General features: G+C 74.8%; 87 protein-coding genes and 1 pseudogene (2 of these 88 running past the window's edge). 37 read left to right on the top strand and 51 right to left on the bottom strand.

Features of this window, described 5'->3' with window-relative positions:
• The 6 genes from AB0I11_RS04715 to AB0I11_RS04690 form a co-directional block, all read left to right on the top strand.
• Window positions 1–281 carry the 3' end of an ABC transporter ATP-binding protein gene (locus tag AB0I11_RS04715; RefSeq protein ID WP_357313057.1) on the top strand. It extends 907 nt beyond the left edge of the window, so 281 of the gene's 1,188 nt are visible here — the last part of the coding sequence; its start codon lies beyond the left edge, outside the window; it ends in the stop codon at window positions 279–281.
• A 2-nt stretch (window positions 282–283) separates the two neighbouring features.
• Window positions 284–1,492: a CehA/McbA family metallohydrolase gene (locus tag AB0I11_RS04710; protein ID WP_357313052.1), complete on the top strand. Its 1,209-nt coding sequence runs from the start codon at window positions 284–286 to the stop codon at window positions 1,490–1,492.
• The gene (locus tag AB0I11_RS04705) at window positions 1,483–2,391 is read left to right on the top strand and encodes a sugar phosphate isomerase/epimerase (protein ID WP_357313047.1); all 909 of its coding nucleotides are present in this window, start codon (window positions 1,483–1,485) and stop codon (window positions 2,389–2,391) included. Before AB0I11_RS04710 ends, AB0I11_RS04705 begins: the two co-directional genes overlap by 10 nt.
• The gene (locus tag AB0I11_RS04700; protein ID WP_357313042.1) at window positions 2,388–3,533 is read left to right on the top strand and encodes a Gfo/Idh/MocA family oxidoreductase; all 1,146 of its coding nucleotides are present in this window, start codon (window positions 2,388–2,390) and stop codon (window positions 3,531–3,533) included. Before AB0I11_RS04705 ends, AB0I11_RS04700 begins: the two co-directional genes overlap by 4 nt.
• Window positions 3,533–6,280 (top strand): hypothetical protein, encoded by a 2,748-nt coding sequence (locus AB0I11_RS04695; RefSeq protein WP_357313038.1) that lies wholly within the window; start codon window positions 3,533–3,535, stop codon window positions 6,278–6,280. Before AB0I11_RS04700 ends, AB0I11_RS04695 begins: the two co-directional genes overlap by 1 nt.
• 381 nt (window positions 6,281–6,661) lie before the next feature.
• Entirely contained in the window at window positions 6,662–8,920 is a 2,259-nt protein-coding gene (locus AB0I11_RS04690; RefSeq protein WP_357313034.1) for a hypothetical protein, read from the top strand.
• 52 nt (window positions 8,921–8,972) lie between these two features.
• Here the strand turns inward: AB0I11_RS04690 and AB0I11_RS04685 are convergent, their stop codons facing one another.
• Both AB0I11_RS04685 and AB0I11_RS04680 read right to left on the bottom strand, forming a co-directional pair.
• Entirely contained in the window at window positions 8,973–10,160 is a 1,188-nt protein-coding gene (locus tag AB0I11_RS04685) for a low temperature requirement protein A (RefSeq protein WP_357313030.1), read from the bottom strand.
• A gap of 42 nt (window positions 10,161–10,202) precedes the next feature.
• Complete coding sequence (locus tag AB0I11_RS04680) at window positions 10,203–10,943, bottom strand: NAD(P)H-binding protein (RefSeq protein ID WP_357313027.1); 741 nt, start codon at window positions 10,941–10,943, stop codon at window positions 10,203–10,205.
• 126 nt (window positions 10,944–11,069) lie between these two features.
• Here AB0I11_RS04680 and AB0I11_RS04675 point away from each other — a divergent pair, with 126 nt between their 5' ends.
• Window positions 11,070–11,570 carry an Rrf2 family transcriptional regulator gene (locus AB0I11_RS04675; protein WP_357313023.1) on the top strand — a complete coding sequence of 167 codons (501 nt, stop codon included), beginning with the start codon at window positions 11,070–11,072 and terminating at the stop codon, window positions 11,568–11,570.
• Between the two features lie 10 nt (window positions 11,571–11,580).
• Here AB0I11_RS04675 and AB0I11_RS04670 read toward each other — a convergent pair whose 3' ends face one another.
• Window positions 11,581–12,933, bottom strand: a complete 1,353-nt coding sequence (locus AB0I11_RS04670) for a pyridoxal-dependent decarboxylase (RefSeq protein WP_357313021.1) — start codon at window positions 12,931–12,933, stop codon at window positions 11,581–11,583.
• Window positions 12,934–13,056: 123 nt separating this feature from the next.
• On the opposite strand from AB0I11_RS04670, the gene ddaH reads away from it, so the two are divergent.
• Window positions 13,057–13,827 (top strand): dimethylargininase, encoded by a 771-nt coding sequence (gene ddaH, locus AB0I11_RS04665; protein WP_357313018.1) that lies wholly within the window; start codon window positions 13,057–13,059, stop codon window positions 13,825–13,827.
• A gap of 156 nt (window positions 13,828–13,983) precedes the next feature.
• On the top strand, window positions 13,984–17,343 hold the full coding sequence (locus AB0I11_RS04660) for a S8 family serine peptidase (protein WP_357313014.1): 3,360 nt from the start codon (window positions 13,984–13,986) through the stop codon (window positions 17,341–17,343).
• On the opposite strand, the gene AB0I11_RS04655 is transcribed toward AB0I11_RS04660, so the two are convergent.
• The 13 genes from AB0I11_RS04655 to AB0I11_RS04595 all read right to left on the bottom strand — a co-directional run bounded on the left by AB0I11_RS04655 (window position 17,331) and on the right by AB0I11_RS04595 (window position 37,022).
• Window positions 17,331–19,364: a BTAD domain-containing putative transcriptional regulator gene (locus tag AB0I11_RS04655; RefSeq protein ID WP_357313011.1), complete on the bottom strand. Its 2,034-nt coding sequence runs from the start codon at window positions 19,362–19,364 to the stop codon at window positions 17,331–17,333. The genes AB0I11_RS04660 and AB0I11_RS04655 overlap by 13 nt on opposite strands.
• A 135-nt stretch (window positions 19,365–19,499) precedes the next feature.
• Window positions 19,500–20,024 (bottom strand): sigma-70 family RNA polymerase sigma factor, encoded by a 525-nt coding sequence (locus AB0I11_RS04650; protein WP_357313008.1) that lies wholly within the window; start codon window positions 20,022–20,024, stop codon window positions 19,500–19,502.
• 112 nt (window positions 20,025–20,136) lie between these two features.
• On the bottom strand, window positions 20,137–22,968 hold the full coding sequence (locus AB0I11_RS04645) for a BTAD domain-containing putative transcriptional regulator (protein WP_357313004.1): 2,832 nt from the start codon (window positions 22,966–22,968) through the stop codon (window positions 20,137–20,139).
• Window positions 22,969–23,124: 156 nt separating this feature from the next.
• Window positions 23,125–26,895 carry a S8 family serine peptidase gene (locus tag AB0I11_RS04640; protein ID WP_357313000.1) on the bottom strand — a complete coding sequence of 1,257 codons (3,771 nt, stop codon included), beginning with the start codon at window positions 26,893–26,895 and terminating at the stop codon, window positions 23,125–23,127.
• A gap of 192 nt (window positions 26,896–27,087) precedes the next feature.
• Entirely contained in the window at window positions 27,088–28,077 is a 990-nt protein-coding gene (locus tag AB0I11_RS04635; RefSeq protein WP_357312997.1) for a BadF/BadG/BcrA/BcrD ATPase family protein, read from the bottom strand.
• Window positions 28,074–28,979 carry an N-acetylmuramic acid 6-phosphate etherase gene (murQ, locus tag AB0I11_RS04630; RefSeq protein ID WP_357312994.1) on the bottom strand — a complete coding sequence of 302 codons (906 nt, stop codon included), beginning with the start codon at window positions 28,977–28,979 and terminating at the stop codon, window positions 28,074–28,076. The genes AB0I11_RS04635 and murQ overlap by 4 nt, the downstream gene beginning before the upstream one ends.
• Window positions 28,976–29,860, bottom strand: coding sequence for a MurR/RpiR family transcriptional regulator (locus tag AB0I11_RS04625; protein WP_357312989.1), 885 nt, complete (start codon window positions 29,858–29,860; stop codon window positions 28,976–28,978). Before AB0I11_RS04625 ends, murQ begins: the two co-directional genes overlap by 4 nt.
• Window positions 29,860–30,876 (bottom strand): hypothetical protein, encoded by a 1,017-nt coding sequence (locus tag AB0I11_RS04620; protein WP_357312985.1) that lies wholly within the window; start codon window positions 30,874–30,876, stop codon window positions 29,860–29,862. Before AB0I11_RS04620 ends, AB0I11_RS04625 begins: the two co-directional genes overlap by 1 nt.
• The gene (locus AB0I11_RS04615) at window positions 30,873–32,843 is read right to left on the bottom strand and encodes an ABC transporter ATP-binding protein (protein ID WP_357312982.1); all 1,971 of its coding nucleotides are present in this window, start codon (window positions 32,841–32,843) and stop codon (window positions 30,873–30,875) included. The genes AB0I11_RS04620 and AB0I11_RS04615 overlap by 4 nt, the downstream gene beginning before the upstream one ends.
• Window positions 32,840–33,673, bottom strand: a complete 834-nt coding sequence (locus AB0I11_RS04610; RefSeq protein ID WP_357312977.1) for an ABC transporter permease — start codon at window positions 33,671–33,673, stop codon at window positions 32,840–32,842. The genes AB0I11_RS04615 and AB0I11_RS04610 overlap by 4 nt, the downstream gene beginning before the upstream one ends.
• Window positions 33,670–34,620 carry an ABC transporter permease gene (locus AB0I11_RS04605; RefSeq protein ID WP_357312974.1) on the bottom strand — a complete coding sequence of 317 codons (951 nt, stop codon included), beginning with the start codon at window positions 34,618–34,620 and terminating at the stop codon, window positions 33,670–33,672. The genes AB0I11_RS04610 and AB0I11_RS04605 overlap by 4 nt, the downstream gene beginning before the upstream one ends.
• Window position 34,621: 1 nt before the next feature.
• Window positions 34,622–36,169 (bottom strand): ABC transporter substrate-binding protein, encoded by a 1,548-nt coding sequence (locus AB0I11_RS04600; RefSeq protein WP_357312970.1) that lies wholly within the window; start codon window positions 36,167–36,169, stop codon window positions 34,622–34,624.
• 166 nt (window positions 36,170–36,335) lie between these two features.
• A complete protein-coding gene (locus AB0I11_RS04595; protein ID WP_357312964.1) occupies window positions 36,336–37,022 on the bottom strand; it encodes a TMEM175 family protein in 687 nt (228 codons plus the stop codon).
• Window positions 37,023–37,257: 235 nt separating this feature from the next.
• Between AB0I11_RS04595 and AB0I11_RS04590 the strand changes: the two genes are divergently transcribed.
• Window positions 37,258–37,623, top strand: a complete 366-nt coding sequence (locus AB0I11_RS04590; RefSeq protein WP_357312959.1) for a hypothetical protein — start codon at window positions 37,258–37,260, stop codon at window positions 37,621–37,623.
• A gap of 19 nt (window positions 37,624–37,642) precedes the next feature.
• Complete coding sequence (locus AB0I11_RS04585; protein WP_357312954.1) at window positions 37,643–38,095, top strand: DUF2690 domain-containing protein; 453 nt, start codon at window positions 37,643–37,645, stop codon at window positions 38,093–38,095.
• A 106-nt stretch (window positions 38,096–38,201) separates the two neighbouring features.
• On the opposite strand, the gene AB0I11_RS04580 is transcribed toward AB0I11_RS04585, so the two are convergent.
• From AB0I11_RS04580 to AB0I11_RS04570, 3 genes are read right to left on the bottom strand one after another with little or no spacing between them, the layout of a single operon-like run.
• Window positions 38,202–41,906 (bottom strand): SGNH/GDSL hydrolase family protein, encoded by a 3,705-nt coding sequence (locus AB0I11_RS04580; protein ID WP_357312951.1) that lies wholly within the window; start codon window positions 41,904–41,906, stop codon window positions 38,202–38,204.
• Window positions 41,907–41,923: 17 nt separating this feature from the next.
• Window positions 41,924–44,887 carry a hypothetical protein gene (locus AB0I11_RS04575; RefSeq protein ID WP_357312948.1) on the bottom strand — a complete coding sequence of 988 codons (2,964 nt, stop codon included), beginning with the start codon at window positions 44,885–44,887 and terminating at the stop codon, window positions 41,924–41,926.
• Window positions 44,888–44,901: 14 nt separating this feature from the next.
• Window positions 44,902–46,479: a hypothetical protein gene (locus AB0I11_RS04570; RefSeq protein WP_357312943.1), complete on the bottom strand. Its 1,578-nt coding sequence runs from the start codon at window positions 46,477–46,479 to the stop codon at window positions 44,902–44,904.
• A gap of 235 nt (window positions 46,480–46,714) precedes the next feature.
• Between AB0I11_RS04570 and AB0I11_RS04565 the strand changes: the two genes are divergently transcribed.
• The 8 genes from AB0I11_RS04565 to AB0I11_RS04530 all read left to right on the top strand — a co-directional run bounded on the left by AB0I11_RS04565 (window position 46,715) and on the right by AB0I11_RS04530 (window position 69,275).
• On the top strand, window positions 46,715–47,557 hold the full coding sequence (locus AB0I11_RS04565; RefSeq protein WP_357312939.1) for a BTAD domain-containing putative transcriptional regulator: 843 nt from the start codon (window positions 46,715–46,717) through the stop codon (window positions 47,555–47,557).
• 81 nt (window positions 47,558–47,638) lie between these two features.
• A complete protein-coding gene (locus AB0I11_RS04560; RefSeq protein ID WP_357312935.1) occupies window positions 47,639–50,107 on the top strand; it encodes a tetratricopeptide repeat protein in 2,469 nt (822 codons plus the stop codon).
• Between the two features lie 108 nt (window positions 50,108–50,215).
• Entirely contained in the window at window positions 50,216–58,243 is an 8,028-nt protein-coding gene (locus tag AB0I11_RS04555; RefSeq protein WP_357312931.1) for an amino acid adenylation domain-containing protein, read from the top strand.
• Entirely contained in the window at window positions 58,240–65,286 is a 7,047-nt protein-coding gene (locus AB0I11_RS04550; protein WP_357312928.1) for an amino acid adenylation domain-containing protein, read from the top strand. The genes AB0I11_RS04555 and AB0I11_RS04550 overlap by 4 nt, the downstream gene beginning before the upstream one ends.
• A gap of 5 nt (window positions 65,287–65,291) precedes the next feature.
• Entirely contained in the window at window positions 65,292–66,263 is a 972-nt protein-coding gene (locus AB0I11_RS04545) for a threonine/serine dehydratase (RefSeq protein WP_357313494.1), read from the top strand.
• Entirely contained in the window at window positions 66,260–67,261 is a 1,002-nt protein-coding gene (sbnA, locus tag AB0I11_RS04540; RefSeq protein ID WP_357312925.1) for a 2,3-diaminopropionate biosynthesis protein SbnA, read from the top strand. The genes AB0I11_RS04545 and sbnA overlap by 4 nt, the downstream gene beginning before the upstream one ends.
• 11 nt (window positions 67,262–67,272) lie before the next feature.
• Complete coding sequence (locus AB0I11_RS04535) at window positions 67,273–68,211, top strand: ornithine carbamoyltransferase (RefSeq protein ID WP_357312922.1); 939 nt, start codon at window positions 67,273–67,275, stop codon at window positions 68,209–68,211.
• Window positions 68,208–69,275 (top strand): ornithine cyclodeaminase, encoded by a 1,068-nt coding sequence (locus AB0I11_RS04530; RefSeq protein WP_357312919.1) that lies wholly within the window; start codon window positions 68,208–68,210, stop codon window positions 69,273–69,275. The genes AB0I11_RS04535 and AB0I11_RS04530 overlap by 4 nt, the downstream gene beginning before the upstream one ends.
• Before the next feature lie 83 nt (window positions 69,276–69,358).
• On the opposite strand, the gene katG is transcribed toward AB0I11_RS04530, so the two are convergent.
• The 4 genes from katG to eda all read right to left on the bottom strand — a co-directional run bounded on the left by katG (window position 69,359) and on the right by eda (window position 74,014).
• Window positions 69,359–71,635: a catalase/peroxidase HPI gene (gene katG, locus AB0I11_RS04525; RefSeq protein WP_357312916.1), complete on the bottom strand. Its 2,277-nt coding sequence runs from the start codon at window positions 71,633–71,635 to the stop codon at window positions 69,359–69,361.
• A 23-nt stretch (window positions 71,636–71,658) separates the two neighbouring features.
• Window positions 71,659–72,087 carry a Fur family transcriptional regulator gene (locus AB0I11_RS04520; protein ID WP_357312912.1) on the bottom strand — a complete coding sequence of 143 codons (429 nt, stop codon included), beginning with the start codon at window positions 72,085–72,087 and terminating at the stop codon, window positions 71,659–71,661.
• A gap of 198 nt (window positions 72,088–72,285) precedes the next feature.
• A complete protein-coding gene (locus AB0I11_RS04515; protein WP_357312909.1) occupies window positions 72,286–73,383 on the bottom strand; it encodes a sugar kinase in 1,098 nt (365 codons plus the stop codon).
• Between the two features lies 1 nt (window position 73,384).
• Complete coding sequence (eda, locus tag AB0I11_RS04510; protein ID WP_357312906.1) at window positions 73,385–74,014, bottom strand: bifunctional 4-hydroxy-2-oxoglutarate aldolase/2-dehydro-3-deoxy-phosphogluconate aldolase; 630 nt, start codon at window positions 74,012–74,014, stop codon at window positions 73,385–73,387.
• A gap of 102 nt (window positions 74,015–74,116) precedes the next feature.
• Between eda and AB0I11_RS04505 the strand changes: the two genes are divergently transcribed.
• Window positions 74,117–74,893 (top strand): IclR family transcriptional regulator, encoded by a 777-nt coding sequence (locus AB0I11_RS04505; protein ID WP_357312901.1) that lies wholly within the window; start codon window positions 74,117–74,119, stop codon window positions 74,891–74,893.
• Window positions 74,894–74,971: 78 nt separating this feature from the next.
• Here AB0I11_RS04505 and AB0I11_RS04500 read toward each other — a convergent pair whose 3' ends face one another.
• The 4 genes from AB0I11_RS04500 to AB0I11_RS04485 all read right to left on the bottom strand — a co-directional run bounded on the left by AB0I11_RS04500 (window position 74,972) and on the right by AB0I11_RS04485 (window position 77,062).
• Window positions 74,972–75,454: an SRPBCC family protein gene (locus AB0I11_RS04500; protein ID WP_357312898.1), complete on the bottom strand. Its 483-nt coding sequence runs from the start codon at window positions 75,452–75,454 to the stop codon at window positions 74,972–74,974.
• On the bottom strand, window positions 75,451–75,774 hold the full coding sequence (locus tag AB0I11_RS04495) for a metalloregulator ArsR/SmtB family transcription factor (protein WP_357312895.1): 324 nt from the start codon (window positions 75,772–75,774) through the stop codon (window positions 75,451–75,453). The genes AB0I11_RS04500 and AB0I11_RS04495 overlap by 4 nt, the downstream gene beginning before the upstream one ends.
• 255 nt (window positions 75,775–76,029) lie before the next feature.
• Window positions 76,030–76,407, bottom strand: a complete 378-nt coding sequence (locus AB0I11_RS04490) for a metalloregulator ArsR/SmtB family transcription factor (RefSeq protein ID WP_357312892.1) — start codon at window positions 76,405–76,407, stop codon at window positions 76,030–76,032.
• Entirely contained in the window at window positions 76,343–77,062 is a 720-nt protein-coding gene (locus AB0I11_RS04485; protein WP_357312888.1) for a hypothetical protein, read from the bottom strand. Before AB0I11_RS04485 ends, AB0I11_RS04490 begins: the two co-directional genes overlap by 65 nt.
• A gap of 228 nt (window positions 77,063–77,290) precedes the next feature.
• Between AB0I11_RS04485 and AB0I11_RS04480 the strand changes: the two genes are divergently transcribed.
• From AB0I11_RS04480 to AB0I11_RS04470, 3 genes are read left to right on the top strand one after another with little or no spacing between them, the layout of a single operon-like run.
• Window positions 77,291–77,452, top strand: coding sequence for a DUF6223 family protein (locus AB0I11_RS04480; protein WP_357312885.1), 162 nt, complete (start codon window positions 77,291–77,293; stop codon window positions 77,450–77,452).
• A gap of 19 nt (window positions 77,453–77,471) precedes the next feature.
• The gene (locus AB0I11_RS04475) at window positions 77,472–78,233 is read left to right on the top strand and encodes a metalloregulator ArsR/SmtB family transcription factor (RefSeq protein ID WP_357312882.1); all 762 of its coding nucleotides are present in this window, start codon (window positions 77,472–77,474) and stop codon (window positions 78,231–78,233) included.
• The gene (locus tag AB0I11_RS04470) at window positions 78,230–78,613 is read left to right on the top strand and encodes a VOC family protein (RefSeq protein ID WP_357312877.1); all 384 of its coding nucleotides are present in this window, start codon (window positions 78,230–78,232) and stop codon (window positions 78,611–78,613) included. The genes AB0I11_RS04475 and AB0I11_RS04470 overlap by 4 nt, the downstream gene beginning before the upstream one ends.
• An 81-nt stretch (window positions 78,614–78,694) precedes the next feature.
• On the opposite strand, the gene AB0I11_RS04465 is transcribed toward AB0I11_RS04470, so the two are convergent.
• The gene (locus AB0I11_RS04465) at window positions 78,695–80,005 is read right to left on the bottom strand and encodes a hypothetical protein (protein ID WP_357312874.1); all 1,311 of its coding nucleotides are present in this window, start codon (window positions 80,003–80,005) and stop codon (window positions 78,695–78,697) included.
• A gap of 137 nt (window positions 80,006–80,142) precedes the next feature.
• Window positions 80,143–80,412 (bottom strand): GlsB/YeaQ/YmgE family stress response membrane protein, encoded by a 270-nt coding sequence (locus AB0I11_RS04460; protein ID WP_357312870.1) that lies wholly within the window; start codon window positions 80,410–80,412, stop codon window positions 80,143–80,145.
• A gap of 228 nt (window positions 80,413–80,640) precedes the next feature.
• On the opposite strand from AB0I11_RS04460, the gene AB0I11_RS04455 reads away from it, so the two are divergent.
• On the top strand, window positions 80,641–82,677 hold the full coding sequence (locus AB0I11_RS04455) for a hypothetical protein (RefSeq protein ID WP_357312867.1): 2,037 nt from the start codon (window positions 80,641–80,643) through the stop codon (window positions 82,675–82,677).
• Window positions 82,678–82,743: 66 nt separating this feature from the next.
• On the opposite strand, the gene AB0I11_RS04450 is transcribed toward AB0I11_RS04455, so the two are convergent.
• Window positions 82,744–83,172, bottom strand: a complete 429-nt coding sequence (locus AB0I11_RS04450) for a PPOX class F420-dependent oxidoreductase (RefSeq protein WP_357312864.1) — start codon at window positions 83,170–83,172, stop codon at window positions 82,744–82,746.
• A gap of 148 nt (window positions 83,173–83,320) precedes the next feature.
• On the opposite strand from AB0I11_RS04450, the gene AB0I11_RS04445 reads away from it, so the two are divergent.
• Entirely contained in the window at window positions 83,321–83,683 is a 363-nt protein-coding gene (locus AB0I11_RS04445; protein WP_357312861.1) for a metalloregulator ArsR/SmtB family transcription factor, read from the top strand.
• Window positions 83,680–84,165 (top strand): SRPBCC family protein, encoded by a 486-nt coding sequence (locus tag AB0I11_RS04440; protein WP_357312858.1) that lies wholly within the window; start codon window positions 83,680–83,682, stop codon window positions 84,163–84,165. The genes AB0I11_RS04445 and AB0I11_RS04440 overlap by 4 nt, the downstream gene beginning before the upstream one ends.
• A 48-nt stretch (window positions 84,166–84,213) precedes the next feature.
• Here AB0I11_RS04440 and AB0I11_RS04435 read toward each other — a convergent pair whose 3' ends face one another.
• Window positions 84,214–84,594: a VOC family protein gene (locus AB0I11_RS04435; RefSeq protein WP_357312855.1), complete on the bottom strand. Its 381-nt coding sequence runs from the start codon at window positions 84,592–84,594 to the stop codon at window positions 84,214–84,216.
• Window positions 84,595–84,735: 141 nt separating this feature from the next.
• Between AB0I11_RS04435 and AB0I11_RS04430 the strand changes: the two genes are divergently transcribed.
• The 4 genes from AB0I11_RS04430 (at window position 84,736) to AB0I11_RS04415 (ending at window position 87,991) form a co-directional block, all read left to right on the top strand.
• Window positions 84,736–85,071: a YnfA family protein gene (locus AB0I11_RS04430; protein ID WP_357312852.1), complete on the top strand. Its 336-nt coding sequence runs from the start codon at window positions 84,736–84,738 to the stop codon at window positions 85,069–85,071.
• A 106-nt stretch (window positions 85,072–85,177) separates the two neighbouring features.
• Entirely contained in the window at window positions 85,178–85,594 is a 417-nt protein-coding gene (locus AB0I11_RS04425; protein ID WP_357312849.1) for a hypothetical protein, read from the top strand.
• A gap of 6 nt (window positions 85,595–85,600) precedes the next feature.
• Window positions 85,601–86,644, top strand: a complete 1,044-nt coding sequence (locus AB0I11_RS04420; RefSeq protein WP_357312846.1) for a polyprenyl synthetase family protein — start codon at window positions 85,601–85,603, stop codon at window positions 86,642–86,644.
• 117 nt (window positions 86,645–86,761) lie between these two features.
• Complete coding sequence (locus AB0I11_RS04415) at window positions 86,762–87,991, top strand: helix-turn-helix domain-containing protein (protein ID WP_357312843.1); 1,230 nt, start codon at window positions 86,762–86,764, stop codon at window positions 87,989–87,991.
• Between the two features lie 4 nt (window positions 87,992–87,995).
• Here the strand turns inward: AB0I11_RS04415 and AB0I11_RS04410 are convergent, their stop codons facing one another.
• Window positions 87,996–88,226 carry a hypothetical protein gene (locus AB0I11_RS04410; protein WP_046567546.1) on the bottom strand — a complete coding sequence of 77 codons (231 nt, stop codon included), beginning with the start codon at window positions 88,224–88,226 and terminating at the stop codon, window positions 87,996–87,998.
• Window positions 88,227–88,281: 55 nt separating this feature from the next.
• A complete protein-coding gene (locus tag AB0I11_RS04405) occupies window positions 88,282–88,506 on the bottom strand; it encodes a hypothetical protein (RefSeq protein WP_357312838.1) in 225 nt (74 codons plus the stop codon).
• 513 nt (window positions 88,507–89,019) lie between these two features.
• Here AB0I11_RS04405 and AB0I11_RS04400 point away from each other — a divergent pair.
• On the top strand, window positions 89,020–89,871 hold the full coding sequence (locus tag AB0I11_RS04400) for a rod shape-determining protein (RefSeq protein ID WP_357312835.1): 852 nt from the start codon (window positions 89,020–89,022) through the stop codon (window positions 89,869–89,871).
• Window positions 89,868–90,182: a TraR/DksA family transcriptional regulator gene (locus AB0I11_RS04395; RefSeq protein ID WP_357312831.1), complete on the top strand. Its 315-nt coding sequence runs from the start codon at window positions 89,868–89,870 to the stop codon at window positions 90,180–90,182. Before AB0I11_RS04400 ends, AB0I11_RS04395 begins: the two co-directional genes overlap by 4 nt.
• A gap of 112 nt (window positions 90,183–90,294) precedes the next feature.
• Here the strand turns inward: AB0I11_RS04395 and AB0I11_RS04390 are convergent, their stop codons facing one another.
• Window positions 90,295–93,252: a M4 family metallopeptidase gene (locus AB0I11_RS04390; protein WP_357312829.1), complete on the bottom strand. Its 2,958-nt coding sequence runs from the start codon at window positions 93,250–93,252 to the stop codon at window positions 90,295–90,297.
• A 178-nt stretch (window positions 93,253–93,430) separates the two neighbouring features.
• Window positions 93,431–94,489: a glycoside hydrolase family 43 protein gene (locus tag AB0I11_RS04385; RefSeq protein ID WP_357312825.1), complete on the bottom strand. Its 1,059-nt coding sequence runs from the start codon at window positions 94,487–94,489 to the stop codon at window positions 93,431–93,433.
• 220 nt (window positions 94,490–94,709) lie between these two features.
• On the opposite strand from AB0I11_RS04385, the gene AB0I11_RS04380 reads away from it, so the two are divergent.
• Window positions 94,710–95,321 carry a helix-turn-helix domain-containing protein gene (locus tag AB0I11_RS04380; protein WP_357312822.1) on the top strand — a complete coding sequence of 204 codons (612 nt, stop codon included), beginning with the start codon at window positions 94,710–94,712 and terminating at the stop codon, window positions 95,319–95,321.
• A gap of 159 nt (window positions 95,322–95,480) precedes the next feature.
• On the opposite strand, the gene AB0I11_RS04375 is transcribed toward AB0I11_RS04380, so the two are convergent.
• The 3 genes from AB0I11_RS04375 to AB0I11_RS04365 all read right to left on the bottom strand — a co-directional run bounded on the left by AB0I11_RS04375 (window position 95,481) and on the right by AB0I11_RS04365 (window position 97,572).
• Entirely contained in the window at window positions 95,481–95,801 is a 321-nt protein-coding gene (locus AB0I11_RS04375; RefSeq protein ID WP_357312817.1) for a multidrug efflux SMR transporter, read from the bottom strand.
• On the bottom strand, window positions 95,798–96,505 hold the full coding sequence (locus AB0I11_RS04370; protein ID WP_357312814.1) for an NAD(P)H-dependent oxidoreductase: 708 nt from the start codon (window positions 96,503–96,505) through the stop codon (window positions 95,798–95,800). Before AB0I11_RS04370 ends, AB0I11_RS04375 begins: the two co-directional genes overlap by 4 nt.
• A 137-nt stretch (window positions 96,506–96,642) precedes the next feature.
• A complete protein-coding gene (locus AB0I11_RS04365; protein WP_357312811.1) occupies window positions 96,643–97,572 on the bottom strand; it encodes an alpha/beta hydrolase in 930 nt (309 codons plus the stop codon).
• Between the two features lie 85 nt (window positions 97,573–97,657).
• On the opposite strand from AB0I11_RS04365, the gene AB0I11_RS04360 reads away from it, so the two are divergent.
• Complete coding sequence (locus AB0I11_RS04360; RefSeq protein ID WP_357312807.1) at window positions 97,658–98,269, top strand: CGNR zinc finger domain-containing protein; 612 nt, start codon at window positions 97,658–97,660, stop codon at window positions 98,267–98,269.
• Between the two features lie 7 nt (window positions 98,270–98,276).
• Here the strand turns inward: AB0I11_RS04360 and AB0I11_RS04355 are convergent, their stop codons facing one another.
• A complete protein-coding gene (locus tag AB0I11_RS04355; RefSeq protein WP_357312804.1) occupies window positions 98,277–98,879 on the bottom strand; it encodes a TetR family transcriptional regulator C-terminal domain-containing protein in 603 nt (200 codons plus the stop codon).
• Window positions 98,880–98,945: 66 nt separating this feature from the next.
• On the opposite strand from AB0I11_RS04355, the gene AB0I11_RS04350 reads away from it, so the two are divergent.
• A complete protein-coding gene (locus tag AB0I11_RS04350; RefSeq protein WP_357312801.1) occupies window positions 98,946–99,479 on the top strand; it encodes a hypothetical protein in 534 nt (177 codons plus the stop codon).
• Between the two features lie 113 nt (window positions 99,480–99,592).
• Here AB0I11_RS04350 and AB0I11_RS04345 read toward each other — a convergent pair whose 3' ends face one another.
• The 6 genes and pseudogenes from AB0I11_RS04345 to AB0I11_RS04320 all read right to left on the bottom strand — a co-directional run.
• Window positions 99,593–100,111 carry a DUF2716 domain-containing protein gene (locus tag AB0I11_RS04345; RefSeq protein ID WP_357312799.1) on the bottom strand — a complete coding sequence of 173 codons (519 nt, stop codon included), beginning with the start codon at window positions 100,109–100,111 and terminating at the stop codon, window positions 99,593–99,595.
• A gap of 249 nt (window positions 100,112–100,360) precedes the next feature.
• The gene (locus tag AB0I11_RS04340; RefSeq protein ID WP_357312796.1) at window positions 100,361–101,017 is read right to left on the bottom strand and encodes a TetR/AcrR family transcriptional regulator; all 657 of its coding nucleotides are present in this window, start codon (window positions 101,015–101,017) and stop codon (window positions 100,361–100,363) included.
• Window positions 101,018–101,084: 67 nt separating this feature from the next.
• Complete coding sequence (locus AB0I11_RS04335; protein ID WP_357313491.1) at window positions 101,085–101,264, bottom strand: peptide-methionine (S)-S-oxide reductase; 180 nt, start codon at window positions 101,262–101,264, stop codon at window positions 101,085–101,087.
• Between the two features lie 244 nt (window positions 101,265–101,508).
• Window positions 101,509–101,727 carry a transposase gene (locus tag AB0I11_RS04330; RefSeq protein ID WP_357313487.1) on the bottom strand — a complete coding sequence of 73 codons (219 nt, stop codon included), beginning with the start codon at window positions 101,725–101,727 and terminating at the stop codon, window positions 101,509–101,511.
• A 218-nt stretch (window positions 101,728–101,945) separates the two neighbouring features.
• Entirely contained in the window at window positions 101,946–104,522 is a 2,577-nt protein-coding gene (locus tag AB0I11_RS04325; protein WP_357312793.1) for an RICIN domain-containing protein, read from the bottom strand.
• Between the two features lie 780 nt (window positions 104,523–105,302).
• Window positions 105,303–105,533, bottom strand: a pseudogene (locus AB0I11_RS04320) (peptide-methionine (S)-S-oxide reductase); the annotation flags it as partial.
• Between the two features lie 391 nt (window positions 105,534–105,924).
• On the opposite strand from AB0I11_RS04320, the gene AB0I11_RS04315 reads away from it, so the two are divergent.
• Both AB0I11_RS04315 and AB0I11_RS04310 read left to right on the top strand, forming a co-directional pair.
• Complete coding sequence (locus tag AB0I11_RS04315; RefSeq protein WP_357312790.1) at window positions 105,925–106,842, top strand: NADP-dependent oxidoreductase; 918 nt, start codon at window positions 105,925–105,927, stop codon at window positions 106,840–106,842.
• 346 nt (window positions 106,843–107,188) lie between these two features.
• Window positions 107,189–108,022: a ferritin-like domain-containing protein gene (locus AB0I11_RS04310; protein ID WP_357312787.1), complete on the top strand. Its 834-nt coding sequence runs from the start codon at window positions 107,189–107,191 to the stop codon at window positions 108,020–108,022.
• A 128-nt stretch (window positions 108,023–108,150) separates the two neighbouring features.
• On the opposite strand, the gene AB0I11_RS04305 is transcribed toward AB0I11_RS04310, so the two are convergent.
• The 6 genes from AB0I11_RS04305 to AB0I11_RS04280 all read right to left on the bottom strand — a co-directional run.
• Window positions 108,151–109,734 (bottom strand): tannase/feruloyl esterase family alpha/beta hydrolase, encoded by a 1,584-nt coding sequence (locus AB0I11_RS04305; RefSeq protein WP_357312784.1) that lies wholly within the window; start codon window positions 109,732–109,734, stop codon window positions 108,151–108,153.
• A gap of 118 nt (window positions 109,735–109,852) precedes the next feature.
• On the bottom strand, window positions 109,853–111,058 hold the full coding sequence (locus tag AB0I11_RS04300) for a CoA transferase (RefSeq protein ID WP_357312780.1): 1,206 nt from the start codon (window positions 111,056–111,058) through the stop codon (window positions 109,853–109,855).
• A 2-nt stretch (window positions 111,059–111,060) separates the two neighbouring features.
• On the bottom strand, window positions 111,061–112,530 hold the full coding sequence (locus AB0I11_RS04295) for a dihydroorotase family protein (RefSeq protein ID WP_357312776.1): 1,470 nt from the start codon (window positions 112,528–112,530) through the stop codon (window positions 111,061–111,063).
• Window positions 112,527–114,008 (bottom strand): FAD-binding protein, encoded by a 1,482-nt coding sequence (locus AB0I11_RS04290; RefSeq protein ID WP_357312773.1) that lies wholly within the window; start codon window positions 114,006–114,008, stop codon window positions 112,527–112,529. Before AB0I11_RS04290 ends, AB0I11_RS04295 begins: the two co-directional genes overlap by 4 nt.
• The gene (locus tag AB0I11_RS04285) at window positions 114,005–114,646 is read right to left on the bottom strand and encodes an aspartate/glutamate racemase family protein (protein ID WP_357312769.1); all 642 of its coding nucleotides are present in this window, start codon (window positions 114,644–114,646) and stop codon (window positions 114,005–114,007) included. Before AB0I11_RS04285 ends, AB0I11_RS04290 begins: the two co-directional genes overlap by 4 nt.
• 10 nt (window positions 114,647–114,656) lie before the next feature.
• Window positions 114,657–115,343 carry the 3' portion of an MmgE/PrpD family protein gene (locus AB0I11_RS04280; RefSeq protein WP_357312764.1) on the bottom strand. The gene runs 648 nt beyond the window's last position, so 687 of the gene's 1,335 nt are visible here — the last part of the coding sequence; its start codon lies beyond the right edge, outside the window; the stop codon is at window positions 114,657–114,659.

Below are 115,343 nucleotides of genomic sequence, written 5' to 3'. Positions count from 1 at the left end.
AGAACCTGGGCAGCGTCTCCCTGGTCTCGCTGGACGTACCCGCCGACGACCCGGACGCCGCCGACGAGCCCGGTGTGGGCCCGGCGGCCGGCGACGCGGGCGCGGGTCGGACCAGCGTGCAGGTGGTCGTGCCGGAGGGGAGCGAACCCGAGCCGGGCGACACCGGCTGGGTGGTGCCCCGCCCCGGCCGGTCGCTGCTCTACCGCGACGGCAACCTGGTCACCGCCGCCCCGCCCGCCGGCGTGCCGGCGCCCCGCGCGGGCGTCGCCGCCCGGAGCTGACCGTGGTCGTGCACCGGGGCAGGTGGACCCTGCAGGACCGCGCCGACGACGTGCTCCGGGCTCTGCCGGTCACCGTCGCACCCGGCACCGCCGCGCTCACCGTCCGGCTGGACTACCCGCGCCAGGCCGGGGTGCTCGACCTCGGCTGCGTCGGTCCGGCCGGCTTCCGCGGCTGGTCGGGGGGCGCCCGCGACGGCTACACCGTGGCCGCCGACTGGGCCACCCCCGGCTACCTGCCGGGCGAGCTGGAACCCGGCGAATGGCAGGTGCTGCTGCGGTTGCACCGCATCCCGCCCGACGGGCTGGACTACGAGGTCACCGCCACCACCAGCGGCACGCCGCCGCCCGCGCCACCCGCACCGGCGGCGCCACCCCGCCCGGACCGGCCCCCCCGCCGCGACCTGCCCACCGTCGACGGCCGGCGCTGGCTCGCCGGCGACCTGCACGCGCACACCGTGCACAGCGACGGCAGCTCGACCATCGACGAGCTGGCCGCGCTCGCCGCCGGCCGGGGCCTGGACTTCCTCGCCGTCACCGACCACAACACCGTCAGCCACCACCCGTGGCTGCCGGCCGCCGGCGCCCGCTACGGCATCACCCTGCTGCCCGGCCAGGAGGTCACCACCGACCGGGGGCACGCCAACGTGTTCGGCCCGGTCGGCTGGGTCGACTTCCGGCGGCCGCCCGACGAGTGGCTCGCCACCGCCCGGCGCGACGGCGGGCTGATGTCGGTCAACCACCCGCTCGGCGGCGACTGCGCCTGGCGCCAGCCGCTGGCCGAGCGCACCCCGCTGGTCGAGGTGTGGCACTCCGGCTGGTGGGACCGCACCTGGGGCGCCCCGCTGGCCTGGGCGCGGGCCTGGCGGCCGGACGTGGTGGCGATCGGCGGCAGCGACTTCCACCGCCCCGGCGACGACGCGCCGCCCGGCTCCCCCACCACCTGGGTGCTCGCCGACGGCGACACCCCGCCCGGCGAGGCCGTGCTGGACGCGCTGCGCGGCGGCCGTACCGCCGTCTCCGCCGCCCCCGACGGGCCGCTGCTGCTGCGCCTCGGCGACGAGCTGCTGGTGCTCGACGCCGACGGCGCGCTGCTGGCCTACCCGGACGGGCGGCACCGGCTGGTCCGCGGCGACCGGTGCCTGCTACCGGCCGGCGACGGGCTGCACGTCCTGGAGTCCCACCGCATGGAGGTGATCGCACTGTGCAGCTGACCGGACGCACCCGGGTGGCCGGCGCCCCCGTCAACTACGGCATCTACCGGACCGCCGACGCACCCGTCGGCCCCGACGACCTGCTCGCGGACCTGGCCCGCGACGGCTACACCGGGGTGGATTCCGGCCCGATCGGCTACCTCGGCGCCGGCGAGGCGCTCGCGCGGCGGCTGGCCACGGCCGGCATCGGGCTGGCCGGCGGCTGGGTCGACCTGCGCTTCGCCGACCCGGCCGGCTTCGCCGCGGACCTGGCCCAGCTCGACGCCGCGCTCGACGTGTTCACCGCCGTGCCGGCCGGCGACGCCCGGTTCGCGCCGCGGCCGACGCTGGCCTGCCCCGGCAACCCGGCCCGGATGGCCCGGCCGGGCACCCCGACCGATCTGGCCTCGGCGCTGCCCGCCGCGGCCTGGCCGGACTTCGCGGCGCGGGTGCAGCAGGCCGCCGACCGGTGCCGCGACCGGGGCCTGGAACCGGTGTTCCACTACCACCTCGGCACCGACGTGGAGACCGAGGCGGAGGCCGACCGGCTGCTCGAGCTGACCGACATCGCCATCTGCCTGGACACCGGGCACCTGACGCTGGCCGGCGGCGACCCGGTGGCCGCGCTGCACCGCTGGGCCGGGCGGATCGGGCAGGTGCACCTGAAGGACGCCGACCTCGCCGTCCACGCCCGGGTCCGGGACGCCGGCGACGGGCTCATGGACATGGTCGCCGCCGGCGGTTTCTGCGCCCTGGGCCGCGGCGACGTGGACCTCGCCGGGGTGCTCGCCGGCCTCGACGAGATCGGCTACACCGGCTGGCTGGTGATCGAGCAGGACGCCCCCGAGGGCGGGGCGCTCGACCGGATCCGGGCCGACCAGCACGCCAACCTCTGCTGGCTCGAGGAGGCGCTGCGATGACCGAGCCGGGCAAGCGGATCCGGATCGCGGTGGCCGGGCTGGGCATCATCGCCCGCACCGTGCACCTGCCGCTGCTGCAACGCCGCGGCGACCTGTTCGAGATCGTCGCACTGGCCGACCTGTCCCCGACCCGGGTGACCGAGCTGGGCGACCGGTACGGCGTCGAACCCGCCCGCCGGCACACCGACGCGGCCCGGATGGTGACCGACGGCGGCTGCGACGCCGTGCTGCTGGCCACCTCCGGCTCGCACGGTGAACTGGCCGCGTTGGCGCTGCGCGCCGGCCTGCCGGTGCTCTGCGAGAAGCCGCTGGCGTACACCGTCGCCGAGACCGCCCGCCTGGCCGAGCTGGGCTCCGGCGCCCCGGCGCTGATGGTCGGCTACATGAAGCAGTACGACCCGGCGGTGGCCGAGGCCGGGCGGCTGCTGGCCGAGCTCGGCGGCGCGGGGCGGGTGCACGCCGTGGAGGTGACCGTGCTGCACGCCGGCGGCGACCGGCAGCTGCGCTTCGCCAACCTGCCGCCGGCCCCCGGCGACCTGCCGGTCGACGAGGTGGCCCGGCTGACCGCCGCCGACCACGCGCTGCTCGACGCCGCCGTCGGCGCCGACCCGGGCGCCCGCGCCCTCTACCAGATCCTGATCAACAGCATCTCGCACGACCTGTCGCTGTTGCGGCTCTTCACCGGGGCACCGGCCACCGTGGAGCAGGTCGCCACCTGGCCGCTCGCCCCGCACGGGCCGGCCGAGCCGTCGGTGGAGATCAGCGGACGGCTGCCGGGCGGCGCGCGCTACGGCATCCGGTGGCTCAACCTGCCGGACTACCCCGCGTACCGGGAGACGGTCACCCTGCACCACGCCCGCGGCTCGCTGGAGCTGGTGTTCCCCTCGCCCTACCTGCTCAACGCGCCCACCACGCTGACCGTGGTGGACGAGCACGGCGGCGGCGAGCGGCGGGCCGCGTACCGGTCGGTGACCGAGGCGTTTGAGCAGGAACTGGTCGCGTTCCACGCGATGGTCACCGCGGGGGCCGCCCCGCTGACCGGCATCGCCGAGGGCACGACCGACATCCGGACCAGCCAGCAGGTGGTACGCCGCTACGGGGAGCTGACCGGGGCGGCGATCGGCGGAGAGGCGGCGAGCTGATGACACGACCGACCGAGATCATCGTGGTCCCGCATACGCACTGGGACCGCGAGTGGTACGAGCCGTTCCAGCGGTTCCGGCTGCGCCTGGTGGCGCTGCTGGACGACGTGTTCGACCGGATGGAGCACGACCCGCGGCAGCGGTTCACCCTGGACGGGCAGCTCGCCGCGGTGGACGACTACCTGGAGGTCCGCCCGGAGCGGCGGGAGCAGGTGATCGACCTGGTCCGCGCCGGCCGGCTGTCGGTCGGCCCCTGGCAGATCCTGCTGGACGAGTTCCTCTGCTCCGGCGAGAACATCGTCCGCAACCTGGAACGCGGGCTGGCCCGCAGCGCCGACCTGGGCGGCGCCATGCCGGTCGGCTACCTGCCGGACATGTTCGGCCACATCGCCCAGATGCCGCAGATCCTGGCCGGTGCCGGGTTGGCCCACGCCTGCGTGTTCCGGGGCGTGCCGGAGCGGATGCACAGCCACGCCTTCGCCTGGCAGGCGCCCGACGGCACCACGCTGCGCACCCAGTACCTGCCCGGCGGCTACGGCAACGCCGCCGGGCTGATGGAGGATCCCGCGCAGGTCACCCGCCGGGCCGCCGACCTCGCCGACCGGCTCGCCGGCTGGCGGCCGGCCGGCGACGACACCCCGGTCCTGGCCATGTACGGCACCGACCACGCCGCCCCGGCGCCGGACGCCCCCGACCTGCTGGCCACCGCCGACCTCGCCGGCACCCGGCTGCGGCTGGGCACCCTCGCCGAGTACTTCGCCACCCAGCCGACCACCGTCGACGGCCTGCCGGTCGTCCGCGGCGAGCTGCGCTCGCACGCCCGGGCCAACATCCTGCCCGGCGTGATCTCCGTGCGCGCGCACCTCAAGCGGGCGATGAACCGCGCCGAGCGGCGCGTCGAGCGGTACGCCGAACCGCTCGCCGCGCTCACCCACGACGGGTCCGTGCAGCGGTTCCTCGACATGGCCTGGACCCGGCTGATCGACGCCAGCTGCCACGACTCGGTGACCGGCTGCGGCTGCGACGAGACCGCCGAGCAGGTCGCCGCCCGCCTCGCCGAGGCCGACCAGCTCGGCCGGGCGGTCTGCGACCTGGTCGGCGCCCGGCTGGCCGCCGCCGTGCCCCGCGACGGCTACCTGCTGTTCAACCCCACCCCGGCGGCGCGGACCGCCCTGGTGCGCCTGGACGTGGCGGTGCCGGCCGACGGCGGCGTGGCGCTCACCGACGCCACCGGGCGCGCCGTCGCCGCGCAGATCCTCGACCGGGCCCGCACGCTGCTCGCCGACGACGTGGTGCCGGCGGCGGACCTGCCGGCCGTGCTCACCCGGGTGCACGGCCGGGAGCTCTACGGCCAGGAGGTCACCGCCTGGTCCGTCTCGCCCGACGACGCCACGCTCACCTTCCAGGTGGCCCGGCACGGCGACCCGGCCTTCGACGTCGAGGACGTCCGGCTGGCGCTCGCCGCCGCCGGACAGCCCGACCGGTGGCGGGTACGGATCCTCGCCGCGCCCCGGGCCACCGTCGCCGCCCTGGTCGAGGTGCCCGCGCTGGGGCGCGCCGCGGTCCGGCCGGCGCCGCTGCCGGCGACCGCGGCACCCGCCGCCGCCCCGGTCACGGTGGCCGGCCGCGGACTCGACAACGGCCTGCTCCGGGTCGACGTCGCCGAGGACGGGACGCTCACCCTCGCCACCCCGGACGGGGTCACCGTGGACGGGGTCGCCCGGATCGTGGACGGCGGCGACGTGGGTGACAGCTACAACTACGCCCCGCCGGCGGCCGACGAACTGGTCGACAAGCCGCGGGCGGTACGCACCGTGGTGCGCCACGACGGGCCGCTGGTGGCCGTCCTGGACGTGCTGCGGGAGTACCGCTGGCCGGTGGCCGCCGACGTGGACGCCGGCTCCCGGGCCGTGGACCGGGAGCCGATCACCGTGACCACCCGGGTCGAGCTGCGCTGCGGTGAGCCGTTCGTCCGGCTGCGCGTCGAGTTCGACAACCGCTGCGACGACCACCGGGTCCGGCTGCACCTGCCGCTGCCGTCCCCGGCCGACACCTCGTACGCCGAGGGCCAGTTCGCCGTCGTGGCGCGCGGCCTGACCGCGGAGGGTGGTGGCGGTGAGGTGCCGCTGCCCACCTTCCCGGCCAACGGCTTCGTGGCCGCCGGTGGGGCGGACGGCGCGCTCGCGGTGCTGCTGACCCAGCCCACCGAGTACGAGCTGACCGACTCGGGCCGCGAGCTGGCGGTCACCGTGCTGCGGTCCATCGGGATGCTGTCGCGCAACCGGCACGCGCTGCGCGACGAGCCCGCCGGCCCGCAACTGCCGACGCCCGAGGCGCAGTGCCGGGGCGCCCGCACCGTCGACCTGGCGGTGCTGCCCTACCGGGGCGGCTGGCACGAGGCCGGCGTGGTGGCGGCCGCCGAGGCGTACCGGCACGAGCTGCTGGCCTTTCCCGGCACCGCCGACCCGGACGCCCCGCTGCCCGGGCCGGCGGTCGGGCTCGGCGTCGAGGGCGCCGGCGTGGCGATGACCAGCGTGCGCGACCGGGCCGGCCGCACCGAGGTGCGGCTGGTGGCGCAGACCCCGGTGGACACCGTCGCGGTGCTGGGCGGCGTGCCGCTGCGCGGCGCGTGCCGGGCCGACCTGCTCGGCCGGGCCGGCGAACCGCTGCCGGTCGACGGCGACGGGCGGGTCCGGCTGCCGCTGCGGGCCTGGGAGATCGCCACGGTCCAGCTCGACCTCGCCTGATCGGCCCGCCCCGGGGCCCGCGGGCCCCGGGGCGGGCCGCTGCCGCTCAAGGCCGGACGCCGTCCGGTCAGGCGCCCCCGTCCGCCCGCGGACGGCGCTTCGAACGGTGCCCCGGTCACCTGCTCGTCGGGCCGCGGCCACGGGCGACCGCCGGCCGGTCCGCCGCGCGTCGCGGCGTCGCCCGGCCGGTGCGGTCGCGACCCGGCAAAGCCGGGGCACCGCCCCGGCAGCCCTCCTAGCCTGGAACGAGGACGCGGGCCGCTACCGTCCTGCCCGACGCCGACCCGGTCGGGCAGCCGCCGGTGGACCGGCCCGAGTGACGGGGCCGTCCGCGCGCCGGGTGCACCCGGCGTGGACCCCCGAAGACGACCCGGGGGGCCGATGTCGGAGGCAGTAGCACGGTCGACCGGGCCGGAAAGCTCCGACGACGTGGTCGAGCTGCGGATCCACGGTGCCGCCAGCGGGGGCGCCGGACCGGGGTTGGACCTGCCGTCGGTCGAGCAGGTCGCCGGCGACGCCAGCGGGGGCTTCTACCGGGCGCGCCGCGACGGGGGCAGCCCCGGCGGCGACCGGGTGACGCTGGAGGCGTACCGCTGGGCCGACCTGCCCTCGGGGACCGTGGCCGGGACCCTGGCGATGGTGTTCCTGCTGCCGTTCATGCTGATCAACGTGGCGATCTGGATGCGCCCGGCGAACCCTGGCTCGGACCTGATCGTCCGGTCCCTGTGCCGGTTGCTGGCGCTCACCCTCACCGTGCTCTACGTGCTCGCCGTCGCCGGGGTCGCCCTGGACCTGATCGCCTGGAAGTGCCTGGGCTCGCCGCCCTGCCTGACCGGCCGGAGCTGGTTGTCCTGGCTGGGCGGGCGGCCGGCCGGGGTGCGCCTGGTGGTGCTGGCGCTGGTGCCGGCCGCCGCCATCGGGCTGATCTGGCGGGGCAGCACCCGCCCGGGGCGGGTGTACGAGGCCTTCCGCGCGCCCGAGGAGGACGTCTCCGGGCACCGGCTCGGCGGCGTCGGCCGGTGGGACGCCGAACCGCTGGTGCGCCGGCTGCGTTCCCTGCACGTCGCGGCCGCGTTCGCGACCCTGGACGTCGCCCTGCTCGCCACCCGGCTCGCCGCCACCGACTCGGCCGGCACGCTCGTGCTGGCGGTTCTCGCCGGGGCGGTCCTGACCGCCTGCGCGGTCCTGCTCTGCACGCCGGCGCTGATCGACCGGTCCCCCGCCGATCGGCGCCTCGACCGGGTGGCGAGCGTGCTGCGCACCATCGCGCTGGTGCTGACCCCCGCGGCGGCGGCCGATGTCCTGGCCGCCCCGCAGCGCTGGCCCGAGGAGGCCGGCCTGCCCGGCTACGACGCCCTGCTCACCGGGTTGTTCGTCAGCCAGACGGCGCTGCTGGCCGCCCTGGCGGCGGTGCTGCTGGCCCGTCGGGACCGCCGGCCGGCCGGCACGCCGCTGTTCGGGTTGGGTGCGCTGGTGATCGCGGCCGCGGCGATCAGCCTGGCGGCGGCGTTCTCCGCGGAGCTGGTCTACCGGGTGGCGGACTTCCTGGACCGGGACACGCAGACCGCGGCAGGACTGGCCGCCGGCCCGTCCCGGGCGTACGCCTGGGCGATCTTCGGCTTCTTCCGGACGGTACTGATCACCCTGGTGGTCGCGGGACTGGTGACCCTGATCTCCCGCCCCCGCCGGCGGCGCGCGGCGGCGGCGATCGTGGCTCGCGACCATCCGGACCGGGCAGCGGCCGGGCCGCGCCTGCGGCAGGTGCGGGAGGCCGTCGCCCACGCCCGGTTCACCGAGCTGCTGATCCCGTTGACCGTGGTCTACGCCGGCCTGGCCGCCGTCGGCACGGCCACCACCACCGTCGGCCTGCTGCGGGTGGGTCCCGGTGACGTCGTCGAGCGGTTCGCGGGGTTGCCCGCCGACCTGGTCAGCTTCGCCATCGCGGCCGGCAGCTGGCTGATCGCGCTGGTCGTTCTCGGCCTGCTGCTCGGCGGGATCTTCGCCCACCGCACGGCCGGGTTCCGCCGCCACGTCGGCGTGCTCTGGGACCTGGGCACGTTCTGGCCCCGGGCCGCGCACCCGTTCGCGCCGCCCTGTTACGCCGAACGGGCCGTGCCGGAGCTGACCCGGCGGATCACCTACCTGGTCGCGCGCGGTCAGGCGGTCCTGCTCACCGGGCACAGCCACGGGTCGGTCCTGGCCGCCGCGACGGTGCTCCAGCTGCCGCCCCGGGTCTGCAGCCGGGTCGCCCTGCTCACCCACGCCTCACCGCTGCGCCGGCTCTACGCCCGGCTCTTCCCCGCCTACCTCGACGACGAGGTGCTGCACGAGGTCGGGGCCCGGCTCGGCTGGCGGTGGGTGAACCTGTGGCGCGACACCGACCCGGTCGGCAGTTGGATCTTCTCCGCCCACCGGCCGGTCCCGCCCGCCACGGCCGGCGACCCGGCGGCAGCCGTGGACCGCCGGCTGCGCGACCCCACCGACGTGGTGGCCCCGCCGGGCGACAGCGTCCCACCGCCGATCCAGGGACACCGGCCCTGCGAGTCGGACCCGCGGTTCATCGCGGCGGCGCACGAGCTGGTGGAACGCCTCCGCGCCGGGGCGGACCGCGGGCCGGACCGGGACGGTCCGGGGCGGTGACGTCGCCGGCCCGGCCGGCTCGCGGTCCGGCGACCGGCCGCGGCTCGCCCGGTCAACCGGCGGCGCCCGGTGGCGACGGCGCCTCGACCGGGTGCGCGCGGGCCCGGGCCGTGTCGGCGAGGGCGACGCCGGCCAGCACGGCGGCGGCCGCGACGCCCACGAGCAGCGGCGGCAGCCGGACCAGCGCGGGGATCAGGGCGATCGCCACGGCCAGCCCGATCATCCGGCCCCGGGACACCTGGGAAAAGACCGTGTACTCGAAAGCCGCCCGGCCGGCGAGGAACAGCACGGGGCCGCCGAGCAGCACGACGGCCCAGGCCGGCCGGCCGGCTTCCAGCGGATGGGCGATGGTCACCTCGGCCCCGACGGCGGTGCACACGGCGCCGGCCACCATGGCCAGGTGGGTGTACGACACGGACCGGGCGAGGCGGGCCCGGTCGGGCGCCGTCGCGATGGCCGCCGACAGCAACTCCCCCGCGCGGTAGATGTAGATCCGCCACAGCAGCACGGTGGTGCCGATCGCCACGATGAAGGCTGGGGTGCCGTAGGCGGTGAAACCGGTGCCGCGCAGGGTCAGCCCGGTGACCAGGATCAACTCGCCGAGCGCGATGATGAAGAACTGCCGGTACCGCTCGGCCAGGTGCTCGGCGACGCTCGGCAGCTGCGCCGTGGGGGTGCGGCCGACCCGCGGCGTGGGATGGCGGAACAGGTACGCCGCGTAGTCCAGGGCCACCGCCAGGCTCCACAGGATCGCGCGCCCCGCCCCGTGGGTGAGCGCCCCCGCGAGCCAGGGCAGCGCGGAGACGCCGAACCAGAACAGTCCACGCACGGTGGTCCGCCGCAGCTCGTGCCCGCGCAGCGCGATCACCAGGAAGAAATCGCGGCCGACGTGGATGAGGACGTACGCCCCCGCGAAGATCAGACCCCACGCGCCGAACGCGCCCGGCAGCGCGACCGCCATCACCAGGGCGCCCACCATGATCGCGATGGCCAGGATCTGGATCGCCGGCCGCTGCGGGTCGAACAGCTCGGTGATCCAGGCGGTGGTGAACCAGACCCACCAGACGGCCAGCAGCAGCACCAGCGCCCGGCCGGCGCCGCGCCAGGACAGGTCCTCGAGCAGCGCGTACGAGAGCTGGGCGAGCGCGAAGACGAAGGCCAGGTCGAAGAAGAGCTCCAGGTAGGTGGCCCGTTGATCACCGGGCGCGCGGAGCCACCCGTTCGCCCTGCCGGTCGTCACGCGCTCGCCTGTTCTGCCGGGTCGCCGCCGGGCGCAGGCCGGTCAGCGGGCCGACTGGAGCCAGTCCCGGTAGTGGGTGGGCGCGCGGCGCGCGTCCGGGCCGCCGATGAGCACGTCACCGTCGACGACCGCGAACATGCCGGCCTGGTCGTCGGTGACCACGGTCCGGTCGTCCTGCTGGACGGCGAGGGTGAGCCGCCCGAGCTCGTCGAGGGCGAAGACGTCCGGGCCGGCGACGTTGCGGATGCCGTTCAGCGGCGCCCCGGTCGCCACCTCGACGACCGCGTCCACCACGTCGGCGGCGGCCATCGGCTGCACCGGGGTGGCGGGCAGGCGGACGCTCTTGTCGTCCGAGGTCCAGGCCAGGACCGCGTTGACGAACTCGAAGAACTGGGTGGCGCGCACGATGGAGTACGGCGTGGGCCCCTGGCGGAGCAGTTCCTCCTGCAGCGTCTTGGCCCGGTAGTAGTCGAGCTGCGGGACCTGGTCCACGCCGACGATCGAGAGGACCACCTGGTGCCGGACGCCGGCCCGCTCCCCGGCGGACAGCAGGTTGTTCATCGAGGTACGGAAGAAGTCCAGTGAAGCCTCGTCGAAGGTCGGCGAGTTCGCCACGTTGACGACCACGTCGGCGCCCGCCAGCGCCTGTCCCAGGCCCTCACCCGACAGCAGGTCGACGCCGGTCGACGGGGATGCCGCGACGGCCTCGTGCCCGGCCTCGGTCAGCTTCCGCACCACCTGCGAGCCGATCAGTCCGGTGCCACCGATGACTGTGAGCTTCATGGCTCTCACCCTTCCACGGCGTGCCGCCCGGCACGCCCGGTTCGCCGAGGCACCCGGCCCCGAACTCGGATAGTTCTTGTCCGAGACAATAATCGGATAACCTTTGTCCGAGTCAAGGGGGGTCGGATGAAGCTGTCGGGTGGGGTGGAGTGGGCGCTGCACTGCTGCGTGGTGCTGACCACGGCGACGGAGCCGGTGCCGGCCGCCCGGCTCGCCGAGCTGCATGACGTCTCCGGCAGCTACCTGGCCAAGCAGTTGCAGGCGCTCTCCCGCGCCGGCCTGGTGACCTCCGTGCAGGGCAAGGCGGGCGGCTACGTGCTGACCCGGGCGCCCGAACTCATCACCGTCCTCGACGTGGTCGCCGCCGTCGACGGCGCCGCGCCCGCGTTCGTGTGCACCGAGATCCGCCAGCGCGGCCCGCTGGCCGCGCCGGCGGACGCCTGCACCCGGCCGTGCCCCGTCGCCCGCGCGATGGCCGGCGCCGACGCCGCCTGGCGCGCCGCGCTGCGCGCGGTGTCGATCGCGGACCTGGCCCGCGGCGTGGACGAGGACTACGGCCCCACCGCGCTCGGCGGCATCCGCAGCTGGCTGGGCGGGCCGGACGGGGACGCGCCCGCGCGGGAGTGAGCGGGCCCGGTCAGGCGGCGGCGCGGACGATCGCGGCGATCGACCGGTCGACGTCCGCCTCGGTGGTGGTGGCGTTCGACACCGAGATCCGCATCAGCCGCCGCCCGCGCCAGGTGGTGCCACCCGCCCAGCAGGTCCCCTCCGCCTGCACCGCCGCCACCACCCGGTCGGTGCGCGCGTCGTCGCCGAAGCCGACCAGCACCTGATTGAGCACGACCTCGTTGGCCACCGCGAAGCCGGCCGCGGTCAACCCCTCGGCGAACCGGCGGGCCAGCGCGCAGCAGCGGTCGACGAGCGCCGCGACCCCGTCCCGGCCCAACTCCCGCAGGCCGGCCCAGACCGCGAACCCGCGCGCCCGCCGCGAGGACTCGGCGGTGAGATCCGCGCCCGCCGCCGCACCACCGGACCCGACCAGGTACGCCGCGGCGTAGGACATCGCCGCCGCGTGCACGTCCGGCCGGCGGCAGAACGCGAAGGCCGAGTCGTACGGCAGGTTCAGCCACTTGTGCCCGTCGCAGGCCCACGAGTCGGCCAGTTCCAGCCCGTCCACCAGGTGGCGGCGGGCCGGGCTCGCCGCGGCCCACAGGCCGAAGGCCCCGTCCACGTGCACCCACCCGCCGTGCCGCCGGACCAGCTCGCCCGCCTCCCGCAACTCGTCGCAGGCGCCGGTGTTCACGTTGCCGGCCTGCAGGCACACGATGGTGGGGCCCGGCCGGCCGGCGCGCAGCACGGCCCGCAACGCCCCGACGTCGACCGCCCCGTTCGGGCCGGTGGGCACCGGCTCCACGACGTCGCTGCCGAGGCCCAGCAGGCGCAGCGACCGGTCGATGGTGCCGTGCCGCTCGTCCCCGGCGAGCACCCGGATCGGCGGCGCCCCGGGCAGCCCGCGCCGCTCCACGTCCCAGCCGGCCTCGGCCAGCACCTGGTGCCGGGCGGCGGCGAGCCCGACGGTGTTCGCCGCCTGGGCGCCGGTGACGAACCCCACCGACGCCGCCGCCGGGATCCCCAGCAGCTCCTTGAGCCAGCCGCCGGCGGCCGCCTCCGCGGCGATCGCGGCCGGCGAGGTGACCGCGTTGAACGCGAGCTGGTCCCAGCCGGCGGCGGTCGCCGCCGGTGACGCGCCGCCGACCACGAACCCGAAGTAGCGGGGACCGGCGCTCGCGACCAGCCCGGGCCCGGCCGCGGCGACCAGGTCGGCCAGGACCCGCTCGGGCGGGCAGCCGGCGACGGGCAGCGGGCCCCCGAACGCGTCGGCCAACGCGGCCCGGTCGACCGGCACGCCGACCGGCCGCTCCGGCAACGACCCGCGGTACGCCGCCGCGTGGTCGGCGGCCAGCCGGAACAGGCGAGCCAACTCCTCCACCGCCGCACCATACCTCCGGACCCGCCCCCTTCCGGCCCCGCCGCCGGCCGGCGAGCGGTGTCCCCGGTGGACGCACCCGTCCGCCGGGCGGCCCACCGCATCGCGGTGCGGCAGACTGAGGGCATGACGCGAGGCGCTGCTCTGGTCCGGCGACCCGGCGGCCGGCTGGCCGAAGGGCTGGTCACCCACATCGAGCGCACCGACGTGGACGTCGCGCGGGCCCGGCGGCAGCACGACGCGTACCGGGCGGCGCTCACCGGGGCCGGCTGGCCGGTGCGCGAGGTCCCGCCCGCCGAGGACTGCCCGGACGCGGTCTTCGTCGAGGACACCGTGGTGGTCTGCGACGGCCTGGCGGTGCTCACCCGGCCGGGCGCGGCACCGCGCCGGCCGGAGGTCCCCGGCACCGAGAAGACGGTACGCGAGGCCGGGCTGGAGGTCGTCCGCGTCGAGGCACCCGGGACGCTGGACGGCGGCGACGTGCTGCAGGTCGGCACCACGGTGTACGTGGGCCAGGGCGGACGCACCGACGCCGCGGGCGCGGCCCAGCTCGCCGCCCACCTGGCGACCCGCGGGCGCACGGTGGTCCCGGTCCCGCTGCGCGGCGTGCTGCACCTCAAGTCGGCGGTGACCGCGCTGCCCGACGGCACCCTCCTCGCGCTGCCGGACCTGCTCGACGCGACCGCCCTGCGCCATCCGGTGCGCCCGGTGGACGAGGAGGCCGGCTGCCATGTCGTGCCGCTCGGTGGCGACCTCGTCCTGCTGGCCGCCTCGGCGCCGCGCACCGCGGCGCTCGTGACGGACCTCGGCTTCACCCCGGTCGTGGTCGACATCGCCGAGTTCGAGAAGCTCGAGGGCTGCGTCACCTGCCTCAGTGTGCTGATTCCCCCGGCCTGAGCGGGCCGGCCGGGCGCCGGTCGGCGCACCCTGCGGGCCGGGCCCGCCGAGCCCGGCTGGCCCGCCGGCAGTGACCCGCGTCACATCAAGTGAACTTTCCGCCGCCGGCCACGTCCGGAGCACGCAGAAACTTCTCGCCTCCATCCAGGGAGAATGATGCGTTCACGCACGTTATCGGCGCTGGCACTGCTGGTGCTGGGCGTCTCGGCGGTGACCCCGGGCGGTACGCCGGCCGCGGCGCAGCCCCCGACCGCGAAGCCGGCGACCACACCCCCGACCGCGAAGTCCGCGACCACACCCCCGGTCGCGTCCAAGCCCCGGACGGTCACCCTGCTCACCGGCGACACCGTCCACCTCGGCACCGTGGACGGCCGGACGACGGTCGACGTCGTGCCGGGCAAGGGACGGGAACGGATCCCGTTCCTCACCCACCACGCCGGCAAGGACGTACGGGTCATCCCCGCCGACGCGGTCGGCCTGCTCAACCGTGGCAAGCTCGACGCGCGCCTCTTCGACGTCTCGATGCTGGTCGGTTTCGGCTACGACGACACCCGGCCCACCCTGCCGCTCATCGTCCAGCACAGCGGCGCCGCCCCCGCCGGCCTCACCGGCGCCCGGACCACCCGGGAGCTCGGCGGGGCGAGCGCGGTCGCGGAGAGCCGCGCCGCGGCGGTGTCCTTCTGGAACAGCCTCACCGCCACCGGCAGCGGCACCGAGCGGCGGCTGCGGGCCGGGTACGACAAGATCTGGCTCGACGGGCTGCGTCGACCCACCCTCGACGTCAGCGTGCCGCTGACCGGCGCGCCGCAGGCCTGGCAGGCCGGCTGGACGGGCGCCGGGGTGAAGGTCGGCGTGATCGACACCGGCGTCGACCAGACCCACCCCGACCTGGCCGGCCGGATCGCCGCCGCGCAGAACTTCACCGCCGACCCGGACACCCTCGACCGGGTCGGCCACGGCACCCACGTCGCCTCCACCATCGCCGGCAGCGCGGCCGCCTCGCAGGGCCGGTTCAAGGGCATGGCACCCGACGCGACGCTCTACAGCGCCAAGGTCTGCACCGAGGAGGGTTGCCCGGAGTCGGCGATCCTGGCCGGAATGACCTGGGCGGCGCAGCAGGGTGTGCGGGTCGCCAACATGAGCCTCGGCGGCCCGGACAGCCCGGAGACCGACCCGATCGAGGCGGCCCTGGCCGACCTCACCCACCGCTACGGCGTGCTCTTCGTCGTCGCCGCCGGCAACGACGGCCTGGCCGGTGAGTCCACGGTGAACTCCCCCGGCTCGGTGGCCGAGGCGCTGACCGTGGGGGCGGTGACCAAGACCGGCGAGCTGGCCGAGTTCTCCAGCCGCGGCCCGCGCACGGGTGACGCCGCCATCAAGCCGGACCTCACCGCCCCCGGCGTCGGCATCGTCGCCGCCCGCAGCTCGACCTCCGACCTGTGGCCGACCGACGAGAACCCGCAGTACACCAGCCTCAACGGCACCTCGATGGCCACGCCGCACGTGGCCGGCGCCGCGGCGATCCTGGCCCAGCAGCACCCGGACTGGACGCCCGAGCGGATCAAGTCCACGCTCATGGCGGCCGCCCGGCCGAGCGCCGCCATCGGCGTCTACGAGCAGGGCGCGGGCTTCCTCGACGTCGCCCGGGCCACCCGGCAGGCCGTCACGGCCAGCCCGGTCAGCGTCGCCTTCGAGCGGACCGGCGCCGCGCAGCAGCGCACCATCACGTACGCGAACAGCGGCTCGTCCCCCCTCACCCTGGCGGTCTCCCTCGACGCCAAGGACGCCGAGGGCGCCCCGGCGCCGGCCGGCCTGTTCAGCCTCAGCGCCTCGTCGGTGACGGTACCGGCGGGCGGCACGTCCACCGTGACGGTCACCGTGCAGGCCGGCACCGACCTGCCGGACCGCTACTTCGGCGGCGAAGTGACCGCCACCGGCGGCGACGCGCAGGTGCAGACCCCGGTCGCGCTCGACGTCGCCCGCCACCAGTTGAGCCTCACGCTGGTCGGGCCGGACGGCGGGGCACCGACGCCCGAGCAGGGCTGGGTGACCGTGCTGACCGACCTGGACCGGCAGACCATGATGGTGTTCGACGATCCCACGAGCACCACGTACCGGGTCCGCGCGGGCCGCTACCTGGTCCAGACCTATCTGCTGACCGACGACCCGTTCCTGCCGCGCATCACCTCGCTGATGCGCCCGAGCCTCGACCTGACCACGGACCAGGCGCTCAGCATGGACGCGCGGCTGGCGAAGCCGATCGTGGTGTCGGTGCCGAACCCGAAGGCCACCGCGGTCCACCAGGAGTTCGGCTGGACGATCCGCACCGAGCAGCCGCAGATCTGGGGCAGCAACGACCCGTTCGGCGTGCTGATGGGCCTCCCCTTCGACCACCTGCGGACCGCGCAGATCGGATCCGGCCGGACGCCCGGCTTCGTCTCCTACGTCAACGCCATGTGGGGCCAGGTGGCCGAGGACGGCAGCCTGCACAACAGCCCGTACGTCTACCGGGTCTACTGCTATGAGCCGGAGCGGATGATGACAGGGCTGACCCGCAGGCTGCGCGCGGACGACTTCGCCACGGTCCGCTCCCGGATCAGCGCGGACGTGGCCGGCGTACCGGTTGCGCGGTCCGCGGTCGCGCACGCGCCGGGCAACTCGCCGGTCTACCGTGACGAGTACAACATCCCGCCGAGGTTCACCTACGACGTGCCGCGCACCATCACCGAGTACTACAACCAGGACAAGAAGGCGGCGTGGCAGTCGACGTCGGCCCAGCCGCAGCACACGTACTACGAGTCGGCGTGGACCAGCTTCCGGCCGGGGCGCACGTACGACGTGAACTGGGCCAACGGGGTGATCGGACCGGTCTTCCCGCAACCCAACATCGGCCAGCAGTGGTCCACCCGCTACTGGGGCGACACGATCGGCGGGCCGGGACCGCTGCACGGCGACGGCGCCGGGCACGACGGCTTCCGGGCTGTTCGCGGCGGCAGCGTGCAGGTGAACCTCTACCGCAACGGGATCAAGGTCGGCGACGCGAACCAGGCGCCCTGGTCGTGGGAGGTGCCGGCGGAGGAGGGTGACTACCGGCTGGCGGCGACCTTCCACAGCGACCCGGAATTCACCCTGTCCACCGTGGTGGACGCGGAGTGGACCTTCAGGTCCGGGCACGTCAGCGACGGCGAGCTGGTGAAGCTGCCGCTGACGGCGATCCGGTACACCCCGGAACTCGACATCGACAACCGGGCCCCGGCCGGGCGGCTCTTCGCGATCCCGATCTCGTTGGACCGGCAGGTCGGGGCGGCGCCGGGCCGGACCAGGACGTTGACCGTCGAGGCGTCGTTCGACGACGGCCGGACCTGGCAGCCGCTGACCGTGCGGCGCACCGGCGAGCGGGCGGTCGCCTGGGTGCACAACCCGGCCGGCAGCGGCTTCGTGTCGCTGCGAGCGGCGGCCTCGGACACCGGCGGCAACACGGTCACGCAGACCGTCATCCGCGCCTACCGGTACTGAGGGTCGGCCTCGGACGCGGTGCCCGCGGGCGCCGCGTCCGAGGCCGACGGCGCCGGCCCGGCCGGTCGCGGATCCGACCCGTCGCCGCCGAGCCGGCGGTGGTCGTGGAGCCGCTCGACGGCGGCCGCCCGGCCGGCCGCGTCGTCCTGCTCCTCCCCGAGCTCCAGGGCGTACGCCCGCAGCAGGTCGTGCATCCGCCACCGGCCGGCGGCGGGTTCGATCAGCCGCTGCGCCGCGAGTTCGGCGAGCAGCCCACGGGTGGCGCGCACCGGCAGCCCGGCCAGGGCGGCGGCCGCATCCGCGCTCACCTCGCCGGCCGGGTGCAGGGCCAACAGCCGGAAGAGCCGCGCCGCGCCGGGCGTCAGGACCCGGTAGGACCAGGAAAAGGCGGCGGCCAGATCGGCGCGCGCCTCGCCGAAGCCGGTCAGCCGGCCGGCGGCCTCGGCCAGCTCACCGGCGACCGCGGGCAGGCTCAGGCCGGGCCGGCCGACCCCCCGGGTGGCGACCAGCGCCAGGGCCAGGGGCAGCCGGCCGCACCGCGCGATGATCTCGTCGACGGCGGCCGGGTGCGCCGTCGCCGCGCCGCCGAGCCGGCGGCTGAGCAGGTCGCGGGCCTCAGCGCCGGTCAGCAGGCCGAGGTGCAGCGGCTGGGCGCCGGCCAGGGCGGTGATCCGGCGGCGGCTGGTGGCGATGACGAGACTGCCGCCGGTGCCGGGCAGCAGGTGGCGGAGCTGCTCCCCGTCGCGGCAGTTGTCCAGCAGGATCAGCACCTGACGCCCGGCCAGGATGCTGCGGTAGAGGCCGGCCTGGGCGTGCAGCTCGGCGGGGATGGCGGGCGGCGGGACCCCGAGGGACCACAGGAAGCCGCGCAGCGCCTCGGTCGGGGTCATCACCGGGTCACCCGGGCCGAAGCCGCGCAGGTCCGCGTGCAACTGCCCGTCCGGGTAGCGGGCCGCCAACCGGTGGGCGAGGTGCACCGCCAGGGCCGTCTTCCCGACCCCGGCCATCCCGTCGATGGCCAGCGCGCTGATCCGCCCGTCGCCGGCCAGCAGCCGTTCCGCGGCGGCCACCGCGGCACGGCGGCCGGTGAAGTAGGGGTGGTCGGCGGGCAGCTGCGCCGGCACCTCGACGTGCGACGGCGGCGCCCACGCCGGCCCGGGCGGCCATGACCCGGCCGGCGGGACGCCCGGCCGCGGCGGCCAGGACCCGGCCGGCGGGACGCCCGGCTCGGGCCGGACGGCGGCCGCCGCGGGCGTACCGCCGCCGCCCGCGGCGTCGCGGCCGACGAGGTCCCGGGCCGCGCGCAGCTCGCGTCCCGGCTGGATGCCGAGTTCGTCGGCGAGCCGGTGCGCGATGTCGGCGTAGGCGGCGAGGGCCTCGCCCCGCCGGCCGGCTGCGGCGAGCGCCAGCAGCAGCCGCGCGCGCAGTGCCTCGTCCAGCGGTTCGTCCTCGGCAGCCCGCCGGAGCGCGGGCAGCACCGCGTCGACACGCCCGGCCCGCAGGGCGGCGTCGGCCGCCGCCCGCACCGCGGCGAACCGCTCGCCGTCGACCGCGACGAACTCCGGGTGGGTCCGGCCCCCGGCGTGCAGGCCGGCGGCGCACCGGTCGCGCCACAGCGCCAGCGCCTCCCGGTAGCGGGCGACGGCCCGCTCGTCGGGTCCGGTGCCGGCCTCGGCGACGAGACGCCGGAACCGCAACAGGTCGAGCGACTCCGGGTCGATCCGCAGCCGGTACCCCGCGCCGTGGCGGACCAGCACCGAGCCCGCGGCGCGGGTGGGCAGGTCCGGCTCGAAGCGCCGGCGGAGCATCCCGACGTGCCGGTGCACGACGTTGACCGCGCTGGGCGGGGGGTCGGACGCCCAGAGCAGGTCGACGAGTTCGGCGACGCTGACCACGTCGCCGGCCCGGGCGAGCAGCAACGCCAGCAGCAGCCGCTGCTGGCGGGTGCCCAGGTCGATCTCGGATCCGCCGCGCCAGGCCCGGACCGGGCCGAGCAGGGCGAAGGAGAGCGGGGCGGTCATCTCGATCCGGTCCAGGCAGGGCAGGTTGCCACGATCGCCGAAGCATGGCAAAGCCCACGGCCGGGCCGGCCGCGCGGCGCGGCAATGTGAGCTCGGACTCAGCGCGCGGGGCGCCGGCGGGGCCGTCCCGCCCGCTCAGGCGGCGTCGAGGCCGGTGCGCAGCGCGCGCAGCGCGTGGTGGGTCCGGGACTTGACCGTGCCGATCGGCACGCCCAGCCGGCTCGCGACCTCCTCCGCCGACCGGCCGACCAGGTAGACCTCGGAGAGCAACCGGCGCTGGGCCGGGGTCAGCCGGCCCAGCGCGCGGCGGATGGCGTGCGACGCCAGCGCCGTGCCGGTGGTGTCGTCCCCGCCGGGAATCCAGGTCATGTCGACGAGGTGCACCTCGGCCGGGCGGCCCTGGCGCAGCCGGACGCCGTCGATCACCAGCCGCCGGGCGACGGTGAGCAGCCACCGGCGGGCGGCGTCGGGTTCGACCGGCACCGAGTCGAGGTGCCGCCAGGCCCGCAGCATCGTCTCCTGGAGCAGGTCCTCGGCGGTCTGCCGCTGCCCACGGGTCAGCAGGAGCAGCAGACGCAGCACGGCGCGGGCGTGCTCGGCGTGCAGCGAGGTCATCCGCTCGGCCCGGCCGGCCGGCGATCCGTCAAGGGCCCGCAGCACGATCTGTCCCCCACCCGCAGGAGCAACGGTGAATGCGGCGAGCCTAGGGACGGTCGGCGGGCGGGGACTGACACGCCAGTGCCGATCGAGTGCCGTCGCCGATCGCGACCGGTCAGGGACCGGGCGTGACCGCTGCGAGCAGGCCGGCCAGCCGCCGGCCGGTGCGGCTCTGCCCGTACGGGATCAAAGCCAGTGCCTCCTGCCACGCCCGTACCGCGGCGTCCTGCTCGCCGGCGGCGGCGAGGGCGTCGCCGAGCAGCGCCAGCACCTCGGCGGCCGGCGCCGACGCCGAGGCCTCCTGGTAGGCGACGGCGGACGCCCGCCAGCAGCGGACCGCCTCGGCGGTCTCCCGGCGGGCGGCGTGCACCTGACCGAGCACCTCCCACGCCTCCGCGACGCCGAGCCGGTACCCCGCTTCGCGGGAGAGCGCCATCGCCTGCCCGGCGCAGCGCACCGCCGCGTCCTCCTGGCCCAGCGCGGCGTTGCTCGCGGCCATGATCACCAGGGCGTCCGCCAGCAGCTTGTCGTCGCCGGCCGGCCTGGGCTCGAGCGCCGCGGACACCGCCCGGAGGACCTCCTCGTGGCGCCCCTGCGCGGCCAGGACCATCGCCCGGTTGATCGCCGCGCGAGTCAGCTCGCCGGGCAGGCCGAGCCGGACGAGCAGCTCCAGCGCCCGGTCGAGGTGCGCCACCGCGGTGCCGTGCTCGCCCCCGAAGTAGGCCGCCCCGGCCAGGCTGCGGTGCATCCGGGCCTGCCCCACCAGGTCGCCGCCCGCCCGGGCGGCCGCCAGGGCCACCGCACCGGTGGCCGTCCAGTCGAGGCACCGGCCGCTGCGGTCGAAGAAGTGCTGCATGCCGAGGGCGAGCTGCCAGGCGTCGGTGTGCCGGCCCTGCCGGGCGGCCCGGCTCACCAGCGCCATCAGCACCTGCCGCTCGGCGCCGAACCAGCGCATGGCGTCGCCGTGGCCGGCGAACCGCAGCGGCGTCTCGCCCGGCCCCGGCTCGATCAGCGGATGGTCCTCGGAGGTGAGCAGCCGGCGGTGCGCCTGGTAGGCGGTGGCCCGGTAGAACCGCAGGCAGCGCAGTTCCGCGGCGGCGCGTTCGGTCGGGCCGTCGTGCTCCTCGGCGAGCTCGGTGGCGTAGGCACGCAGCAGATCGTGGGTGCGGTAGCGGCCCGGCAGCTCCTCGGAGATCAGGTGCGCGCGGCTCAGCTCGCCGAGCAGCGCCCGCCCGCTGGGCAGCGGGACACCGGCCAGCCCCGCGGCCGCGGCGATCGAGATGTCCGGGCCGGGATGGCTGGGCAGCAGCCGGAACAGCCGGGCGGCCGGCGCGGAGAGCGCCTGGTAGGACCAGGAGAAGATGGCTCGCAGGCCGGTCTGCGGGCCGTCGCCGTCGAAGCCGTCCAGGCTGCCGGACGCCCGGGCCAGCTCGGCGGCGATCTGCGCCGGTGGCAGGCGCGGCAGGCCCGCCGCCCGGGCGGCCACCACGGCGAGCGCGAGCGGTAACCGCCCGCAGCTGGCGATGATGGCGTCGATCGCGGCCGGGTCGGGCGCGACGCGGCCGGCGCCGAGCGGCCGGACGAGGGCGGCACGGGCCTCCTCGACGCTGGGCAGGCCGACCGGCAGGGGGTGGGCGCCAGCCATGGCGTGCAGCGTGCTGAGCCGGCTGCGGCTGGTGACGATGACCAGGCAGCCGGGGCTGCCCGGAAGCAGGTGCCGGATCTGCTCGCCGTCCCGACAGTTGTCGAGCAGGATCAGCATCCGCCGGCCGGCGAGCCGGCTGCGGTAGAGGCCGGCCTGGGCGTGCAGCTCGGCGGGGATGCCCTCCTGCGGCACCCCGAGCGAGCCGAGGAAGCCGCGCAGCGCCTCGCCCGGGCTCATCGCCGGCTCCCGGGCCTCGTAGCCGCGCAGGTCGACGTAGAGCTGCCCGTCCGGGTAGCCGGCGGCGAACTCGTGTGCGAGGTGGACGGCGAGTGCGGTCTTCCCGATTCCGGGCATGCCGTCGATGGCGAGCACGACCGATCCGCCCGGGCGCGCGACGGCGGCGCGGGCCTCGGCGATGAGCTCCTCCCGGCCGCTGAAGAACGCCAGGTCCGGCGGCAGCTGCGCCGGCGGCGGCACCGGCGACGGCGACGGCGACGGCGACGGCGACCCGGCACGGGCCGGCCCGGTGCGCTGGTGCAGCAGCCGGTCGTACGCCTCGCGCAGCTCCTCGCCCGGGTCGATGCCCAGCTCGTCGGCGAGCCGGCGGCGCACCACCCGGTACCTCTCCACGGCCTCCGCCTGGCGGCCGTCGGCGGCGAGCGCCAGCAGCAGCCGGCTCTGCAGCGACTCGTCGAGCGGATGCTGTTCGGCGGCCTGCCGCAGCGGCACCAGCACCTCGCTCATCCGGCCGCAGCACTCGGCCGCGTCGGCGGCCGCCCGCACGGTCTCGGCGCGTTCGGCCTCCACGGCGACGAACACGGGATGCACGCGGGCGGCGGGTTCGAGGCCCGCCGCGCACCGGCCGCGCCAGAGCCGCAGGCCGGCGAGGGAGTGCCGCAGCGCCGACTCGGGGTCGCCGTCCCGCCGGCTCCGGGCCGCCAGCCGGCTCAGCGACCGGAACGCCAGCAGGTCCAGGGACTGCTCGTCGGCGTGCAGCCGGTAACCCGAGACGTCCCGGAGGAGGTGCCGGCCCGGCGACCGGGCGGGCAGGCCGGGCTCGAGCAGCCGCCGCAGCGCCCCGACGTGCCGGTGCACCACGTTCGCGGCGCTGACCGGCGCCTCCTCGTCCCAGAGCAGGTCGACCAGCTCGTCGAGGGTGACCGGCGCACCCGCTCGGGCCAGCAGCAGCGCGAGCACGAGCCGCTGCTGGCGGGCGCCCAGCGGCAACTCGGCGCCGGCGCGGCGGACCGCGATCGGGCCGAGCAGCGAAAAGGTGACCGCCTCACCCGCCTCCGCCCGCACGGCGGCCACGGTAACCGGCCGGTCCCCGATCCGGGCGTGCGGCCCCGGGGCGGCCGCTCGACCCGCACGCCTGAGCACGGCGACCGGCCGTCCCGGCCGGAACGGTCGCTGCCCGGGCAACCGAGGGGTTGCCCGGGCAGCGAGACGCCGCGGCGGCTACCGCACCCCGTACGCCTTGATCAGGGTCTGCTGCACGCTGCTGCCGTGCTCGTCGGTGAGCTCCACCCGCAGCGACGCGTCCCGGCCCGCCTGGCCGGACTGGTCGATGGTGGCGGTGAACCCGGAGCCGCGCTCCGCCACCGGCACCGCCGACCAGGTCGTGCCGCTGTCGAAGGAGACCCACATCCGGGCGCCGACGATCCGGCCCGCGTCGTAGTCGCGCTGTCCCGCCGCGCCGAAGCCGACGGTGACGTCCGCGCTCGCCGGCGCGAGATTGCGCTCGTCCACGGGGATGTCGTACGACGGCACCAGCAGCGGCAGCGCGTGCACCCTGTCGTCGGCGGGCCGCTGGGAGCGGAACCGGAACGAGGTCTCCGTGCGGTGGAACAGGTTCCAGTTCGGGTGGTACGGCGGGCCGGGGTTGAACCGCATCGTGGTCACCCGCAGCTCGTAGTCGGCGGCCTCGTCCGGCACCGACCAGGCCCCGGACGGGAACGGTGAGGAGCCGACCTGTGCGCCGTCGCGGAAGACCTGCACGTTGCCGGCGTCCCCGAAGGCGCCGCCACCGCTGTAGTGGTCGGGGTCGCTGTCCCCGAAGGGCAGCATCGCGATGCCGATCAGATCCTGCTGCCGCTCGCCGACGTGCTCCGGGGACAGGTCGGCGCGGCGGGTGCCGACCGAGCGCACCGGTCCCCGGTACCACTGCGCCCGGCGCACCGACCCCGCGGCGTAGCTGCGCGGCACGTCGGACAGGTACTCGTCGAACACTCCCGCGCCCCCGACGAACTGCCGCCACCGTTGGTCCGCGGTGAAGTAGGTGGCGCGGGTGAACGGGGCGCGCATCGGCACGGAGGTCATCGCGGCGACCGTCGGGAACGACGGCCGGTAGGCCTGCACGACCTCCAGCACCGCCCGGTCGGTGCGCATCGAGTACACCGTCTCGTCGACCCGGCCGAGGTCGCGGTCGCGGACGTGGCGGACCACGTCGGGGCGGGTCATGCCGTCGTCGACGAACGCCAGGTTGTAGACGTACGGGCTGGCCGCCACGGCGGTCCATTCGAGGGTGACCGCTCCGCCGGCCAGTGCCTGCCGCAGCGCCGTGGCCTCGGCCGCGCTGACGGTCATCCCGGGGATGGTGTTGCCCGCCGCGGCGGCGGTCCAGCGACCCGCGCCGTCGTGGCTGAACAGCACGGCCCGGGCACCGGCGCTCGCCGCGGCCGAGAGCACGGCCGTCGGGTTCGCCGCGTCAGCCACCAGCACGACCTTGCCCGCCACGTCGGCGGCGGCCACCTCCGCCGCGGTGCCCGCGCCCGCGAAGGCCAGCGGGGCCGAGCCACGGCCGTCCAGTTTCACCGCCGCGGCCGGCTGGGTGAACGGGGCGACCAGGTATTCCGGCCGCAGCGTGAGCCCACCGCTGGTACGCAGGTCCAGCTCGGGGGCGGACATCCGGTAGAGGGTGTCCAGTTCGAAGCCACCCGAGCGCACCGGGGTGGTCCGCCCGACGTACACCTCGTCGACCGACGTGCCGCCGGTGTACGCGGCCGACAGGTAGGCGGAGTCCCACCAGCGGCCGTACTGCATCGTGGTGTTCTGCGCCTCCATCGGCCGCTCGCCGTCGACCTTCTGGCGTACCGCCGTGCGGGCGTCGTAGGTGATGGTCCGGTCCGTGTCGTCGTGGTTGACGACCAGGTCGGGGTCGCCCATGAAGGTGATCGACTTGACCAGGCCCGCTTCCCCCGTGGTGCCCTCGTCGCGGCTCGCGATGAGCGCGGCGATCGAATAGCGGCCCTCGCGCAGCCGCAGCACCGGGTCGCTGGTGAAGGTGGTGAAGCGCTGGGCGGTGAGCCGGTCGATGTCGACCACGTCGACGAAGGAGGGCGTGGCCGGCGCCTGGCCACGCCGGTCGACCAGGTGCAGGCCGACGGTGACGGTGTGCGGCTCCAGCCAGGCGCCGATCGCGGTGGTGACCGTGGTGCCGTCGCCGGCCCGGGCGACCAGGCGCCCGCCGATCGTGCCGTACCCCGACGCGCTCTGCCGGACGGACGGGTCCAGGATCACCGGGACGTCGGCCGTGCCGTGCGCCGGCGCGGTCACCGAGTCGAGCCCGGTGGTCAGCGTCCGGCGGGCCAGCGGGGCGCCGTCCTCACCCGTGGCGCCCTCGATCGACAGCGCGAGGGTGACCGGGGTGTCGCCGTCGTTGGTGAGGGTCACCGTCGTGGTGGCGGGCTGCTGGTGCAGGTGCGGCCAGGCGAACGAGCCCGCGTCGACGGTGCCCGGTCCGGACACCTCGGCGGTGACCGCGCGGTACGCATCGACCACGCCGGCGCCCTGCGCGTACACGCCGCCGCTCGCGCCCGACGCGACCGAGGAGACCAGCAGGGCCTTGCGCCGCTGGGCGCTCATCGCCGGGTGGCGCTGGGTGACCAGCGCGGCGACGCCGGCCACGTGCGGGGCGGCCATCGACGTGCCGGACATGGCGACGTAGGGGTCGCTCGTGCCGCCGCCGTTGCGGGCGGCGCGGACCGCCACGCCGGGGGCGGCGATCTCCGGCTTCACCCGGTGCGAGCCGGTCACCGGACCGCGGCTCGAGAAGGGCGCGGTGGCGCCCGCCGCGTCGACGGCGGCCACGGTCAGTGCCGCGTCGGCGCACGCGGGCGAGCCGAGCGTACGGGCGCCCGGGCCGGAGTTGCCGGCCGCCAGGACGAACAGCGTGTCGGCCTGGGCGGTGAGCCGCTGGGCCGCGACGCCGATCGGGTCGGTGCAGTCGGTGCCGACGCTGCCGCCCAGGCTCATGTTGACCACGTCCGCGCCCTTGTCGACGGCCCACTGCATGCCGGCGATGATCCACGACTCCTGGCCGTTGCCGGCCCGGTCGAGGACCTTGCCGATGAGCAGCTTGGCCCCGGGCGCGACGCCCTTCTCGGCGCCGCCGGACGCCGCGCCGGTGCCGGCCACGGTGGAGGCGACGTGCGTGCCGTGCCCGTGCTGATCCACCGCGCCGCCGGCGTCGGTGGTGAAGTTCTTCGCGTCGACGACCTGGCCGGCCAGGTCGGGGTGGGTGGCGTCGTAGCCGCTGTCCAGCACGGCCACCGTGGTCCCGGTGCCGTCGAACCCGGCGGCCCACGCCGTCGGCGCGTTGATTTGCGCGGTGCTCTCGGCGAGGTCCGCGGTGACCCGCCCGTCGAGCCAGAGCTTGGCGATCCGCGGCCCGTCGGCGTCGGTCAGGTCCTGCCAGAACCGGGCGGTGTCCCGCTTCTCGACGGAGAGAGCCACCGCGTCGGCCACCGGCAGCGTCGAGACCACGTCCGCGCCGTCGGGCGGCTGGGGCGCCTGCCGGGTCCGCGTCACGGCTCCCCCGTAGGTCGCCAGCAGCGGCAGGGTGGCGGTGGCCCGGTCGTCGTAGCCCTGCCGCACCAACTCCGTGACGTTGAACAGTTCCTCGTCCAACCGTCCGGCGTTGATCAGGGGCAGCGCGACGGACGGGAGCACGTAGACGTCGCCCTGGAAGGCGCGGGTCAGGTAGCCGCCCGGATCGGCGTGCGGTCCGGGCAGGACGGTGGCGGTCGGCCGGCCGGCCGGATCCGTACCCACCAGCGCCCGGTCCCCGCTGATGAGGGTGACCTGGGTACCGGCCGCGGGGCGGCTGCCGAGGGGCAGGTCGGTGCCCGCCGCGGCCGGGGGCGGGGCGGACATGGTCGAAGCGGCGAGGATGACCGCGCCGGCCAGGCCGAGGGTGACGGCCCGTCGCCGGAGCGAGGGTGTGGGCATCGTGAGCTTCCTTTCGGCGACCAGAAGGTGCGCCAGGATCCTGACAGTTGGATGGCGGAGGCAGCGCCGACGAGCACGGCGGAGTTCCGCCGTGGCGGAAGCCCGTCATGGATGCGTCCCGGCGCGGTCCGGACGGGGTCCGTGCGGGGTCGGTCCGCGGTACGGCCGGCCCTTCATCGGTGCTGGCGGCGGTCAGACCGCCGTGGGGGTCGGCCGGGAACCGGGGGCGGTCCCGGCGGGGGTGAGCTCGGTGATCTCCGCGCCGGGTGGCGGCGCGTCCCGTACGACGGCGGCGGCGAGGGTGACCGCGCCGTCGATGGAGGTGTCCAGGACGGTGCGCAGCGCCAGGTGCGGCGCGCGGGCGGCGACCCTCCGGGTGAGGGCCGTGGTGAGCGGCGGACCGGCGCGCAGCAGGTTCCCGGTGGCCGCGACGACCGGAGGCGCCCCGGGGGGCAGCGCCGCGAGCAGGGTGTCGGCCAGGTGCCGGCCGGCGGCCCGCAGGATCCGGTGCGCGATGCGGTCGGTGGCGGCGAGGGCCGCCACGTCCGGGGCGAACGAGGCCAGCAGCGCGCCCCGCTCCGCCCGGGTGGTCACCGCGTGGACGAGCGAGCGGGGGTCGCCGTAGCGGTCGTGCAGCGCGGCCAGCAGGGCGGCGGAGCCGCCGGGGCGGCCGTCGCGGGCGCGCAGCGCGGCGCCGACGGCGGCACGACCGATCCAGGCGCCGCCGCCGACGTCGCCGAGCAGGACGCCGTAGCCGTCGGCGCGCTGCCAGGCGCCGCGGCCGTCGCTGCCCAGGGCGACCGCCCCGGTCCCGGCGGCGACCACCGCTCCCCCGCCGAGGCCCAAGGCACCGACGTACGAAGTCAGCACGTCCGAGCAGAGCAGCAGCCGGCCACCGAAACCCAGACCGGGCAGCTCGCGGCGCAGGGCGTCGCCCAGCAGGGTCGCCCCGGTGCAGCCGATGACGGTGGCTTCCGCGGTCGCACCGGAGGGCAGCAGCGCGACCGCCGTCTCGGTCACGGCGCGCAGCACGCTGGCGGCGTCCACCCCGTCCGGTCCCATCCGGACCGGGGTCGGGTGCCGGTGGGTGGCGACGCGTTCGACCCCGGTGGCGGTGAGGCGGCCCAGACTGCCCCGCACCCCCGTGCCGCCGACGTCGAAGCCGAGGACGTGGCCGGTCATCGGCCGAGGGCGCGCCGGACGTGGCCGCCGGCCGCGTCGAGGCGGCCCCGGGCGGTGGCGGCGTCGGTGCCGGTGAGCACGGTGACGATCGCGACCTTGAGGTCCCCACCGGCGGCCGCGAGCGCCTGCCGGGCGGTGGCCTCCTCGACGCCGGTGGCGGCGACCAGTGTGGTCAGTACCCGCCCCCGCAGCTTGGCGTTGGTGGCGACGACGTCGACCATGAGGTTGGAGTAGGTGCGCCCGAGCCGCACCATCGTCGCCGTGGAAAAGGTGTGCAGCACCAGCTTCTGCGCGGTCCCGGCCTTCATCCGGGTGGACCCCATCACCGCTTCCGGGCCGGTCTCGACGGCGATGTGCACATCGGCCAGGTCGTCGAGCGGGGCGGCCGGATTGCCGCTGACCAGAACGGTACGCGCGCCGCGGGTGCGCGCGGCGCGCAGGGCGCCGGCCACGTAGGGGGTACGGCCGCTGGCGGTGAGGCCGACCGCGACGTCGAGGGCGGTGAGGCCGCCGGCGGCGGCGCCGCCGGCCTCGGCGGAGTCCTCGACGCTCTCCACCGCGGCGGTCATGGCCCGGTCGCCGCCGGCGAGATGCGCGACGAACCGGCCGGGCGGCAGGCCGTAGGTGGGCGGCACCTCGGCGGCGTCGAGCACGCCGAAGCGACCGGACGAGCCGGCGCCGAAGTAGTGGATCCGGCCACCGCGGCGCAGCGCGGTCACGGCCAGGTCGACCGCCTCGGCCAGCCGGGGCAGCGCCGCGGCGACCGCGGCGGGCACCCGCGCGTCCTCGGCGTGCAGGGTCCGCAGCAGCGTGAGGGTATCGAGCCGGTCGATGTCGAGGGTGCGCGGATTGCGGGTCTCGGTGGGTGACGCGACCCGCACGGCGTCGGCGGTGGTGCTCATCGTGGATCCCTCTCCATGGGCAGCGCGCGGCCGCGCACCGCGTCGTGCGCGCGCTCCATCGCCTCGAGCGACTCCTCGTAGCGGTGCTTGGCGAGCAGGACGAACAGGCAGTCGACGACGGTGAGCTGGGCAGTGCGCGACACCGTGCCGCCGTTGCGGAAGGTGGTCTCCCGGGCCGCGGTGACCAGTACGACGTCGGCGGCCACGGCGGCCGGCGACTCGGGATTGCTGGTGATCACCGCGACGGTGCCGCCGCGCCGGCGGACCTCGGCGAGCACGTCGAGGATGTCCCGGGTACGGCCGGAGTGGGTCAGCGCGATCGCCACGTCGCCAGGACGGATGTTGGAGGCGCTCATCAGCGCCGCGTGCGCGTCGGACCAGGCGGCGGCGAAGTGCCCGATCCGGGACAGCTTCTGCGCGGCGTCGGCGGCCACGCTGGCGCTGGACCCGACGCCGTAGACGTCGACCCGGCCGGCCGCGTCGATCGCCTCGACCAGCTTGTCCAGGGCCGCGATGTCGAGGCGGGCCACGGTGTCCTCGACCGCGCGGGCGTCGGCGTACCCGACCTTGCGGATGACCTCGGCGGTGCTGTCGCCCGGGGTGATGTCGCCGGCGAGGTTGACGTCGGGGCGGGCGTCGCTGCGCTGCCGCTCCGCCTCGGCGGCCAGGTGCAGCCGCAGCTGCGGGTAGCCACGCAGGCCGATGTTGCGGCAGAACCGGGTCACCGTCGTCTCCGACGTGCCGGCGGCCTGGGCCAGCTCGGAGATGGTCAGCTCAGCGGCGGCCCCCGGGGCGTCCAGGACCACCCGGGCGATGGCCTGCTCCGCGCGGGGCAGGTGGGACAGCTGACCGCGCAGGCGGGCGAGTACGTCGACGGTCATCACAGGCTCCTCGGGTCGGCGGCGAGCGTCGTGGCGAGCAGACGCCACCGGGGATCATCCATGCCTTCGGCGGGAAACAGGCAGAGCGGGCCCGGCGCCCGGGCCAGCGCGGCGGCGAACCCGCCGGCGTCCAGCGGGCCACCCCAATCGGCGCCCCGGGCCACCCGCCGGTCGGCGGTGGTCTGCACCATCGGCACCACCGGCCGGCTGGTCCGCGCGGCGAGGTCGGCGACGGTGGCCGCGATCCAGGACGGTGGCCGGGCCACGATGCCGTGGTACGTCATGACCAGGAACCCGTCGACGTGCTCCCCGAGCGCGGCCACGTCCTGCCCGACCAGCGCCCGCTGGCCGGCGTCGCCGGGCACCAGGAACATGCCGACCGTCGCGTCCGGACGGACGGCCCGGATCGCGGCGGCGAGCCGGGCGGCCAGCTCGGTGATCACCCGGGTGCGGAACGCGTACCACTCGGTGCGCAGGGGCCCGAGCAGCAGCGCGACGGCGGCCCGCCGGGCGGCGGGCAACCGTTCCCCGGTGGCCCGGGTGAACGCGGCCAGGGTGGTGGGGTCGAAGGAGGACTCGCGCGGCACGGCGCCCGGCCGCAGTTCCAGTTCCCAGTGCAGCGGCCAGCGGAGGAAGTCCAGGAGCAGCCCGTCCAGACCCGGTTCGGCGGCCAGCCGCGCACAGCGACGGGTCAGGTCGTCGGCGTAGCCGGCGTCGGTGGGAATGAGCCCGGTGTACCACTCCATCCGGGCCCACCCGCCGTGCTGGTCGACCGGACGCAGGTCCGGGCGGTCGAGCGGGTCCGCGTGGTCGCTCAGGCACGGCACACTGCCCAGCACCCGCAGCCCGTGGTCGTGGCAGAGCCGCACGAGCGGGCCAGTGACCGCGGCCGCCTTGGTCACCAGTGTGGTGATCCCGGCGGTCGCGGCCCGGCGCAGCAGCGGACGGAGGGCGTCCAGGTCGGACAGGCTGCGGTCGAAGAGGTACATCGCCCGCAGCCGGGTCAGGTCGGTCACCGGAGCTCCCCGGGGAAGTGGCAGGCCGCCTGGTGCTCGCCCGCGCCCAGCCGTGGATCCACCTCGACGCAGACCTGCCGATCCGGCCGGTGCAGCGGCCCGATCGGGCAGCGGGTGCGGAACCGGCAGCCGGTCGGGGGGTTGCTCGGGCTGGGCAGGTCGCCGGTGAGCACGATCCGTTCCCGCCGCCGGCCGGGGACCGGTTCGGGCGACGAGGAGAGCAGCGCGGCCGTGTACGGGTGCCGGGGCGCGTCGTACACCGCCGCGGCGGGTCCGGTCTCGATGATGCGGCCCAGATACATGACGGCGACCCGGTCGGCCAGGTGGCGTACCACGGCCAGGTCGTGGGCGATGAAGAGGCAGCCCAGCCCCAGCTCGTCGCGCAGGTCGGCGAGCAGGTTGATGACCTGGGCCTGCACCGACACGTCGAGGGCCGACACGGGTTCGTCGCACAGCAGCAGCCGGGGACCGGTGGCCAGCGCCCGGGCGATGCCGATTCGCTGCCGCTGCCCACCGGAGAAGGCGTGCGGATAGCGGTCCAGGTGGGCGGCGTTCAGCCCCACGGTGGCCAGCAGCTTCGCGGCGCGGTCCCGGGTCTCGACGGCGGGGGTGCCACCGGCGAGCAGCGCCTCGATGATCGACTGCCCCACGGTGCGGCGCGGATTGAGCGAGGCGTACGGGTCCTGGAACACGTACTGGACCGTGCGGCGGGTCCCGCCCGCCGCCGGGTCCACCCGCGCGCCGTCGACGCTGACCGTGCCGGCGCTGACCGGGTTGATGCCGACGACGGCCTTGGCGAGGCTGGACTTGCCGCACCCGGACTCGCCGACCAGACCGAGCGTCTCGCCGGCTGCCACGTGCAGGGAGACGCCGTCGACTGCGTACACCGGCCGCGGCGCCCGCCCCAGGCGGCGCCGGGTGGCCAGGTCGACCCGCAGGTCCTCGACGCGCAGCACCACCTCGCCCACGGGTGGGCGGGCCGCCGCCGCGGCGGCGGGGGCGACCACGGGTGCCGTACCGGCCGCGTGCCAGCAGGCCACCTCGCGGCCGTCGACCCGGCGCAGCGGCGGTCGCCGCCCGTCGCACTCGGCCGTGGCCTGCGCGCAGCGCGGGGCGAACGCGCAGCCGGCCGGCGGGTCCGCCGGGTCGGGCGGGGCGCCGGGGATCGCGGCGAGCCGGGCGGCGGGGGTCGCCGCCAGCCGGGGCATCGCGTGCAGCAGGTTCGCGGTGTACGGGTGCCGCGGGGCGGTCAGCACCCGCGCCACGGCGCCGTGCTCGACCACCCGGCCCGCGTAGAGCACGGCGACCTCGTCGCAGATTTCGGCGACCACGCCCATGTCGTGCGTGATCATGATGATGGCGATGCCGAGGTCGTCGCGGAGCCGGGTGAGCAGGCGCAGGATCTGCGCCTGGATGGTGACGTCCAGCGCCGTGGTCGGCTCGTCGGCGATGAGCAGCTCCGGGTCGTTGGCCAGGGCGATCGCGATGACCACCCGTTGCCGCATCCCGCCGGAGAACTGGTGCGGATAGTCGCCCATCCGCCCCGGCCCGTCGGGAATGCCGACCAGGGACAGCAGCTCGGCGGCCCGGGCCCGGGCCGGGCCGCGGGCCATGCCATGGCTGGTCAGCGCCTCCATCACCTGGTCGCCGATGGTGCGGACCGGGTTGAGCGCGGACTGGGGGTCCTGGAACACCATGGCCATCCGGTTGCCCCGGATGCGGCGCATCCGCCGCTCCGGCACGGCCAGCAGGTCCTCGCCGGCGAACCGCACCTCGCCGCCGTCCACCGCGCCCGGGGCGGGCAGCAGCCGGATGAGCGAGCGGGCGGTGACGGACTTCCCGGAGCCCGATTCGCCGACCACGCCCAGGATGCTGCCGGGGCGAACGGTGAGGTCGACGTCGTGCACGACGGTGGTGCCGCCGAACCGGGTCCGCAGGCCGCGGACCTCCAGCAGTGGGCTCGTCATGGGTGCACCGCCTCGTTGAGCGCGTCGGAGATCAGGGTCAGGCCGAAGGCCAGCAGCAACAACAGCAGCGCCGGGCCGAGCACGTAGCACTGCTGGGCGGTCATGAACCGCATGCCGGTGTTGAGCAGCGCGCCCAGCGACGGTTCCGGCGGCTGGATGCCCAGCCCGACGATGCTCAGCGACGACTCCAGGAAGACGCCGCTGACCATGCCGACCCCGACCTGCACGATCACCGGGTCCCGGGCGTGCGGCAGGATGTGCCGCAGCATGATCCTCGGCCGGGGCACGCCCATGATCTCCGCGGCCAGCACGTACTCCCGCTGCGCCTGGCTGAGCAGGCTGGCGCGGGCCAGCCGGCCGAACGCGGGCAGACCGTAGATCACGATCGCGATGAACAGGGCCCACCAGCCCGCGCCGACCACCAGCGCGATGCAGATGCCCAGGATGAGGCTGGGGAAGCCGAGGATGACGTCGAGGCAGCGCTGGATCAGCGTGCCCAGGCCGCGGGAGAGGAAGCCGGCCAGGCCGAGCAGGGTGCCCAGGGCGGCGCTGACCGGCACGGCCAGACCGACCAGGGTGAGGTCGGTGCGCAGCCCGTACAGCGCGCGGGCCAGGACGTCCCGGCCCAACTCGTCGGTGCCGAACAGGGCCGGCCAGGACGCGGGCGCCAGGGCGGCGCCGCCCTGGGCGTCGTAGCCCCCGGGGGCCAGCACGGGCGCCAGCAGCGCGAGCAGGGCCAGGCCGCCGACCAGCAGCAGCCCGGCGAGGCCGCGCGGGGTGCGCAGCGCGGCGGCGTACCGGCTGCCCGGGCGGGTGGTGAGCACGGTCATGACGCCCCCAACCGGACGCGCGGGTCGAGCCAGGCGAGGACCAGCTCGGTGAGGATCTGGATGACCGCGGCCACCGCCACGGCGAGCAGGACCAGCACCTGCACCACCAGGTAGTCGCGGGACTGCATGCTGGCGACCGCGAGCGAGCCGAGACCGTTGCGGGCGAACACGGCCTCGACCACGATCGCGCCGGCGAGCAGTTCGCCGAGGCGCAGCCCGATCGCCACCACCGCGGTGCCGAGGCTGGTACGCAGCACGTGCCGGCGGGTCACCTGCGCCGGGCTGAGCCCCTTGGCCCGGGCCAGGTCGACGAACTCCTCACCGCGGCTGCGGCGCATCTCGGTCTGCACGAGCCGGCCGATCGCGGCGGCCTGCGGCAGGGCCAGCGCGACCGCCGGCATGATCAGGTACTGCGCGCCGATGACCGGGTCGTCGAGCAGCGACACCTCGCCGCTGGCCGGCAGCACCGGTAGGGCGATCCCGAGCGCGAGCACCAGCAGCAGGCCGGTGAGGAACGGCGGCGCGGCCAGCAGGGCGCTGGAGAACGCGTCGACGGCGGCGCGGACCGGCCGGCTGCGGCGGGCGCCGCCGAGCACGCCGAGCCCGATGCCGAGGACGGTCATCAGCAGCGCCGCCGCGCCGGCCAGCTCGATCGTGCTGGCCGCCCGGTCGGTGAGGAGTTCGGCGACGGGCCGGCCGGTGGTGAAGGAGGTGCCGAGGTCGCCGGTGAGCACCCCGCCCAGCCAGTGCAGGTACTGGCTGGGCAGGGACTGGTCGAGGCCCAGGCTGTGCCGGACCGCGTCGACCGCCTCGGGCGCGGCGTCCGGCCCGGCGATGGTGGTGGCCGCGTCGCCGGGCGCGAGCCGGGGCAGCAGGAAGGCGATCGCGGAACTGGCCAGCAGCACCACGACCAGCGACGGCAGCCGCCGCAGCAGGAACGTCAGCATTTCAGGCCACCAGGTAGGCGTCCGTGGCGACGACGCAGCCCAGCGGCACGGTGGTCAGGCCGGTCAGCTTGGCGCTGCGGACGTGGTACTGCGGGGCGACGGCGGTCACGTGGCTGAACGCGCTGTCGAGCAGGTATTCGGACAGGTCGGCCAGCGCCTTCGGCCGGGCGGCGTCGTCGGCCTGCTGCAGCCCGGCCTTCAGGGTGTCGTAACGGGGCTCGGCGAACCGGGAGGGATTGCCGGTCCGCAGCGACGGCATGGCGTCGACGATGGTCGCGGCAGAGAAGCCGACCATGCCGTGCAGCAGGAGGAACGCCGGGCCGAGGGTGCCGGCGACCTGCCGGGCGTCGTACTCGGCGGTGTCCAGCGCGACGGCCTCGGGCGCCAGGCCGATCTGCTCCAGGTTGTAGCGCACCACCTCGAAGAGGCTCTTCATGGTGGGCAGGTTGGCGAACGCGATCGGCACCCGGGCGCCCGTGGCGCCGGCCCGCGCGATCAGCCCCTTGGCCTTGTCGAGGTCGAGGCGGTAGTGGTCGGACAGGCTCTTGGGGTAGCTGCTCTCGTTCGGGCTCCACCACAGGTCGGTGACGAGCGCGTCGTCGCCGAAGACCTGGCTCTTGATCCGCTCCCGGTCCAGCGCGTAGCCGACCGCCTGCCGGACCTCCTTGCGGTCGAACGGCGCCGCGGCGACGTTGAGCCCGAGCGGGTAGAACACGCCGCCGGCGTTCTCCAGCGCGAAGGCCCGGTCGGACCGCAGGGCCGCGATGTCGACGCTGGTCAGCCCGTTGGCCAGGTGGGCCCGGCCACCGCGCAGCGCCGCCTGCAACGCGGTCGGGTCGGTGATCACCGAGACCTCGACCTTGTCGAAGTACGGCCGGTCCGGCACCCGGTACGCCGGGTTGCGCTCCAGGGTGATGCCGGCCTTGGGGCGCCACTGCTTCCACACGAACGGCCCGGTGCCGATCACCGCGCTCCCGTCCCCGATCCGGGGGAAGGTGTCCCGGTCCACGATCGGCGTCAGGTGCAGCAGGTCGAACAGGCTGTCGCTGGGCTTGTCCATGCTGACGGTCACCTGGTGCGGCCCGGTCGCCGCGACGCGCAGCCGGAGCGCCACGGCCCGCAGCTGCGACGCGTTCCTGGCGTCCTTGACCTGCTCGAGGGAGTAGACGGCGTCCTCGGCGGTCATCCGCCGGCCGCTGTGGAAGGTGACGTCGTCGCGCAGCTCGATCACGAGCTTGGTGCGGGCGGCGTTGAAGGTCCAGCTCCTGGCCAGCACGGGCTGCGGCCGGCGCTGGTCGTCCAGCTCGGCCAGCGGCTCGAAGACCAGCCGCCGCCACATCCAGTTGCCCGCCCGGTTGGCCAGGACGGCACCGGGCTGGGCGTCCGCGCTGGCGGCGAGCTGCAGGGTGCCGCCGCGCACCGGTCCGGCCGCCGCCCCGGAGGTGGCGTCGTCGACAGCCGCGCGGCAGCCGGTCAGGGCGACGAAGGCGGTGGAGACGCTACCGGCAAGCACGGCCCGGCGGGAGAGGAAGGGGGACGAAGAAGACATGTGGGGGCATCCCTTCGAGGCGCGGGACGACGCCGGACCGGCGTCGCGAGGGGACGCTAGCAGCGCCACCAGCGCTTTGACTAGATGCTGCCGTGATTGATTTTCGTCGCCACGCAATCTTCCGGGAATTTTCAACAATGCCGCGAACGGCAGGCCGCACCCCCGGTCAGCCGCGGCGGCGGGGCCCCCGGCGGAGCAGTCCGGCGTGAACGCCTTCGCTGGTGACGCCGTGATAGATGATCATCAAAATGACGCCGATCAGCCCGAAGAGCGGGTGCACGAGCCAGCCGAGCAGCCCGGTCAGCCCGAAGAGCACGAGGCCGGTGATCGGGCGCACCTCCTGCACCCGGACCTGGTCCTGGCTGACGTGGCTCGCGCGCAGCGCCGGATGGCGGCGCAGGTAACCGAAGAACACCAACCACGGCGCGGACATCAGCGCCGCCGCGAAGGCGTACAGGACCACCGCCACCCGCAGGTCGTGGGTGTCGCCCTCGGTGAGCGCCGCGGCCAGGACCGCGGTGGGGAACGGGATGCTGACCACCCCGAAGAGGATGGCGAGGTTGATCCAGTTGAGCGCGAGATTGGTGCCGCGGACCAGCCGGAGCAGCGCGTGGTGATTGAGCCAGAGGACACCGACGTAGATGAACGACACGACGAATGCCAGGAAGGACGGCGCCTCCGAGCGGAGTGCCGCACCCAGCCCGCCCTCGTGGAAGTCCGGCACCCGCAGGTCCAGCACCAGCAGCGTGATGACGATCGCGAAGACGGCGTCGCAGAACGCGGCCAGCCGGCCGGTGTCGGCGAGCCCGGCACCAGGGTCGCTCGGCTCAACCTCCTGGTGAGCTGCGGACATTGCCGCAGGCTAACAGCCGCGCACCGAGGGTGAGCCCGATCGGCCGGCACCCGGCGGACGAGGATCCGGCCGACGAGGTGCGGGGCCGTGCCGCCGCGGCGCCGCCGCCCGGACCGGTCCGCGGACGACCGCCGGCGGGCATCCGAACGGCACCGCACCCGGCCCGGCCGGTGGGTCGCCGGTGGCGGCCGTCGATACAACGGTCCGGACCGCCCCGACCGAAGGAGTTGCGTAGATGCGTCGTCCCCTCCTCCTCGCCGGCGTCGCCGCTGGCGCCGCCGGCGCGCTGGCGCTGCCGGCACCCGCGCTGGCCGCCTACGACTCGGCCCACTGCTACAACATCAACAGCACCGGCTGCACCACCAGGAGCATCCCGGCGGAGACGCCCGGCCACTGGCTGAACTACAGCGTCGACGCCGGCCCGATCTGCTCGGCCGACTGGAAGGTCGTGGACGCCGGCAACGGGGTGACCGTCGGCAACGGCCACGTCAGCCGCAACGGCCACGCCGGCAGCTGGATCGGCGGCCTGTACGGCTCCTACTACCTGCGGATCTACAACAGCTGCCCGGGCAGCGAGGGCACCATCTCCAACTTCGACTGACCACGGAACGGAGATCCACATGCGTCATGCCAGCCTCCGGCGGCTCACCGCCGCCCTGTTCGCGACCGCCGCCCTCGTGCTCGCCAACGCCGCCCCGGCCGCGGCGGCCACCAGCGGTTGCGGGTGGAGCTGCGAGGGCAAGGACCCGGCGACCTTCCGGGTCTGGAACAGTTCGACCTCGTACTTCTACTGCGCCGACGACAAGCAGACGGTGGCGTGGGCCACCACCGGCCGTCCCAACGACTACACCGTGCAGCTGCGCTACAGCGCTCGCTGCCGGACGGTGTGGGCGCTCTCGGGCTCCGAGGTCCACTTCTGGGTGGAGCGGCAGAGCCCGTACGGGTACGCCGACGCCTACCCGGTGACCGGCGGCGGCGATGTCCGCACGGTCATGCTGAACGACGCCGGCTACGTGAGCCGCGCCTGCTACGACTACCCGGCGGGCGGCGTCATCTGCTCGGCTTGGTACTGACCTCGACCGACGCTGGTGGCGCTCCCGTCCGGGGGCGCCACCAGCGTCGTTCTTTGGGCCGGACGGCCGGGGGCGCACGGTTCGCCGTACGCCCCCGGCCGCTTCGTCAGCCGCCGGCCAGGGTGGTGTTGACCAGGTCGGCGTAGCCGACGTGTCCGCCGTTGTTGGGATGGAAGCTGCCGCTCTGGTCGCTCGGCACGATCCCGTTGATCCACTGCACCTCGCCCACCTCGCACACCGCGTGACCGGTGAACGCGAGGGTGGGATCGGCGAAGGTGATGTCGACCCCCGGGTAGTCGGTGCGGGTGACCTGCACGGCCAGCGCGATGCTCTGGGTGAGCCGGTCGGCGATGCCGTTCATCCAGGCCTGCACCTCGGGCAGCAGGCCGTGGCAGAGCACCGGCGACCAGTTGCGGAACAGCCGCGGGTAGCCGACCACGACGATCTTCGCGTGCGGCGCCCGGACGTGGATCTGCTCGTAGACGCTGACCAGGTGGCTCTGCAGCCGGTCCACCAGGTACGGCTCGTACCGGATCAGCGGCTGCGGATCCTTCACGTTGGTCTTCGGGTCGGCGTCGCCCCACGAGCGGGTGAGCACGTAGTCCTCGGCCACACAGTTCACCGACGTCTTGATGCAGGCGCTGAGGATGTCGCCGAAGTCGACGTCGTTGCCGCCGATGCTGACCGTCACCAGTGTGGTGTCCTCGTCCAGCCAGCCGGAGTCGTCGATCTGGTTGACCTCCCCGTAGTGGTAGTTGTTCGGCCAGCCCCAGATGGTGTTGTCGGTGTTCCCGACGGTCACCGCGGCCTGGGTCAGGTCGACCGACTGCGCGCCGCTACAGGCCAGGAAGTGGAAGTCGGCCGCGTTCGCGGCGGCCTCCGTCGCGATGCTCTGGGCGTGCCCGGGCAGTTTCACCATGCTCGGGTACGCCTTCGTCAGCGACCGGTGGCACTTGTTGCGCGGGTCGCGGACGGTGTCCTCCTCGTAGCCGGGATTCCCCTCCCCGGACGAGTAGGAGTCGCCGAGGGCCACGTACCGGGCGGCGGGCCGGGTGGACGGGATGAAGGCGATCGCGTCGAACGCCACGTCACCGCCGTCCACCTTGCTCGCCGCCACGTGCGAGCTGGCGTTGCTCAGGCTCACCGAGGCGCCCGCGGCGAGGTCGAAGGTGCCCAGGTCGACCCAGTTGTTCTGCCACCAGTACTGGTTGACCATCCGGTGCCGCACCTGCCCGTTGCCCAGCCTGATCAGGTAGTCGGCCTGCTCGGTGGTGCCGCCGCTGAGCGGCACGTGCACCTTGATCCGGGTCCAGCCGGTCCGCGACGCCGGCGGGGTCCAGGTGCCGGTCACCGTGGTGTTCGTGGCGGTGTGCGCGAACCACAGGTGCCCGCCGAAGCCGGCGCTCAGCTGATGGAAGTCGATCTTGCCCGGATAGTGGATGCAGTTGCTGGTGCAACCCCCTGTGGTGGTGTACGGGAAGTTCAGCGCGAACGACCCGCTGTCGGTCCAACTCTTGCCGCAGGGCAGCGGGCTGCCGACGGTGACGTCGTCGACGATCGCGGTGCCCGCGGGGAAGCCGCTGGTGCCGCAGTCCACCGGGTAGACGTTCGGCGCGGACGGCTCCGGGTCGCCCGCGACGTACTTGAGCACCTCGATGCCGCACGGGCTGGCCTCCCCCTCGGCGGGCGTGCACGAGGCGAACTGCCAGGGCACGTGCCACCAGCAGTGCAGGTTGGCCAGCAGGCACCGGCCCGCCCCGCCCTTGCCGTTGACGTCGGTGGCGGCGCCCGGCTGGCACTGGTTGATCTGCGGGTCGCAGAACTCGCCGACGTGCGCGGGCAGGTGCGGCTCCCCGGCCGACCGGGTGTACGCGGGCCGCCACTCGCCCGCCGCGTAGTTGTAGCGGCCCACCGGCGTGTACGCCCAGCCCATCACCTTCTCCTGGTAGGGCCAGCGGTTGGGGTGCTTGGTGTGCTCGTCGTTGTTGCCGTCGAAGGTGCCCCGGTCCACCGGGTAGTTCGGGTTGGCCGGGTTGTTCGCCCAGCCGAGCCCCCAGTAGCCCGCGCTGTCCGTGCAGGACGGCGACGGGGTGCAGCCGGTCGTGTTGCCGTTGGCCCCGTTCGGCTGGACGCCGGTGTTGTACGCCCACGCCGCGAAGTACCAGTTCTCGAGGTACCGGGGATCGCCGCCGTTGGCCACGATGCCGGCGGTCTTCAGCTGGTTCCACTTGTCGATCAGCATGTTCAGCGAGGCCGCGACGTTGGACGCGTAGTCGGTGGCGATCGCCTTCTGCTGCACGGGCGTGAACAGGCTGGCGCCGTCGGCCAGCGCCATGCCCGAGGTGACCTGCCCGACCCCGTACCCGCAGTCCGGGTTGCTCCAGCTGGAGTGGTCCCCCCAGCCGTAGAAGCCGCCCTGGTTGAAGTTGCCGTTCTGCCCGTCCACCGCGTGCGGGCTGGCGTGCATGGTGTTGGACTCCTGGGCGAGCGTGCCGAGCAGCACCTGGGCCGGCACCTGACCGCCGCCGACCAGCGCGCGCCGGGGGAAGAGCACCTGCGGTTGCCAGGCGTTCGGCATCCCCGAGTTCTTCCAGTTCGCCGGCCGGTTGATCAGCAGCTTGCCGGCGACGGCCAGGTCGGCGGCCCACTCGACCTGCGCGGCGGTGGCCTGGAACGCCTGGATCTGCGGATCGTTGCGGGGCACCGAACAGGAGCGGTCCGGGTCCCAGGGCACGGTGGCCGGGTCGGTGGCGAGCAGCTTCGGCGCCCCGCCGGCGACCGCTGCGAGGGCCGGGGACGGCGCGGCGCCCTCGGCCGGGCGCGGCGCCTCCGGGCGTACGCCGGAGCGGTCGGTGACGCCGGTGGCGGTCCGCGTCGCCGCGACGTCGATCCGGTCCCGGCTGCGCAGCACGGCGTCGGTCACGACCAGCGCCCCGGTGCTGGACGGTTCCGCGTCGACCGGGCCGGGCACGGCGGTCACGCCGACGCCGTGGATCCGGGACCGGGCCGGCCCGGTCACGAAGACCCGGCCGGCGCTGGCGTGCAGCCGTACCTCGCCGAGCGGTGCGGAGCCCAGCGCGGTGGAGCGCCGACCGGTCCAGCGCCGCACCTGCGCGGTGCCCTGCGCGCCGGCCACCTCGTAGACCAGGCCGCCGCCGCGCTCCGGGTGCAGCCGGAACGGCTGTCCGGCGGCGCGTTCGAGCACCCGGACGGCCCCGCCGGGACCGACGGCGACCAGGTCGTCGCCGGAGACGGCGGCGATCCGCCCGGCGTACGGGACGGCCGAGGTGACCTGGCCGGGCACGGTGACCCGCATGGTGGACCGGCCGGTCGCCGCGTCGAGCACGGAGATCGCGGTGCTGGTGCCGGAGGTGGCGACGGTGGCCTCCTCCCCCGCGCCGCAGCCCGGGTTGAAGTAGGCCAGCGACGAGCGCTCGGCGAGCTTGCGGACCGCGCCGCTGCCGAGGTCGACCACGGCGACGAAGCCGCCGGCGTCGCGGCCCCGGTCGGTGTTGGTGAACTCCCGGGGCGCGTACACCACGACCGCGCGTCGGCCGGAGGCGGTCACGCAGGCGTCGCCGATCCACGCGGTGGTGTCGAACCCGGGCTCGCGCAGCGTGGCGGCGGTCCGCCAGGCGTACCCGTCGGACTGGTCGGCCACCAGGATGTGCAGGCCGTCCTTGTCGCCGGCGGTGGTGACGGCCCGGTCGGTCGGGCCCTGGGCCCGGGGCGGCGCCGCCGCCGCGGGTGGCGCGGCGGCCAGCCCGGCCAGCAGGCCGAGCAGGCTCACCGCGGTGAGCGTTCTTCTCACAGTCGTGTCCCCTTTGGTCAACCGCGGACGAAGGCCATGGCGTCGTAGCCGACGCTGGCCTCGGTGGAGTCGGAGAGGGTGTTGTCGAGGCGTACGGTGAGGCCGGCGGCCGTCTGGAAGCGGCCGAGGTTCACCCACCTGCCGGCGAAGGTGCTCTGGTCGACGGTGACCAGCCGGATCCGGTTGTCCACCGAGCGGATCTGGTAGACGGCGTTGCGGGTCTTGGCGCCGTGCGGCGGCACGTAGGCGTAGACGGTGAGCTGTCCGGTCCACTCGACGGGGGTGCGCCAGGTGCCGACGACCCGGAACTGGTCGCCGCCGCGAGCCCGGGCGAACCACATGTGGCCGCCGTAGCCGCTGTCGAGCTGATGGAAGTCGATCTTGGAGGTGTACTCGCCGGCGGCGACGCCGCTGAACTCCAGCCCGAAGCTGCCACCGGTGCTGCTGGCGTACGGGCAGCGGGGGGTCACCGTGCCGGCCGGCAGGTCGTCCACGATCACCGCGCCGGCCGGCAGCGAGCTGGTCGTGCACTGCGGCGGCCAGTGCGTGCCGTCGGTCGGCTCGGTGTAGCCGACGCTCAGGTCGTACCGGATGCCCTCGTAGCCGCAGGAGTCCGGGCAGTCGGTCTTCCACTGGACCGGCGCGTGGTACCAGCACTTCAGGTCGTACTGTCCGTAGATGTTGCGGTGCAGGCAGGGGCCGGGCTTCTCCCCCTCCAGGCCCGGCTCGTCCGGCTGCACCCGCGCGCCGGGCGAGCAGGAGTTGGTGGCGTCGCAGAACAGCTCCGGCCGCGGCCGGAACCCGACGCCGGGCACCTCGGCGAAGCCGGACGCCGCGCTGCGCCGGAGCCGCGAGGTGAGCGTGTCGCCGTTCCAGTACGCGATGCGGTAGCCCGCCCCGTCGTCGCCGGTGTCGATGGAGGCCGCCGCCCAGCCGATCACCTTTTCCTGGTACGGCCAGTCCTGCGGGTGCGCCGCGTCGGTGAACACCGGCACGTTGTCGTCGGTCTTGCGGGGATCCTTGACGTCCAGGAACGGGTGCCGGGTGGGGTCGTACCGCGGGTTGGCGGGGTTGTTGCCCCAGCCCACCCCCCACGACGAGCCGTCGTGCAGGTCCGGGTGGAACCCCGAGTTGTACGCCCACACCGCGAAGAACCAGTTCTCGATCCGGGTCGGGTCGCCGTTGTGCACCACCAGCCCGGCCGACATCGTCTCGTTCCACTTGTCCTGCAGGATCTGCAGTCCGGCGGCGATGTTCGCCGCGTAGTCGAGCGCGATGGCGCGCTGCTCCGTCGGCTGGCGGATGTGCTCGCCCGGCTTCGGGTGGGCGGCGGCGCGCATGCCGTCGGTGACCTGCCCGATGCCGTACCCGCAGTCGGCGTCCGCCCAGTTGATCCGCCAGTCGTCGGCGGTGTTGGCGTCGTAGTAGTGCCGGCCGTAGTAGTTGCCGATCAGCGGGTTGCCGTACTCCCCCGAGTCGGCCTGGGAGGCCTGCCACAGGTTCGACTCCTGGGTCAGGATGCCGAGCATGATCTGCGCCGCCACGTGGTCCCGGCCCGGCACGGCGCCGACCAGGTCCCGCGGCGGGAACATGGCCTGCGGCGCGTACGCGGGCAGGCCGAACTTGCGGTAACCGGCCGGCCGGAGCTGGGTCAGCCCCTTGAAGACGGCGTAGTCGACGGCCCACTCGACCTGGCGCGGCCGGGGCTGGTAGGCCATCGTGCCGGTCTGGTTGCGCGGGATCGAGCAGTAGCCCTCCGGATCGGACGGATCGGTCGACGACCCGGCGGCCAGCGCCGCCGTCGTGGTCGCGGCCGCGGCGGCGGCCGGCGCCGCCTTCGTGGTCCCGGCGGCGGCCGGCGCCGCCGGCGCGGTCACGGCCGGGGCGGTGGGCACCCGGAACGCGGCGGTCCGGCCGGTCGCCGTGGCGCGGCCCGCCAGGCGTACCCCGGCGGTCCCGTCCCGGGCCGTCCCGGACGGCAGTGCCTCGGCGGCGGTCAGCTGCGGCTCGACCGCGAGCTGCCCGCCGGTGGACAGGTCCGCGCGCGGGTCGGCGGCCACCCGGGACAGCCGGGCCGGCAGCACCGCCACGCTCGCCGGCGCGCCGGTCAGGAACACCCGGCCCGCCGAGCCGCGGGCCAGGCCGAACGCGCCGAAGCCGCCCTGCGCGAGCAGGGTGTCCCGGCCGCCGGCGACCCGCCGCGCGGCCATCCCGCTCGCCGTCCGGGCCAGGTAGCTGACCCCGCCGTCACCGTCGACGGTCAACCCGAACGGCACGCCGGCCGCGCCGGTCAGCGCGGTGGCCCGCCCGGTGGCGGAGACCCGGATCAGGCCACGGCCGCGGGCGGCCGTGAAGCCGTCCCCGGTCGGCACCGCCGAGGTCACCTGCCCGGTGAGGCGCACCGGCGGGGCGGCCCGGCCGGTGCCGGCGTCCACCCGGACCAGGCGGGTGCCGGGCCGTTGCTCGTCGCCCTCCTGGGTGAGGGCGGCGGTCTCGCCGGCCCCGCAACCCGGGTTGAAGTAGGCCAGGCTGCTGGTCACCGGCAGCCGTCGCACCGCGCCGGTGTCGAGGTCGACCACGGCGGTGAAGCCACCCCGGGCGCCGAGTTGCTCGTGGTTGGTGAAGGTACGGGGCGCGTAGACCGCCACGACACGCCGGCCGGACCCGGTGAGGCAGGCGTTGCCCACCCACCGGTCGGTCTCGAAGCCCGGTTCGGCGAGGGTGGCGGCGGTGCGCCAGGCGTACCCGTCGCGCGCGTCGGCGACCAGGATGTGCAGACCGGCGGCGTCGCCCGTGGTGGTCCACGCGCGGTCGGTCGAGCCGCGCCAGCCGCGGCCGAGGACGGCGTCGCGGTCGCCGGCCGCGATCGAGGCGCCGACGGTCGCCGGAGCCCGGTCCTGTGCCCGGGCCAGCTGCGGTGCGACGAGGGCGGTGGCGAGGACGGCGAGCGCGAGGGTTCGCCGCAGGGTCGTGCTGAGCATGCTGTTCACCGCCTTCACGGGGTGTCGTTGAACTTGGTGACGAGTTCGAGCCAGGTGCCGAAGGAGTTCTCGAAGCCGCGCAGCATCGGCATGACGTCCCCGACGTCGACGAACTGGACGTTCTCCAGGCCGTCGTCCTGGGGGAACTCCATCCGCATGACGAGGCCGCGGATGGTGACGCCGGTGGTCGTGCCGCCGTCCACGGTGAACACCGTCGCGCCCACGTCGCCCGGGCCCTGGTACGGCAGGCAGCCCACGTCCTCGGGGGCGGGGCTGATCGTGCAGGTGGTGCCGTCGCGCAGCGTGTACCAGGAGTGCTCGGCCAGCAGCACCCGGGTCAGGCCGCTCAGCACGGTCGAACCGCCGGTGGAGTTCGGCGTCCAGCCCGAGCGGTTGCCCAGCGTGTCGCTCACCTCCGCGCCGCACGCCAGGCCGGTCTGTGCCCCCGTGACGCAGACGTGCTGGCCGGCCACCAGCGGGGCGGCCCGCTCGATCGACCAGCCGGTGTCGCTCCACGAGCCACCGGTGTAGAGGAACGGCTCGGCGCCGCCGATCGGCCGGGTCAGCATGACCCCCGGCACGGCGCTCACCAGGGTGTTGTCGCCGGCCAGCACGTCGTTGACGGCCACCCCGTTCGGCTTCACGAACAGGTCCCGCGGCTTGCCGCAGGAGGCCGGGACCAGCAGGTACTCGACGGCGGTGAGCGGATTGCGCACCGGAAAGCCCGACGTGCAGTGGTACGCGGTGTCGGCGTCGATCACCTTGCCCGCCGAGTCCCGGGTCTGCCAGCCCGAGTTCCCGCCGGCCGCGTTGCGGTTGATGAGGTGCGCGCCGCCCCACGCCGGCCGGGCGTCGTCCTGCCGGCTCGGCGAGGGCAGCGTCTCCGCGGCGGCGACCATCGTGGCCGGTGCCGTCGCCGACCCGGCCGACCTCGACCCGGCCGACTTCGACCCGGCCGACTTCGACGTGGCTGAGTTCGGCGGCCCGGCCGGCTTGGCGGCGGCCGGCTTCGGGGCGGCGGCGGCCCGGGTCAGCGTCACCTCGACGGGCAGCCGCGGCAGCCGGGCCCGGGTCGCCGCCGGGTCCGGGCTCGCCACCACCAGGGCCGTGCCGCTGACCGGGTAGCTGACCGTCGCGGTGCCGTCGGCGCGCGCCACGGTGGCCGCCGCCGACGCCAGCTCCGCGCGGGAGTACCGCGCGGCGCGGACGGTGACCCGCCCGGCCCGGACCGCCGCGATCTCCCGCCGCACCGCGCCGGGCGGTGCGCCCTTCCAGAAGACGTCCACCCCGTCGCCGGCGCCGGTCAGCGCGACGCCGGCGAAACCGGCGGCCGTGCCGTCGCCGGCCGCCCGCTGGATCCGCAGGGCGGCCTCGACCAGCGGCGCCTCCCGGCGCATCCGGGCCAGCTCCCGGGCGGGTATGCCGTTGACCGTGCCGCCCGGCCCGGCCGCCTCGACCGCGGCCACCGGCGCGGCCCGCGGTGCGGTTCCCGGTGCCGCCCGGCCCGGGGTGCCGGAGGCGCTGATCAGGCCGGGCAGGGCCAGGCCGAGCGCCACCAGGCCGGCGCGCACGCCGGTGCGTCCGGCGCTCACGGCCAGGTCTCGCGGCGTGTTGACAGGTCCAGCATGTCGATCTCCCCCTTGGTGTACCGGCCGATGTGGGCGGCCCCAGCCTGCGGACCCGGCACACCGCACGGGCATCGCCGACGGACCACGGTGGATCGCGGGGCCGGCCGAGGGATGCCAAGCCGATGCCAAGCGCGGCCCGGCAGCATCGGGCCCGGCGGCCGCCGCACCGGTCGCCACGGCCTTCACGAGGGGACACGACATGCACCACGCCATCCGCGTACGCCTGCTGGGACCGGTGACCGTGCACGGCCCGGACGGGCCGGTGCCCGTCGGCGGGCGGCGCGCCCAACGGCTGCTGGCCACGCTCGCGCTCGCGCCGGGCCACCCGGTCTCGGTGCCGGCCCTGATCGACGCGGCCTGGCCGGAATCGCCCCCGGCCACCTGCCGGGACCAGGTGAACAACTGCCTGGGCGGGATGCGCCGGCGGTTGGCCGGCGTGCTCGGCGAGGACCTGCTGCGCCGCACCTCCGGCGGGTTCGAGCTGGGGCTGGCCGCCGACCGCGTCGACGCACACCTGTTCCGCCGGGCGGTCGGCCGGGCCGACGCCGGCGCCGACGAGCCGGCGCTGGTGGCGCGGCTGCGCGGGGCGCTGGCGCTGTGGACCGGGGAGGCGCTGGAGGGCATCGCCGACGGCACGCTCGCCGTCGACGCGGCCCGGCTCAACGAGCTGCGGCTGGCCGGCTACGAGGAGCTGTTCGAGGCCGAACTGCGGCTGGGCGCCGGGGATCCCGCGCTGATCGCCGAGATCGCGGCGCTGGCCCGCCGGCACCCGCTGCGCGAGCGGCTCACCTGGCAGCTGATGCGCGCGCTGCACGCGGCGGACCGGTCCGCCGAGGCGCTCCGCGTCTACGACGAGCACCGCCGCTGCCTGCGCGAGGAGCTGCGGGTCGAGCCGGACCCGGCCGTGCGGGCGCTCGCCGCGCAGCTGCGCCTCGGCCGGACGGACCCGGCGCAGGCCCGGCCCGAGTCGCTCGGCGCGCTGCTGACCCGACTGTCGGACCTGGCCCGCGAGGCGGCGTGGCGGCTGGAGGCGGGCACCTGACGGGCGTACCGGCCGGCACCCACCGCCGCCGGTTGATCTCATCGGCAGCCCGCCGGACCGGCCGCGGACTAGCATGGCGACGTGACCGGTCAGCCAGTCAAGTCGTTGCTGGGCGAGTTGCGGCGAGTCGCCGGCCTGACCCAGGAGGAGCTGGCCGAACGGACCGGACTGACCGTCCGGGGCATCAGCAACATCGAGCGGGGCCGGGTGCCCCGGCCGCGCCGGCGTTCGGTGGAGGCGCTCGCCCTCGGCCTCGGCCTACGGGGCGACCAGGTCCACCGGTTCGTCCGGCACTACTGTCCCGACGCCGCCCGGCCGGCGTACCCCGCCGGCGCGGTGGTCGCCGTGCCGGCCCAGTTGCCGGCCGCCAGCACATCGTTCACCGGACGGCGGCGGGAACTCGGCCGGCTCGACGCGCTGGCCGCGCAACGCGGCCAGGGAGTCGTGGTCGCCGTCCTGGAGGGCATGGCCGGGGTGGGCAAGACCTCGCTGGCGCTGCACTGGGCGCAGCTGCACCGGGCGGACTTCCCGGACGGTCAGCTCTTCGCCAACCTGCGCGGCTACGGTCCCGGCGCGCCGGCCGAGCCGAGCGAGGTGCTGCACTCCTTCCTGCGGGCGCTCGGCGTGCCGGCGGCCGACGTGCCAGCCGAGCTGGACGAGCGCTCCGCCCTGCTGCGCAGCGTGCTGGCCACCCGCTCGGTGCTCCTGGCGCTGGACAACGCCCGCTCCGCGGAGCAGGTGCGCCCGCTGCTGCCCGGGCACCCGGGCTGCGTGGTGGTGGTGACCAGCCGCAGCATGCTGCACGGCCTGACCATCAGCAACGACGCGCACCGGGTGACCGTGCCGCTGCTCACCGACGTCGAGTCGCGGTCGCTGTTCGACCGGCTGGCGGGCGCCGACCGGCTCGGCACCGACGAGGCCGACGTCGCCGACGTCGTGTCGGCGTGCGGCGGGCTGCCGCTGGCGCTGCGCATCGTGGCCGAGCGGCTGGGCCAGGAACGGGAGCTGTCCGCGCTGGCGGCGGCGATGCGCTCCACGGGCGAGCGCCTCGACGCGTTGACCACCGAGGAGGAGAGCACCTCGCTGCCCGCCGTGCTCTCCTGGTCCTACCGCACCCTTCCCCCGGACGTGGCCGGGGCCTTCCGGCTGCTCGGGCTCCATCCCGGCCCGCACTGGGAGCCGGCGGCGGCGGCCGCGCTGCTGGGCACCGGCGTACCCGAGGCCCGCCGCCTGCTGCACGCGCTGGTCGACCACCACCTGCTCGAACGGCGGGCGGACGGCCGGTACGAATTCCACGACCTGGTCCGCGACTACGCCCGCGGCCTGGCCGGCGCCGGGCCCCCGGGGCGCTGGTGCGAGCCGGTCCGCCGGCTGGCCGAGCACTGCCTGGCCCGGGCGGTCGCCGCGGCGGAGCTGATCGCGCCGCCCGACCCCAACCGGCGCCCGCTGCTCACCCCGGTCGCCGCCGCCGGCGGCGCGGACGCCGGTCCCGAGGACGCCGCCACCTGGCTGGCCACCGAGCTGCCCACGCTGCTCGCGGTCGCCGAACAGTCCGCCGCCGCGAGCGCCGCCGGGGGCAGCTACGCGCGGGACCTGTCCACCGTGCTGTGGCAGGCGTTACGGGTGCACGGCCACTACAGCGCGCTGCGCACCCTGCACAGCCTGGCGCTGGCCGAGGCGCGGACCGCCGGCGACGCGGTCGGGCGGCAGCAGGCCCTGGTCGACCTCGCCACGGTCTGCGCCCGGCTCGGCCACTACGACGAGGCGGTGGAACAGCTCACCGAGTGCCTCACCGTGGCCGGGAACCCGGCGGTCACCGGACGTGCGTACAACACCCTCGGCGTGGTGCAGGCGCAGCTGGGCCGGTACGAGCCGGCGGCGCGTCACCTGCGGCGGGCCGTCGCCCTGGCCCGGGAGACGGGCGACGGCCTGAACGAGGGGCGGTCGCTGAGCAACCTGGGCTTCCTGCACGAACGCCAGGGCGAGCTGGACGCCGCGCTGCGCTGCTACGAGCAGTGCCTGACCATCGCCCGGGCGCACGGCGACCGACCCAGCGAGGCGATCGCCCTGCACAACCTCGGCGACGTGCACCGCGCCCTCGGCGACCACCGCGGCGCCCGCGAGCACCTGCACCGGTCGCTGCGCGTCAGCCGGTCCGTGGGGCACCGGGAGGCCGAGGGGTACGCGCTGGCCTACCTCGGGCTCGTGCACCTGCACCTCGGTGACCCGGAGACCGGCCGCCGCTACCAGGAGGCCGCGCTGGCGATCGCCGTCGAGACCGGCATCCGTCCCCTGGAGACGCTGACGAACAACGGTCTCGGCGACAGCGCCCGGGCCACCGGCGACCGGCCCGCGGCGCTCGCCTACTATCTGCGCGCCTGCGACCTGGCCCGGCGCACCCGGGAACCGCACGAGGAGGCCCGGGCGCTGGACGGGATCGCCGCGATTCACGACGACGCCGGCGACCGGGCCAAGGGCGCGCCGTACCGCCGGCACGCGCGGTCGCTCTACCAGGCCATGGGGGTGCCGGCCCACCCGGGCGGCCACTGACCGGAACTTCCCCGGGAAAAGTTCCGGTCCGTTGTTCATGGACCAGGCCCGGTCCGCCCAGTTCAATCTGCCGTCAGGCGATCCGAGAACGGGCTGGGGGGCGGCGGATTGCGGGCAGATCTGAGCGCGGTCGACCGGGTACATCTGGCATTCGAGCAGCAGGCGGGCCGGACGCCGCAGCGCTGCGCCCTGGTGGTCGGCGACCGGCGGATGAGCTACGCCGAGCTGGACGCGGCGGCCAACGCGGTCGCGCACGCCATCCTGGACCGGGGCGCCGCCCCCGGCGACCTGGTCGGCGTGTGCCTGCGCCGCGGGCCGTGGCTCGTACCCACGCTGCTCGGCGTGCTGAAGGCGGGCTGCGCGTACGTGCCGCTCGATCCCGCCTCGCCCCCGGCGCCGATCGCCTCGATCGTCGCCGACGCGCGGCTGTCCCTGGTGGTGACGGACGAGCCGCGGCCGCCCGCGCTCGCCGACACCGCGGTCCCGCTGCTGCTCGCCACGGCCGTCGACCCGGCCCGGAGCGCGCCGGCCGGCGTCCCGGGCGCCGGCACGGACCTCGCCTACGTGATCTACACGTCGGGCTCCACCGGCCGGCCCAAGGGGGTCCAGGTCGAACACGGCAACGTGCTGGCGCTGCTGCGCTGGGCCGCCGCGACCTACACCGACGAGGAGCTGCGCGGCGTGCTCGGCGCCGCCTCGGTCTGCTTCGACGCCTCCGTGGCGGAGCTCTTCCCACCGCTGGTGACCGGCGGCTGCCTCCTCCTCGCCGAGAACCTGCTCGCCCTGCCGTCGCTCGGCGCCCGCGCCGAGGTGACGTTCGTGCAGGGCGTCCCCTCGGTGCTCGCGGTGCTGGCCAGGTCGCCGCTGCCGGGCTCGGTGCGGACCGTCGCCATCGCCGGCGAGGCGCTGCCCCGCGCGCTGGTCGACCGCCTCTACCGCAACGAGGGCGTGCGCCGGGTGGTCAACTGCTACGGGCCGACCGAGGCCACGGTGAACTGCTCGTGCCACGAGGTCGGCCGCGACGAGCGCGGCGACCCGCCGATCGGCACCCCGCTGCCCGGCGCCGCCTTCTCCGTACGCGACGAGGACGGCCGGTCCCTGGCCGACGACGAGACCGGCGAGCTGTGGGTCAGCGGCCCGCTGGTGACCCGCGGCTACCTCGGGCAGCCGGAGCTGACCGCCGGCCGGTACGTCCGCGACGAGCACGGCGTGCGGCACTACCGCACCGGTGACCTGGTCGTCCGGCGCGGCGACGGCGTCTACCACTTCGTCGGCCGCGCCGACGACCAGGTCAAGGTGCGCGGGTTCCGCGTCGAGCCGGGGCAGGTGCAGGCCGCCCTGCTGGCACACCCCGGCGTCAGCAACGCGGTGGTGCTCGCGCCCGCCGACGGGTCCGGCGAACGCCGGCTGGTCGGCTTCGTCGAGCCGGCCGGCGAGCGGGTGCCGGAGGCGGCGCTGCGCGAGTGGTTGCGGGCCCGGCTGCCCGGGCACCTGGTCCCGTCCCGGATCGCGGTGCTCGACGCGATCCCGCTCGGCAGCACCGGCAAGGCCGACCGGGCGGCGCTGTCGGCGTGGGCGTTCGAGCGGGACGGATCCGTCGGGTACGTCGCCCCGGCCACCGCGTCCGAGCGGCTGGTGGCCGACGTGGTCGCGGCGGCGTTCGGCCTGCCGCGCATCGGCGTGCACGACAGCTTCCTCGACTCCGGCGGGCACTCGCTCGCCGCCGCCCGGGCGGTGGCCCGGTTGCGCGACCTCGCGCGGCGGGCGGTGACGCTGGAGGACTTCCTGACCGACGGCACGGTGGCGGCCGTGGCGCGGCGGCTGGACCGGGCCGCCACGGCCCAGCCGGTGGCGACGTCGCGGCACCGGCCGGAACGCGACAGCTATCCGCTGACCAGCACCCAGCGGGACCTGTGGACGCTCGCCCAGCTCGGCTCGACCGGCACCGCCACGACCGTCGCCTGGCGGCTGCGGTGCCACGGCCTGGTCTCCCCGCCCGCGCTGCAGGCGGCGGCGGACGCGCTGGTGGCCCGGCACCAGGCCCTGCGCAGCACGATCGGCGAGCACGACGGGGCGCCGGTGCTGCGGGTCGGCCCGGCGATGGCGGTACCGATCGAGGTGCACGACCTGCGCGGCCTCGCGGCGACGGCCCGCCGCGAGCGGGCCGCCGAGCTGGCCGCCGCGGCGGCCCGGCACCCCTTCGACCTGCGCGTCGACACGCCGTTGCTGCGCCTCACCGTGCTCCGGCTCGGCGACGACGTCGCCGAGCTGGTGGTGGTCTCCGACCACGTCGCCGCCGACGGCGCGTCCATCGGCGTGATCATGACGGAACTCGCCGCCGGCATCGGCGCGGCGCAGCTCGGCGAGCCGGCCCCCGAACCGGCCCCGGCGGCGCAGATCGGTGACGTCGCGCTGCGCGAACGCGCGCTGGCCGAGGCGCCCGGCGAGCGGGAACGGTGGATCCGGTACTGGACCGCGGAGCTGGCCGGGGCGACCCCGCCGGACGCCCTGTTCGACCGCGTCACGCACGGCGCCGAGCGGTTCCGCGGCGAACGGATCACCGTGCCGCTGCCCGAGCCGCTGTGGTCGTCCGTACGCGCGCTGGCCGGGGCCGCCGGGGTCACCCCGTTCGCGGTGTACCTGTCCGCGCTGGGCGTCCTGGTCGGCGAGCTGGTGAACGCGCCGGACGTGCTGGTGGGGATGGCCGCCGCGCGGCGGGACCGCAGCGAACTCGAGCAGAGCGTCGGTCCCCTGGTCGACGTGCTGCCGGTCCGGCTGCGGATGTCGGCGGACCAGTCGTTCCAGCAGCTGCTGCGCGCGGCCATGCGCGGCGCGGCGCGGGCCATCGACCACCGGGGCCCGCCCGTCGGCGAGCTGACCGGGCTGTGGTCCGGTGTGCGCCCGCCCGGCGTGCCGCTGACCCCGGTGTCGATCGCGGTGCAGCCGGCCGACCTGCCGGTGTCGGTCCACGGCCCGGGGGTACGCCTCGACCTGCTCGGCGAGTTGCCCACCGGCGGCAGCCACAACCCGCTGACCGTCTTCGTCAACGAGCACGTCGACGGCGGCGAGCTGATCGTCGAGCACGACCCGTCCTGGCTGCCCGCCGACCGGGCGCGAAGCTTCACCGGATCGCTGCTGCACCTGCTGCGCGCCGTGGTGTCCACGCCGGACGTACCGCTGTCCGCCCTCGACCTGGTCCCCGCCGCACAGCGGGCGGACCTGCTCGGCTGGGGCACCGGCGCCGACCTGCCCCCGGTGGAGTGGGCCGGCGTGGTCGAGGCGGTGCTCGGGCACGCCCGGCGTACCCCCGACGCGGTCGCCGTGCGCGCGGCGGGCGGGCAGCTGACGTACGCCGAACTGGTCGGCCACGCCGACCGGGTGGGCGGCGCGCTGCTCGCGGCGGGCGTCCGGCCGGGTGACCCGGTCGGCGTCTGCCTGCCCCGCGACGAACTGCTGCCGGCCCTGCTGCTCGGGGTGTGGCGGGCCGGCGCGGCGTACCTGCCGCTGGACCCGGACCAGCCGGTGGGCCGGCTGGTCCAGATCGGCGCCGAGGCGGGCGTGCGGACCGTGCTCACCCGGGGTGCCGCCCGGGGCGTCGCCGCGGAGGTCAGGGCCGGACTGCCGGCGGCGGTCCTGGTGGACGCCGACGACCCGGCCGGCGCCGGCCCGCCGGCGGAGCTGATGGTGCCGGGCGGCGACGGGCTCGCCTACGTGCTGTACACCTCGGGTTCGACCGGGCGGCCCAAGGGCGTGGAGATCAACCACGGGAACCTGGCCGCCTTCGTCCGCTCGCGCGGGCGGACACCCGGCCTGACCCACGCGGACGCGATGCTGGCGATCGCCCCGCTCGCGTTCGACGTGTCCGCGGAGGAACTGTGGTGGCCGCTGGCCAGCGGCGCCCGCTGCGTGGTCGCCGACCGGGACTGCGCGGTCGACGGGTACCGGCTCGCCCGGCAGATCGCCGACAGCGGCGTCACCGTGGTCGACCTGACCCCGACGAGCCTGCGGCTGCTGCTCGCGGCCGGCTGGTCCGGCGCGCCCGGGCTGCGGCTGCTGCTCGGCGGCGAGGTGCTCGACCCGGCGCTCGCCCGCCGGGTGCTGCCGCTGGTCGGCGAGGTGTGGAACGGCTACGGACCGACGGAGACCACGGTCGCGGCGACCGCGCACCGGATCACCCGGCCCGACACGGCCGAGGCGCGCGTGCCGATCGGCGGGCCCACCCCGGGAGCGCGGCTGCACGTGATGGACGCCGCCGGCCGGCTCGCCCCGGCCGGCGCCGTCGGTGAGCTGTGGATCGGTGGCGCCGGGGTGGCCCGCGGCTACCGTGGACGGCCCGAGCTGACCGCCGCCGCGTTCGTCGCCGACCCGGTACGCCCGCAGGAGCGCTGCTACCGCACCGGGGACCTGGTCCGGTGGCGGCCGGACGGGACGCTGGAGTTCCTCGGCCGCACCGACGACCAGGTGAAGGTGCGCGGCAACCGGTTCGAGCTCGGCGAGGTCGAGGCCGTGCTGCGCGGCCTGCCCGGGGTGGCCGACGCGGCCGTGACGGTCCACGCCGACGGGACGGACGCGCAGGTGGTCGGCTATCTCACCCCCGCCACGGTGGACCCGGCCGAGGTGGAGCGCCAGGCCCGCCGGCTGCTGCCCGGCTACATGGTGCCCAGCCGGTGGCGCACCCTGGACGCGCTGCCGGCGCTGCCGAACGGCAAGCTCGACCGGCGCGCGCTCGCCCCGGTGGCGGCGGCCGCGACCGCACCGGCCGCGCCGCTGTCGGCGGCCCAGGCGACCGTCGCCGAGGTGTGGCGCGCCTGCCTGGAGATCGACGACATCGGCCCGGACAGTGACTTCTTCGCCCTCGGCGGGCGGTCGCTGGCGGCCACCCGGGTGGTCGGGCTGCTGCACGCCCGGCTCGGCCACCGGGTCACCGTCCGCACCCTGTTCGACCATCCGGTGCTCGCCGACTTCACCGCCGAGCTGGCCGGGTCGGCCGGGTCGGACGAGCCGCCGCTGCTGCCGCGCGCCGACCCGTCGGCACCGGCCCCGCTGTCGTCGGCGCAGCGCCGGCTCTGGTTCGCCGCCCGGCTCGACCCGGACAGCGCCGCCTACCACGCCCCGACCGTGCTGCGCCTGCGCGGCGACCTGGACACCGCACGCCTGCGCCGCGCCGTACGCGGGCTCGCCCAGCGCCACGCGGTGCTGCGCAGCCGGATCACCGAGGTCGACGGCGAGCCGGTGGCCGCCGCCGGCCCGGCCGAGCAGGTGCCGCTGGCCATGGTGGACGTCGATCGGCCGGCGTTGGACGCCGCCGTCGCCGCCGAGGTGCGCCGCCCCTTCGACCTGGCCGCCGGGCCACCCGTGCGGGCGATGCTGTTCCGGGTCGCGCCGGCCGAGCACGTGCTGGTGCTCACCTGCCACCACATCGTCACCGACGCCGTCTCCCAGCAGGTCCTCCTCGGCGAGCTGGACCTGCTCTACCGCCGCCGGCCGGAGGACTGGCCGCCGCCGCCCGCGCTGCAGTACGCCGACCACGCCGACCGGGAGCGCGGGCTCGATCCGGCCGGCCGGGCCGGGCAGCTGGACTGGTGGCAGCGGCAGCTCGCCGGCCTGCCGGCCGCGCTCGGGCTGCCGGTGGACCGGCCCCGGCCCGCCGGCACCGACTGGCCCGCCGACGAGGTCCCGGTACGGCTGCCGGCGGAGCTGGCCGCCCGGGTCAGAACGCTCGCCGTGGCGAGCGGCAGCACGCCGTTCACCGTGCTGCTCGCCGGCTGGCAGTTGCTGCTGGCGCGGCTGGCCGGCGTGCGGGACCTCGCGGTCGCGGTGCCGTACAGCGGTCGCCAGGGCGCGGAGCTGGCCCGGATGGTCGGCTTCTTCGTCAACACCGTGGCGGTCCGGGCCGACCTGCGCGACGACGTCCGCTCCGGACACGACCTGCTGGCCCGGACCCGGCGCGCGGTGCTCGACGCGTTCGCCCACGCCGACGCGCCGTTCGACGAGGTCGTGCGGCGGCTCGCCCCGGACCGGGACCCGGCCCGCACCCCGGTCTGCCAGGTCATGATGAACCTGCTGGAGCAGCCGGCGCCGGTCGCGCTCGGTGACCTCTCCGTCGAGCCGCTGCCCCAGCCGGTGGGCACCGCGCTGTTCGACCTCAACCTCGACCTGGTCGACGCCGGGACGGCCTACCAGGGCCGGCTGATCTTCCGCCGCGACCTGTTCGACCGGCGGACGATCGCCCGCTGGGCGCGCTGGTACGTGACCTTGCTGGACCGGCTCACCGCCGACCCGGACGCCGCGCCCGCGGCGCACGACGTGCTGTCCGACCCGGAACGGGCCGCGCTGCTCGCCTGGGGTACCGGCGGTCCGCCGCCGCGCACCGGGACGGTCGTCGCCGAGGTGCTCGCCCGGGCCGCCGAGCGGCCCGACGCGGTCGCGGTCACCGCGCCCGGCGGCCGGCTGACCTACCGCGACCTGGTCGACCGGTCGGCCCGCGTCGCGGGGGCGCTGCTGACCGCGACGGTTGCCCGGGGCGACGTGGTCGGCGTGTGCCTGCCCCGCGACGAGCACCTGCCGGCCGCGCTGCTCGGGGTGTGGCGGGCCGGCGCGGCGTACCTGCCGCTGGACCCGGACCACCCCGCCGAGCGGATCGGGTGGCTCGCCGCGGACGCCGGGGTACGCGTGATCGCGGCGCGCGGCGCCGCCGTCGAACGCGCGCGGGCCGCGGCGCCACACCTGACGGTCATCGACCTCGACGCGCCCCACCCGGCCCCGCCGGTGCTGCCGCCCGCGCCGGACGGCGCCGACCTGGCCTACGTCCTGCACACCTCCGGCTCGACCGGACGGCCGAAGGGCGTCGAGGTCACCCACGCCAACCTCGCCGCGCTGGTCGCCGCGTCCCGGCAGGTCGTGGACGTGCGCCCGGACGACACCTGGCTCGCCGTCGCGCCGCTGGTGTTCGACGTGGCCACCGGCGAGATCTGGACCACCCTGGCCGCGGGGGCGCGCTGCGCGATCGCCGACCGGGACTGCGCGGTGGACGGTCACGCCCTGGTCAAGCGGCTGGTGGCCACCGGGGCCACCCGGTTCAACCCGACGCCGACGACGTTGCGGATGGTGCTCGCCGCCGGCCTGCCCGTGCTGCCGGCGCTGCACGTGCTCGCCGGTGGCGAGGCGCTCGACCCCGCCCTGGCCCGGCAGGTGGCCCCGCTGGTGGGCAGCCTGCGCAACTGCTACGGCCCGACGGAGACCACCGTCACCGCGACGACCCACCCGGTCAGCGCCGCCGACCTGGCCGGCGCCACGGCGGTGCCGATCGGCCGGCCCATCCCCGGCACGCTGCTCACCGTGGTCGACCCGTTCGGCCAGCCGGCGTTGCCCGGCGCGGTCGGCGAGCTGCACATCGGTGGGGCCGGGGTCGCCCGGGGCTACCGCGACCGCGACGAGTTGACCGGCGCGGCGTTCGGGACCGACCCGCTGCGCGGGGTGCGCTGCTACCGCAGCGGGGACCTGGTCCGCTGGCGCGACGACGGCGTGCTGGAGTTCCACGGCCGCGCCGACCACCAGGTGAAGATCCGCGGCAACCGGGTGGAACTCGGCGAGGTGGAGAGCGTGCTGCGGGGCACCCCGGGCGTGGCGGACGCCGTCGTGACGGTCGGCGCCGGAGCCGGCGAACCGCACCTGGTCGGCTATCTCACCCCCGCCGGGGTGGCCGTCGAGCGGGTCGCCGAGCGGCTGCGCGGCCGGTTGCCGGACTACGCGGTGCCACACCGCTGGGTGGTGCTGGACGCGTTCCCGACCACCGCGACCGGCAAGGTCGACCGGGCCGCGCTGCCCGCACCGGCGGTCGCCGCCCGGCCGGCGGTCGCGCCCGAGTCCGCCGTCGCGGAACTCGTCGCGGTGACCTGGGCGGAGGTGCTCGGCTGCGGGCCGGTGGGCGCGCTGGACGACTTCTTCGGCCTCGGCGGGCACTCGCTGGCCGCCACGAAGGTGGTGGGCCGCCTCCGCGACGCCCTCGGGTTCCCGATCCCGGTGCGCTGCCTGTTCGACCGGCCGGTGCTGCGCGAGTTCGCGGCGGAGCTGGAACGCATCGCGCTGGCGGCTTTCGCCGACGACGACCTCACCCCGGACGGGAGCACGCCGTGACCGACTCCGTCCTCACCCCCGCCCAGCGGCGGGTACGGGAGCTGCTGGAACGCCGGGCCGCGGCGGCGCTGCGCGACGGCGCACCCCGCCCGGACGAGACGATCCCGCGCCGCCCCGCCGACGCCGGCCCGGCGCCGCTCTCCTCCGCGCAGGCTCGGCTGTGGTTCCTGTCCCGGTTCGAGCCGGCCGGTCACGCGTACAACCTGCCGCTGGTGCTGGAGTTGACCGGGACGGTGCACGCCGCGGCGCTGCGGGACGCCGTCCGCGACGTCGCCGGCCGGCACGAGGTCCTGCGCAGTGTCTACCGAGAGGTCGACGGGGAGCCCCGGGCCTGGCCGCTGCCGGTGGCCGAGGTGCCGGTGGTCGAGGTGACCGTCGACGCCGGGCAGGTCGACGCGGCGGTCGCCGCCGAGGCCGCCCGCCCGTTCGACCTCGCCACCGAGCCGCCGATGCGGGCCGCGCTGTTCCGGCTGGCCGGCGACCGCCACGTGCTGGCCCTGACGTTCCACCACGTCGCCATGGACGCGCCGTCCACCGCCGTGGTCCTCGACGACCTGGCGGCGTGCTACGCGGCGCGGCTCGGCGCCCGACCCGCCCCGCCGCCGCCGGCGTTGCAGTACGCCGACGTGGTGGCCTGGTCCCAGGGCCGGCCGGACGTCTCCGCCGGTGACCTCGACTGGTGGTGCCGGCGGCTGGCCGGACTGGCGCCGCTGCTGGAGCTGCCGACCGACCGGCCCCGCCCGGTGACCGCCGCCGAGCACGGCGCCGAGGTGCCGGTCGAGGTGTCGGCCGAGCTGACCGCGCGGCTGCGGACGGTCGCCCGGAGCACCGGGTGCACCCCGTTCATGGTCTTCCTGGCCTGCTGGCAGGCGCTGCTGGCCCGGCTGGCCGGCACCGCCGACGTGGCGGTGGGGGTGCCCGAGTCCGGGCGGCGCCAGCCCGGGGTCGACCGGGTGGTCGGCTGCTTCGTCAACACCCTGGTGGCGCGCACCGACCTGTCCGGCGTGACCACCGGACGCGAGCTGCTCGCCACGGTCCGGGACACGGCGCTGGCGGCGTTCGCCCACCCGGACGTGGCGTTCGAGCGGATCGTGGAGCGGGTCGCCCCGCAGCGCAGCCTGGACGCCTCGCCGGTGTTCCAGGTGATGCTGAACGTGCTGGACGAGCCGCAGCCGGCGCCGGACCTGGCCGGCCTGACCGTACGGGTCACCTCGCCGCCGGTGCGCAGCGTCAAGGTCGACCTGAATCTCGCGCTGTCCCGGTCCGAGGGCGGCTACCGGGGCGGGCTGGCCTTCCGTACCGACCTGTTCGACCACGGCACCGCCGAGCGGCTGGCGCGCTGGTTCGTGGCGCTGCTGGACGGGATCACGGCGGACCTCGACCGGCCGCTGTCGGACGTACCGCTGGCGGCGGTGACCGGCCCGGTGCTGGCCGGCCCGGCGGTGCCGCGACCCGCCGTCCGGCCGGTGCACCGGCAGATCGAGGAGAGCGTCGACCGGTGCCCGGACGGGGTCGCCGTGGTCGGGTCGACCGGCGCGCTGACCTACCGGCAGCTCGACGAGCGGGCCAACCGGCTCGCGCACCGGCTGCGGTCGCTCGGTGTCGGCGCCGACGAGCCGGTCGGGATGCTGCTCGAACAGGGCACCGACGTGGCCTGCGCGGTGCTGGGCATCATGAAGGCCGGCGGGGCGTACCTGCCGATGGACACCACGTACCCGCCGGCCCGCACGGCGGCGATCCTGCGGGCGGCCGGGGTGCGGGTGTTGCTCGCCCGGCCCGGCCTCGACCTCGACCTGCCCGGCGTCACCGTGCTGACCGTCGACGAGGCGGTGGCCGGCCAGCCGGCCACCCGACCGGACGTGGCGGTCGACGGCGGGCACCTGATCCACGTGATCTTCACGTCCGGCTCGACGGGCGCACCGAAGGGCGTGGCGGTCGAGCACCGCAACGTGGCCCACTACCTGGCCGGCATGCTGCCCCGGCTGGGGGACGTGGCGGGCGCCTCGTTCGCGGTGGTCTCCACCCCGGCCGCCGACTTCGGACTGACCTGCGTGTACGGCGCGCTGACCACCGGCGGCACGGTGCACCTGGTGGACCGGGACACCGCGATGTACCCGGAGGCGTTCGCCGGGTACCTGGCCGCGCATCCGGTCGACGTGCTCAAGTGCGTACCCAGCCACCTCGAACTGCTGGCCCGGCACGGTGACCTCGCCGCGGTGCTGCCCCGGCGGCTGCTCGTGCTGGCCGGCGAGGCGTGCCCGTGGTCGCTCGTCGAGCGCGTCGAACGCGCCCGCCCCGGGTTGCGGGTGCAGAGCCACTACGGACACACCGAGAGCACGATGATCTCGATGACCTGCGACGTGGCCGGGATCCCGGCGGCGGACCGGGTCGGTCACGTTCCGCTGGGCAGGCCGCTGCCCGGCGTCGTCGGCTACCTCGTCGACCGCGCGGGCGCCGTGGTACCGCCCGGCGTGCCCGGCGAGCTGATCATCGGTGGGCCGCAGATCGCCCGCGGCTACCTCGGCGACGACGAGCTGACCGCGAGCCGCTTCCGCGCCGACCCGCTCGGCACCGGCGTCCGCTGTTTCCGCAGCGGCGACCTGCTGCGGATCCGCGCCGACGGGTCGGTGGAGTTCCGGGGCCGCGCCGACGACCAGGTGAAGGTCCGCGGCCACCGGGTGGAGCTGGGCGAGGTCACCACCGCCCTGCGCGACCTGGCCGGGGTGGCCGAGGCGGTGGTCCTGCCGGTCGGCGCCGGTCTGGACCGCCGGCTCGCCGCGTGGCTGGTCGGCGAGCCGGGCACCGCGCTGGACGTCGCCGCCGTCCGCCGGGCCCTGCGCGACCGGCTGCCCGACTACATGGTGCCCACCTCGCTGGCGGTGCTGGACCGGCTGCCGCTCAACGCCAACGGCAAGATCGACCGGGCCGCGCTGCCCGCCGCGGCCGCCCCGGCGCCCCCGGTACGCCGGCCGGTGGCCACGCCGGCCGAGCAACTGGTGGCCCGGATCTGGCGCGACGTGCTCGACCTCGCCGAGGTGGCCGCCGACGACGACTTCTTCGCCGTCGGCGGGCACTCGTTCGCCGCGGTACGGGTGGCCGGGCGGCTGGCCGAGGCGCTGCGCCGCGACGTGCCGGTGCGGACCGTGTTCGAGCACCCCGTGCTGGCGGACCTCGCCCGCGAGCTGCGGCCGGGCGTGGCCGACCGGGTCGGCGGCGCCGCCATCCCGGTGCGTCCCGACCCGGAGGCGCCCGCGCCGCTCTCCTCCGCCCAGGCCCGGCTCTGGTTCCTCGACCTGCTCGAACCGGGGCCGGCGTACCACACCGATCTCGTGCTGCACCTGCGCGGCCCGTTGGACGCCACCGCGCTGACGCTGGCGGTACGCGACGTCGCGGCCCGCCACGTCGTGCTGCGCAGCCTGATCCAGGAGGTGGACGGCACGCCGACGGCGGTGCCGGTGCCGGCGCAGCGGGTGCCCGTCGCGGTCGCGGACCTGCCGGCCGACCGGGTGGCGGCGGCCTGCGCGGCCGAGCTGCGGCGGCCGTTCGCGCTGGACCGGGAGCCCCCGCTGCGGGCCGCCCTGTTCCGGGTCGCCGCCGACCACCATGTGCTCGCGCTCACCGTGCACCACGTGGCGACCGACAACTGGTCCCGGGGCATCATCGGCGCCGACCTCGCCGCCGCCTACGCCGACCGGGTGGCCGGCCGGGCGCCCGCCGCGCCGGTGCCCGTGCAGTACGCGGACCACGCCGCCTGGCAGGCCGCCCGGCACCGCGCCGAGGACCTCGACTGGTGGTGCGAGCGGCTCTCCGGGCTGCCCCCGCTGCTGGCCCTGCCGACCGACCGGCCGCGCCCCGCGGTGGCCGACTGGTCCGGCGGGCACCTGCCGTTCGCGCTGCCCGGCGAGCTCACCGCGCGGCTGCGCCGGGTGGCGACCGAGCTGGGCGTCACGCCGTTCACCGTGGTCCTGGCCTGCTGGCAGGAGTTGCTCGGCCGGCTCGCCGGCACCGACGACGTCGCGGTCGGCGTGCCGGAGGCCGGCCGTCACCACCCCGACGTGGAAGCGACCGTCGGCTGCTTCGTGAACACCCTGGTCCTGCGGACCGACCTCGGTGGCGAGCCGACGGTGCGGGAACTGCTCGGCCGGGCCCGGGAGACCGTGCTGGGCGCGTTCGCCCACGCCGAGACGCCGCTCGAGCGGATCATCGAGCGGCTCCAGCCGGACCGGTCGACCGCCGCCACGCCGCTGTTCCAGGTGCTGCTGAACGTGCTCGACCAGCCGGCCGCGCCGCCGCGGATCCCGGGCCTCGAGGTGACGGCCGCCCGCGCCCCGGCGGACCGGGTGAAGTTCGACCTCAGCCTGGTGCTGGTCAACGAGGCCGACACCTACCTGGGTGGCCTCGCCTACCGCACCGACCTGTTCGATCCGGGCACGGCCGAACGGATCGTCGCCGACTTCCAGCGGCTGCTGGCCGGGATGCTGGCCGGCGTGGACGCGCCGGTCCACGCGATCCCCGCCGGGCCGGACCGGCGGGCCGCCCGCCCGGCCACCGCGCCGACCCCGCAGCCGCCGGGGACCGCTCCCGCGCCGCGGTCGCCGGAGGCCGCCCCGGCGGCCGGAACGCGGGCGCCGGCCACCCCCACCGAGCTGCGGGTCGCGGCGGTCTGGGCCGAGGTGCTCGACGTGGCCGGCTTCGGCGTGGACGACGACTTCTTCGCCCTCGGCGGCCACTCGTTCAGCGCGGTCCGCGCGGTCCGGATGATCGACGAACGGCTGCGGGTCATCGACCTCTTCCTGCATCCGACGGTACGGGAACTGGCCGCGTACCTCGACGGCGGAGCGGGACAGGACAGCGGCGACGGGCTGCTGCACCGGCTCTCCCCCGCGCGCGTCGACGGCCCGCCGGACGTGACGCTGATCTGCGTGCCGTACGGCGGCGGCTCGGCCGCGGTCTTCCAGCCGCTGGCCAGCGAGCTGGCCGCGCGGCCGGGCCTGGCGATCGAGGTACGCGCCGTCGAACTGCCCGGCCACGACGTGGCGCGACCGGACGAGCCCTTCCGCGCGGTCGACGAGATCGTGGCGCGGCTCGCCGACGAGATCGCCCGGACGGTACGCGGACCGGTCGCCGTGTACGGGCACTGCGTGGGCTCGGCGGTGGCCACCGCCCTCGCCGAGCGGTTGACCGCCGACGGCCGGACGGTGCTGGGCGTGGTGGTGGCCGGCAGCTTCCCGGCCGCCCGGTTGCCCGGCCGGCTGTCGGCCTGGTTGCAGCGCCGCTTCCCCCGGGAGCGCTGGGTGGCCGACCGGTTGTACCGGGACACGCTGCGGGCCAGCGGCGGCCTGCTCGACGACATGGACGAGCAGGCGAGCGCCACCACGCTGCGGGCCCTGCGGCACGACGCCGCGCAGGCGCAGGCGTGGTTCGGCCGCCGGTTGCAGGCCGAGGCCGGGCAGTCGCCGCGGCCGTCGGCGCCGGTGCTGTGCCTGGTCGGCTCCAGCGACCCGGCCACCGAGCTGTACCAGGAGCGGTACCGGGAGTGGGGCGCGTTCGCCGACCGCGTCGAGCTGGCGGTGCTGCCGAAGGCCGGGCACTACTTCCTGCGCCACCAGGCGGCCGAGGTGGCCGACCTGCTGACCGACCGGCTGGCCCGCTGGGCGGCCGGTGACCTGCCGGCGCCGGTCGAGGACGTGCCGGTCGCCGGTGAGTCGGCCCGGCGCGGCCTGCGCGCCTTCTACACGGTCGCCGGCGGCCAGGCCATCTCCATGATCGGCAACGAGCTGAGCGCGTTCGCCCTCGGCGTCTGGGCCTATCAGCGCAGCGGGCGGGTCGTCGACCTGGCGCTGGTCGTGCTGCTCGCCCGGGTACCGGCCATGCTGCTGACCCCGGTGGGCGGCGCGCTCGCCGACCGGGTGGACCGCCGGCGGATCATGCTCTGCTGCGAGCTGGCCAGCGGCGCGGCGATGGCCCTGCTGGCCGTGCTGGTCGCGGTGCAGCGGCTGGACCTGCTGGCGGTCTGCGCGATCGTCGGGGTCACCTCGCTGGCGACCGCCTTCCACCAGCCGGCCTACCTGGCCGCGATCGCCCAACTGGTGCCCAAGCCCTACCTGCCGCAGGCCAACGGGCTGGCCACCATCGGCGGCGGCCTCGGCACCGTGCTGGGGCCGATCCTCGGCGGCGTGCTGATGGGGCTGTCCGGGCTGACCTCGGTGGTCGTGGTCGACGTGGCCACCTTCGCCATCGGGGTCGGCACGCTGATGGCGGTCCGGTTCCCGAACCGGCTGTTCTTCACCCGGCCGGAGCCGTTCGGCAAGGCGCTCGCCGGCGGCCTGCTCTTCGTCCTGCGCCGCCGCCCGCTGCTCGTGATGATCGGCTACTTCGCGGTGGTCAACTACTTCACCGCGGTGATGTGGGTGGCGCTCACCCCGCTGGTGCTGTCGATCGGCTCGCCGGCCCACCTGGGGCTGGTCAGCGCCACCGGTGGGATCGGGGCCGCGATCGGCGCCCTCGTGGTGGCCTGGTGGGGCGGCACCGCGCGCCGGGCCACCGGCATGGTCGCCTTCGTGATCGGCTCCGGGGTCGGGGTGCTCCTGATGGGGGTGTGGCCCTCGGTGGCGGTGATCGCCGCCGGCCTGTTCCTCCGGCTGGCCAGCATGAGCATCGGCAACGCCCACTGGCTGTCCATCATCCAGACCAAGGTCGGCCAGCAGTTGCAGGGCCGGGTGCTGGCCATCAACGTCATGCTGGCCACGGCCATGCAGCCGCTCGGCTTCCTGACCGCCGGCCCGCTCGCCGATCAGCTCCTCGGCCCGGCCGCCCGCGGGATCGGCGCGCTCGACCCGGTCACCGCCAACGACGCGCACGCCGGGGTCGCCGCGCTGATGGTGGTCTCCGGCGTCGTGCTGGTGGTCTGGGGGGCGCTCGGCCTGCGGTACCGGCCGCTGCGGCGCATCGAGGACCTGCTGCCGGACGCGCCCCCGCCCGCCGAGATCGACGACGACCTGGACCGGGTGCAGGCGCTCGCCGACCGGACGCTGGCCCGGTGAGCCGGATGCCGCCCACCCGCCTGGTGACCGTCCGGGACGTCGCCGACGCCGCGGACCTGATCGGGCCCGCCACGCACCGCACTCCCCTGCTCGGGCCGGCGGCCGACGACGGCGGCCAGCTCTGGATCAAGCCGGAGAACCAGCAGCGGACCGGGTCGTTCAAGGTGCGCGGCGCGCTGAACGCGGTCGCCCGCCTGACCGGCGTCGACCACGTCCTGGCCCAGTCCTCGGGCAATCACGGCCTCGCGGTCGCGTACGCCGCGTCCCGGCACGGCCTGCGCGCCACCGTGGTGCTGCCGGACACCGCGCCCCCGGTCAAGGTGGCGGCGGTACGGGCCAGCGGCGCCCGGGTGGTGGTGGTGCCGGCGGCGCTGCGCGAGTCGACCACGGCCGAGCTGTGCGCGTCCACCGGGGCGGCGCCGGTCGGCTCCGCCGACTTCGACGTGATCGCCGGCCACGGCACCGTCGGCGCGGAGATCGTCGCCGACCTACCGCAGCTCGGCACCGTGCTGGTCCCGGTCTGCAACGGTGGCCTGCTCGCGGGGGTCGCCGTCGCGGTCCGGGCGCTCGCCCCGCGGGCCCGGGTGGTCGGGGTGGAGCCGGCGCTGGCCGGCGACGCGGCCGAGTCGGTGCGCCGCGGCCGGCTGGTCCGCTGGCCGGTCGCGCGCACCTACCGGACGATCGCCGACGGGCTGCGCGCGCCGGTCCTCGGCGAGCTGGCCTGGCAGCACATCCGGGCGCTGGTGGACGACGTCGTCACGGTCGACGAGGAGAGCATCGTCGCCGCGCAGGAGTTCCTGTTCGACCGGTTCGGCGTGGTGGCCGAGCCGAGCGGCGCGGTGGCGACCGCGGCCCACCTGAGCCGCGCCGCCGGACCGGCCGGTGGCGCCACCGTCGCGGTCGTCTCCGGCGGGAACGTCGCCGCGGGGCGGGCCGGCCACCGTCCGGACCGGATGAGGAGAGTAGGTGTCCAATGAGCACGGCTGAGCTCGGCGGGGTGCTCACGACCATCGGCGGGACACCCCTGATCGCCCTGGAGCGCGTCTTCGCCCCGGCGGCCATCCAGGTGTTCGCGAAGCTGGAGAAGTTCAACCCCGGCGGCAGCGTCAAGGACCGCACGGCGCTGCACATGCTGCGCGACAAGATCCGGTCCGGCGAGCTGGTGCCGGGGCGTTCGGTCGTGGTGGAGTCGACGTCGGGCAACCTGGGCATCGGCCTGGCGCAGATCTGCGCGTACTTCGGGCTGGACCTCGTCTGCGTGGTCGACGCGCGTACCACCGCCCAGACGATCGCCCTGCTGCGCGCCTACGGCGCGGCCGTCGAGGTGATCACCGAGGCGCCCGGCGACGACCTGCTCGGGGCCCGGCTCGCCCGGGTCCGGGAGCTGGTCGGGCAGCTGCCCGACGCCTTCTGGCCCAACCAGTACGCCAACCCGCTCAACGCCGCCGCCCACGAGCAGACGATGCGGGAGATCGCCGACCGCCTCGACGGCCGGGTCGACTACCTGTTCTGCTCGGTCAGCACCGGCGGCACGATGCGCGGCTGCGCCCGCTACATCCGCCAGCACGGGCTCACCACGAAGCTCGTCGCGGTCGACGCGGTGGGCAGCGCCATCTTCCACACCCCCCGGGGCACCCGGCTGCTCCCCGGGCACGGCGCCGCCCGGCGGCCGCCGCTGGTGGACACCGCCGTGGTCAGCGAGATCGTGCACGTGAGCGACCTGGAGTGCGTACGCGCCTGCCGGGCGCTGGTGGCCCGGGAGGCGCTGCTGGTCGGTGGCTCCTCCGGGGCGACCGTCTCCGCGCTGGGGAAGCTCCGGTCCCGGATCCCCGCCGGTTCCCGCTGCGTGCTGCTGTTCCCCGACGACGGCAACCGCTACCTCGACACCATCTATTCCGACTCGTGGGTGCGTGAACACTTCGGCGACCTGCCGGAGCTGGCGCCCCGCCCACGCCCGCTGGCCACCACCAGGTGAGGAGCACATCCATGGCACCGGCGATCCGTCACCTCATCTCCCTGGACGACCTGTCCGACGAGGACCTGCGCGCCGTCGTGGGCCGGGCGGCGGGGCTGGCCGCCCGGCCCCGCGCGGCGCAGGCGTCGCTGCGCGGGGACGTGGTCGGGATCTACTTCCGCCGCACCTCGACCCGGACCCGCACCGCCTTCTCCTCCGGCGCGCTGCGGCTCGGCGCGCAGATCATCGCGTACGGCCCGGGTGACCTGCAGACCAACACCGGGGAGTCGATCGAGGACACCGGGCGGGTGCTGGCCACCATGCTGGACGTGCTGGTGGCGCGCACCGCGGATGATCCGGCCCAGTTGCGGGCGATGGCCGCCCAGGAGCGGATGGCGGTGATCAACGCGATGAGCGCGGACGAGCACCCCACCCAGGCGCTCGCGGACCTGACCACGGTGCTCCGCCGGTTCGGTCGCGTCGACGGGCTGCGCCTGCTCTACCTCGGGGAGGGGAACAACTCCGCCGCCGCGCTGGCGCTGGCCCTCAGCCGCTTCCCCGGCGCCGAACTGCACCTGCGCACCCCGCCCGGGTACGGGCTGGCGCCGGACGTGCTGGCCCGCGCGCGGGCGCACGCCGCGCGTTGCGGTGCGCTGGTGGAGGAGAGCCACGATCCGGGCGAGCTGCCGGCGAAGGTCGACGCCGTCTACACCACCCGGTGGCAGACGACCGGGACGACCAAGCAGGACCCGGACTGGCGGACGGTCTTCGCCCCGTTCCAGGTGACCGGGGAGCTGTGGCGGAGCAGCCCGGACGCGCTGTTCATGCACGACCTGCCGGCGCACCGGGGCGAGGAGGTCACCGCCGAGGTGCTCGACGGTCCCCGTAGCATCGCCTTCGAGCAGGCGGAGAACAAGCTGTACAGCGCGATGGCGGCGCTGGAGTGGTGCCGCGGTGGGGAGCTGGCGTGATCGACGAGCGGCTGTGGTTCGACCAGGCGGACACCGGGCTGGCCGGCGCCGGCACGGTCACCGTGCTGTCCCGCGACGACGTACGCGGCTGCCTGCGCGACCTCGACCCGGTGGAGGTCGTCCGTGCCACCCTGGCCGAGCACGACCGGGGGCGCTGCGTGCTGCCCGCCGAGGCGTACCTGCGCTGGGAGAACGCCGAGGGCGCGTACACCCGGTCGATCGGCATGCCGGGCGGCGTGCGGTCGGCGCCCCCGAGCTACGGCATGAAGATCATCAACGCCAGCGTGTCCAACCCGGCCGCCGGCCTGGACCGCGCCGGCGGGATCGGCCTCTGCTTCGACCCGGAGACCGCACGGATCACCACCATCCTGGAGGCGGGCCTGCTCAGCGCGGTACGCACCGCGGCGGTCAGCGCGGTCGGGGTGGACGCGGCCGGCTACGCCGGGGCACGCTCGCTGGCGATCGTCGGCTGCGGCGCCCAGGGCCGGATGCACGCGGCGCTGCTCCGCCGCCGACTGCCGGAGCTGCGCGCGGTGTCGCTGTTCGACCGCTCCCCGGCGGCCGCGCGCCGGCTGGCCGCCGCCCTCGACCACGGTGACCTCCGGGTCACCGTGCACGCCGACGCCCGCGAGGCGGTGGCGGCCGGCGAGGTCACCGTCCTCACCACCACGGCCGACGAGGGGTACGTCGAGCCAGACTGGCCGCGCACCGGCGCGCTGGTCGTCAACGTCTCCCTCGGCGATCTCACCGACGCGACGCTCCTCGGCGCGGCCGCGCTCTACGTCGACGACCTGGACCTGGTGGCCGACAACCCGCGCCGCCCGCTCGGCCGGCTGATGGCCGCCGGCCTGGTCGCCCGCCCCGACGGGGGCGGCGGCCCGGCCCGCCCGATCGACGCCACGCTGGGCGGCCTGCTCACCGGCCGGAACGCCGCCCGGGGCGTGGCGGCGCCGTACGTCGTGCTCAACCCGTTCGGCATGGGCGTCCTCGACGTCGCCCTCTACGCGGCGGTCGCCGCGCACGCCCGCCGGGCCGGGATCGGGTCGCCGGTCCGGCTCGGCTGAGGTCACGCCACGCCACGCCACGAGCACGGGCGAGCCCCGGTCGATCCACCAGGGATCGGCCGGGGCTCGCCGTCAGGGCCGGATCAGGCCAGGTCGAACCGGTCCAGCTCCATGACCTTGGTCCAGGCCGCGACGAAGTCGGTCACGAACTTCTCGCGCGCGTCCTCGCTGGCGTAGACCTCGGCGAGGGCCCGCAGCTGGGAGTTGGAGCCGAAGATGAGGTCGACCGCGGTGGCGGTCCACTTCACCTCGTCGGTGGCCAGGTCGCGGATCTCGTAGACGTGCTCGGCGGACTCCGACGCCTTCCACCGGGTGCCCGGCGAGAGCAGGTTGGCGAAGAAGTCGTTGCTGAGCACGCCGGGCCGGTCGGTGAGCACACCGTGCCGGGCGCCACCGACGTTGGCCTCGAGGGCACGCAGGCCGCCGACGAGGACGGTCATCTCGGGCGCGGTCAGGTTGAGCATGAAGGCCCGGTCGACGAGCAGCACCTCCGGCTGGGTCTTCTCGCCCGGACGCAGGTAGTTGCGGAACCCGTCGGCGCGCGGCTCCAGCACCCGGAACGACTCGACGTCGGTCTGCTCCTGGGAGGCGTCGGTGCGGCCCGGGTGGAACGGCACGGTCACCGGCACGCCCGCGTCCCGCGCCGCCTTCTCGACGGCGGCCGAACCGGCCAGCACGATGAGGTCGGCGAGCGAGATCTGCGCGCCGCCGGCGGAGTTGAACTCCCGCTGGATGCCCTCGAGGGTCGCCAGCACCGTGGCGAGCTGCTCGGGCTCGTTCACCTCCCAGCTGCGCTGGGGCTCGAGCCGGATCCGGGCGCCGTTGGCGCCGCCCCGCTTGTCGGTGGAGCGGAAGCTCGCGGCCGAGGCCCAGGCGGTGGCGACCAGCTGGGCGGTGGTGAGCCCGGACTCCAGAACCTTGGCCTTGAGGGCGGCGATGTCGGCCTCGCCGACGAGCTCGTGGTCGACGGCCGGCACCGGGTCCTGCCACAGCTGGGGCTCCGGCACCCACGGGCCGAGGAAGCGGCTGACCGGACCCATGTCGCGGTGCAGCAGCTTGTACCAGGCCTTGGCGAAGGCCAGCGCGAACTCGTCGGGGTGCTCCAGGAAGCGGCGGGAGACCTTCTCGTACGCCGGGTCGACCCGCAGCGCCAGGTCGGTGGTGAGCATCGTCGGCTTGTACTTCTTCGCCGGGTCGAACGGGTCCGGGATGATCTCCGGGGCGTCCTTGGCGACCCACTGCTTGGCGCCACCGGGGCTCGTGGTGAGCTCCCACTCGAAGCCGAAGAGGATCTCGAAGAAGCGGTTGCTCCACTGCGTCGGCAGGTCGGTCCAGGTCACCTCGAGACCGCTGGTGATCGTGTCCGGACCCGCGCCGCTGCCGTAGGTGCTCAGCCAGCCCAGACCCTGCGCCTCCAGCGGGGCCCCCTCGGGCTCGGGGCCGACGTGGTCGTCGGCGACGCCGGCGCCGTGGGTCTTGCCGAAGGTGTGGCCGCCTGCGATGAGGGCGACGGTCTCCTCGTCGTCCATCGCCATCCGGCGGAAGGTCTCCCGGATGAAGTGGGCCGCGGCGGCCGGGTCGGCGTTGCCGCGCGGGCCCTCCGGGTTGACGTAGATGAGTCCCATCTCGGTCGCGCCGACGTCCTCGGCCATCTCCTTCTCGGAGACGTAGCGCTCGTCGCCGAGCCAGGTGTCCTCCGGGCCCCAGAAGATCTCCTCGGGCTCCCAGACGTCCTCGCGGCCGAAGGCGAAGCCGAAGGTCTTGAAGCCCATCGACTCCAGCGCGACGTTGCCGGCGAGCACCAGCAGGTCGGCCCAGGAGACCTTCTGGCCGTACTTCTGCTTGACCGGCCAGAGCAGCCGGCGGGCCTTGTCCAGGTTGGCGTTGTCCGGCCAGCTGTTGAGCGGGGCGAACCGCTGGCCGCCGTCGCCGGCGCCACCGCGGCCGTCCTGGATGCGGTAGGTGCCCGCGGAGTGCCAGCTCATCCGGATCATCAGGCCGCCGTAGTGGCCGAAGTCGGCCGGCCACCAGTCCTGCGACGTGGTGAGGACCTCGGTGATGTCCCGCTTGAGGGCTTCGACGTCGAGCTTGGCGAACTCCCGGGCGTAGGTGAAGTCCGGCCCCAGCGGGTTGCTCTTGGGCGAGTTGGCGTGCAGCACCGACAGGTCGAGCTGGTTGGGCCACCAGTCCCGGTTGCTGCGCGGACGACCCCCGGTCTTCGGGGTCGGCGAGTCGATCGCCGGGTTCTCGCTCTCGCTGCCGTGCGCGGTCACGGAGTCGTGCGCGACCGGGCAGCCGGCCGCGGCCTTCGCGTCCACGCCCTGTGCGCTCACCGGGGTGTTGTCCTGGGTGTCGCTCATCTGTTTCCTTCCGAACTGGCGGATCACTGGGAGGTGCGTGCGGTCGCGCAGCCGGGGCAGGTGCCCCAGTAGACGACCTCCGCCTCGTCGACCACGAAGCCGTGGTGGTCGGAGGCGGTGAGACAGGGAGCGTGGCCGACGGCGCAGTCGACGTCGGCGATCGCGCCGCAGGAGCGGCAGACGACGTGGTGGTGGTTGTCCCCCACCCGCAGCTCGTAGCGGGCGGTGGCCCGGGCCGGCTGGATGCGCCGCACCAGCCCGGCGTCGGTGAGGGCGCGCAGCACGTCGTACACCGCCTGGTGGGAGACGGTGGGCTGGTCCGCCCGCACCAACGCGATCACCGTGTCGGTGGCGACGTGCGGGTGGTCGCGCAGCGCGGTGAGCACCGCCAGCCGGGGCCGGGTCACCCGCAACGAGACCGCCCGCAGTCGAGTCTCGAAGTCGGACGCCATGGCACGACCCTAGCCCAGTCTTTTGGAATCAATCAAGTTTTGCTCCCCGACACGCCCGGACCGGGTCCGCCGCCCGGTCGCGCCGCCGTCCGGCCGGCGGCGGCGTCCGGCACCGGCCGCGGAGCCGGGTACGCCAGGACTCATCATGGCGCACCCGGCGGGAGATCGACGGGGGTTTGCGACGGCTGCCGTCGGCCGCTACCGCCGCACCCGAGCGCCGGCGCCGCGCACCAGCGCCTCGACCTCCGGCAGGCTCGCCATCGAGGTGTCGCCGGGGGTGGTCATGGCCAGCGCGCCGTGCGCCGCGCCGTACTCCACGGCGGTGGCCAGGTCGCCGGTGGTCAGCAGCCCGTAGATCAGCCCGGAGGCGAAGCTGTCGCCGCCGCCGACCCGGTCCATGATCTCCAGGCCGGCCCGGTGGGTGGCCTGGACGAACCCACCGGCGGCCGACCAGGCGATCGCGCCCCAGTCGTTGACCGTGGCGCTGCGCACGGTACGCAGGGTGGTGGCGACCACCCTGAGATTGTCGTACTCCCCGGTGACCGCCGCGATCATCCGCTCGAAGTTGGCCGCCTCGAGGTGGGACAGCGACGCGTCGGTGTCGGGCACCTCGAAGCCGAGCGACGCGGTGAAGTCCTCCTCGTTGCCGATCATCACGTCGACGTAGCGGGCGAGGCGGCGGTTGACCTCCCGGGCCCGGGGCTGCCCGCCGATGGCCTGCCAGAGGCTGAGCCGGTAGTTCAGGTCGTACGAGATGACGGTGCCGTGCCGGCGGGCGGCCCGCATGGCGGCCTCGATGGTGTCCGGGGTGGTGGCGGAGAGGGCGGCGTAGATGCCGCCGGTGTGCAGCCAGCGCACCCCCAGCGTGCCGAAGAGATGCTCCCAGTCGACGTCCTCAGGCCGCAGTTGGCTCGCCGCCGTGTGCCCCCGGTCGGAGGTGCCGACGGCGCCGCGTACGCCGAAGCCGCGCTCGGTGAAGTTGAGGCCGTTGCGCACGGTGCGGCCGATCCCGTCGTACGGCAGCCAGGTGATGAGGGAGGTGTCCACGCCGCCCTGGAGGACCAGGTCCTCGAGCAGGCGCCCGATCTCGTTGTCGGCGAAGGCGGTGACCACGGCGGTACGCAGGCCGAAGCAGCGGCGCAGGCCGCGCGCGACGTTGTACTCGCCGCCGCCCTCCCAGGCGCGGAAGCTGCGGGCGGCGCGCACCCGCCCCGCGCCGGGGTCGAGGCGCAGCATGATCTCGCCGAGCGAGACCAGGTCGTACCGGCAGTCGCCGGCGGGACGGATCCGCAGCACCTCACGCCTCCGGGCCGGGCCGGGCGACCGCCACGGCGGCCGCGGTGCGGCGGGTGACCTCGTCCCAGCGCCCGGCGGCGATCAGGTCCGGGGCGACCATCCAGGTGCCGCCCACGGCCAGCACCGCCGGATGGGCCAGGTACGCGGCGAGGTTGTCGGTGTTCACCCCGCCGGTGGGGATGAACCGCACCGCGCCGAACGGCGCGGCCAACGCCTTGATCATCCCGAGGCCGCCGAGCTGCTCGGCGGGGAAGAACTTGACCGTGTCCAGGCCGGCGTCGAGCGCCATCATGATCTCGGTGGGGCTGGTGACGCCGGGAAAGACCGGCACCCCGAGCCGCTGGCAGTGCCGCACCACGGCCGGCCCGAAGCCGGGGCTGACCACGAACCGCGCGCCCGCCTCGACCGCCTCGTCGACCTGGGCCGGAGTCACCACGGTGCCCGCCCCGACGAGCAGGTCGGGTCGCTGCGCCATGACCCGGATCGCCGCCGCGGCGGCAGCGGTGCGGAACGTCACCTCGACGCCGCGCAGCCCGCCGGCGACGAGCGCCGCGGCCAGCGGGGCGGCGTCACGCGCCTCGTGGAGCACGACCACCGGCAGGATCCGGCCGGCGGCGACGGCCTCGACCACGCCGCTGCCCGCCGGATCACCCTGTTCAGAATGGCGAACGCTAGTCACATACATGACCCTAGCGACGGCCGTCGCGCTGTCAACCCCGCTAGAGTGGCCGCCATGACCTCGCCCGACGGGTTCTCCCCGGTGAAGTCCGCCGGCCGGACGCTGGAGGTGCTCGAGGCGCTCGCCGCCTCCCCGCACCGGCGGTCCCTCGTCGACCTGGCCCGCGACCTCGGCATCCCGAAGAGCAGCCTGCACGGCATCCTGCGCACGCTGGCCCAGCGCGGCTGGGTGGAGAGCGACCTGACCGGCACCCGGTTCGGGCTCGGCCTGCGCGCCCTCCAGGTCGGTGCCGCGTACCTCACCGCAGACGACGCCCTGGGCCTGCTCGGCACCGTGCTCGACGAGCTGTCCCGGCAGTTCGGCGAGACCGTCCACCTGGGTCGCCTCGACGGGCCGCACGTCGTCTACCTCGCCAAGCGCGAGTCCGTGCACCCGCTGCGGCTCTACAGCGCCATCGGCCGGCAGTTGCCGGCGCACGCCACGGCCCTCGGCAAGGTGCTGCTCGCCGAGCGCCCCGACGAGGAGGTCGACGCGCTGCTGCCCCGGCCCCTGCGGGCGTTGACCCGGCACACGCTCAGCACGCCGGAGGCGCTGCACGCCGACCTGGCCGCCATCCGCCGCCGGGGCTACGCGGTCGACCGCGAGGAGAGCACCGAGGGCATCGTCTGCGTCGCGATGGCCGTACCCCTGCGCGCCCCGGCCGGCGACGCGATCAGCCTCTCCGTGCCGGTGGCCCGGCTCGGCGCCGACACCGAGGAGCGGATCGTGGCCGCGCTGCGCCGGGCGGTCGACCAGGTCCGGGCCGCCGCCGGCCTGCTGACCAACGCCTGAGCGACCCGGCGCCCGCCGGCCCGCAGCGGCTGGCCACCCCGGCCCGACTCCGGCCGGGGCGGCCGGCCGGCGGCGGCCTCAGCCGCCCCGGGTGAACAGGGCGGCGTACCGGGCCAGGTACAGCGGCCATCCCTCGTCGTGGCCGACGCCGTCGCTCACCGACCGCCAGCCCGGGCCGTGCCGGTCGAGGTGGCGGTGTTCCAGCTCCACCCGGGTGCGGTGCGGGGTCTCGGCGACGAACCGGACCTCGACCTGGCTGGTCCGGTCCGGGTCCGTCTCGATCTGCCACTGCGGGTCGATGTCCCAGCTGAACACGACCCGGTTCGGGGGTTCGTAGACGAGCACCCGCGCCCACCGGCAGACGGTGCCGTCGACGGCGCGGTCGTAGATGTGGCCGCCGACCCGGGGCTCGAACACCGTCTCCGCGATCGCGGCGCCGAGCAGGTTGTGCTCCGGCGGCTTGACGTCACCGAACCGCTCGGTGAACACGGTGAACGCCCGTCCCAGTGGGGCCTCGACGACGATCTGTCGGCGGACGGCGGGGACTGTTGTGCCGGTCATGGGGTCTCCTCGGTCGGTTCCTCGACGATGTCCTGGTAGCTGCCCAGCGCCCGGCGCCAGAACGTGTCCAGCTGGTCCCGGAGCGCGGCCACCCCGGCGGGATTGAGCCGGTAGACCCGGCGGGTGCCCGCCGCCTGATCGGTGACCAGCCCGGCGTCCTTGAGGACCTTGAGGTGCTGGGACACCGCGGGCCGGCTGACCGGCAGCTCGTCGGCGAGTTCGCCGACGGCGCGGGGTCGCTCGGCCAGGCAGGCGACGATGGCCCGCCGGGTGGGATCGCCCAACGCGTCCCACCCGTCGGCCGCTTGGTAAGTAGCCACGAACGGTAGGCTACGGCTTACCGATGCCCGGGTCAAGGGAGCGTCGACGACCGTCGCCCCAGGTCGGTTGCGGTCCCAGGCCGGCCGTCGGCTCGGGCCCGGTCGGCACGAACGCTTCCGGCGGTCGCGCGGGCTGAGCAGGGCAGCGTCGAGCGGCGGGCGCGCCTGCCGCGCTTCCCGCCGCTCCCCCGGCCCGGTCAGCCGCGCGGCGCCCGGCCGCGGGCCGGCGTCAGGTCCGCGGCGCCGCCGCGCCCGTCAGCGCGTACGCCGGGTCGATCGCTTGCGGGGCGGGGTGAGCAGATCCGCGATGGTCGCGATCGCGCTCGGCACCAGCCGGTAGTACGCCCAGACCCCGCGCTTCTCCCGCTCCAGCAGGCCGGCCTCGGTGAGGATGCGCAGGTGGTGGCTGACCGTGGGCTGGGAGAGACCCAGCGGCGCGGTCAGGTCCGAGACGGACGCCTCGCCCTCGGGGGCGGACTGGATCAGGCTGACCAGGCGCAGCCGGGCAGGGTCGGCGAGGGCCTTGAGGACCCCGGCGAGCCGCACGGCGTCGGCACGTTTGATCGGCTCACCGGCGAGCGGCGAGATCTGAGGCATGGTCATTTCGGTAGCGGCATTTCCCACATACGCCATCATCACATCCAAAGCATCCACTCAGCCGCATATCGCCATCTCCTGCCCGGGACCATCGACCGATCGGGGCGCCCGCCGCCCACCCGACCGCGCCGTCCCCACCGGACGTGCCGCCCGACCGGACGCCCGGCGGCATGCAGGTCCCGGTCGGTGCGGTCAGGGTCGGCAGCCGCTCCTCGCCGGCGCGGCGCAGCGCGGTCTCCTCGCGGCTGCGCTCGGCCTCGTCCGCCCGGCCTTCGGCCTGGCGCAGCGCCTCCCCCGCCGCCCCGGCGGCGATCAGCCAGGCCAGCTCGAGTACCCCCCGGGCCTGCGCGAAGGCCGCGCCCGCGTCGTGCCGGCCGGCGAGCATCGCCGCGAGCGGCAGCGCGACCAGCATGGCCACGCTCGTCGCCACGGTCGCGGTCCGGCGACCCGCCCGCATCGCCGAATACACCGCCACGAGGTACGCCACGGCGAACACGTTGAACCGGGCCGCCTGATAGCCCACCGCGCACAACCCGGTGAGGACCAGCACGGCGACCGGGGCACGCCGGCGCAGGGCCAGGGCCAGGCCACCGGCGGCCAACTGGGCGTAGCCCAGCGGATCGAGGTCGGTGGCGGCGCGGTCCTCGGAGAGCGCGACGACCACCAGGAGCGCCGCGACGCCGACGGCCACCAATAGTCCCGGACACCGATCCGCGCACCGCCCGTGCGGGCACTGTAGCCACGGTGCTCCGCCGCCGGATCGTGCGCCCGGACCATCCCCGGCTACCACCGGCGCGGTAGCCGCCCGCCTCCTGCCGCGCCGGCAGCAGCGGGCAATGACGACGGCGGTACGACGCGCCGGGGCGGGCCGGCCGGACACGATGTGGGTCGGTAACCCTCGATCGACCAGGAGAACATCATGTCCAGCGCACTGCTGTACGCCGCGTCCGATGTGGGCACGGGAACCCTCACCACGGACCGGGTCGTGGCGACCGTGGCCGCGTTGACCGCACTGGCCGGCGTCGTCCTCGGCGGCCTGGCGCTGACCCGGTCCCGGCGGACGGGCTTTGCATCAAAGTGATTTGATGTATCGTCGGCTCATGCGGCGCGACCGGAGCGGAACCGGCGCGGCCCTGCCGGATTTCCTGCGGGCCGCGGGGCATCCGGTGCGGTGGCGGCTGCTGGGCGAGCTGGCCCGCGGCGACCGGCAGGTGCACGAGCTGACCGCGTTGCTCGGCGAGCGGCAGAGCCTCGTCTCCTACCACCTGGGCCGGTTGCGGCGGGCAGAGCTGGTCCGGACCCGGCGCAGCTCCGCCGACGGCCGGGACGTCTACTACCGGCTCGACCTCACCCGCTGCGGGCACCTGCTGGCCGCCACCGGCGGCGCGTTGCACCCGGGGCTGCGCTACACACCGCCGCCGGTGGCCACGCCGCCGGCGGCGCGGGTGCTGTTCCTGTGCACCGGCAACAGCTCGCGCTCGCAGCTCGCCGAGGCCCTGCTGCGGCAGCGGTCCGCCGGCGCCGTGGCGGCGTTCAGCGCGGGCAGCCGGCCGAAGCCGATCCACCCGGACGTGCTGGCGGTGCTCGCCGCGCGCGGCGTCGACCTGGGCGCCGCCCGGCCGAAGCACCTCGACGAGTTCGCCGGCCAGCCCTTCGACCACGTCATCACGCTCTGCGACCGGGTCCGGGAGGTGTGCCCCGAGTTCCCGGGCCGGCCGGCCACCGCGCACTGGAGCATCCCCGACCCGGCCACCGACCCGCAGGGCCGGCCCGCCTTCGAGCGGGTCACCGCCGAGCTCGCCGAACGCGTCGAGTTCCTGTTGCACGCCATCGCCGCCGCACCCGCACTGGAGGCGTCATGACCGACCAGACCGTTTCCGTCCGTTACCTCGTCGACGACGTCCAGGCCGCCGTCGACTTCTACACCACCCACCTGGGCTTCAGCCCGCGCACCGCCTTCCCGCCCGCGTTCGCCGACGTACGCCGCGGAAACCTGCGGCTGCTGCTGTCCGGCCCGGCCAGTTCGGCCGGCCGGGCGATGCCGGACGGACGCACCCCGCACCCGGGCGGCTGGAACCGCATCCACCTGCTCGTCGAGGACATCGACGCCGAGGTGGCCCGGCTCCGGACCGGTGGCGTGGCGTTCCGCAGCGACATCGTCACCGGCCCCGGCGGGCGCCAGATCGTGCTGGACGATCCCGCCGGAAACCCGGTGGAGCTGTTCCAGCCCGCCAGCGACTGACCGCCCCGCGTCGGCCCGGCCGGCTCGGTGCGCGAGCCCGCGAGCGGCCGCGAGCGGTCGCGCGGGCCACCGGGCCCGGGCTCAGGGCAGCGGCGCGTCCGCCCGGCCCGCCCCCGCACCGGGTGCCCGCCGGGGCGCGTCCGGCAGCCAGAGCCCGTCCGGGACCGGGTCGTAGTTCAGCTCCGGCGGGCGGGACCAGTCGGCCGGCGCGCGCAGGTCGACGATGCCGCCGGCGAAGGTGATGCCGCGCAGGTCGACCTGACCGCCCCGGAAGGCGCTGTCGCGCAGGTCGACGCCGCCACCACGGACGGTGGCGCCGCGCAGGTCCAGGGTGACGCCGCCGCGCAGTGACACGTCGAAGAAGCGGGCGCCGCGCAGGTCGAGCCAACCACCGGCGACCGTCGCCCCGGTCAGGTCCAGGAAGCCGCCGCGCAGGGCCACGTCCTGGAGGTCGACGGTGCCGTCGACGAAACGGGCGTGGCTCAGGTCCATCCGTCCGGTGAGGATGATCTGGCTGAGGTCACCGCAGTCGAAGACCGCGCCGGACAGGTCGAAGGCGTGCTCGTTCCACGCGATGGTGGCGCTGCTGCGCAGGTGGTCCCGGATCACCCGGGTGATGGAGAGCCGCACCTCCCGTTCGCCCTGCCGGAAGCCGGTCGCCCCCGGGTCCGGCTCGTACGGCATCCGCAGGTAGGAGCAGAGCACGTCGATGCAGGCCTGGCGCTGGTCCACCCAGTCGTCGGCGAGCGCCGCGACCGCGTACACCCCGGCGAGTCGGACCGCGGGGGCGTCGTGCCCGAGCAGGGTGCAGGCGGCGGCGAACCGCTCGGTCACGAACTTCGTCGATTCCCGTTCGTCCCGGATCCGGGCCCGGTGGGCCTCCTCCTCGGCCCGGGCGTTCTCCTGCTCGGTCACCCGTTGCCGCCGGTACGCCACCACCAGCGCGATGACGCCGCCGAGCCCGCCGGCCACGGTGAGGCCGAGCTTCACCAGGTCCACGCCGGCCCGCGTGTCCAGACGACTCTCCCTGGGCAGCGCCGGCCTCCCGAGGCCGTACCAGGCGCTGGCCGCGACGGCCGAGAACGTCGCGAGACCGAGCAGCACGACCAGCACGACGTGCAGGATGAGCGGCATCATCCGCCGCCCGTCACGCCCGCCGGTGGCGCGCAGCACGAGACCGACCAGCAGCAGCCCGCCCGCGCCGGCGAGCCAGGGCCAGTGGTCGGCGAACCAGCCGGTGCCCGGGGCGGGGGCTGCCGGCAGCCTGGCCCGGGTGCCCAACCGGTAGGAGCCGACGAAGACGGCGACGGCGAGGCCCACCCCCGCGGCCAGCACGGCCAGATGCCGCAGCCCGAGTTCGCCGCCGCGCGGGTTCCGGAAGCCGAGATCCACAGCCTCTTATACCGCGTGCCGGGGGTCCGGGGCTGACCCGCGGCCGGCGCGGCACAGTGGGGACGCGCCATCACCCGGGCCGGACAGCCGACGGCCGGCCCGCCCGGAGAGCGGGCGGACCGGCCGTCGGGCACAGGTCAGATTCGGCGGCGTCCGTAGACGCCGGCGGTGATCGCCACGCCGATCGCCGCGAAGACGACCTGGATGAGCAGCTCGATCCAGTCGATGCCGTTGGTGTCGGCCACGTCGAGCGCGCCGGCGACCGCGGTGCCGAGCAGTGCGGCGACCACGCCGATGAGCAGCGTGAGCCAGATTGGAATGTTCTGCTTGCCGGGTACGACCAGCCGGCCGAGTGCGCCGATGATCAGACCGATGATGATGGCCGAGATGATGCCGGTGACATGCACGAGAGCCGTCCCTTCCCGAGAGGGTGTGTCGGCTCGATGCTTGCCCACCTCCGCAAGCGGGCAAACGTGGTCGCCGGGCCCCGGCGCCGGCACGCGCACGGGCAGCCCGATCCGGTCGGACTCTTGCCGAGAATCATTCACGAGCGTAGGAAGGACATCCGCCCCCACCACCGGGCTCGTCCCACCACCTCGGCGCTCCACCTCCGTCCACCCTCGAAGGAGATGCCTGTGACCGCCCCCAGGCGGCTGCCCTTCGCCCTGTCCGTGCTGGTCACCGCAGGTGCCGTGCTGCTCGGCTCCACCGCCGCCGCGGCACCGCCCACGGCACCGCCGCGGCCGGCCGCGCACGGCGCCTGCGACCCGATCGACCCCACGGCGTGCCTGCTGCCGTTCCCGAACGACTACTTCACCGTGCCCGACCGGAGCAGCCCCACCGGCCGACGGGTGCGGTTCGCGGCCACCTCGATGCCGACCACCGTCGGCGGCGTCCCGATCGACCCGACCGAGTGGAACCGGCAGGACGGGTTCAGCCCGGGCACCCCGATCCTGGTGCACGTGCCCGGCCTCGACGCCACCGCCAGCGGCATCGCGCCGGTCACCGACATCGGCCGTTCGCTGGCCCCGGACGCGCCGGTCGTGCTGCTCGACAGCGCCACCGGCCGGCGCACGCCGTACTGGGCGGAGCTGGACGCGCACGCCGCCGGTCAGCCCGACCGCCAGGTGCTGATCATCCGGCCGGCCGTCGCGCTGACCGAGGGCGCCCGCTACGTCGTGGGCCTGCGCGGCCTGCGGGACCACCAGGGCCGGCTGATCCCGGCGCCGGCCGCGTTCCGGGCGTACGTCAAGGGCGGCGGCGCCCACCCCGGGGACCCCCGCGCCCCGCAGCTGAAGCGGATCCTCGCCGACCTGAGCGCCGCCCACGTCAAGCGGCACGACCTCTACCTCGCCTGGGACTTCACGGTGGCGAGCCGGCAGGGTCTCACCGGGCGGATGCTGGCGATCCGCGACGGCGCGTTCGCCGCCCTCGGCACGAAGGCGCCGTCGTTCACCGTCGGTCAGGTGGTGAACTACTCGCCGGAGCAGGATCCGCGGATCGCCCGGCAGGTGAGCGGCACCATCGCCGTACCGTCCTATCTGACCGGCACCGGCGGCCCCGGGTCGCGGCTGCACTACGGTCCGGCCGGCGGCGACGGGAAGGCCGGCACGCCGGACGCCCGGCCCACCCCCTCCGGCGCGACGGTGCAGGCCGACTTCGTCTGCAACATCCCGCGCGGCGCCTCCGCCGCCGCTCCGGCGCACCTGTCGCTCTACGGCCACGGCCTGCTCGGCCGCCCGACCGAGATCAACGCCGGAAACGTCAAGGAGATGTCGGCCAGCCACAACTTCACCTTCTGCGCCACCAGTTGGATCGGCATGGCCAACGCCGACGTCCCGTACGTCGCCGGCGCGTTCAGCGACCTCAGCGCCTTCCCCGCGGTGGCGGACCGGCTGCAGCAGAGCTTCCTGAACTTCCTCTTCCTCGGCCGGGCGATGATCCACCCGGCCGGCTTCGGCGCCGACCCGGCGTTCACCGACGCCGCCGGCCGGCCGTTGATCGACGGGCCGGGCGGGCTGCACTACGACGGCAACAGCCAGGGCGGCATCAACGGTGGCGCGCTCACCGCCATCGCCCAGGACTGGACCCGCTCGGTGCTCGGCGTGCCGGCGATGAACTACTCGACGCTGTTGCAGCGCAGCCTCGACTTCGCCCCGTTCCAGAGCATCATGGACCAGTCCTACCCGGACCGGGCCGACCAGCAGCTGATCTTCGCGTTGCTGCAGATGCTGTGGGACCGGGCCGAGGCCAACGGGTACGCCCAGCACATGACCGACCGGCCGTTGCCGGGCACCCCGGCGCACCAGGTGCTGATGCACGTGGCCTTCGGCGACCACCAGGTCTCCCCGGCCGCGGCCGAGGTCGAGGCGCGCACCATCGGCGCCCGCCTGCACACCCCGGCGCTCGCCGACGGCTGGTCGCGCGACGTCACGCCCTACTGGGGCATCGCGCCGATCCGCGGGTACCCGTACCCGGGTTCGGCGATCGTGATCTGGAACAGCGGCGGTGCCACCGCGCCACCGCCGACGAACCTCCCGCCGGCCGGCCCCGAGTACGGCGACGACCCGCACGAGTTCCCGCGGGCCCAGCCCGCGGCACAGCAGCAGAAGGCGACGTTCCTGCTCACCGGCGCCGTGGTCGACGTCTGCGCGGGAGCGCCCTGCTCCTGAGACCGGTTGACCCCGGTCCGGACGCCGGGCGGCGGCAGCGCCGCCGCCCGGCGTCCGCGACCGTGCTCAGTCGGCGACGCCGGTGTAGCCGAGGGCCTTCTCGACCCGCAGGCGCACCAGCAGCTCGCCGGCCACGGCGTTGCGGGCGCCGAACTCCGCGGCCCGGTCGGCGCCCATGTAGCGCGCGCCGATGCGGGTCGCCCACTGCCGCATCTCGGCCAGGTCCTCGCTGATGCTGACGCGGCCGCGCAGGGTGACGAACGCGTACGGCGGGTGCTCGTCGTCCACGCACAGCACGGCCCGGGCGTCGCGGGCCAGGTTACGGGCCTTCACCGAGGTCTTGCCGGTGTTGAACAGCACGTCGTCGCCGTCGAGCACGAACCAGACCGGCACCAGGTGCGGCGAGCCGTCGGCCCGCGTCGTCGCGAGCTTGCCGGTGCGCGTGCCCTCGGCGACGAACCGCTGCCACTCCCCGTCGGTCATCCGCTTTGCCATCCGACCAGTATGCGGGCCCGGCCAGTGGCAACCGCCGGCCGGCCCGTGGCGGGCCCGCCGGCGGTGCTGCCGGAGCGGGTAGCGGCGGGCTTCGCGGATCCGGTGTGTTCCGCTTGCCGACGCGTAACCAGTAGGTTACGCTTTCCGGGTGGACGAGGTGGCGGCCGCGCTGGCCGACCCGGTGCGGCGGGACATTCTCCTGATGGTGCGCGCGCAGCCCCTGGCCGCCGGGCAGATCGCCGACCGCTTCGCGATCAGCCGGCCCGCCGTCAGCCGCCACCTGCGGGTGCTGCGCGAGGCCGGTCTGGTCCGGGACACCGTCGACGGGCGTCGCCGGGTCTACACCCTGGTCACCGCGCCGCTCGACGAGCTGGCCGGCTGGCTGGCGCGGCTGACCCGCCCGGCCGGCTGGCAGCACCGCCTCGACGCGCTGGAGACCGAGGTCCACCGCACCCGACGCGAGCGGCAGCGGGCCGCCGGAGGCAGCGCCGCCCAGGAGGAGATCGCATGAGCCCGTCCCCCACCGGCCGACTGTTCGGCAACGACCTCGTGCTGACCCGCGTGTTCCGCGCGCCGCTGGCAGACGTCTGGGCGAGCCTCACCGATCCGGAACGCACGGCGCGCTGGTTCGGACCCTGGCAGGGCGACGCGGCGCCGGGACACACGATCAAGGTGCAGATGGCGTACGAGGAGGGCGAGCCCTGGCTGGATCTCACCGTCGACGCGTGCGACCCGCCGCGCCGGCTGGCGCTGTCCGCCGTCGATGAGCAGGGCAGCTGGCACCTGGACCTGGTGCTCGCGGAACGCGCGGGCGGGACCGAGCTGCGGTTCACCCAGCACCTGACCGACACCGCGGGCGTCGGCGAGGTCGGACCGGGCTGGGAGTACTACCTGGACGCGCTGGTGGCCGCCCGTGACGACCGGCCGATGCCGGACTTCGCCGACTACTACCCGGCCATGAAGGCCCACTTCGAGGCGCAGCGCCAGCCGTGAGCCGCCCGCGGCCCCGCGGGGCCGTGGGCGACACGGCGGGCGGCCGGGTCAGGAGGTCGTCGCCCCCTCGGCCGCGCCGCGCAGGACACAGAACTCGTTGCCTTCCGGGTCGGCGAGGACCGCCCAGCCGGAACCGTCCGGATCGCGGTGGTCGGCGACGAAGGTGGCGCCGAGGCCGAGGAGACGGTCCACCTCCTGGTCCCGCGAGGTGTCCGGGCGCAGACACAGGTGGATCCGGTTCTTGACCTGCTTGGGCTCGGGCACCTGGTTGAAGTGCAGCACCAGGCCGTCGGCCAGCGGCACCCGGGCCTCCGGGTCGCCCGGCCGGTCCTCCGGATGCGGGTCACGGCCGGTGACCCCGCTCCAGAACCGGGCCAGCCCGTAGGCATCCGTACAGTCGATCGCCACGTTCTGCACCACCGAAACCATGCGCGCCAGCGTGCCCGACGTCGCCTCCGGATGCCAGTGGATTGCGCCCGAGACTCCCCCGCCGCACGCCGATGAAGGGGCGGGCCGCGCGCCGGCCGGGTGACCAGCGGGACCGCCGGGAGGCCCGGCTACGGTCGGGGCATGACGGTCGCCCGCTCGATCCTGCTGTTCCTGCTCGCCGCGCTCGCCGAGATCGGCGGCGCCTGGCTGGTGTGGCAGGGCTGGCGGGAGCACCGGGGACTGCTCTGGGTCGCCGGCGGAGTGATCGCGCTGGGCATCTACGGCTTCGTCGCCACCTTCCAGCCCGACGCCAACTTCGGCCGCATCCTGGCCGCGTACGGCGGTGTCTTCGTCGCCGGCTCGCTGGCCTGGGGCATGGTGGTCGACCGGTTCCGCCCGGACCGCTACGACCTGATCGGGGCCGCCATCTGCCTGGTCGGCGTCGCCGTCATCATGTACGCCCCCCGGGCCGGCTGAGCGCCGGCCGGCCCGAGCGCACCCGCCCCCAGCAGGGACGACACGGTCAGTCACCATCTCGACACACCTCTGGCCCGTCCCGATGGCCCGGGTGAAGACTGCGCCCATGAGCAACGGCGAGCACGAACGCGGCGACGAGCGCTTCGAGAAGGTGGCCGACGAGACCTCCGAGACCGTGACCCACGCGGCCACGGTGCTGGAGGAGGAGCTCGCGGCGGGGCTGGCCGGGGCCCGGCGGCTGCAGGAGCGGCTGAGCGAGGACCGCCGGGTGGATCCGGAGGCGTTCGACGAGTTGGTCGCGCGGGTCCGCACCGACGGGCACGCGCTGATCGACACGGTGATCGCCCAACTGCAGACGGCGGACGAACGGCGCGGCGAGGTCGTCCGCCGGTACACGTCGGACGCGCACGACGCGCTGGACACCGTGCTCAACCTCGCCCGCCTGGTGCCGGACGTGGCCAACGGGCTGGCCGACCGGCTCATGCCACCGACCGGGAAGCGCCCGGCGTCGCCGGACCGGTAGCCGGCGATGACGCCGACCACCGGTGCGGTCCTGGGGGACGTGGAACGCACCCTGGAGCGCTACCGCGCGCTCACGCTCGGCGCGCTCCTCGACGACGTTCCCCCGGGCGGCCCGCGCTACCTCTACGACCTGGTCACCGAGTATCCGCGGCGGTGGGGCAAGGGACTGCGGGCGGCGCTGTGCCTCGCGACCTGCCGGGCGTTCGGTGGCGCGCCGTCGGTGGGGCTCAACGCCGCGGTGACCGTGGAGCTGTTCCACAACGCCTTCCTCATCCACGACGACATCCAGGACGCCAGCGAGCAGCGGCGCGGGGAGGAGACCCTGCACGCCCGGTACGGGGTCGGCGTGGCGTTGAACGTCGGCAACATGACGAACCTGCTGGCGTTGCAGCGGCTCGCCGCGAACCGGGCGGCGCTCGGCTCCGGGATCGCCTGGCGGCTGTTCGAGGAGACCGAACTCATGCTGCGCCACTCGCTGGAGGGGCAGGCCATCGAGATCGGCTGGATCCGGGACAACGTGTGCGACCTGGACGCGGACGACTACTACCGGATGTGCCTGAAGAAGACCTCCTGGTACACCTGCATCTACCCGTGCCGGACCGGGATCCTGGTGGCCACCGGCCGGCACGACGCCGTCGACGTGCTGGACCGCTACGGCTGGTACCTGGGTGCGGCGTTCCAGATCCAGGACGACGCGCTCAACCTCACCGGCGACTACGCCCGGTACGGCAAGGAGATCGCCGGTGACCTGTGGGAGGGCAAGCGCACCCTGATCCTCATCGACTTCATCCGGCGGTGCACCGCGGACGAGCGCGAGCGGCTGCTCCGCTTCCTGAGCCGTACCCGCGCGGAACGCACCGCGTCGGAGGTGCGTTGGCTGCACGGTCGCCTGCTGGCGTACGACTGTGTGGAGTCGGCGCGCCGCAGCGCCCGGGAACTCGCGGTGGCGGCCCGGCGGGAGGGGCAGCGGGCGCTCGGCGCCGCCGCCGACACGGCCGACGGTCGCTTCCTGCTCGGCCTGGCGGAGTACGTCGTGGAGCGCAGCCGCTAGACCCCGTACCCCTCGACGGGCCCGCGTCGCTCGGGAGCCCGTCGGCGTCCGGCCGCCGGCAATAGGCTGGACGGATCGGGCCGGCGTTCGATGCCGGCCCCGCCCGGGGAGACCACGATGACCGAGAGCGCCCGCCGACCGGATCGGGCCGGGGCGCCCGGCGACGACGGGTGGCTGACCGAGGTGGCCCGCGCGGCCAGCGCCGACGCCGGCGGCGTACCGGTGGAACTGCTCGGCGACTATCTACGGTTGCTGACCGAGGCGGCGGTGACCGGCCGCCGGCCGCGCCGCGGTGAACTCGACGCGGTGGGCGCGCTCGGCCGGCGCGCCGCCGAGCAGGGCATCTCCGCGGGCCGCGCCGTCCGGCTCTACCTGTCGGCGGCCCGGCGGCTCTGGCGGCAGTTGCCGCACCTGGCCTCGGCCACCGACAGCGAGACGGTGCGGGCGGCGGCCGACGCGGTGCTCCACGTGGTCGACGCCGCCGTGGCCACGCTCGCCGAGGGCTACGCGGTGGCCCGCCGGGAACTGGTCCGGCGTGAGGAGACGCTGCGCCGGGAACTCGTCGACGACCTGCTGCGCGGCGACTCCGACCTGGGCGGGCTGGTCGAGCGGGCCGAGCCGTTCGGGCTGGATCTGGCCCGGGTCCACCAGGTCGCGCTCGCCGCACCGGGCCACCGTCTGCCGGACGCCGAGTCGGCGATCAGCGCGCTGGAGCGGGTCATCTTCGACCGGCTGGGTGACCGGGACGTGCTGGTGGCCACGAAGGAAGGGCTGCTCGTCGTGATCGCCCCGGCGGACCCGGTGACGCCGGACCGGGGCGCGGGCGACGGCGGTCCCGGGCCGGCGCTGGGACGGCTGATGCACGGCGAGTTGGACCGGCTGGTCCGGGGCCGGCCGTGGCAGGTGGCGGTGGGCCGCCCGCACCCCGGCCTGTACGGGATCGCCCGCTCCTACGAGGAGGCCCGCGAGGCGCTGACCACGGCGCGGCGGCTGCACACCGACACCGCCGTGATCGACGCCCACGACCTGCTCATCTACCGCGTCCTGCTGCGGGACCAGGCGGCGATGGCGGACCTCGTGCAGGCGGTGCTGACCCCGCTGAGCCAGGCCCGGGGCGGCGCCGAGCCGCTGCTGGACACCCTGAACGAGTACTTCGGGTGCGGCGAGGTCGCCACGGAGGCGGCCCGCCGCCTGCACGTGTCCGTCCGCACCGTCACCTATCGGCTGGGCCGGATCCGGGCGCTGAGCGGCTACGACCCCGCCGACCCGCGGGACCGGTTCACCCTGCACGCCGCCGTGCTCGGCGCGCGCGCACTGGACTGGCCCCGTCGGCCGTTGCCGGCCTAGCGGGTCAGGCCGGCACGGCGACCACTTCCGGGAAGCCGAGCAGGGCGGCCAGCGCGCTGGCCTCACTGCGGGTCAGGGTGAGGGTGACCATGCCGTCCGGATCGTTCGGGTCGTCGTGGACGACGTCCCGGCGGTCGCCCACCAGGTACTCCACGATGCCGATCCGGCGGCCCTCGCGGGTGGTGAAGATGTGCCGTACGCCAATGCCGGGCAGCGTCGTGCGTTCGATGTTCACAGCGGATGCTCCTCGCGGGACGGCTGCCCAGGGCCGGCCGGGAGCGGGGCCGGCGCTACGGCAGCACGGTGGACGATCGTTCGGCTCGCACGATGGACGGCGGCGCCCGGTCGGCCGACCAGGCGGGCACGCAGCCCGCGACGGCACGGCTCAACCGGACCACGATGCACATGCCGAACGCGTAGCCGGCACGAAGCGCCGCGAGGACAACCGCCAGCACGGCCAGCATCGACAGCGCGAGCGACCGCTGCGCGCCGGCGGGGTGCTGTCGGTTCTCCATGCGGCCAACCATAGCCGCTGAACACCTCCGCGTGGCCGACATGCACAGGTCACCGGGGCGCCGACCACGGGCCGCCACCAGCGGTGACGGCGGCCGGACGGGACGCGATGGTGTTCTCCGGCGGCCGGCAATCAAGCGGGCTCTTGTTGGCCGGCCACGCGCAATGCCAACGTCGTGCTTCCGGGCGACGCTGGAGGTCCGACGCGTACCCGAGCAGCGAGGAGGCGGTGATGATGACCCGTACGCCGGTGGCCACCCCACCCGTGTTCGCCGGTTGCCCGCCGCTGTCCCGGCGGGCGCCGGCCCCGGTGGCCCGATCCGGGCCGCGGCGGCCCGCCGCCCGGACCGGCGAGGTTCTCCCGCCGCCGCGTGGTGGACGTCCCTGAGCCCCGGCGGGTCGACGCCGTAGCGAGCGCACCGCTCTGACGGTCGCCCCACGGCCCGACCGCCCATCCACCGCACCCCACCCCCGCCGCCGCGACGGCCGGGGGTCTCACCGTAGAAGAGGTCGGTATGCCCGGCAACGTCACTTCCGTACACCCTCCGGTCCGCACCGGGATGCTGGTCGGCCGGTCCCACACCACCCGCCCGGTGGTGTCCGTCGCGCCCGAGCCGGTCGCCGTGGACCTCGGCAGCGCCCAGCTGCGGATCTGGCTGGGACCGCACGGCATGCTGAGCGTCCCGGTCGGCCAGGGCCTGCGGACCCCGGTGGTGCGGCGCGGACGCATCGTCGACGGTCCGGCCTGCACCACCGAACTGCGGCGGCTGCTGCAGGACCACCGCATCCCGCTGCCGGTGGGCTCGCTCGTGGTGGCCTGCCGTCCGGTCCTCGCCACGCCGGCCGACCAGGAGGCCACCCGCCGGGTGCTCAACGCCGTACTCGCGCCGGCCCGGCTGCTCTTCGTCGACAGCGTCCGCGCGGGCGCCATCGGCGCGGGCGCCGCCGCCGGCACCCTGCTGCTCGCCGACATCGGCGCCCAGCTCACCGAGGTGGCCCTGCTGGAGCACGGCCGGGTGGTCGCGGCCCGGCGCGCCGAGGTCGGCACCCGGGACCTGAACCACGCGGTGACCGCCGGCATGCTCGCGGACACCGCGACCAGGCTGATCCGGGAGTTGCGGCAGGAGCCGGCGCTGCGGCAACCCGTCCGGGCCGCCCTGGCCCGGGGCGTCGTCGTGATCGGCGACGGGGCCACCCGACCCGACCTGACCGCCCGGCTGGTCGCCACGCTGGGCGCGACCGTGCACCGCGCGGCGGCACCGCGCACCGCCGCGCTGACCGGGGCCGGCATGGCCGCCGTCGCGGCGACCCGACACCCGTTGGCCGACCGGACCCGGCCGCCTTCCGGAAAGGACGAGCGACAATGACGCACACCCTCGAAGACCGCACCGAAGCGCTGCGCGAGTTGCTGGAGCGCCAGTTCCAGGAGCACACCGACCAGCTCACCGCGCTCACCGTGCACTCCCGGCAGCCCGACCACGGCGGTCACGACCCGGACACCCTGCGCCGGCTGATCGAGGTGGCCCAGCAGGGTGTCGCCGCCACCGCGCAGGCGCTGCGGCGGATGTCCGAGGGCACCTACGGCGTCTGCGACCGCTGCGGCCAGGACATCCCGACGGCGCGGCTGGAGATCCTGCCCTCGGCCCGCTGTTGCGTACCGTGCCAGCAGCGTGGCTGACCGGTCCGGGATCGTCCACCGGCCGGCAGCGCGGCCGGCCGGTACGGCGCGCCGGGAACCCCACCAGCGGGTTCCCGGCGCGCCGCCGGGCGTCGGCCTGCCTAACCGGGGCTCACCGGCAGGACTTCGCGCCCGTCGCGTACGCCAGGCCGAAACCGCCCGCCGACGAGTCCAGGTAGATCACGTCGCGCCCCGCGCCCGCCGTCGCGAACATCTGCGCGCCCGGACTGCACGACGCCGGGCCGACGTACGTCCCGTCGAACCGGTACTGCCTGAGCTTCGGGTTGAGCGAGTTGTCCGGGTAGCCGCCGGTCGCCAGCCAGCGGTCCACGGGGGCCTCCTCGGTGATGGTGAGGGTGGTGTCGGAGAGCGTGAGGACGTCGGCCCGCTTCGCCTGCGGTGAGTTCTCCTCGAAGAGCAGGTGACTCGTGCCGGTGGCGAAGTCGAAGAGCCGGACCGAGTCGTGGTACGTCCCCTGGCTCCACGCGCCGTCGACGTAGCGGCCGTAGTCGCGGTTGATCACCCAGGCCACGGCGGTGCCGGACACCTGCGGGTAGCTCATCGTCTCGGCGCCCGGGTCACCGCCGGCGAAGGTCGTCTTCCCGGTCGCGACGTCGTACACCTCGACGCCCAGCGACCACCAGGTGCCATCGGGGTTGGGCTGCGCGAGGTCCTCGTACCGGACGTAGGAGATCTTCCCGTTCCGGACGCTCGGCGCCGTGGCGTTGCCGACCCAGCCGGGGTGGGCGAGGGTGTGCACGGTCGGCGAGTCGCCCCGCAGGTAGCGCACGACGTCCAGGTAACCCTGCTCGGGGTCGTACTGGCTCCACGCCACCACGGTGCCGTCGAAGCCCAGGCCGTCGATGCGGTACGGGGAACGGTAGAGCTCCTCGACCTTGCCGCCGCCGACGGGCGCCGACAGGATGCGGTCGATCTCCCACGTCGGCGAGTCGGCGTTCGTCTCGACCGACAGCCACACGACCCGCTTGCCGTCGGTGTGCGGGAAGCTGTGCACGTTCCCGTCGTCCGGGGAGATCCGGTACGGCGTGTTCTCGCCCTTGGTGCGGCCCACCCAGATCGAGGTCGGCTGGGTGTGGTTCGCGTCCGAGCGCGGCACGGCGAACCAGCCACCGGCCATGCTCGCCGTCATGTCGACGTACATCCCGGTGTTGAGCCGGTCGACCAGCAGGTCGGTCTTCTTGCCGTACAGGCCCGCCTTCCACTTCGCGGTGATCCCGCGCGAGTCGAACGCGGCCTGCACCACCGTGAGGTCCTTCTTGCTCAGACCCCACGACCGGGCGGAGGCGAGCACCGCCTCGCGGGCATCGACGAAGTCGGACATCGGCGCGAGGTAGTCGGTGAGCGCCCGGTAGACGATCTTGTCGGCGACCGCGCCGCCGAACGCCTGGCGCAGGTCCCACAGCGCCCCGGACACGATCGTCGAGTTGAGGTGCACGCCGCCGTCGTCCATCGCCGGCGTGTCCATCAGGTGCTGGAAGTCCGCGGTGGTGGCGCCGTCGTCGAGGTTGCGCAGGGCGCACCGGGCCGGAGCCAGGGTGCGGCAGAGGTCGCCGCCGAGCAGGCTCGCCTCCGGATCGGACATCGACGTGCCGGACGCGTCGACGTCGATGGCGTTGCCGAAGTAGTCGGCGATCGCCTCGTTGAGCGCGCCCGGCTGGCCGCCGTAGACCAGGTTGGCGGTGTGCTCCACCACGCCGTGCGACATCTCGTGGCCCACCACGTCGGGGTCGGCGGCCAGCGGCAGGTACTCGTCGTCGCCGCTGCCGTACACCATCCGGGTGCCGTCCCAGTACGCGTTGACCCACGGGTAGCCGCCGTAGGTGATGCCGACGATCGAGTCGATCGGCATGCCCGCGCCGTCCAGGCTGTCGCGCCCGAGTTCGGTCTGGTACCACTCGAACACCTTCGCGGCGTCCCAGGCCGCGTCGACGGCGCCGGCGTCGGTCAGGTCGGCCCCGAGCGTGGTGGACGGCGACGCGAACGGCGCGACGCCCTCCGGCCACCCGCCCTCGAGCAGGTCGTAGTAGTCCCGGCCCCGGCCGTCCCAGGTGGTGATGGGGACCGTCCGGCCGTCCTCGCGGGCGTGGGTCCGGTCCGTCATGAGGTAGCCGTCGGCACCGTCGGGGCGGACGAGCGGGATCGGCACCGTGGCGCCGTGCAGGGTGGTGCCCGTGCCGGCGACCGGCGTCGCGGCGGTGCCCGTGGCGGTCGCCGCCGGCGCGGCCTGCGGCGCCTTGGCGGTCCCGCGGGCGGCCAGGGCGGCGGCCTGCTGCGCGGTGGCGAACGTCTTGATCCGGCTGACGCTGAGCAGCGGCACGCCGTTCGTTGCGGCCACGTACACGTCGCGCAGCACGGGCTGACCCGTCACGACGTCCCTGCCCTTGACGAGTACCCGCCGGGCGAGCACGCCGGTGCCGGTCGGCATGACCACGAGCCCCTGGTCGGTGCCGGTGAGGTCGGCGCGGGCCGGGTCGGGCTTCGGGCCGGGCCGGGGGGCGCCGGCGACCACGGCCGCGCCGGGGTGCAGGCTCCTGCGTACGTCCTCGACGGCCCGGGCGATCGCGATGTCCGCGGGCAGCGGGGTGGCCGTGGTGTCGACGTCGAGGTCCGTGAAGTAGCTGCCCGAGGTGCCGGTCACCGTACGTGTGCCGGCCTTCTTCTCCATCCGCACCACGTACTGGGCGCCGAACACGGGCAGGCCGCGGTACTTCTGGTTCAACCGGACCGTCTCCCGCGCGCCGTGCGTGTCGACCCGCCCGGTGGTGAGCGTGCCGGCCGGGTCGGCGATCCGGTAGCGGTCCCGGTGGCCCGCGAGGTGGGCCCGCGCGGCCTTGTCCGGTGCGATCGTGGCGTCGGCCGGGTCGGCCAGATCGTCCACGAGGGCTGGGGTGTCCGTGGCGGGCGCCACGGTGGCCGGGACGGACGCCTCGGCGGCCGTGGTCGTGCCCGCCGGTGACGGGCTCGCCGCGTTCGCGGCCTGCGCGGTGGTGCCGAGGAGGGCGGCCGCCGCCAGGACGGCGAGGGCGGGTGGTGCCTTGAGACTTCGCAACTGTTGCTCCTGCGTGGTGAGGACCGCGTCCGGTCCCGGCCGGCTCGGTGCGGCGCGGGCTCCGCTCACCCTCACCGCGCTGTCGCCACCGCCACAAGAACAACTTTGCGCAGCTGCGCAAGTCGGAAGCGCGCGGAAACCCCGCGCCGGAGCACCGGCGCGGCGCGCCGGCGGGCGGTCACCGTTTCACGGTGCGGATGCCACCGTCCTCGTCGTACTCGAGCGGGGCGATCCGCACGTCGCGCAGGTGGTCGACGCCGGACCGGCTGGCGTCGTGGTACAGCAGGTACCAGTCGCCGCCGACCTCGACGATCGAACCCTGCGTCGTCCAGCCGTCGACCGGTTCGAGCACGGTGCCGCCGTAGCTGAACGGGCCGTACGGCGAGTCGCCCGTCGCCCACGCGAGCTGGCGGCTCTCCCCGGTGGAGTACATCAGGTAGTAGCGGCCGGCGCGCCGGTGCACCCACGATCCCTCGAAGAAGCGGCGGGGGTCGCCCTGCCGCAGCGGCCGGCCGGCCTCGTCGAGGACGACGACCTCGCGGACCGGCTCGGCCAGGCCCAGCAGGTCGTCCGTGAGCCGCGCGACGCGCGGGCCGAGGGCCGGCTCGTCGTTCGCCGGATACGTGTCCGTCCCCACGTACCCGCCGTTTCGCCAGCGCTGCAGCTGCCCGCCGAGGATCCCACCCTGGTAGAGGTACGTCGTCCCGTCCTCGTCGGTGAACACGGCCGGGTCGATGCTCTGGCTGCCGGCGATCGGCTCCGGCTCGGCGACGAACGGGCCGGCCGGGTCGGCCGAGGTGGCCACGCCGATCCGGAAGATCCCGTCGCGGTCCTTCGCCGGGAAGAACAGGTAGTAGCGGTCGCCCTTGCGCGCGGCGTCCGGGGCCCAGAGCTGCCGGTCCGCCCAGGGTATGTCCGCGAGGGCGAGGGCGACCCCGTGGTCGACGACCTCCCCGCCGACCTGCGCCATGGACAGCACGTGGTAGTCGCGCATGTCGTACTGGCTGCCGAGCCGGTCCGGTGGCACGCCCGTGTCGACGTCGTGCGACGGGTACACGTAGAGCCGGCCGGCCCAGACGTGACCCGACGGGTCGGCGGTGTGGATGTGCTCGACCAGCGGTCCGTCCGCTGTGGTGGAACGCGCGGTCGGCTGGCCGGTCGTGCCGCTGTCGCAGCCGGCCAGGGCGGTGACGGCGGTGGCGCCGGCGACGGCTCGGGCGATTCGGCGTGAGTGCACGGGGTTCCTCGGGTGGCCGGATCGGCGCCTGCCCGCCCGGGCGGGTGGGCGCCGGCGCTGGTGATGTTCCGGGCCAGCCTAATGGTCCGGGCACGGCCGAGCGGACCGGCCGGACAGCCTTCCGACGGGTGGGATCCTCGTCGGGGTACCAGCCGCTCGCCGGCCAGGCGCGCCGGGCGCCGTCCATTCGGACGCCGCGTCCACTTGCTAGGCTGGGTCGGTGAACGGCCGCACCGACCGGTTGACCGGGGATCCGCTCGGCCCTCGCGCTCAGGGTGAGCGGGCCGACGCGGCCAGGAACCGGGCGCGGGTGCTCGCCGCCGCCAGGACCCTGTTCGCCGGCGGCGACCCGCGAAGCGTCACGATGGAGGACATCGCCCGGGCCGCCGGCGTGGGGCGCGCGACCCTCTACCGGCGCTACCCGGACACCGCGTCGATCGCCCAGGCCCTGCTCGACGACCACGAGCGCGACCTCCAGCAGCGGATGATGTCCGGGCCCCCGCCGCTCGGCCCCGGCGCTCCCCCGGCCGAACGGCTGGCGGCCTTCTACGCCGCGATGGTGGACCTGCTCGAGCAGCACCTGCCGCTCGTGCTCGGCGCCGAGGTCGGGCCGGCGCGCTTCGCCACCGGGGCGTACGGCTTCTGGCGGGCACATGTGCGGGCGCTGCTGGCGCAGGCCGCCGCGCCGCAGGTCGACGCGCTCGTCGACGTACTGCTCGCGCCGCTCGCCCCGGACGTCTACCAGTACCAGCGCGAGCAGCGCCGCCGCACGCCGGAGCAGATCGCCGCCGCCCTGCGCACCCTCGCGTCCGGCGTGCTCGACGGCGGATGAGCCGGGCGGGACGACTCCGGTGCCCACTTCCCGGACCCGTCCCGCCCGGACGGACGAGGGCCACAGCCGCCGCGCCGGCCAGCCTCCGCACGAAACGCGGCCCGCCGCGCCGGTCAGGCCGCCGCGCGCGGCCGGCCGGCATTGCGGTGATCCCCCCGCTCAGTCCGGGTTGGTGACCCGGGCGAGCACGATGCCGCCGACGATCAGGGCCAGCGCGGCGAACCGGCCGACACTGACCGGGTCCCGGTGCACGACGATGCCCAGCGAGATCGCCCCGATCGCGCCGATCCCGGTGAACACGGCGTAGGCGGTGCCGACCGGCAGCTCCTGCATGGCCCGGGACAGCAGGTACACGGCCGCGGCGCCGAGGACGAGGCAGATCAGGGTCGGCAGCGGCCGCGTGAAGTTCTGGGTGGGCTTGATGCTCTGCGACCAGACGATCTCGACCAGGCCGGCCAGCACCAGGATCAGCCAGGTCATGACCCGGCCCGCGCCGCGACGGGGCCACCGGTCGCCAGGGTGCGAGCCAGGTCGGCTGCCGCCCGCTTCGCCGCGTCGAACGAGGCGGCGTACGACTCGCGCCACCGCGCCAGCGTCGGGTCCACGGTCGAGTTCACGAACTCGGCGTTGATGACGGTGATGTCGTCCACCTGGAAGTGCCCCCGGAAAAAGTCGCGCAGGTAGCGCTCCTGATGGTCGACCGGCTCGCGGGGTGTGCCGGGCGCGTACGAGCCGCCGCGCGCGGAGACCACGACCACCGTGGCGTCCAGCGAGGCGCGGGGGAACGTCACCTGGTCGAGCCAGAGCTTCAGGCTCGCCGGGATCGAGAAGTTGTACATCGGGGCGCCGATGAGCAGCACGTCGGCCGTGACCAGCTCGGTCAACAGCGGCTCGACGACCGCCCACGCCGCCCGTTGCGCCGGGGTACGGACTCCTTCGGCGAGGCGGACCGGATCGGTGATGCCGTGCGCGAGGGCGTAGTCGCAGAGTTCCGTCCACGCCTCGCCGATCACCGGAACCGGATCCGCGGCGAGGTCCCGGTAGGTGTAGGTGCCCGTCGGGCTCGCCGCCCGCCACTGCTCGGCGAACACCCTGCTCAGGGCGCGGGAGTGCGAGGCGCGGCGGGCGCTGGTGTCCAGGTGCAGCAGATGGGCCATGACGACCTTCCCCTTCTTCCCCGACATTCGGACACCGTGTCCGCTTACGGGGTCGACCCTAGCAACGAACCGGACGCCGCGTCCATTTCCGCTCGGGGCCGTGACGCCCGCCACACCGGACCGACGCGGCACCCGCTCGACAAATCGGTCCAGGGAGGACCGGCCTACCCCGTCGCGGCGGCCGCCGACCGGTCGGCGCGGGCGGCCCGGTCGAGGAAGTCGGCCACCAGCGGCGCGATCTGCGGCAGCTTCTCCTCCAGCGCGAAGTGCCCCGTGTCGAGCAGGTGCAGCTCGGCGTCGGGAAGGTCCCGCAGGTACGCCTCGGCGCCCGGCGCGGGGAAGAACGGGTCGTTGCGCCCCCACACGATCAGCGTCGGGGGCTGGTGCAGCCGCAACCACTCCTGCCAGCGGTCGTACTGCTGGAGGTTCGACTTGTAGTCGAAGGCCAGGTCGAGCTGCGGCTGGCTGCGGCCCGGCTGGTCCAGGAAGTGCTGGTCCAGGGTCCAGCCGTCGGGGGCGACCTCGTCCGGGTTCGAGGTGCCGCCCTCGTACTGGCCGCGGGTGGCGGGCAGCGTCAGCAGCGCGCGGACCTGCTCCTCCGCGCCCGGGTCGGTGGGGCGCAGCGCGATGAAGTCCCGCGCCTGGTCCGACAGCCCTTCGAGGTACGCGTTGCCGTTCTGCACGATGAGCCCGGCCACGCGACGCGGGTGGCGGGTGGCGAGCCGGAAGCCCACCGGGGCGCCGAAATCGAACAGGTACAGCACGAACCGGGTCAGCCCGAGGCGGTCGACGAACCGCTCGACCGCGTCGGCCAGGCCGTCGAAGGTGTAGTCGAACGAGCCGCCCGCCGTCGCCGGTGTCGGCACGTCGCTGTGCCCGAAGCCCGGGTAGTCCGGGGCGACGAGCCGATGGCGGTCGCCCAGCACGTCGATGAGCCGCCGGTACTGGTGCGAGGCGGACGGGAAGCCGTGCAGCAACAGGACCGGTGGCCGGTCCGCGCTTCCCGGCGCGGAGGGGACGGACTCCCGGTAGAAGAGCCGGAGCCCGCCCACGTCGAGGTGCCGGTGCACGACCCGGGTCACGCTCAGCGTCATGGTCACACCCTTCTTAATAGTAATGTCGCATTAGGCATACCGGTGACCGTCCTAACGCGTCAAGAGGCCGGGATACCATTAGGTGGTGACGGACCTGACGCCGCTCGTGGGCGAGCCGCTGGCACTCGACCTGGTCAACACGGTGGTGCGGCACGGCGGCAACACCGTCGACCTGCTGGCCACGCCCGCACAGCTGCAGGCGTGGCTCGGCGCCCAGGCCGATCGCGTGCCCGACCTGCCCGAGGCGCCGGCCACGATCACGCCGGACGACGTGGCGATGGTCCAGGCCGTACGCGGCCACATCGCGGTCGCCGTCGACCACGCCCGGCGCGGCCTGGCGCCGCCCGCCGACGCCGTCGCGTACCTCAACGGCAGTCAGCGCCGGGCGCCCGCGATCCGGGAGTTGCGGTGGCTGTCGGGTGCCCCGCGGGCACGCGTTCGCCGCGAGGGCAGCCTGGGTGCGCAGCTCGCGGCCCACCTCGCCGAGGCCGCCGTCGACCTGCTCACGGATCCGGTGCTGGCCACCGTGCGGCAGTGCGAGGCCGAGAACTGCGTCGTGCTGTTCCTGCCGGCGCATCCCGGTCGCCGCTGGTGCTCCCGCACCCGGTGCGGCAACCGCGCCCGCGTCGCCCGGTACTACCGCCGGCACAAGGCCGGCCGGCCCGAGCCCGCCGGCGTCGACGATCCGCCGCGGTGACCGCGGGTCAGGCTCGCGGCTCGGAGCCGGTCAGCTCCGCCAGGTACGCGTCCAGCTGCGCCACCATCTCGGCGGCGCCCAGGTGTCCGGCCAGGACGTGCGTGGTCAGACCGTCGACGACCGCGTGCATCCGCCGGGCGACCGTGTCGAGGCGGTCGGGTTCGCCGGCCAGGTGACCGCGCGCGGCCAGATCGCCGACGAGCCGACGGCACATCTCGAACATCGCGGTGAAGTGCCGGCGTTGCACGCGGGCCAGCGCGGGATCGCCCAGGCCGAGCGCGAGGAAGGAGAAGGCGATCGAGGCCTCGATGCGCCGGCGCTCGTCGACAGGCATGGTCTCCAGCAGGATCGCCCGCACCGCGGCGACCGGATCGGCCGGCAACGGTAGCCGTTCGATGCGCTCGGTCACCTGGTCGATGACCTGCTCGCAGGCGAACGCCAGCAGCTCCGCGCGGGTGGCGAAGTAGTGCCGCAGCGCGCCGGAGGACCAGCCGGACGCGGCGGCGACCGAGCGGGTGGAGACACTGTCGATGCCGCCACCGGCGATCACCTGCCAGACCGCCTCGGCCAGCTCCCGACGGCGCTCGGCGTGGTCGACGATCTTGGGCACCCCGTTATTATCGCACGATCGTGCTAGAAAGATGTGGCACGGCTGTACGGAACCGGGGAGGCTGTCATGGTGCCGGCGATCATCGCCTGCGAGATCGGGTTCTGGGTGCTGCTGCTGGCCGGTCTCACCGCGCGCTACCCGCTGCGGGCGAAGACCCTCAGCACGGTGCTGCTCCTCTGCGTGCCGCTGGTCGACGTGGTGCTGCTCGCCCTCTCCGTCGTCGACCTGCGCGGGGGCGGCGAGGCGAGCGCGGCGCACGGCCTCGCCGCCGGCTACCTCGGCGCGTCCGTGGCCTTCGGGGGCCAACTGGTCCGCTGGACCGACCAGCGGTTCGCTCACCGGTTCGCGGGCGGGCCGGCGCCGGCCCGCGCCCCCCGGCACGGCCGGGAGCACGCCGCCCACGAACGGCGGCAGTGGCTGCGCCACCTCGCGGCATACGTCGTCGCGGTGGCCGTGATGGGACTCTTCACCCTGCTCGTCGGCGACCCCGAGCGGGTCGCGCCGATGTGGGGGCCGATGGGCGTCTGGGGCATCGTCGTCGCCATCGACTTCCTGATCTCGTTCAGCTACACCATCGCGCCCCGCAAGGCCAGGTCATGACCGCCGGCGCGGTCCGTCGAGCGCCACGCCGCGCGCCCCGGTGAGGTAACCGGGCGTCCGCGTCTCGGGGTGCGGCGCCCCGTTCACGGACCATTCGTTCGCCGGACCCGCCCTCACCTCGTCACCCGCTGGCCGTCGCGCCTCATCGGCATGCCGAGGAGGTCGTGCAGGTCGGCTTCGACCAGGTCCAGCAGGGTGCCGCCGAACACGCACAGCGACAGCTCCCACGGATGGCCGAAGCTGCCGAACCGGAAGTCCTCCGCGAGGTATATGTAGTAGTCGCCGTCCGGGTACGGCGACAACGGCCATCCAGGCTGGCCAGGCGGATCGATGTTCTCCGGCCCGACCAGGCTGGGCCAGACCCGGTAACTCGGGTGCTGCCAGTCCAGGCACAGGATCGAACCCGTCCCCGCCAGCGCCGTGAACCCGGCCTGCACGACCTCGACCAGGCGATCCAGGCGCGGGTATCCGGGTTCCTCATCGAGGCCGTCCAGGCTCCAGGTGACCGACGGGGTCGGTTCCTTGATGGCCGGGTACCGGTGCATGCTGGGGCGGAAGTCGAACGCCGCGTCAAAGCGGTCCCACACAGCCTTCTCGGCGCCGGTCAGCTCGCGGTACGCCCTCATCGCCATCGCCGCACCCTACTCGCGGCTGCGGTGCCACAGCGTCCTCGTGTCTGGGGACCGATTGCGTACCGCTGCGGTGATCGAGCACGCTGGGCGGGTGGCCGATCGACGCGCTTCGGCTCTATTGCAGGTGAATCGGCGTCGCTGTGGCGCATCGCGCGCGGATCGGCGTCGCTGTGGCGCATCGCGCGCGGATCGGCGTCGCGGTGGCGTATCGCGTCCGCGCGATCGGCCTGATCACCCGAGCGGGCTCGATCAACGGGTCGGCTTCCCGGACGGCTGCGTGAGGAACGATTTGATGTGTTCCAGTGCCATGTCGAGCGCGACCTCCATGGGTGCGACGTTGTGCGCGGCGTTCGCCAGCAGGTAGCCGCCCTGCAGGGCCGCCATCAACCCCGTGGCCAACTTCTCCGGGTCGGCGTCCTGGCGCAGCGCACCGCTGTCCCGCATCCGGTGCAGACCGTCGCTGATCAGTTTTTCCCATTCCGCGAACGTCTCCGCCAGCATCGATCGCGCCTGCTCATCTTGGTCGGACAGCTCGACCGCCATCGACCCGAGGCCGCACCCGTATCGGCCGTTGTTCAGCGAGTTGGCCTGGATCAGCGCGTTACGCCACCGGACCAGCCCGGAGAACGATCTCAGTCGTTCGAGCCCTCCGCGCTCGCGCTGAAGCACGAGCGCGCCTCGATATCTGACCAACGCGCGGACGAGTTCCTGCTTGTCGGCGAAGTGGTGATAAAGCTGGGACTTGCTGGTCTGGCTTGCCTCGCGGACGTCGTCCAGGGTCGTCGCGTTCACTCCGCGCACGAACATGAGGCGGTTCGCCGCCTCGAGGATCCGCTCACGCGTCGCGATGCCCCGTTGGCTGATCCTCCGCGGCTTCGTCGGCGGAGCCACCTGCTCGTCGCCCATCGGTAAAGTGTATCCAGCGGCACGCCCAACGAGGCGGCGCGCGGACCGAGGTCCGCGCGCCGGGGTGTCAGGCCGTCGCCCGCTTCGGGAGCTTCCAGCCCGGGGGGGGATTTGCAGGTGTAGCGTCCGGGTAGGTCTGCAGGTAGTCCTGGTGCTCGGGCTCTGCCTCCCAGAAATCACCTGCCGGGGTGACCTCGGTGACGACCTTGCCGGGCCAGTGGTACGTGCCAGCGACCGATGGCCGCATCCCCGCGGCGGGTTGCTCCTCGAACAGCCAGTGGCCGCTGCCGTCGACAACGTGTGAGGTGACGTCGGCGGGGCCGGCCGCGACGGCCCCGCACCGGCGTGGAGGCATCCAGCAACGGGAACAGCAACTGCGCGTCCGGGGGTGTTCGCGGCTGAGATCAGCACCTGCAGCGGCACGCCCCGCCGGTCGCATAAGACGTGGATCTTCGAGCCTGGTTTGCCGCGGTCGACCGGGTTTGGCCCGGTCAGATCCCCCTTTTCAACGCCCGGACACTGATCGAGTCGATCATCGCTCTGGACCAGTCGATCCCACCGGCCACGTTCAACCGGTGCAGCAGCTCGTGATGGATCTGATCCCACAATCCGAACCGGGTCCACTCGGTGAACCGGCGATGCACCGTCGCCCGGGACACCCCGAACAACACAGCGGGCAGCTTCCGCCACGAGCAACCGGCCTGCACCATGTACGCGATCGCCGCGAGGACAGCCCGGTCGTCAGCCCGGCGCTTCCCACCGCCCTGAAGGCGATCTACCGCAAACTCCACGTCATGGAACGCTGCTTCAACCGGCTCAAGCAGTGGCGTGACCTGGCCACCCGCTATGCCAAACGCGCATCTCTCTACCGGGTGAGCCTCGTCCTGATCGCCGCCGTCATCTGGCTTCCATGATCGGCAGGACAGGCCTAGGCGGGTACGAACTGCCACTGCTGGTTGGTCCCGCCGTTGGCGGTCCACTGCACGACCTGCGCCCCGTCACTGGTCGCCGCGCCGTAGACGTCGGCCAGCAGTCCGCTGTTGCGGCTGACGATGGTGTAGTAGCCGTCGCCGGTGGGCCGCAGGTACCACATCTGGTTCGTACCGCCATTGGCCGACCACTGCTGCAGTTGCAGTCCCACCGTGCTGCTGCCGCCGTTGACGTCGAGCACCTTTCCGGAGGCGGTGTAGCGCAAGGTGTAGGCGTCCTGCGTGGTGCTGATCGTCCACGTGGGGGTGCCGCTCTGCTGGACCGCCTTGGCCCCGTCGGCGGTGGAGTTGCCGACGATGGCGAGGGGCTTGCCGCTGTTGCGGTTGACGATGCGGTAGGCGCCTGGTGCGGGCCCGGTTCCGCCGCTTCCACCGAGAGTGAAGTACTCGACCGCGTCGGTGAAAACGGTGCTGCCGGACTTCGTGGTCGACAGCTGCAGGTACACGCGGCTACCGGTGGCCGGGGTGGTGAAGGACACCGGCTGGGTGACCCGCGAGCCCAGCGGGACGGTCAGCGTCGTGCTTCCGGACGCGACGACCGCGCCGGTCGGGCTGTCGAGCCGGGCGGTCCAGGTGAAGCCCACCGAGGTGTCGGTGAAGTCGTCGTTGAACACGGTGATGTTGCGGGTCACCGTGGCGTTGCGGGCGTAGCTGGGGATCGCCTGCGGCAGCGGGAAGGTGCCGTTCGAGTCCGAGGCGCCGGAGGCGGACCAGTACGGCAGGTCGACCGCGGCCACCGGGTTGAACGCCGCCTGCACGCGCTGGATCTGCGGGTTGCTCCAGGGGTCCGGGAGGTTGTCCGCGCCGTAGATCGGGTGACCGCCCTCCTCCGGGGTGAAGTCGGTGGTCCGCACTCCGGGCACGACGCTGGCCCAGGCGGACAGCAGCGTGTACGGGCGCAGGTCGGTGGCGTTCTTGCCGCGCTTGGCCAGGGTTGCCGTGGCGAACCACTCGAAGCCCTGCTTGGTGTTGCATGCCGGCCAGATGTACTCGCCCTCGCCGTCGGGCCGCCCATTCACGGTGATCAGGCCCTCCCCGTACTTGCCGAAGCCGTCGACGTAGTGCGGGATCACCGCGAAGTTGGCGTACGTCATCCCGGGATACAGGCTGACATTCCCGCCGACGCCCACCTCGACAATGACCGGCCGGGTGCCGTCGGCGCCGTTCATCGCCGCGTACAGGTCCTTCTCGAACTGTTCGGAATCCTGGCCGCTCTGGTTCGGCTCGTTGTTCTGACTCCAGCGGATGATCGCGGGGTGGTTGCGGTCGCGCAGGACCAGCGCACGGGCGTGGTTGACCATGTTGTCGTGCCCGGCGATCCAATCCTGCCCGGACTGGGAGCCGCGAATCGCGGTCTCGCCGATGATCATCAGGCCCATCTCGTCGGCGACATCCAACATGTACGGGCTCGCGGGCTCCTGGTGGATGCGCACCACGTTGTAGTTCAGCCGCTGGTAGTTGTCCACCGCCTGCGGCCAGCCGCCGTTGCCCGACGATGGGGGCAGGAAGCCGGGCAGAGTATCGAACGCGTCGCCCTTGCCGCCGTTGTTGATCCGGTCGTAGTCAGCACCCTGGAGGTTGTCGCCGCGGAAGTTCACGCGCACGCCGTTGAGGTAGTAGTAGTCACCGTTCTGGGTGGCCTCCCGGAACCCGAACCGGTAGGTGGCGTCGCTGGTGTGCCCGCCATCGGTGACGGCATGCACCGTCAGCCTGTGCAGCTGCGCCCGGTACCCCGACCGGTACGGCACGTTGGGCCACCAGTACGAGGTGCTGTCGAGGTTCCACGCGACCGGCCCGACGGTCACGGTCGCGGTCGAGTGGGCCGCCACGGTGACCGTACGGCTGGGCAGTTCCGGGTAGCTGAAAGCCGTTCCGTTGTTGGACGACAGCGACCCGGTCAACGTCACCGATCGGGAACTGCTCGACGTGTTATGCACCGACACGACGTAGGTCAACGTCTTGTTCGCCACCGACGTACGCACGAATGTGTCGCTGACGTACACCGCTGGGTACACCCGCAGGAACGCCGAACGGTAGATCCCCTGGGGGATCGCCTCGGACCACTCGGCGGCGTCGGGCACCAGGTACCGGCCGTTGGATGCCTTCAACGCGCCGCGGCCCTTCACGTTCACCGTGATCGTGTGGGTGGTGCCGGGCGCCGCGTATGCGCTGATGTCGAAGTTCGACGGGGTGAACGCCGTCGTCTGGGTGGCGACCACGCGGCCGTCGACCGACAGTGTCGCCTGGTGATTGACGGCGCCGAACTCGATCCAGGTCGACTGCGGCTGCCCCGAGTCCGGCACGGTGATGCTGCGCGAGTACACCGCCTCGTTCACGTCGGTGAAGCCCTGTTTGTACCAGCTGCCACCGGGCACGCTGATCGACGTCGTCGCCCGGCCCGCCGGGGTGAAGCTCCACGTTCCAGCAAGATCGACGGAAGTGAGCGCCGCGTTGCCGGCGGAGACGCCGTCGGCAACGGCCGCCTTGGCGGCGCTACCGGCTCCACGCGACGTCACCAAAGCTCCCGGCGCGGTGGCGTGCGCGACCGTCGGATCGGCGGTAACGACCGCCACCGTACCGACGCAGAGAACAGCCATCGAAGCCAGCAGCCCCAGCGGTTTTCGGCCGCCGAGAAGGTTCCAGGCGAAGGACCGGATCGAGCGGAACACGAACTTCTCCCATCTGCCCCGAGCGCCAGCCGTCTACCAACCAGCGAATCGCGGCCCTGTCGAGGCAGTTGCCGATGGCCAAGCTGAGGAGGCGTGACGGCGTGCGGCCCGGAACGGCCAAGCGGCCCCAGGCGATCGAGACGCCGCCGACCTCCCGACGAGGCCAACGGCCTTCGCGGACCCTGACCCAACCGGCGGCATAACGTCCACGAGCTGGAACCACCGACGCGGACATACAGACCAACCTCCAGCACCCACCAGACGTCATACGTTATACGGTCGATCGGAGACGGTCAATGTCTACCTGGCTGAGGCCCTACCTAGGACGCGCGCTGCGCCAGGTCACCTGGCAGCGCCTTGCTCGAAGCCGGCATCACGACGCTCGCGCACCCGACGCGGCTCGGGCCTGCGGAAACGCAACCCCACGGTCAACATCAACCCGTCGAAGAACTCACGCCATCGCTGGGCGTCTACCCTGTAGGCGGCAGCCGCCGCATCATGGTCAGTCCACACAACCGTCCATGACCGACGCCGGCTGCCCTTCTTCCGCATCCAGGACCGGCCCCAACCGGCTCAGGTCAACATCTCCGCTATCGGAGGTCGGCAAGGGCATTGCCACTAGTACTCCAGGCTGAAGAAGAACTCGAGCAGGGCGCGGAAGTCGATCTTCTCGGGATCGTCGACGACCTCGATCGACTCCGCGTGGGTGCCGTGGTGGCGGTAGGTGGCGTCGGGGACGTCGCCGCCGCTGTAGCCGACGGGCGTGGACACGACGCCGGGCTGGTGCCGGAACAACTCCGCCATGCCCCAGAAGCAGCCGCCGGCGAGGATCGCCCTTTCGGCGCGAGATTTCCGCAGCTTTTTGGGCCGAAAGGTCCAGGGATGGTTCCAGCAGTCGCCAGCCCGGTGCCGTCGCTGTGCCTGGTGGCCAGTGGTTACGGGCGCCGCCGCGGCAGCGCTTGCCTGCCCTCAGACTGGACTTGACCGACCAGTTAAGCCGCGGCTAGGTTCGAGGCGTCCGACCGGGCGCCGCCGCTGGCGACGCCGTTTTCGGCGTGCCCACCGGCGCCGAGTTCTCCGTACCTGACGTCGCCGCCGGGGAACCGGGCGATGCTGACACCAACCGCGAACCGTGAGACGGAACATCCAGCTGGCCACGTCCGGTGGCCGCCGGCATCAGCTGCGCCGGTGGGGCTCGCATTCCGACCACATTCCCAGCACAGAGACAATGACCGAGGAGGCAATGCCCATGAAAGCGATCGTGGTGACGGACCAGGCCGCGGGAAGGGCCGGGATGACGCTGGTGGAGCGGCCCGAGCCGGCGCCGGCGCTGAACGACGTCGTCGTTGAGGTTCACGCGTCGGGATTCGTCCCGACCGAGCTGGCCTGGCCCTCGACCTGGACCGATCGTCTCGGCCAGGACCGGACGCCGTCGATTCCCGGGCACGAGCTGGCCGGAGTGGTCACCGCCCTCGGTTATGGCACGACGGGGCTGTCCGTCGGGCAGCGGGTGTTCGGCCTCACGGACTGGAATCGCGACGGCACGCTGGCGGAGTATGTGGCCGTCGAGGCGCGCAATCTCGCCCCGCTGCCCGGCGACGTCGACTTCACCGTGGGCGCGAGCCTGCCGATCTCCGGCCTGACCGCGTGGCAGGGACTGTTCGAGCACGGCCGCCTCCAGGCGGGGCAGAGCGTCCTCGTGCACGGCGCGGCCGGCGCGGTGGGTTCGCTGGTCACGCAGCTCGCCGTCGAGGCCGGCGGCTACGTCATCGGCACCGGGCGCACCGGCGACCGTCAGGCGGCGCTCGACTTCGGCGCGCAGGAGTTCGTCGACCTGGAGAACGACGCCCTCGAGGACGTCGGCGGAGTCGATCTGGTGTTCGACGTGATCGGCGGTGACATCGGCAAGCGCTCGGCCGGTCTGATCCGGGCCGGAGGAACGCTGGTGTCCGTGGTCGGGCCGCCGGAGGCGCGACCCGCCGACGGCCTGGCGGTCGACTTCGTCGTGGTGGCCGACCGCGCCCAGCTGGGCGAGGTCGTCCGGCGGGTGCGGGACGGGCGGCTCCGGACCCACATCGGCCTGGTCGCGACCCTCGACGACGCCGTGGCCGCCTTCAACCGGACCGAGCGGGTCACCGGGAAGACGGTCATCCGCGTCCGCCCGTGAGGACCCGGGCGAGCGCCGGGCTGCGGACGCACCGTACGCGTCCGCAGCCCGCGGGAAGATCACCAGCGAGCGGCCGACGTCCACTCCGGGTCGACGTGCGCCACGGTGCGGCCCTCCCGCCGCGCCCCTCTCGCGGATGACGGTTCGGGAAAGGAGTACGGCCGAGACAGCCTCGCATTAGCGTGAGCGGCGACGGCAATAGCGCACGGCGCACCGGCGAGATATCGATGGAGCAGCCGGCGGGTCGTGGATCGAACGGGGGTCGGCTTCCATGGTCAAGAAGTTCATCAAAGAGGCGGTGTCGCGCAGCTCCGAGTCGGATGGCGACCGACAGAAGCTCGAAGCGATGACCGACCCCAACAGCCCCGCCGGGCAATCGCCGGACGGCTCGGGGCCGAGCGACGCGACGATCCTGAACTTCGCCCTCAATCTCGAATACCTCGAAGCCGAGTTCTATCTCCGCGCCACCACGGGGCAAGGGCTGCCGGACGAGATGACCACCGGCACCGGCACCCGGGGCCAGGTGACCGGCGGCGGCATGGTCAACTTCAGCAACCCGGTGGTGCGCAGGTTCGCCCGGGAGATCGCCTCGGACGAGCAGCAGCATGTGGCCTTCCTGCGGTCCGCCCTCGGGGAGCACGCCGTCTCCCGTCCGGCGATCTCTCTCGACACGAGCTTCACCGCGGCCGCCACCGCCGCCGGGCTCATCAAGGCGGGCGAGACGTTCGACCCGTACGCCAATGATCTCAACTTCCTGTTCGCCGCGTTCCTGTTCGAGGACGTCGGGGTCTCCGCCTTCAAAGGAGCGGCACCGCTGCTGTCCAACAAGACGTACCTGGACGCTGCCGCCGGTCTGCTCGCCACCGAGGCGTACCACGCCGGGATCGTCCGGTCCGCGCTCTACCAGGAGGGCATGATCGACGAGGCCGTCTTCGCGGGCGTGCAGAAGCTCTCCGACGCCCGCAACAGTCTCGACGGACCGATCGACGACGACCAGGGCATCGGCACCAGCGCCGAGGCGAACCTCGTCCCCACGGACGCCAACGGCATCGCCTACGGCCGGTCGGCCCAGTCGGTCCTCAACATCGTGTACCTCAACGCGAGCCCGGCGAACTCCGGCGGCTTCTATCCCGCCGGCCTCAACGGCGAGATCGCGATGAGCGGCGGGCCGGCCCGCTGATCCCCTGACCTGGCGGGTCGGCCGGGTCAGATCGCGCTGCGACGCACCGGGGGCGGTTGCCGCCTCGCCCGCTGACGCGGCAGAGCGGGGGCCCGCACCGCTGCGGGCCCCCGCTCTCCGGCTACGGGTCAGTGCCGGCCGCGCGGGCCGGGCACCGGCTCCCAGTTGGCCGCCACGTTCGGGTCGCCGCTGCCGTCGTAGCTGGCCTGCAGCGGGTACGGGTACACCGGACGCTGCATCGTGGTCGCACCACCGCTGACCTTGCTGGCCAGTACCGAGGCGGGCGCCTGGCCCCGCTCGGTCCAGTCGCGGATCGCGCCGAGCCAGTCGACCCGGTCGGCGCCGGGGCCGCCGGAGCAGTGGTACACGCCGGGCAGCAGGAACAGCCGGGCGAACTGCTGGGTGCTGGCCAGCGAGCCGTACCGCGTCACCACGTCCTCGTAGTACTGGATGGTGCCGAACGCGGTGATCAGCGGGTCGGCCAGGCCGTGGTAGAGCATCAGCTTGCCGCCGGCCTTACGGAAGGCGTCCAGGTCGGTGGTGTCGGCGTTGTAGACCTTCGCCATCGGGTCCAGCTTGGCCGCGTCCCGGCTCGGGTCGAAGTCCCACAGCGCGTAGCTCGGGCCCGGGTCGGTCGGGAACGCCAGGTAGCGCAGGACCTGTTCGGCGTACGCGCCGCCACCGCTCAGCCCGGTCGGCGACGTGCTGATGTCGGCGCCGACCCAGCCGCCCTCGGAACCCAGCGGCAGCCCGCCCGGGTACAGCTCCCGGCCCTGGTCGTCGCGCGGGCTGTCGTACCACTTCTGAAGCACCGCGACCTGCGCGGCGCTGAGGCAACCCGGCCCGGTCGTGCCCGCCGGGCAGAGCAGCGTCGCCGGGTCGAACCGGCAGGCGCGCGGGTCGTCGACGACGCCGTCCTTGACCACGCCGTCGCACGCCGCCAGCACGGCCTGGTTGACCACGGCGGCGGCGGCCGCGTTGATGATCTGGCGGTGGTCGGCGTCCCGGTTCTGCAGCTCGCGCACGCCCTGGGAGAGCGGGGCGAGGTAGTTCTGCCGGTTGGCCGGCGCGCCGGCGACGATCCCGTCGAAGTCGCCGGGCCAGCGCTGCGCCTCGATCAGGGCCTGCCGACCGCCGGTCGAGCAACCCACGAAGTAGGAGTACGCCGGGGTGTGGTGGGTCAGTTCCTTGAGGATCGCCTTGGCCGCGAGCGCGGTCAGGTGCTCGGAGAGGTAGCCCCAGGTGTTCTGGGCGGCCGTGTTGTTGTAGGCGAACGAGGCGTCCGAGCCGCCACCGACGTGGCCGGTGTCGTCGGAGGCGACGGCGTAGCCGAGGTCGACGTTGCCGTTGCCGGAGGTGCCGGCGGTCGGGATGCTGCCGCAGAAGCCGCCGCCGCCCAGCTGGACGTAGCGGCGGTTCCAGTCGATCGGCGCCTGCAGGCGCAGCTGGATGACCGAGGTGCTGCCGTCCTGCGCGCCGACGGTGATGCTGGCCCGCACGTCGCAGTAGCGCGTGCCGGCCGCGGTGGCGCCGGTGGTGAGGGAGGTGATCGTCGTCGGGTAGCCGACCGCGCGCAGGAGCTTCTGGGCGGCGGCGGGAGTGGTGGTGGAGCAGTCGGGTCGCGGCGTGGCCTGGGCGATGCCGGGAGACCCGGCGACGGCGAGACCGGCGGCGACAACCAGTCCGGTGAGGAAACGGAACCTGTGGAGCACATGCCCTCCAGTGTTTCGCTACGCGGAACGCGGTGACATCACCACGATCTGGACAATGACGCTAGAGCTGGCAGAATGGCTTGTCAATATCCATCCACGTCGTTCCGCTGGGCGGAACCTAGCGGATCACGTCGCGCTCGCGAAGCGCCGCCAGTTCCTCCGCCGGCAGGCCCAGCTCGTCGCCGAGCACCGCGTCGGTGTCGGCGCCCAGCGCCCGTCCGGTGAACCGGATCCGGCCCGGCGTGCGGCCCATCCGCCAGAGCAGGTTCTGCATCCGGATCGGCCCCAGGTCCGGGTCGTCCACCGTGGTCACCAGCTCCAGCGCCCGCACCTGCGGGTCCTCGAGCAGCTCGCTCGGTTTGTAGACCGGGCCCACCGCGGCACCCGCCTCCTCGAACGCGCGCAGCACCTCGTCGCGGGTCCGTGCCCCGATCCACTCCCCCACGTAGCCGTCCAGCAGGTCGGCGTGCTGGGCCCGCTGGCGTCCGGTGGCGAACCACGGTTCCTCGATCACCTCCGGGTGGCCGACCAGGGTCAGCACCCGCCGGGCGATGCTGTCGGCGCTGGTGGAGATCGCCACCCAGTGCCCGTCGGCGGTGCGGTAGGTGTTGCGCGGCGCGTTGTTGAGCGACCGGTTGCCGGTGCGCTGCTGGTCGACGCCGAGCTGGTCGGCGTAGATCACCCCGGGCCCGACCGCGGTCATGATGGGGCTGAGCAGGTCGAGGTCGATCTCCTGACCCCGGCCGTCCTTCTCCCGCTGGAAGAGCGCCATCGAGACCGCCGCGGCACCCGCCATCCCGGCGATCGAGTCGGCCAGACCGAACGCCGGCAGCGTCGGCGGGCCGTCCGGCGCGCCGGTCAGGTGCGCGAAGCCGCTCATCGACTCCACCAGCGTGCCGAAGGCCGGCCGCGACGCGTACGGGCCGGACTGCCCGAAGCCGGTGACCCGCAGCAGGATCAACCCCGGGTTGTCGGCGGACAGGACGTCGTAGCCGAGCCCCCAGCGCTCCAGCGTGCCGGGCCGGAAGTTCTCGATCACGACGTCCGCGGTGGCGGCCAGCTTGCGGAAGATCTCCGCGCCGGCCGGGTCACCGAGATAGAGCCCGACCGTGCGCTTGTTACGGGCGATCATCTTCCACCACAGCGGCTGGTCGTCCTTGGCCAGCCCGTGCCCGCGCATGCCGTCGCCGCGGCCCGGATGCTCGATCTTGATGACCTCGGCGCCGAAGTCGCCGAGCACCTGCGCCACCAGCGGGCCGGCCAGGATGGTCGACGCGTCGAGCACCCGCAGGCCGGCCAGCGGGCCGTCGTTTCCACCGGACATGCTCACCCCTGGTACGGACGGTGGACGTAGCGGCCGCTCGGGGTGCCGACGATGTTGCTGGCGTCGAGCACGTGCTGCCCCCGGACCCACGTGTCGGTGACCCGGGCGCCCAGTTCGAAGCCCTCGAACGGGGTGTATTCCTGGGTCGACGCGGAGTCGGCCGCGTGCACGGTCCAGCTGGCGTTCTCCACCAGGCACAGGTCGGCGTCGAAACCGACCCCGATGGTGCCCTTGCCGGGCAGGCCGTAGCGGCGCGCCGGGTTCCAGGCGACCAGCTGCGCGATCCGCTGGTGCGACAGGCCGCGCTTGCGCCCCTCGGAGACCAGGCCGGGCAGCAGGTACTCGGCGCCGCCGAAGCCCGACTTCGCGGCGAAGACGTCGTCGCGCGGGTCGCCGAACTTCATCTCGTCCTTGCAGCACGCGTGGTCGCTGACCACCCAATCGACGCTGCCGTCGAGCACGTACTCCCAGAGCGCCTCCACGTCCTCCTGCGGGCGCAGCGGCGGGTTCACCTTGCCGCCCAGGCCGTGCGCGGTGTCCACACTGGCCAGCAGGTGACCGATGGTGACCTCGCGGCGGAAGTCGACGTGCGGGAACGTCCGGGCCATCAGCATCGCGGCCCGCAGCGCCTTGCGGGAGGAGAGGTGCAGCAGGTTGATGTTGGGCAGCCCGGTCTCGTCGGCCAGGAACGCCGCGATCGTCACGGCGAGCCCTTCCGAGTGCGGCGGCCGCGACGCGCTGTACGCGGCCAGGCCCGACAGCGACCGGTCCTGCTCGACCAGCCTCGTGTAGGCGGTCATGATCTCGGCGGTCTCGCAGTGCAGCGACAGCGACACGTGCGGCGCGGCCTCGGTCAGCTTCTCCCGGGCCGCCTGCACGCCGCGCATCACGAACTCGAAGTGGGCGAGGTCGTAGCGCTCGTTCGGCGGGATCATCAGGAACGAGCTCTGGTCGGCCGACCGGCCGTGCAGGCCGTGGCTGCCGTAGAACATGAAGATCTTGAAGGAGGTGACGCCGAAGTTCTCCACGATCGACGGGATCTCGTCGATGTGCTCCTTCATCATCGGCGCGAGGTGGAAGCCGTAGTCGATGAACGAACGACCCGCCGAGGCGGCGAGCACCTGCGGGAAGAACTCGGCGTACGAGCCGCCCCGGTTGAGGTAGTACTGCCCGGTACGCATGTAGGTCAGGCCGGTGGTCACCCCGCCCTGCGCGCTGGCGCGGCTCTCGGTCTCGGTGTCCTCGGCCAGCGGGTTGTAGATGCCCCAGTGCTGATGGGCGTCGACCGCCCCCGGGTACGCGAACCGGCCACGACCGTCCACCACGGTCTGCGCCTCGTCGGCCGGGATGTCCGCCTCCAGCCGCACCACCTTGCCGCCGGCGATGCCGATGTCGAGCGCGTCGCCGTCGGGCGAGCCGGCGTCGGGGCGTACCACGGTAACGTTCTTGATCAGGGTTTCCAGGGGTGTCATGGGGTTCCTTCCGTGGTTCGAGCGACGTGGTTCGCCGCGAGGTAGGCGAGGCCGAGGGCGGGCAGCAGGCCGTTGCCGGCGAGGTAGCCGGCCGCGCCGTGACCGGAGATGCCGGCCGCTGCCCCGCCCGAGGCGTAGAGCCCGGGGATCGGCGCGCCGTCCGGGCGCAGCACCCGGGCATGCTCGTCGACCACCAGGCCGCCCTGGGTGTGGAAGAGCGCCGGCACCACCCGGGCGGTGAGGTACGGCGGCTCCAGCGGTGCCTCGAAGAAGGTGCGGCCGAACCGGTCGGCGCGCTCGCCGCGCGCCACCGCGGCCGTCTCGGCGAGTTCCGCGGTCACGGCGTCGGCCGGCAACCCGGTGACCGACGACAGGGCGGCGGCGTCGGCCGCCTCCAGCAGCGCGCCCGACTCCACGCTCTGCCGGAAGTCGGTGAACGCCAGGCAGGCGTCGTGGATCCGGCGGTCCAGCACCAGCCAGCCGGACGCGTCCGGACGGGCCGCGAGCGCGGCGGCGTACTCGGAGTAGCCGGTCGTCTCGTCGCCGAACCGCCGTCCGGTGCTGTCCAGCAGGAAGCCGCCGTGCATCACGGTCGCCCAGCCGACCAGCGTCGCGGCGCGGGCCGACAGGGCGGCATGCCCCTGGTACGCGTCGAGGAAGGCGCTCTGCGCGCCGAGCGCGGCGCCGATCCGCAGCGCGTCGCCGCGGGACGTCTCGCTTCCGTGGTAGACCGCGTTGGCGATCTCCGGCAGGTGCTCGGCGACCAGCGCCCGGTCGGCGCCGTAGCCGTTGGTGGCCAGCAGCACCGCCCGGGTCGGGATCTCCTCGCGGGTGCCGTCCGGCCGCTCGACCACGGCGGCCCGCACCCGGCCCGCGTCCACCACCACGTCGACCAGGCGGGCCGGCACCATCAGGTCGATACCGGCCCTGGTCAGCTGCTGGACCAGCTGGTCGAGCAGCACGGTGCCGTGCCGGCCGGCCACGGTGTGGCAGCGGTCGACCGAGTGGCCCGGGTAGTGGAAGTCGGTGACCAGGGACAGCTCCAGCCCGACGTCGTCGTTCAGCCACTCGACCAGTTCGGCGCTCACCGCGCCGAGCGCACGGGCGAGCCGCTGGTCGCCCTGCCCCTTGGTCTTGCGGGCGACGTCCGCCGCGAACAGCTCGGCCGAGTCGTCGATGCCGGCGGCCCGCTGCCACCGCGAGCCCGCGCCGGGGATCATCGCGGTCGACATCGAGGTGTTGTTGCCCCGGCTGAAGTGCTTGCTGGCCTCGACCACCAGCACGTCCAGGCCGAGTTGCGCGGCGCGCAGGGCGGCCACCAGGCCCCCGCCGGCGCCGGCGACCACGAGGTCCGGTCCGGTCACGCTGTGCAAGCCGGGCATGCGCTCGTGGCCCTCGCTCCGCTCGGTGCGCTCGCTCATGCCGTGCACGCCGGGCATGCGCTCGTGGCCCTCGCTCCGCTCGGTGCGCTCGCTCATTGGTGCACCTCCCCCGCGGCGATGAGCCGCAGCGCCAGCGCGGTCGGGTCCACCACCCGGGCCGGCAGGCGGACGCCGGACGGCAGGTCGACCGCCGAGCAGCCGTTGATCACCGAACGGGCGCCGCCCGCGGCGAGCGTGCCGACGGCGGCGCCGAGCGTGCCGGCCCAGCGGGAGGTGTCCGCGATCGCGTGCACGTCGAGGTCGAGCACCTCGACGCCGAGCAGGTCGGCCGACCAGCCGTAGACCCCGGCCCGAGCCACGATCTCGTCGGCGATCGCCTTGTTACGGGCCACCGCCGCGCACCCGCGCCCGGTCAGCACAGCCCAGCCGAGGCTGAGCCGGAGCAGTCCGAAGACCGGCACCGGCAGGGTGCCGGCGAGCTCCGCGACGCCGGGGTCGAGAACGCAGTCCGGCAGCAGCGCGTCGAAGCCGGCCGGCGCCGCGCGCAGCGCCGCGGCGACCAACGCCTCGCTCTCCCGCACCTGCGCGTCGGTGTCCAGGGCGCGCGGCGCGTCGGCGCCGATGTCGTGCAGCACCACCTCGACGTCGGGCGGCGAGAGCGCGGCGTAGCGCGCCTGCCGGCGGGCCAGCTCCTCGGCGTCGACGTGGATCGGGGTCACGGCGTAGATCCGCACGGTCTTCCTCCTAGATCTCGGCGAGGCGGCGCAGGTCGGGTCCGACATCGGCGCTGGCGGCCAGGCCGGTGGCGACCTCGTGCACGGCCCGGACGGTGCCGGCGTCGAGTAGTCGTTCGAGCAGCGCCAGCACGTCGTCCTCGGCCATCGGATGGTGGGCCGCGTCGCCGACCGGGTTGGGCACCTCGAGCACGCGGGGCGGCGCGCCGGCGGTGCGGACGGTGACCCGGGCGGCCCGCTCGTCGGGCAGTCTGGCGTCGAGGTCCGGCGCCACCCGCAGCACCACCTTGGCGGCCAGCGCCCGCACCCGCGGGTCGTCGCGCTGGCCATCGGCGGAGACGGCCGGGTCGACGGTGCCGTGCACCAGCGCGGCGGCCACCACGAACGGTGTCGAGAACAGCGCCGCCAACCGGCTGTCCCAACTGGTCCGGCCCAGCCCGCCGGCCAGCGAGTGGGTCTCGACGACGACCTCCTCGACGGCGTCGAGCGGCAGCCCGTCGGCGCGCATCAGCAGGGCCGCGTCGGCGGCCGGGTGGGTGAACGAGCAGGACGCGTGCCGCTTGAAATAGCCCAGCCGCACCTCCCACCGGCTGCCCAGCCCGTCGGTCAGCGGCGCCGGGTCGAACCGGCCGAGCACGTCGCCCAGCGACACGGCGGGCGTGCCGGTGTTGCGGGCGACACCGGCCGCGGCCATCCG

This window comes from Micromonospora sp. NPDC050495 (assembly GCF_040655175.1).
Taxonomy (GTDB): Bacteria; Actinomycetota; Actinomycetes; order Mycobacteriales; family Micromonosporaceae; genus Micromonospora.
The sequence above is the reverse complement of the archived record's forward strand: the minus strand, read 5'-3'. Positions and strand labels throughout refer to the sequence as shown.

Coding starts and splice junctions, on each gene's coding strand:
- AB0I11_RS04350 (WP_357312801.1), top strand. CDS start 98,946: ATGGTGCCGGCGATCATCGCCTGCGAGATCGGGTTCTGGGTGCTGCTG.
- AB0I11_RS04340 (WP_357312796.1), bottom strand. CDS start 101,017: ATGGGCGACGAGCAGGTGGCTCCGCCGACGAAGCCGCGGAGGATCAGC.
- AB0I11_RS04700 (WP_357313042.1), top strand. CDS start 2,388: ATGACCGAGCCGGGCAAGCGGATCCGGATCGCGGTGGCCGGGCTGGGC.
- AB0I11_RS04615 (WP_357312982.1), bottom strand. CDS start 32,843: ATGACGAGCCCACTGCTGGAGGTCCGCGGCCTGCGGACCCGGTTCGGC.
- AB0I11_RS04425 (WP_357312849.1), top strand. CDS start 85,178: ATGAGCAACGGCGAGCACGAACGCGGCGACGAGCGCTTCGAGAAGGTG.
- AB0I11_RS04435 (WP_357312855.1), bottom strand. CDS start 84,594: ATGGTTTCGGTGGTGCAGAACGTGGCGATCGACTGTACGGATGCCTAC.
- AB0I11_RS04295 (WP_357312776.1), bottom strand. CDS start 112,530: ATGACACCCCTGGAAACCCTGATCAAGAACGTTACCGTGGTACGCCCC.
- AB0I11_RS04370 (WP_357312814.1), bottom strand. CDS start 96,505: ATGTCGGGGAAGAAGGGGAAGGTCGTCATGGCCCATCTGCTGCACCTG.
- AB0I11_RS04335 (WP_357313491.1), bottom strand. CDS start 101,264: ATGCGGCCATCGGTCGCTGGCACGTACCACTGGCCCGGCAAGGTCGTC.
- AB0I11_RS04400 (WP_357312835.1), top strand. CDS start 89,020: ATGCCCGGCAACGTCACTTCCGTACACCCTCCGGTCCGCACCGGGATG.
- AB0I11_RS04675 (WP_357313023.1), top strand. CDS start 11,070: ATGAAGCTGTCGGGTGGGGTGGAGTGGGCGCTGCACTGCTGCGTGGTG.
- AB0I11_RS04695 (WP_357313038.1), top strand. CDS start 3,533: ATGACACGACCGACCGAGATCATCGTGGTCCCGCATACGCACTGGGAC.
- AB0I11_RS04330 (WP_357313487.1), bottom strand. CDS start 101,727: ATGGTGCAGGCCGGTTGCTCGTGGCGGAAGCTGCCCGCTGTGTTGTTC.
- AB0I11_RS04440 (WP_357312858.1), top strand. CDS start 83,680: ATGAGCCCGTCCCCCACCGGCCGACTGTTCGGCAACGACCTCGTGCTG.
- AB0I11_RS04655 (WP_357313011.1), bottom strand. CDS start 19,364: ATGACCGCCCCGCTCTCCTTCGCCCTGCTCGGCCCGGTCCGGGCCTGG.
- AB0I11_RS04315 (WP_357312790.1), top strand. CDS start 105,925: ATGAAAGCGATCGTGGTGACGGACCAGGCCGCGGGAAGGGCCGGGATG.
- AB0I11_RS04450 (WP_357312864.1), bottom strand. CDS start 83,172: ATGGCAAAGCGGATGACCGACGGGGAGTGGCAGCGGTTCGTCGCCGAG.
- AB0I11_RS04545 (WP_357313494.1), top strand. CDS start 65,292: ATGCCGCCCACCCGCCTGGTGACCGTCCGGGACGTCGCCGACGCCGCG.
- AB0I11_RS04365 (WP_357312811.1), bottom strand. CDS start 97,572: ATGACGCTGAGCGTGACCCGGGTCGTGCACCGGCACCTCGACGTGGGC.
- AB0I11_RS04635 (WP_357312997.1), bottom strand. CDS start 28,077: ATGACCGGCCACGTCCTCGGCTTCGACGTCGGCGGCACGGGGGTGCGG.
- AB0I11_RS04430 (WP_357312852.1), top strand. CDS start 84,736: ATGACGGTCGCCCGCTCGATCCTGCTGTTCCTGCTCGCCGCGCTCGCC.
- AB0I11_RS04500 (WP_357312898.1), bottom strand. CDS start 75,454: ATGACCGGCACAACAGTCCCCGCCGTCCGCCGACAGATCGTCGTCGAG.
- AB0I11_RS04375 (WP_357312817.1), bottom strand. CDS start 95,801: ATGACCTGGCTGATCCTGGTGCTGGCCGGCCTGGTCGAGATCGTCTGG.
- AB0I11_RS04300 (WP_357312780.1), bottom strand. CDS start 111,058: ATGTCCGGTGGAAACGACGGCCCGCTGGCCGGCCTGCGGGTGCTCGAC.
- AB0I11_RS04480 (WP_357312885.1), top strand. CDS start 77,291: ATGTCCAGCGCACTGCTGTACGCCGCGTCCGATGTGGGCACGGGAACC.
- AB0I11_RS04415 (WP_357312843.1), top strand. CDS start 86,762: ATGACCGAGAGCGCCCGCCGACCGGATCGGGCCGGGGCGCCCGGCGAC.
- AB0I11_RS04345 (WP_357312799.1), bottom strand. CDS start 100,111: ATGGCGATGAGGGCGTACCGCGAGCTGACCGGCGCCGAGAAGGCTGTG.
- AB0I11_RS04605 (WP_357312974.1), bottom strand. CDS start 34,620: ATGCTGACGTTCCTGCTGCGGCGGCTGCCGTCGCTGGTCGTGGTGCTG.
- AB0I11_RS04405 (WP_357312838.1), bottom strand. CDS start 88,506: ATGGAGAACCGACAGCACCCCGCCGGCGCGCAGCGGTCGCTCGCGCTG.
- AB0I11_RS04575 (WP_357312948.1), bottom strand. CDS start 44,887: ATGCTCAGCACGACCCTGCGGCGAACCCTCGCGCTCGCCGTCCTCGCC.
- AB0I11_RS04470 (WP_357312877.1), top strand. CDS start 78,230: ATGACCGACCAGACCGTTTCCGTCCGTTACCTCGTCGACGACGTCCAG.
- AB0I11_RS04290 (WP_357312773.1), bottom strand. CDS start 114,008: ATGAGCGAGCGCACCGAGCGGAGCGAGGGCCACGAGCGCATGCCCGGC.
- AB0I11_RS04395 (WP_357312831.1), top strand. CDS start 89,868: ATGACGCACACCCTCGAAGACCGCACCGAAGCGCTGCGCGAGTTGCTG.
- ddaH (WP_357313018.1), top strand. CDS start 13,057: ATGACGCGAGGCGCTGCTCTGGTCCGGCGACCCGGCGGCCGGCTGGCC.
- AB0I11_RS04565 (WP_357312939.1), top strand. CDS start 46,715: ATGCACCACGCCATCCGCGTACGCCTGCTGGGACCGGTGACCGTGCAC.
- AB0I11_RS04600 (WP_357312970.1), bottom strand. CDS start 36,169: ATGTCTTCTTCGTCCCCCTTCCTCTCCCGCCGGGCCGTGCTTGCCGGT.
- AB0I11_RS04640 (WP_357313000.1), bottom strand. CDS start 26,895: ATGCCCACACCCTCGCTCCGGCGACGGGCCGTCACCCTCGGCCTGGCC.
- AB0I11_RS04595 (WP_357312964.1), bottom strand. CDS start 37,022: ATGTCCGCAGCTCACCAGGAGGTTGAGCCGAGCGACCCTGGTGCCGGG.
- AB0I11_RS04610 (WP_357312977.1), bottom strand. CDS start 33,673: ATGACCGTGCTCACCACCCGCCCGGGCAGCCGGTACGCCGCCGCGCTG.
- AB0I11_RS04535 (WP_357312922.1), top strand. CDS start 67,273: ATGGCACCGGCGATCCGTCACCTCATCTCCCTGGACGACCTGTCCGAC.
- AB0I11_RS04625 (WP_357312989.1), bottom strand. CDS start 29,860: ATGACCGTCGACGTACTCGCCCGCCTGCGCGGTCAGCTGTCCCACCTG.
- sbnA (WP_357312925.1), top strand. CDS start 66,260: ATGAGCACGGCTGAGCTCGGCGGGGTGCTCACGACCATCGGCGGGACA.
- katG (WP_357312916.1), bottom strand. CDS start 71,635: ATGAGCGACACCCAGGACAACACCCCGGTGAGCGCACAGGGCGTGGAC.
- AB0I11_RS04310 (WP_357312787.1), top strand. CDS start 107,189: ATGACCGACCCCAACAGCCCCGCCGGGCAATCGCCGGACGGCTCGGGG.
- AB0I11_RS04520 (WP_357312912.1), bottom strand. CDS start 72,087: ATGGCGTCCGACTTCGAGACTCGACTGCGGGCGGTCTCGTTGCGGGTG.
- AB0I11_RS04585 (WP_357312954.1), top strand. CDS start 37,643: ATGCGTCATGCCAGCCTCCGGCGGCTCACCGCCGCCCTGTTCGCGACC.
- AB0I11_RS04690 (WP_357313034.1), top strand. CDS start 6,662: ATGTCGGAGGCAGTAGCACGGTCGACCGGGCCGGAAAGCTCCGACGAC.
- AB0I11_RS04420 (WP_357312846.1), top strand. CDS start 85,601: ATGACGCCGACCACCGGTGCGGTCCTGGGGGACGTGGAACGCACCCTG.
- AB0I11_RS04680 (WP_357313027.1), bottom strand. CDS start 10,943: ATGAAGCTCACAGTCATCGGTGGCACCGGACTGATCGGCTCGCAGGTG.
- AB0I11_RS04660 (WP_357313014.1), top strand. CDS start 13,984: ATGCGTTCACGCACGTTATCGGCGCTGGCACTGCTGGTGCTGGGCGTC.
- AB0I11_RS04505 (WP_357312901.1), top strand. CDS start 74,117: ATGACCTCGCCCGACGGGTTCTCCCCGGTGAAGTCCGCCGGCCGGACG.
- AB0I11_RS04475 (WP_357312882.1), top strand. CDS start 77,472: ATGCGGCGCGACCGGAGCGGAACCGGCGCGGCCCTGCCGGATTTCCTG.
- murQ (WP_357312994.1), bottom strand. CDS start 28,979: ATGAGCACCACCGCCGACGCCGTGCGGGTCGCGTCACCCACCGAGACC.
- AB0I11_RS04490 (WP_357312892.1), bottom strand. CDS start 76,407: ATGGCGTATGTGGGAAATGCCGCTACCGAAATGACCATGCCTCAGATC.
- AB0I11_RS04590 (WP_357312959.1), top strand. CDS start 37,258: ATGCGTCGTCCCCTCCTCCTCGCCGGCGTCGCCGCTGGCGCCGCCGGC.